Origin of the sequence: Streptomyces sp. NPDC051822, assembly GCF_044452745.1 — a bacterium.
Lineage (GTDB): Bacteria > Actinomycetota > Actinomycetes > Streptomycetales > Streptomycetaceae > Streptomyces.
Genome location: NZ_JBITBZ010000013.1, coordinates 56466 through 168035, shown reverse-complemented (window position 1 = coordinate 168035; position 111570 = coordinate 56466). Strand labels below are relative to the sequence as shown.

Below are 111570 nucleotides of genomic sequence, written 5' to 3'. Positions count from 1 at the left end.
CCGCCGGTCACGGCGAGGCGGCGGCGGACCAGGCGGCGCCTGCCCCGCTGGAGGCCGCCCGCGACCAGCTCGCGCCGGTCGTCGACGGCGAAGCCGTCGCCGGTGCGGCGCAGGACCGCGCCGAGCTCCTCCTCGAAACCCTCGTGCTGGGGGTCAACGTTCTGGGGCATGTCGAATTCACCGTCTCCGGTCGGGGGTGATGGATGGCGGAAGAGAGCGGAAAGAGAAAGCGGAGAAACGAGGCGAGGGGCGGAGCGGCCGCGCTCAGCGGGCGGCGAACTCCGTCAGGCTGCCGCCGAGCCGTTGCCGCAGCTTGCCGAGCGCCCGCACGCAGCGGGTCCGTACCGCCGCGGAGCTGACGTGCAGGGCGTCGGCGGTCTCCTCGATGCTGCGGTCCTCCCAGTACCGCAGCACCACGACCGCCCGGTCCTTGGGCGCGAGCTGGGCCAGCGCGTCGAGCAGCGCGACCCGGAGCGCCGGGTCCTCGCCGGTGTCGGGAGCGCGGTCGGGCAGTTCGCCGAGCGGGCGCTCGGTGGCCGAGCGGCGCCGCTGGTGGCTGAGAAACGTGCGTACGAGCACGGTCTGGGCGTACGCCGCGGGGTTCCCGACCCTGGCCATACGGCCCCAGTGGGCGTACATCCGGCCGAGCGTCTCCTGTGTGAGGTCCTCGGCGAGATGGGTGTCGCCGCTGGTCAGCAGGCATGCCGAGCGGAACAGATGGCCCGTGCGTGCGGAGGCGAACTCCTGGAACTCGTCCGCGCGGGACTTTCTCATGCCCCTCCTTTCCCTCGCGGTCACGTGCTGTGGTCGCCGTACACCTCATTGACGCGGCGGGGCCGGGCAAATGTTTCAGGGCTCGTCGGGGAAACCGGGGCAGGTGTACCGCTCGATGCATCCAAAGAAGTGGAACCGGGTAATCCTGTTGTATGAACACTCTCAGCGCAGCCCAGACCCTGGCCGCGGGAGTCTGGCAGTCCGGACTCGGACAGTTCCTCGCGGGACTCGTCGTCGTCTTCGTACTGATCGGAGCGGTCTGGCTCGGCTTCCGGGTCCGTGACCGCGAGTCGCGGCCGCCCAAGCCCGACGAACAGCCGCACCGGCCGGAGACCGAGCGGCCGCCGGGCGAGACATCCGAATACCGCAGGCCGGCGGAGATGCCGCAGACGGACGGCGAACACCGGCTCATGCCCTACCAGCTCAAGGGCTCCGGCACCTCGGGCACGGAGACGTCCCCCGAGCCGCCGTCGGAGGAGAAGCGCAAGTGGGGCGGCATCTCCAGCGGGGGCTTCGGCAGCGGAGGCACGGGGCACGGCGACTGACCAGGCAACCGACGGAGATCACCGAGGAGGTCGCCCCCGTGCCGGAGACCCTCTTCGAGAAGGACCGCCCGCGTCTGCGGGCGGTCGCTCACCGCCTGCTCGGCACCTCCACGGAGGCCGAGGAGGCGGTGCGGGACGCGCGGACGACCTGGCGGCGGCCGGAGGACCCGGTCGCCGCGGTCGCCCGCGCCTGTCTGGCCCGGCTCCGCGCGCGCGAGACGCACCGCGGACACCCCTGGGACCCATGGGACCCCTGGGCCGCGGGGGAACCGACGCCGCGGCACGACCGCACCGGCCCCGAGCAACCGCCGCAAGCGGTCCTGGACCGGCTGACGCCCCCGGAACGCCTCGCCTTCGTGCTGCACGACGAGTTCGCCGTCCCGTACGAGGAGATCGCCCCGGTCCTCGACCACACCCCGGCCGCGACCCGTCGCCTCGCGGCCCGCGCCGCGCACCGGCTGCGGGAGGCGGAGGACATGCCCGAGCAGGACCTGCCCCGTCAGCGGGAGGTCGTCGGGGCCTTCCTGACCGCCGCGCGGAACGGCGACGCGGCCGCCCTCACGGCCCTCCTGGACCCGGACGTGGTGCTGCGGGCCGACGCCGCGGCCGTACGGGCCGGGGCGACGGGCGCGCACGGCCCCGCAGCGGTCGCGGAGGCCCTGGCAGGCCGGGCGGCCACGGCTGCCGAAGCCCTGGTGGACGGGGCGGCAGGCCTGGCATGGCCCGCGGAGGGAGAACCGGAGATCGCGGAGGGAGAACCGGAGATGGTCCTCGCCTTCACGGTCCTGGACGGCCGCATCACCTCTCTGGACGCCCTGTCCGACGCGGACCACCTGCGCCGCATGGACCTCCGGCTCACGCCCCGAGGACACTCCCCGCACGCGAGGCCACATGAGCGGGCGGCGCGAGATCCGGAGGAAGCACCGGGTCGGTGACCGGCTCGCCGAACGTGGTCACCACCGGCAGCACCCCCGCCCACAGGCCGAGGGCCGCGTCCTCGGAGTCGCCGTCGTCCGGCGGGCCGCTGCGGGTCTTCACCGAGGCCTCGGTGAGATCGAGCGCGAGGACGGAGGTCGCGGCGAGTTCCTTGCGGCTGGGCTGTCGCACGTACTCCCACTGACCCGGCGAACTCTGCTCGGTCAGCGCCCGGAGTCCGCGCAGCTTCTCCTCCGGGTCGGTCACGAGCCGGGGTATGCCGTAGACCATCGCACAGCGGTAGTTGACACCGTGCTCGAAGACGGACCGGGCGAGGACGAGTCCGTCGACATGGGTGACCGTGACGCAGACGGTGGTGTCGGGCGCCTGGACCAGGCTGCGGCTGGCGACGGAGCCGTGGACGTAGAGCACGTCGCCGTCCACGCCGTACGCGGTGGGCACGACCATCGTCGTACCGTCCACGGGAACGCCGAGGTGGCAGAGGAAGCCGGCCGCGAGCACGGCGTCCAGATCGGCACGCCGGTGACTGCCCTTCTCCCGCATGCGCCGCAGCCGGGTCCGCTCGGTGACGGCGAGGTCGCCCGTGTCCGACGGCTCGCCGGTGGCTTCTGTGGTGGTGCTCATGCTGCCCTCTCGCTCCGCGTACCGGTTGGTTGCTCGTGGTGTTGTACGGGGTTCCCGCTCGCGCCCGCCACAGGCGCCCACCTGTCGGAACGAGCCGGCCGTTCACCGCCCTGCGGTCGGGGGAAGGCAGGCGCTGACCAGGAAGCCGCCGTCCCGCGTCGGCCCCGCCTCGAAGGCGCCGCCCAGGAGTTGGACCCGTTCCCGGAGACCGATCAGGCCGTGGCCGCCGTGGGGCAGGTCCAGCGGCGGGACCGTCGGATCGGGCGGGCCGCTGCGGACCTCGACGCACAGCCCTCCGGCCTCCGCCCGGACCGCTATCGCCGTCCGGGCGCCGGGAGCGTGCTTGCGTACGTTGGTCAGCGTCTCCTGGACCGTACGGAACACGGCCCGCTCCACGGCCTCGGGGAACCGGTCCTCCAGGCCCTCGGCGATGTCGCAGTCGACGGCGACCCCGCCGCTCTCGATCAGCCGGGGAATGTCGGAGAGGCGGGGCTGCGGGCTGAGCTGCTCACTGTTCCCGCCCGCCGCGCGCAGGACGCCCACCAGCTGGCGCAGTTCGACGAGGGTCCGGACGGACAGCTCGCGGATCGTCACGGCGGCGTCGCGGGACACGGGGTCCCGGGCGCCCACCTTGAGGGCACCCGCCTGGAGGCTGATCAGGGACACCTGGTGGGCGACCACGTCGTGCATCTCGCGGGCCAGCCGGACCCGTTCGGTGGCGAGCACCCGCTCCGCGAGCAGCCGGTCCTCGCGGCCCCGGGAGCGGGTGAGCTCCGCCAGGCGGCCCGCGAGTTCGCGGCGGGTGGTGACGAAGAGGCCGAACACGACGGGCGCCCCGGCGCTCACGAACGCGTCGATGACCCGCAGCGCGAGCTCCCGGGACGGGGACGGCACCAGGTCGACGGCGAGGGGGTACGGCACGAGGTGCGCGACGGCGACCAGCGCCGCGCACAGCACCAGGAGCCGGCGGTCGGCACGCCGGCAGGCGACGGTGTACAGGGCGATGAGCGGGGCGAAGGCGGCGTAACCGATGTAGAGCCCCGGCAGGGTGGCGAGCAGCACGGTCACCGGCAGGCGGCGGCGCAGCAGGAGGGCCGCGGCGGCGATCAGCGCCGACCCGAGTTCGGGGCCGGGCAGGACGCCGTTGACGAGCACCGCCTCGACTCCGCACGCGACGACCGGGGCGACCGTGGTCAGCGACGCCGGAAGCCGGGCCGGGAACCAGGACGGAAGCCACGCCGGACGCCACGCCGGAGACGACGCCGAGAGAGCGCTCAACCCGTTTCTCCGCAACCGAGGTTCGGCCGGCCGAGGTGCGGCCGGCCGAGGTGCGGACGGTCGAGGTGCGGACGGTCGAGGTGCGGACGGTCGAGGTGCGTACTCCCGAAGTGCGCACGGCCGACGAGCCCGGCGCGGTCGGCGATGACGGCCGCCTGGACCCGGTTGACGCCACCGAGCTTGGCGAGCACCACGCTGACGTGGTCCTTGACCGTGCTGCCCGCGAGCCCCAGCCGCTCGGCCGCCTGAAGGTTCGACAGCCCTTCGCCGAGCAGCGCGAGCACGTCCCGCTCGCGTGCCGTGAGCGACTGGACGGCCCGCACGGCCTGTCGGTCGCCGGCGGGCGCGGGGTCCGTGTAGTGGTCGGCGACGGTACGGGTGACGCCGGGGCCCAGCACACTGCTCCCGCCGGCCAGCACCCTTACGGACCGGACCAGTTGCTCCGGCTCCGTGTCCTTCAGCAGGAACCCCGTGGCGCCGAGCCGCAGGGCGGGCCCGAGGTACTCGTCGGCGTCGAACGTGGTCAGCATCGCGACGGCGGGAAGCCGTCCCGCGAGGGCGGTCCGCAGTCCGCGCAGCACGGTCAGGCCGTCCTCGTCCGGCATCCGGATGTCGAGGAGCACCACATCGGGCCGGTGGGCGACGACGGTGGGCACCGCCTGTCCTCCGCCGCAGTCCGCGACGACCTCGATGTCGCCCGCGGAGGACAGGATGAGGCGCAGCACGGAACGGACGAGCTGCTCGTCGTCCACCACGACTACGCGGATCACGCTCTCTCCTCCGTCAGGACGTCCAGCAGGACGGTTCAGCGCCCCGGTCACTCTAGGGCGGGGCACTCACCCCGCATGGGCGACCTCCACCGTCTCGCGGAGTTCCGGCAGGATCCTGCGCAGCACCTCGAAGGCCGGGCCGCCGCGCCCGGCGAGCGCCGCGAGCCGCTGCCGGTACGCCCAGCTGTCCGCCTCGCTGACGACGGTCCGCAGGCCGCCCGCCGCGGCCAGCGTGATCAGAGCGGCGTCGCGGTCGGGCAGCGCGTCGGCGGGCTCCTGGCCGCGCAGCGTCCGCACGGCCTGATGCCGCATGGTGTCGCCCGCCTCGGTGAGGCGCAGGTTCACGGTCGTCACGGGGACGATGCCGCCGAGGCGGTGGGTGTCGAGGCTCAGATGGCCGGCCTCCGCGAGCTGTTCCCGCACGGCGGTGAGGGTGGGCTTCACGCCCTGGTTGATCCAGCCCTTCCAGGCCAGGGGCCGGGAGCCGGATATCAGCTCGGCCAGCTCGTCGAGCGCCGGCTCTCCCGTCGACGCCCCCGCGCCCACGGCGGGCCTGCCACCGGCATCGGCGACGAGCCCGCGCAGCGCGAGCTCCGCCAGCGCCCCGGCCCGCACCACGTAGCCGATGGTGTCGGTGCCGGTGAGCTTCTGCTTGTCCGTGTTCCACGCGAGGAGGTACAGACGGGCCGGGAGTGAAAGCTGGTGCTGCGGCATGGGAGCCCTCCTGGGGACGACGCGTGGTCGAGTCACGTCACAGGAGCGAGCCTAGGCAGCGGCAACGGGACCCCACATCACCTGCCCGAACGATTCGACCCCCGCCGCCCGGCGGGTTCGAGAACGTTGCGTCCACGACCGCCCACGCTTCTGGGGCCCACACGCCCACCCCGTCCCAGGGCATGAGAAAGCCCCCAGGTCACGGCGAGTGAGTCCTGATCCGAGGCCTGCAGCCCTGATCGGCCTGACGGCTGGTCCACCCTGGTGTCACCCAGTCCGCTCACGCAAACCGGGTCGCCTACAGAAGGGGTCAGACCCTGCCGAGGCCGACCTCCACCGCGAAGGGCGCCGAAACCTTGACGACGCCGGTGAACACTTCCCCGTCCCGGTAGACCCTGGCAGCAGGGTCCAGAACGTATGTGTACACGAGAGGGACGCCGGTGGCGGCCTGCTCGACCCTCCAGTAGAAGGCGATACCGGACTTGGCGTACTGGTCCGTCTTCACGATCCGGTCGGTGGTCTCCGATCCCGGTGAGACAACCTCCACGACCAGGAGCACGTGCTCAGGACGGGTGGGCGTGACGTCGATCATGTCCGCGCGGTACACAACGACATCCGGGCGCCGATTCGTGAGCGGGACGTCCTGGAGACGGACATCGAAGTCGGTATCGGCGTTCCAGTCAGGCCCCGCAGCCGCCTCCAAGGCATTCGCCAGGATCCGAGCAAGCCGGTTGTGGCGCTTGGGCGCACTGGGACTTACAACGACCATCCCGTCCACGATCTCGATCCCCGCACACTGCTCCTCGGACCAGGAGTCGTACTGCTCCGCCGTGATCTGCTCGTGCATCCACGCAGGGGCTGCCATCTCGGCAGTCATGACGCACCTCCCGGACACCATGCGGGCGGGCCCGATCCCGCTGAACTCAGCGTACTGTCAGCTCCCCCAGCACGTGGGACGCCAGAACAGCCGGCATACACGTTTCGACCGTCCAGCAGGAGACGACAGAGGGTGCTCGTCCCCGCTGCCGCGGGAGAGAGGGAGACGGCAGCCGATCTCCTCCGATTCCGGTCACTGAACAGCACGGTGGCGCTACGATCGGTCTCCCTGGGGGGTCAGGTTTTCGCACGCATCCCATGCCGTGGTGTTGGGCCCCCGTCGCGCAAGAGGAGCCGGGTCGCCGAGATGCCGTACACCGCCGAAATCAGCCGCACCAATCCTGGCTGCTTCATCTTCCTCGTGGACCAGTCGGCGTCGATGAGCGATCCCATCGGCAGCGGCGAGATGGTCCAGCAGCGCGCCCAGGTCGTATCGGATGCCATCAACCGGCTGCTGACCGAGTTGTCGGTCAAGTGCGCAAAGGAAGAGGGCGTCCGCGACTACTTCCACGTCGCGGTGATCGGCTACGGCCACACCCAAGTCGGCTCCGCCTTCACCGGCGCGCTCGCCGGGCGGGACCTCGTACCGCTGAGCGAGATCGCGAACAACCCCGCCCGCTTGGAGAGCCGTACGAAGAAGGTGCCGGACGGCGCTGGTGGCCTTGTAGAGACGACCGTGCAGTTCCCCGTGTGGATGGACCCGGTGACCAACGGCGGCACCCCGATGACTCGCGCCCTCGGCTACGCCGACTCCCTTGTCGCCCGCTGGGTCGACGAGCACCCGGGCGGATTCCCGCCCATCGTCCTCAACCTGACCGACGGTGAGTCCACCGACGGCGATCCCACCAGCGCGGCCATCGGGCTCGCCTCACATGCCACCGCCGACGGGTCGGTTCTCCTCTTTAACCTGCACGTATCCGGGGCGAGCGGCACTCCCGTCACGTTCCCGGACAGCGAAGGCGACCTCCCCGATACCTACTCCCGGTTGCTCTTCCACATGTCGAGCGTGCTGCCCAGTCACATGCGTTCCTACGCCGCTTCGCAGGGCCACCGGGTCAGCGAAGCCACACGCGGCTTCGTCTACAACGCCGACATCACCTCCATCGTCGAGTTCCTCGACATCGGTACACGCGCCACGGAACTTCGCTGAGCAACATGGGTGCCTCTTCAACACCCCTCGACGTCCAACGCTTCCTCGTTCCCAAGGCGGGCAGCTCGCTGGATGAATGCGAGGACGCCATCGATGTCTTGCTGTCACCCGACGCCAGTTCACTGTTCGCCGCGGTGTCCGACGGGGCATCCGAGAGTCTGCTCGCCGGAGCATGGGCCAAGCAGCTGGTACGCGGCGCCATCGCGTCGATGACGGCCGCCGACGAAGAACCAGGGGATCGGGAGGGCGGCCTGTCCGGGGCCTTCGTCGAGGCCCTCCTGCCCCGCACCGTCGACCAGTGGGACGGCTACATCTCGGAATATCAGGCGGAACGGGCAGCGCGCGGCCGACCCATCGCCTGGTACGAACAGCCGGGCTTGGACAGAGGGGCCTTCGCCACGCTGATAGCCGTCCACATGCGGGCAGCACCGGCCGTCCCGGAAACCTCCGGAGCTGTACGCCGCTGGATCTGGAGGGCTTTCGCTCTCGGCGACAGTTGCCTCTTCCATTTCCGCGATGGCCGACTGATCACCTCTTTCCCCATCAAGGACAGTCACGGCTTCGGGATCACCCCTCAGCTGCTCGGCAGCCGTAACAGGGATGCCACACTCATCGGCGAACGGGTGTCGACCGCAACCGGCGAACTGCTCGCGGGTGACGAGCTGCTGCTGGCAACCGATGCACTGGCCGCATGGCTGCTGTCGCACCCTGAAATCGATTCGGGCGGAGCGGGAAGACAGCTCGGAAACCTTGCCGACCTGGACCACGAGCTCTTCACCGAGTGGGTCCAGAGCGAGCGCGACAAGTCCCGGATGCGCAACGACGACGTAGCCCTCATTCGCATGCGGGTGAAGACGGAGGGGTAATGGCGGTCTCCCGCGCTGGCAAACCTGTCGCCGGACGTAGATTCCCGACCGGCGCGAACTACGTGGAAGCCCTTCAGAACCCCACGCTATGTTTCGAGGACCCGGACCTCAAGAGCGGGTCTGTCCAACAGAGCCCTGTGCTGGGGCCCAAGGCGATCTCCGGGAACTTCGCGAGCGTCTTCTCCATCACCGCACCCGGCGGGCAGCGTTATGCGCTGAAGTGCTTCACTCGCGACAGCAGCACTCTGGAAGCGCGCTACCTGGCCATCAGCAAGCAGCTCTCCGGCCTCAAGCACGCCAAGCTGTCCCAGCCGTGGCCCGTCAGCCTTGAGTATCTACCGCGTGGCGTCCTCGTCACCGGTCAGTGGTACCCGGCCCTGAAGATGGCTTGGGTAGAGGGCACCAACCTGATCTCGTGGATCGACCGGAACATCCGGAACACGGCGGCCATCTCCGGCATCGCCGAGCGGTTCGCGGCACTGGCCGCCGACCTGGAGAAGCTCGGTATCGCTCACGGCGACCTCCAGCACGGCAATCTTCTGGTCGCGGTTGACGGCACACTCCGCCTCGTCGACTACGACGGAATGTACGTGCCCGCGCTCAAAGGTCAGGGAGCAACGGAGAACGGTCACCGCAACTACCAGTCCCCGACCCGCACTAGCTCCGAATTCGGCCCCACGATGGACCGTTTTTCGTCCTGGGTCATCTACCTCACCCTGGTCTCGATCGCCACTGACCCCGGTATCTGGGACCAACTACACGACAAAGAAGGGGAGTTCTTGATCCTGAAGGAGGACGATTTCAAGGAACCACAGTCCTCCATGGCCTGGAGTCTGCTGCTGACCCATCCAGACCCGGCCCTTCAGGCGCTGGCCGCGCAGACGCACGGACTGCTCGCTGCGAACGCCCACACGATCCCCTCGCTGTCCGCGGCCGTGGCGGCAGCCCCTGCTTCGGTCCCGGCCCAGCGTCCGGCCCCTGCCGCAGCCCCGGCAAGTGGAATCCCCACCTGGCTCGCGGGTCACGTTCCGCCGCCTCAGAACGCCTCTGCGGGAAGCCATCGGAGTTCGGGCGCCACCGCTACAGGCTTTGCTCGCCGGCGTCCCGCAGACGTTCTCTCCGGGATCTTCGCCCTGGCCGGGTCCACTGCGCCGGCCGCGCTGACCGCACTGAGCGTCCTGCCGAGCAGCTACATGGCCGTCGCACAACTGGGAACCCTGCTCGCATCCGGCGGCGCCCTCCAAGTCGCCCGGCGCTCCCACCCCGAGGCCCAGGCATCCAAGGCCCGGCTGCGGGCACTCCGACAGCGGGTGGACTCCTTGGCGGCCCCCGTGGCAGAGGGGCACAAGGTACGCCAGGAGATCGAAGCCCTGGACCTGGCCGGCGCGAGCCGGGACGTACAGATCAATCAGCAGATCAAGGACCTCCAAGCCGAGCAACGTGACGCTCAGTCTCGGATCACCATCACCCTGAACCAAAAGACCAACAATCTGAGGGCCACTCTGAGCGGACTGTCCGCCAAGGAGCGGAAGCAGCTGGGGGTGGCGCTGACATCAGCGATCACGGCACACGTCCAGGACAAGCTTCGCCGGGCTTCCATCCAGGAGGCCAAGAAGCTCTCGAACATCAGCAGCGGGACGGTCACGGCCCTGACCGCCGCCGGCATCCACACGGCTGCCGACTTCACGAGGGTCCGGTACGTGCAGACCGGCCGGTACAGCAACCGCGACGCCTACCTCATCCGGCCCAACGGCCAGCAGGTCAAGGTTCCGGGCGTCGGCGAGGTACGGGCGCGTGCACTCGAAAGCTGGCGGGCCTCACTGGAGCAACGGGCCCGGCAGTCGGCTCCCACCGATGTAAGCGCCAAGGAGCGGACCGCGATCCGTCAGCAGTTCGCTGCCCAGAAGAAGCGCCACGAAGCGGAGGTCGCTCAGGCGGAGGGGGCCGCCCGTAGAGAGCGCGAGCAGCTCCAGCAACGCATCACCACCCGCCAGCAGGAAATCAACAAAGAGAAGCAACAGCATCAGACGGCCACTCAACGCCAGCGCGCGGTGCTGCTCCAACGCCAGGCCCAGCTCACCGACGCCGCCACAACCCACGACCTGATGGCTACCCGGCTCGCCACCGCGAGCACGGAGCACCATCGTGCATTCGGCCTGCGCCGCTACCTCCGCTTTGTCGCGACGGGCCGGTGACCGGAGACGGCCGGCGGGCGAGACTCGTGTCCACAGGTTGGCAGCCCCTTCGCTCACGCATGCTCGCGCACGAGGTTTCGGACCCCGCTGCCGCATGTCCGCTCAGGTAAAGGGCATGAAAAAACCCCAGGTCACGGCGAGTGAGTCCTGGGGTAATTCCGAGCCGCCTTCGGGATTCGAACCCGAGACCTACGCATTACGAGTGCGTTGCTCTGGCCAGCTGAGCTAAGGCGGCTTGCCGTGCAGACCCATGTTGGGTGCAGCAGCGCGGCCAAGTCTACACAGTTTCCGGGGGTGCTCCGACCACCCCCGGATCATGGCTATGAGCAGCGCTTTCCGTCCTGCGGAGGCGCGCCTTCCAGGAGGTAGGTGTTGACGGCCGTGTCGACGCAGTCGCTGCCCCGGCCGTACGCCGTGTGGCCGTCGCCCTCGTACGTCAGGAGCGTGCCGGACGAGAGCTGGCCGGCGAGGGACTGGGCCCACTTGTACGGGGTGGCCGGGTCGCGGGTGGTTCCGACGACCAGGATCGGGGCGGCGCCCTCGGCGGTGATGCGGTGCGGCCGGCCGGTGGCCGGGGTCGGCCAGGAGGTGCAGTTGAGGGCCGCCCAGGCGAGGCCCTCGCCGAAGACCGGGGAGGCCTTCTCGAAGGACGGGACGGCCTTCTCGACGTCGGCGGGACCCGTGTAGGCCGGCGGCAGGTCCAGGCAGTTCACGGCGGCGTTGGCGAACATGAGGTTGGCGTAGGTGCCGTCCGCCTCCCGCTCGTAGTAGCTGTCGGCCAGGGCGAGGAGGCCCGAGCCCTCGCCGCCGATCGCCCGGGTGAGGGCCTCGCGCAGCTGGGGCCAGGCGCCCTCGTCGTACATCGCGGCGATGACGCCGGTGGTCGCGAGGGACTCGCCGAGCGGGCGGCTCTCGCCGGTGGGCACGGGCTCGGCGTCCACGTCGCGGAAGAACTTCTTCATGGCCTCGCCGGCCGCCGCGACCGACTCCGTGCCGAGCGGGCAGTCCGGCTTGCGCACGCAGTCGGCGGCGAAGGCCCGGAACGCGGTCTCGAAGCCGCCGGTCTGGTCGCGGTTCAGCTCGACCGCCGGCAGCGACGGGTCCATCGCCCCGTCCAGGACGAGGCGGCCGACCCGGCCGGGGAAGAGTTCGGCGTAGGTGGCGCCGAGGAACGTGCCGTACGAGGCCCCCACGTAACTGAGCTTCTCGTCGCCGAGCACGGCCCGAAGGATGTCCATGTCACGGGCCGTCTCGACGGTGGAGACGTGCGGCAGGATCTTCCCCGAGCGCTTCTCGCAGCCGCCCGCGAACTCCTTGAAGGCGGCGCTGAGCGCGGCCGTCTCCGTGGCGTCGTCGGGGGTCTGGTCGACCTGTGTGTACGTGTCCATCTGCGGGCCCGTCAGGCACTCGACGGGCTCGCTGCGGGCGACTCCGCGGGGGTCGACGGCCACCATGTCGTAGCGGGCGCGGACGGGCGCCGGGTAGCCGATGCCCGCGTACCCCTGGAGGTAGCCGACAGCGGAGCCGCCGGGGCCGCCCGGGTTGACCAGGAGCGAACCGAGCCGCTTGCCGGGGCCGGTCGCCCGGACCCGGGAGACGGCCAGCGCGATCTCGCCGCCGTCCGGCTTCGCGTAGTCGAGGGGGGCGCGCAGGGTGGCGCACTGGAAGCCGGTGACTCCGCAGTCGCGCCACTTCAGCTTCTGGGCGTAGTACTTCCGCAGCGCCTCGGCGTCCGGTGAACCCGAGGGGGCCGAGCGGGCCGCTGTGGTGCGGGACGCCGCCGCGTCGCCTCCGCTCGTGCAGCCGGAGAGGATCAGCCCGGCGGCCGCGAGGGCCGTGGCGGACGTACGGAGCAAACGCCTGGAGTCCATTGCCGGAGCGTATCCGGACCGGTACGTACCGTGTCCAATCGTGCCGTGTCCGCCCACCGCCCCCAGGTCGGCCGCCCCGACCCGGTTCAGCCGCGCAGCGCCATCGTCATCGCCTCCACCGCGAGCAGCGGAGCCACGTTCCGGTCGAGGGCCACGCGGCAGGCCAGGACCGCCTCGATCCGGCGGAGGGTGCGCTCCGGGGTGGTGTCCCGGGCGATCCGCTCCAGCGCGTCCCGTACGTCCGTGTTCGCCAGGGGCGCGCCCGAGCGCAGCTGGAGGACGAGGACGTCACGGTAGAAGCCGGTCAGTTCGGTGAGGGCGAGGTCCAGGCTGTCGATCTGCGTCCGCTTCTTGCGCCGCTTCTGGTCCGCCTCCAGGTCTTTCATCATGCCGGACGTGCCGCGCGGCATGCGCTCGCCGGGGCCCACGCCGAGAGCCGCCTTCAGCTCCTCCGTCTCCCTGGCGTCGGACTCCTCCGCCACCTGGTCCGCGTCCTGCGTCGCCGTGTCGATCAGCTCCTGGGCGGCCTTGAGGCAGCCGCCGACGTCGTCGACCCGCAGGGGCACCTTGAGGACGGCGGCCCTGCGTGCGCGAGCCCGCTCGTCCATGGCGAGCCGCCGGGCCCGGTCGATGTGTCCCTGGGTGGCCCGGGCGGCGGCGTGGGCCGTCTCGGGGTCGATGCCGTCGCGCCGCACGAGTACGTCGGCGACCGCGTCCACCGGAGGCGTACGGAGGTTGAGGTGGCGGCAGCGGGAGCGGATCGTGGGCAGCACGTCCTCGATCGAGGGGGCGCAGAGCAGCCAGACGGTACGGGGAGCGGGCTCCTCCACGGCCTTCAGGACCGCGTTGGCCGACTTCTCGTTCAGCCGCTCGGCGTCGGCCACCAGGATCACCTGCCAGCGGCCGTTGGCCGGCGCGGTGTACGACTTGCGGACGGTGTCGCGCATGTCCTCGACGCGCACCACGGCACCGACGGCGGTGACCGTGGTGATGTCGGCGTGGGTGCCCACCAGCGCCGTGTGGCAGCCGGTGCAGAAGCCGCAGCCCGGCGCCCCGCCGAGCGCCCGGTCGGGGCTCACGCACTGCAGCGCGGCGGCGAACGCCCGCGCGGCGGTCTCCACCCCGGACCCCGGCGGGCCGGTGAAGAGCCAGGCGTGGGTCATCTGGGAGGTGTCGGGTTCGGGCTCCCCCGCGGCATGGGCGGTGACGAACGCGTCGGCGTCGCGCGCGGCGGCGGCCAGCTGCTCCTCGACCCGTGTCTGTCCGACCAGGTCGTCCCATACGGCCATGTCTGCCCCTCCTCAGGTACGCCTCCCATTGTGGGGCAGTCCTCTGACAACCCCCGCCGGACGGCTGACCCGGCCGGGTCAGCGGCGGCGCCGGGGGCCCTCGTCCTCGTCGTCGTGCGGGCCGAACAGCTCGTCCGCGAGGGTCGGGAGATCGTCGAGCGGGGTCTCCTCGGCCCAGTCGGAGCGGCGGCGCGGCCGGCCGTTCTCGTCGAGCTGGGGCAGCTCACGGGTCCGGTCGTCGGCACCGTGCGACGCGTCCCGCGGAGCCCGTGCGTCCTGCGCGCCCTGGGTGTCCTGCGCGCCCGCGTCCCGGAAGATGCCCGGCGGGACCCGGTCGACGGGGTCGGACGTCGGGGTGTCCCGTACGAGAGGCAGCACGGAGGTCACCTCGGCGTCCCGCACCGGCCGCAGGACCGCGGTCTCGTCATTGCCCCCGCGCTCCTGCTCCTCGCGGATCCTGGGCAGGACGGACGTCTCGTCCTCCTGCCCGGCGATCCTCACGATCGGCGTGGCGACGGTGACCTCGTCGGGCGAGACGGTGGGCGCGTCCGGCTCCCCGCCCGGCTTCGCGAGCCGCTTCCCCGCCCTGCTCCCGTCCTGCCGCACGGCCGCACGCGGATCGTTCCGCGAGTCCGGCTTCACGAGGGGCGTCGCCTGGGTGACCTCGTTCGCGGAGAGCTCCACGGCCTCGGCCGCGGCCTGCTCCCGAGCGGCCTTCTCCTCGGCGGCGGCCTTCGCCACGGCCGCCTCACTGGCAGCCGCCTTCTCCGCGGCCTGCTGTTCGGCAGCCGCCCGCCGGCGGGCCTCCTTCGCCGACTCGGCCCGCTGCGCGGCGGCCATCTCCGCCGCCGCCCGTTCGGCTGCCGCACGCTCCGCCGCGGCCTTCGCGGCGGCCTCGGCCGCGACCTTCGCCGCCGCCCTGGCCGCGGTCTCCTCCGCCGCCTTCGCGGCGGCGGCGGCCTCGGCCATCCGGCGGGCCTCCTCGGCGCGGAGCAGGGCCTCCTCGGCCTTGCGCTGCTTCTCCAGGCGGCGTGCCTCCGCCTCGGCCCGCAGCCGGGCCTCTTCCTCGGCCTCCTTGCGGAGTCGCTCCTGCTCCTCCTGGCGGGCCTTCTCCTCCGCCGCGAGCCGCTTCCGCTCCTCCTCGGCGGCGGCCTCGGCCGCGATCCGGGCCTCCTCGGCCTGCCGTCGGGCCTCTTCGGCCTGCCGTTCGGCCTCCAGGCGGCGCGCCTCTTCCTCCTCGCGCCGCTTGCGCTCCTCCTCCTCGGCGCGGAGCTTGGCGAGCTGCGCCTGGCGCTCGCGCTCCAGGCGCTCCTCCTCGGCCTTGCGGGCGGCTTCCTCCTCCGCCCGGCGGCGCGCCTCCTCCTCGGCCTTCCTGCGGGCCTCCTCGACGGCCTTCACCTCGGCCTCGGAGAGCGGCAGCATCCGGTCGAGCCGGTGGCGTACGACGGTGGTGACGGCCTCGGGCTCCTGGCCCGCGTCGACGACGAGGTAGCGGCTGGGGTCGGCGGCGGCGAGGGCGAGGAAACCGGCCCGTACGCGCGCGTGGAACTCCGGCGGCTCGGACTCCAGGCGGTCGGGCGCCTCGGTGAACCGTTCCCGCGCGGTCTCGGGGGCCACGTCGAGGACCACGGTCAGGTGCGGGACGAGGCCGTCGGTCGCCCAGCGCGAGATGCGGGCGATCTCCGTCGGGGACAGGTCGCGGCCCGCGCCCTGGTAGGCCACGGACGAGTCGATGTACCGGTCGGAGAGGACGACGGCGCCCCGCTCCAGGGCCGGCCGGACCAGGGAGTCGACGTGCTCGGCGCGGTCGGCCGCGTACAGCAGGGCCTCGGCGCGGTTCGAGAGCCCCGCGGAGGACACGTCGAGCAGGATCGAGCGGAGCCGCTTGCCGATCGGGGTGGCGCCGGGTTCGCGGGTGACGACGACCTCGTGGCCCTTGGCGCGGATCCACTCGGCGAGGGCCTGGACCTGGGTGGACTTGCCGGCGCCGTCGCCGCCCTCCAGGGCGATGAAGAAGCCGGTCGGCGAGGGCGCCTGCACCGGGTCGGAGCCGCGAAGCGCGTCGCGCAGGTCGCGGCGGAGCGGGACGCCCGCCCGGTCGTCGGTCTTGGCGAGGACGAGCGCGGCGACGGGCAGCAGCAGGGCGCCGATCAGCGCCAGCGTGAAGGCGGCGCCGCCGTGCGCGAAGACGAACTCGCCGGAGGCGAGGCGGTGCGGGCCGATCGCGGCGGCGAGCAGCGGGGCGGCGAGCGCGCCGATGCCCATGCCGACGCGGGCGGTGGCCTGGAGGTGCTCGGTGGTCCGGGCCCTGCGGGGCTCCTCGGTCTCCTGGTCGACGAGGACGTGGCCGGTGTTCGCGGCGACCCCGGCCGCGTATCCGGCGAGGACGGCGAGGAACAGCACGGTGGCCGTGTCCGGCACCAGGCCCATCGCGATGAGGGCGACGCCGGTGACGGCAGTGACGAGGGCGAGCAGCCGGCGCCGGGACAGCACGGGCAGGACGGAGCCCGCGGTGCGGATGCCGACGGCGGTCGCGCCGCTGAGCGCCAGGATCAGGAGGGCGTACGTGACGGGGCCGCCGCCCAGGTCGTACGCGTGGAGCACGGAGACGGACGCCGCGGCGGCGATGGCCCCGGCGACCGTGGCGCAGGTGAGGACGAGCAGCTGTACGGCTCCGGTACGGCCCTTCTCGGCGGCGGGCCGGCGCAGGCCCTCAAGGGGCGAACGGGACCGGGGCGTCTCTCCGCCCGGCAGCGCCATCGCGTACAGGACGGTGCTGGAGGCGGCGAAGAGGCCGGCGGCGACGTACGAGCCGAGGGCGGCCTGGTGCTGCGAGAACCAGTCGATGCCGAGGCCGAGCAGGTCGCCGACGAGGGTGGCGGCGAACAGCGCGGCCGCGGCGGCCGGGACGGCGAGGAAACCGGTGCGCTGGGAGAGCCGCCGCAGCGCACCGAGGTGGTCGGGCAGCGGGCGAACCGCCCCGCCCTCGATCGGCGGGGCGGGCAGCAGCGCGGGCGCGGCGCCTTCGCGGCTGATCGTCCAGAGCCGTTCGGCGGCTCCGGTGACGAAGACGGTGCCGAGCAGGTACCAGAGGGCGCTGCCGGGGGTCCAGTCGATCCACAGCGGTGCGACGACGAGCAGCGCGATCCGGACACCGTCGGCGCCGATCATGGTCCAGCGCCGGTCGAGCGGACCGCCGGGCCCGGTGAGCGCGGTCAGCGGGCCGAGGAGGACGGCTCCGAAGAGGACCGACGCGAGGATGCGGGCGCCGACGACGGCGGCCACGGCGAACGCGGCACCCCGCTCTCCCCCGCCGAGCGCGCCCTCGGACACGGCCGCCTGGAGGCCGAGGAGGACGAGGACGAGGAGGGCGAGGGCGTCACCGGTGCCGCCTGCGAGGTGGGCGCTCCACAGCCGGCGCAGCGGCTGGTGGCGCAAGAGGGCGCGTACGGCACGCTCCCGGGAATCCGCGACGAGTGCGGCGTCGGAATCGCCGAGGCGGTCTGGCTGCTCTGCTCGCGTCATCCGTCCACCCTATCCGGACGGCCTTGCTCCTCGCGGCCCGCGCCCGAACATCCGGACGAGCCTGTGACAGGGCGAAGGGCGGGGCGGAGGCACGCGCCTCCACCCCACCCTTCATGTCCTGCGCGTCATGTCCTGCGAGGACTACTCCGGCTTCGCCGCCGCCGTCTTCTTCGCGGCGGTCGTCTTCTTGGCCGTCGTCGTCTTCTTCGCGGCCGTCTTCTTGGCGGCGGTGGCGGTGGTCTTCTTCGCCGCCGTCTTGGTCGCCGTCTTCTTGGCCGGGGCCTTCTTCGCCGGGGCCTTCTTGGCGGTCTTCTTCGCCGGTCCCTTGGCGCGCTTCTCCGCGAGGAGCTCGTAACCGCGCTCCGGCGTGATCGTCTCCACGCTGTCGTCGGTGCGCAGGGTGGCGTTGGTCTCGCCGTCCGTCACGTACGGGCCGAAGCGCCCGTCCTTGACGACCACGGGCTTCTCGCTGACCGGGTCGGTGCCCAGCTCCTTCAGCGGCGGCTTGGCCGCGGCCCGGCCCCGCTGCTTCGGCTGGGCGTAGATCGCGAGCGCCTCTTCGAGGGTGATCGTGAAGAGCTGCTCCTCGTCGGTGAGCGACCGCGAGTCCGTGCCCTTCTTCAGGTACGGGCCGTAGCGGCCGTTCTGCGCGGTGATCTCGACGCCCTCGGCGTCCGCGCCGACGACCCTGGGCAGGGACATCAGCCGGAGCGCGTCCTCCAGGGTGACGGTGTCGAGGCTCATCGACTTGAAGAGGGAGGCCGTCCGCGGCTTGACCGCGTTCTTGCCGGTCTTCGGGGTGCCCTCGGGCAGGATCTCGGTGACGTACGGGCCGTAACGGCCGTCCTTCGCGACGATCTGGTGGCCGGTGGCCGGGTCGGCGCCCAGCTCGAAGTCGCCGCTCGGCTTGGCGAGCAGCTCCTCGGCGAGCTCGACGGTCAGCTCGTCGGGCGCGAGCTCGTCGGGGACGTCGGCGCGCTGGTGGCCCTCGGCCTCCTTCTCGCCGCGCTCCACGTACGGGCCGTAGCGGCCGACGCGCAGGACGATGTCGTTGCCGACGGGGAAGGAGGAGATCTCGCGCGCGTCGATCGCGCCGAGGTCGGTGACGAGCTCCTTGAGTCCGCCGAGGTGGTCGCCGTCGCCGTTCCCGGCGTCCGCCGCACCGCCCTCGCCCTGGCCCTCACCGAAGTAGAAACGCTTCAGCCACGGCACGGACTTGGCCTCGCCCCGCGCGATGCGGTCGAGGTCGTCCTCCATCCGGGCGGTGAAGTCGTAGTCGACGAGCCGCCCGAAGTGGGTCTCCAGGAGGTTGACGACGGCGAAGCTCAGGAAGGACGGCACGAGCGCCGTGCCCTTCTTGAAGACGTAGCCGCGGTCGAGGATGGTGCCGATGATCGACGCGTACGTCGACGGGCGGCCGATCTCGCGCTCTTCCAGCTCCTTGACCAGCGAGGCCTCGGTGTAGCGGGCCGGCGGCTTGGTCGCGTGGCCGTCCGAGGTGATCTCCTCGACGCTCAGCGCGTCGCCCTCGGCGACCTGCGGCAGACGCCGCTCGCGGTCGTCGAGCTCCGCGTTCGGGTCGTCGGCGCCTTCCACGTACGCCTTCATGAAGCCGTGGAAGGTGATCGTCTTGCCGGACGCGCTGAACTCGGCGTCGCGGCCGTCGGCGGCCCGGCCGCCGATCTTCACGGTGACCGAGTTGCCGGTCGCGTCCTTCATCTGGGAGGCGACGGTCCGCTTCCAGATCAGCTCGTACAGCCGGAACTGGTCGCCGGTCAGGCCGGTCTCCGCCGGGGTGCGGAAACGATCACCCGAGGGGCGGATCGCCTCGTGCGCCTCCTGGGCGTTCTTGACCTTGCCCGCGTAGACGCGGGGCTTCTCCGGCAGGTAGTCGGCGCCGTACAGCTGCGTGACCTGCGCCCGCGCCGCCGCGACGGCGGTGTCGGAGAGGGTCGTGGAGTCCGTACGCATGTAGGTGATGAAGCCGTTCTCGTACAGCTTCTGCGCCACCTGCATGGTCGCCTTCGCACCGAAGCCCAGCTTGCGGCTCGCCTCCTGCTGGAGGGTGGTGGTCCGGAAGGGGGCGTACGGGGAACGGCGGTACGGCTTCGACTCGACCGAGCGCACCGCGAACGCGGTGTCGGCGAGCGCGGCGGCGAGTGCCCGCGCGTTCGCCTCGTCCAGGTGGAGCACGCTCTCGCTCTTGAGGCGTCCGTCGGCACCGAAGTCACGGCCCTGCGCGACCCGCTTGCCGTCGACCGAGGCGAGGCGCGCGACCAGCTGGGACGGGTCGGAGGCGTCACCGGAGCGGCCGGTGCCGAAGGTGCCGGTGAGGTCCCAGTACTCGGCGGAACGGAAGGCGATGCGCTCGCGCTCCCGCTCGACGACGAGCCGGGTGGCGACGGACTGCACACGGCCGGCGGACAGCCGCGGCATGACCTTCTTCCACAGGACCGGCGAGACCTCGTAGCCGTACAGCCGGTCGAGGATGCGGCGGGTCTCCTGGGCGTCGACCATGCGCTGGTTCAGCTCGCGCGGGTTGGCGACGGCCTCGCGGATCGCGTCCTTGGTGATCTCGTGGAAGACCATCCGGTGGACCGGGACCTTGGGCTTCAGGACTTCCTGGAGGTGCCACGCGATGGCCTCGCCCTCGCGGTCCTCATCGGTGGCGAGGTAGAGCTCGTCGGACTCCGCCAGGAGCTCCTTGAGCTTCCTGACCTGCGCCTTCTTGTCGGCGTTGACGACGTAGATGGGCTGGAAGTCGTGCTCGACGTCGACTCCGAGGCGGCGGACCTCACCCGTGTACTTCTCGGGCACCTCGGCGGCGCCGCTGGGGAGGTCGCGGATGTGCCCGACGCTCGCCTCGACGACATAGCCGGGGCCGAGGTAGCCCTTGATCGTCTTCGCCTTGGCAGGCGACTCGACGATGACGAGTCGGCGGCCGCCGTGTGCGGCTTCGCTGGTCGGGGACAACTTCGCTCTTCTCTCCGGATCGACACTCTCTGGCACGTACGGTGCTGGCACGCACGGCAGCGGCACGGACGGTGACGCTCCCGTCGCTGCGGAGTGTGACGGTACAACCCGCCCCCGTGTCAAACGGCGAAAGCCCGCAACGGCCACTCGAACGGTAACCCGAGTCCTGGCATTCCTGCCGCCCGGACTCCCGGTCGGGCGGGGCGGGACCCCCGCGCCGGAGGTCGGGGGAGGGATCGCGGAAGAGATCGCGGGAGGGATCAGAGCCTGGCGAAGCACCAGACGCCGAGGACCAGGGAGGCGGCTCCGAAGAGGCTCGTCAGCGCGACGGCGGTACCGGGCGCGACCCCGTACACGACGGGCTCGCGGTGCAGCGTGCGCACGGTGGTCCACAGCAGCAGCGCGCCTCCGAACAGCGTGAACGCCGCTCCCGCGAAGATCGCCGGCCCGCTCTCCATGCCCGTACCCCGTTCCGTCCACGTGCGGTGTTCGCTTCCCGGAGCCGAGGCTGACACCTCCGGGCGTCGTGAGCGCGAATTCCGGGTTAACGACGCGGAGCGTTCCGTACGCATTCACGAAGATGGCCGGTAGTGACCCACCCCTCACTCGTTCTTCCGTCACATCGGTTCGCGTCACATCGTGTCGAGCGTGGCCCGGCGCCTGCTGCCCCGCTCGAAGAGCGCGAGCAGGGCGACGGCGACCAGCGCCCACCCGGCGCCCACCGCGAGCTCCGCCCCGAGAAGGGCCCGGTCCGGTCCGGCGCCCCCGGTCAGCCCGCGCGCCGCGTCCGCCGCGTGCGTGAGCGGCAGCAGCTCGCCGGCGGCCCGCATCCACTGCGGCAGGGTCTCCCGGGGCACGGCGGCCCCGGTCAGGAGGAGCAGCCCCGAACTGGCCACGTTCGACACCAGGAACACGTCCCGGAAGCGGAGTCCGAGCGCGCCCAGGGCGAGCCCGAACGCCGAGCAGGCACCCGCGGCGACGAGCAGCACCAGGGCGAGACCGGGCAGCGCCCGGGCGGGCACGGGCAGCCCGAGGACGAGCGAGGCGGCGGCGAGCACGAAGGCGCTGACGAACAGCCCGTTGAGCACGTACGGGAGGGCGCGTCCGGCCCACAGCGGGACCCGGTGGCGGGGTGAGAGCAGGACGGCGCCGAGGGTGCCGTACCGGCGCTCGTTGGCGACGGCCATCGTGCCGCCGTACACGCAGGAGGCGGAAGCTGCGAGAACGGCGTTGCCGACAAGATGGAAACGGTCGTCGGCGACGCCCAGTTCCCGTCCGAGGAAGACGAAGAAGAAGACCTGGAGCAGCGGCCCGACCAGCAGGGTTCCGATGAACATCGGCGGGGTGGTCCAGTTGAACAACGCCCGGTAGGAGATCGCCCCGCCGACGACGACGAGCCGCGCGGTGCCGAGGAAGCGGAACATGACTCTCTGGCCTTTCAGGAGGAGGGAACTCACGTGAGGGCGAGGGTGGCCGCCGCGCGCGCCCGGCGCTCCACACGGCCGAGGACGAGCACGGCGGCCAGGGCGTATCCGGCCCCCAGCGCGACGGCGGCGAGCAGCGGCGCGACGACGTCGCCGCCGGAGGTCGCCGCGTGCACGGCCCGCGCGCCCCAGGTGGTGGGCAGCGTCCAGGAGACCGGGTGCGTCCAGGCCGGCAGCACGGTCACGGGCACGAGCAGCCCCGACAGGAGCCAGACGGGGGTGTCGAGCGGGTTCGCGAGCGCGTTCGCGTTGCGCAGCAGGACGAAGGTCGCGGCGAGCAGCAGGCCCATCATGCCGAGCGCGAGCACGCACACCGGGACGGCGACCAGGAAGAGCAGCGGGTGCGCGAAGTCGAGCGGCACGCCGAAGAGCAGCACGCCCCACAGGACGGTCGCGCCCATCGCGTACGTGCCGATGACGGCGGTCGCGAGGGTGATCGGGAGCAGGACGAGCGCGAGCGGCGTCGGCGCGACGACCAGGGTCTCCAGGGTGCCGAGCCAGCGCTGGTTCTGCACCGCGCCGCCCGAACCGAGGAGCACCGAGCCCCAGATGCCCATGAGTCCGGCCCCGACGGAGGCGGTGAGCAGCCGGTCCGGGTCTCCGGCGGCGCGGAACAGGTAGACGGCGAGGGTCGCGTAGACGAGCGGGACGAGGACGGCGAAGGTGATCTCGAGCGGCGACCGCGACATGTACGAGACATGGGTGCGCACTCCGACGAGGAGCAGCCGCGGTACGCGCTTCACGAGGGGGCTGGCGTTCATGCCGGCACCCCGTCCTGCGGGGTGCCGGCCGCCGCCTCCTCCACGATCGCGATGTACGCGTCCTCCAGGGACGGTTCGCGGCTCGTGACCCGCCCGATCCGTACGCCGTCGAGCGCGGCCAGGACCGGCCCGTGCAGCTCGGCGGCCACGCGGCCGGTCTGCACCGTGACGGTCTGCAGCGCGCCCCGGTCCTCCGCGGACACCCCCCGCACGCCCGGCACGCGCCGCAGCCGGTCGAGCCGCTCCTCGTCCACGCCGTAGGCCTCGACCTCCAGCACGTCCCGTTCCCTCACCAGGGACTTGAGGCTGTCGGGGGTGCCGAGGGCACGGATCCGGCCGCCCGCGATGACGGCGATCCGGTCGCAGAGCTCGTCCGCCTCGGCCATGTAGTGGGTGGTGAGGAGGACGGTCGTGCCGGCCGCCGCCAGGTCGGCGACCGTGCGGCGCAGGTCGCGGGCGGCGACGGGGTCGACGCCGATGGACGGCTCGTCGAGGAAGAGGACGTCGGGGCGGTGGAGCAGGCCGCGGGCGATGTGGAGGCGCTGCCGCATGCCGCGCGAGTAGCCCTCGACACGCTCCTTCTCCCGGCCCGTCAGGCCCACCAGGTCGAGGAGTTCGGCGATGCGCCGCTTCTGGTCGCGGGCGCCGACCCCGTACAGCTCGGCGAAGTACCGGAGGTTGTCGAGCGCGGACAGCCGGTCGTACAGGCCCCGGTCGCCGCCGAAGACGTACCCGATGCGACGGCGTACGGCGACGGGGTCGCGGGCCACGTCGTGGCCGAACACCCGGGCGGTGCCGGAGGTCGGCAGAAGCAGGGTGTTGAGCATCTTGATGGTGGTCGTCTTGCCGGCGCCGTTGGGCCCGAGGAGGCCGAACAGCTCCCCCGGGGCCACCTCGAAGGTGACCCCGCGCACGGCCTCTGTCTCGGTGCGCCGGGACTTCGGCCACCCGGTCCTGGTGGTGTAGGTGCGGCGCAGCGCGTCCGCCTCGATTGCGAGCATGCGGTGGACGGTAGGAGCCCGCGGAGAGGCCGGGCCATCGATTCGGGAGCACCCGAATCGTCGTTCCGGCCCGGCGGGTCTCAGGCGACCGCGCGCAGCACGCCCTCCCCTGTGAGCAGCGCGAGCAGCGACCGGCCCGTGTCCGTGAGCTGGTAGTACACCGAGCGTCCGACGCGGTGCCGGGTGACGATGGCGGCCTCCGAGAGCACCGAAAGGTGCTCCGAGACGGTGCTCGGCGCGAGGCCGAGCCGGTCGGCGAGCCCCGCCGTGGTGAGCGGCCCGCCCAGCTCGCGCAGGACCGCCGCGCGCCCCCGGCCGAGCATCAGGCCGAGCCGGTCCTCGGCGACGGGCTCGGGCGGTTCGCGCAGGGCGGCGGCGCCTCGGGCCTGGAAGCTGAGCGCGAAGGCCTCGGGGTCGTCCGTCGAGTACAGCCGGCAGCCCTCCGCGAAGACCAGCGGCACGAGCACGAGACGCCGCTCTCCGGGCGCGTACTCCGCGTCGATGTACTTGGTCAGTTCGAGTACGGGGGGCTGCCACCGCCCCCGCGTCTCCAGGCCCGCGAACAGCGCGTCGACGCCCTCCGTCGCGAACGTCCGCGCCCGGACGAGCACTTCGTCCTCGACGAGCCGCCGCATCGTCGGCCAGTACGGCTCGATCGCGCCCTCCCAGTAGGCCGCGTACGCGTCGGCGAGCGCCGCGCAGGCCGCCTCCGGGTCCTTCAGGTAGGGCTGCACGAAGGGCTCGTCGGACATGCCGGGATAGCAGACGTCGACCTGGGCGCGGACGAACTCAGGGTCGGTGGCCCGCAGCGCGGCCAGCTCCTCGTGGACGTTGACCGTGCCGAACGGCCGGGGCAGCAGGAAGTCGGAGACCTCGCGCCGCCCCTCGACGAACAGGTCCCACAGCGGGCGGAGCCGGTCGTCCTCGCGCCACACCTCGCGCGCCTGACCGACCCACTCCTGGTACGGCCAGGAGGGGTGCCGGTGCGGCAGCGCGAGGTGCATCGAGCAGAACGCGTCCCGCAGCGGGCTGATCGCGATCCGGGTCGCCCCGAGCGAGGCCTCGTCCAGCTCGATCCGTATCAAGCGCCGCTCGCCTCGCCGTACTGCCCGCCGTCCTCCCCGGACGTCCCGGCTCCGACGGGCAGCAGGAATCCCTCCTCGACGAGCAGCCGGATCGCCTGCGGGGTGCGGTCCCGCAGTATGACCGGGTCCTCCCCCATGAGCTGCCCGATCGCGTCGAGGATGCGGCCCGCGCTGAGGGTGCCGTCGCACACCCCGGCGAAACCGGCGCCGACGTGGTCGACCCTGGTGGCGCGGCGCATGCCCCGGTTCTGCCGGAGCACGACGTGCTCGGGGTCCTCGGCGCCCGGAAGCCCGACCTGCTCCTGCACCACCTCGGGCGCGAGGGTGAACCGGTCGGCGAGCAGGGCGGCGTCGTCGTGTCCGCGCAGGTAGTCCTGGCGCTCGAAGTGGGCGCGGACGGTGGGGCCGAGGGGCTGCTCGACGGGGTGCGGCCACTCCTCGATGACGATCGACGGCTCGACCTCGCCGGACGCCACCGCCGCGTTCCGCCGGATCGTGATCCAGCCGAAGCCCACCGCGCGCGTCTTGCGGGACTCGAACTCGTCGAGCCAGCGCTCGTACGCCAGCCGGTAGGCCTCCGGGTCGCCGCGGTGGTCACCGCTGTCCCGCAGCCACAGCTCCGCGTACTGGGTGATGTCCTGGACCTCGCGCTGCACGATCCAGGCGTCGCAGCCCGCGGGCACCCAGGACCGCAGCCGGTCCTGCCATTCCTCGCCCTCGACGTGCTGCCAGTTGGCGAGGAACTGGGCGTATCCGCCGTCGTTGAGCCGCTCGCCCGCCTGCTGGACGAGCGTGCGGCACAGGTCGTCGCCGCCCATCCCGCCGTCCCGGTAGGTGAGCCGGGCGCCGGGCGAGATCACGAACGGCGGGTTGGAGACGATCAGGTCGTACGTGTCCCCGTCGACCGGCTCGAAGAGCGAGCCCGTGAGCAGCTCGGCCTCCCGGGCCCCGGACAGGGCGAGCGTCAGGCGGGTGAAGTCCAGGGCGCGCGGGTTGAGGTCGGTCGCGGTGACCAGGGTGGCGTGCTGGGCGGCGTGCAGCGCCTGGATGCCGGAGCCGGTGCCCAGGTCGAGCGCGGAGGCCACCGGCGCACGGACGGTGATGCCGGCGAGGGTGGTGGAGGCGCCGCCGACGCCGAGGACGACGCCCTCGGCCTTCTTGCCGATGCCCCCGGCGCCGCCGACGGCGCAGCCCAGGTCGGAGACGATGAACCAGTCCTCGCCGTCAGGCCCGCCGTACGGCCGGACGTCGACCGTCGCGGACACGGTGTCGCCCTCGCGGACCACCCAGCCGTCGGCGAGGGCCTCGGCGAGCGGGAGCGCGGCGGCGGCCCGGTCGTGCGCGACGGCCTCCTGGAGCAGGAAGAGCCGGACGAGGCTCTCCAGCGGGGAGTCGCCGCGGGTGGCCCGCAGGGCGGGCACGGTCTCGCTGCGCGCGAGCGCCGCGTAGGCCGGGGCGCCGAGCAGGTCGAGCAGGCCGTCGGCGGTGAAGTCGGCGGCGAGCAGGGCCTCGCGCAGACGGGCGGCGTGCGCGGGCACCGGAAGGCGGGGAGGCAGGCTGGTCGTACTCACCGCTCCATTGTGACCGCCGCCACCGACATCCGGGCGCCCGACCCGGCCACGGCGGGCGACGGTCCGGGAAAGCCGGGGCCTACTCCTCGGTCTTCGTGCCCGAGGTCTTCGCGCTCGGCTTCGTGCTCGGCTTCGTGGAGGCCTTGCCCGTGGGCTCCGCGTCCGATCCCTTGTCCGAGTCCGAGTCCGCCGAGGAGGTGGAGCCGGGCTGCGGCGAGGCGGAGCCGGAGGTCTTCGGCGGGACCGAGGCGGTGGGCTTCTGGCAGCCGGGCTGCTTCGCCATCGCCTGGCCCAGTTCACCCTCCTCCAGCTTGGACAGGGCGTCCTGGTCCATCTTCTCGATCTTGGTCAGGCCGTCGGCGACGCTCTGGAGGCCGTCCGCGAACTTCTGCTGGTTCGTCGGGTCCAGCGCGTCGACCTGCTTCTTGAGCCCCTCGTACGCCACCGCGGTGGCGTTGAGCTCCCTGATCGCGTCCTGCTGGATCTTCTGGCCGTTCTCGACGGGCGGGACCCCGGCGCTCTCGACGGCCTTGGCGAGCGCACGGTCGGCGTTGGCGATGTCCTGGAACGCCTTCGAGTCGGCGGCCTGGATCTCGGCGGGCTTGCTGTCGGCGGCCGTCGAGATGATGATCTGGTGGGCGTCGGCCCGCTTCTGGATCTGGGGCTTCGCCTGGTCGCAGAACGTCTTCGCCCAGTCACCCACCTTGTCGCCCTCGTCTTCGCTGCAACCGGACAGCGCGAGTACGAGCACCGCGCCGCCGGACAGTACGGCCGCAAGCTTCTTGTTCACCGGTTCGGTCCCTTCCAAGGCTCTCGGCCCCGGAACATACACGCCGAACGGGCTACTTCCACCTTTCGTACGACTGATTCGACCCGGATTGCAGCCTTTTGAACCAAGGGAGAGACGTCACATCAGCCCCGTAAACATCCGGGAATGAGACGGACGACACGTCAGGACACGGTCACCGAGCGCCTCTTGGAGACGCGTACGGCTCCGATGACGACGAAGAGCGCGATCCCCGCGACCGCCGCCCGCAGTCCGGCGCTGGCATCGCCGCCGTAGCCGAACCGTACGACCGCCGGGGCGATGAGCAGCGCCACCAGGTTCATCACCTTCAGGAGCGGGTTGATCGCCGGGCCGGCCGTGTCCTTGAACGGGTCGCCGACCGTGTCCCCGATGACGGTCGCCTCATGCGCCTCGCTGCCCTTGCCGCCGTGGTTGCCGTCCTCGACCAGCTTCTTCGCGTTGTCCCAGGCGCCACCGGAGTTGGCGAGGAAGACCGCCATCAGCGCGCCCGTACCGATCGCCCCCGCCAGGTACGCGCCGAGCGGGCCGACCCCCAACGCGAAGCCGACCGCGATCGGGGCCATCACGGCGAGCAGCCCGGGCGTGGCGAGTTCGCGCAGCGCGTCCTTGGTGCAGATGTCGACGACCCGTCCGTACTCCGGTTTCTCGGTGTAGTTCATGATCCCGGGGTGCTCGCGGAACTGCCGCCGCACCTCGTACACCACCGATCCCGCCGAGCGGGACACCGCGTTGATCGCGAGCCCCGAGAAGAGGAAGACGACCGCCGCGCCGAGGATCAGACCGAAGAGGTTGTTGGGCTGCGAGATGTCCATCGAGAGCGTCACCGCGTCCGCCCTCGCGCCGACCTCCGCGACCGAGGTCGCGATGGCGTCCCGGTACGAGCCGAAGAGCGCCGCGGCCGCCAGGACGGCGGTGGCGATGGCGATGCCCTTGGTGATCGCCTTGGTCGTGTTGCCGACGGCGTCCAGGTCGGTGAGGACCTGGGCCCCGGCGCCCTGGACGTCCCCCGACATCTCCGCGATGCCCTGGGCGTTGTCGGCGACCGGGCCGAAGGTGTCCATGGCGACGATCACCCCGACGGTGGTCAGCAGCCCCGTTCCGGCGAGCGCCACCGCGAACAGCGCCAGCATGATCGAGGAGCCGCCGAGCAGGAACGCCCCGTACACGGTGAGGCCGATCAGGAGGGCCGTGTAGACGGCGGACTCCATGCCGAGGGCCACGCCCGCGAGGACGACGGTCGCGGGGCCGGTGAGCGAGGACTTTCCGATGTCCCTGACCGGCCGCCGGCTCGTCTCCGTGAAGTAGCCGGTGAGCTGCTGGATCAGGGCGGCGAGGACGATGCCGAGGGCGACGGCGACCAGCGCGAGGACGCGGGGATCGCCGGCGTGGTCCCGGATGCCCGGCTCGGTGACGCCCTGCAGTTCGGCGTACGAGGACGGGAGGTACACGAAGGCGGCGACGGCGACGCCGGCGAGCGAGATCACCGCCGAGACCAGGAACCCGCGGTTGATCGCGGTCATCCCGCCCCGGTCGGCTCGCCGCGGGGAGACCGCGAAGATACCGATCACCGCGGTGACCACGCCGATCGCCGGCACGATCAGCGGGAACGCGAGGCCGTGGTCGCCGAAGGCCGCCTTGCCGAGGATGAGCGCGGCGACCAGGGTCACGGCGTACGACTCGAAGAGGTCGGCCGCCATGCCCGCGCAGTCGCCGACGTTGTCGCCCACGTTGTCGGCGATGGTGGCCGCGTTGCGCGGGTCGTCCTCCGGGATGCCCTGCTCGACCTTGCCGACCAGGTCGGCGCCGACGTCGGCGGCCTTGGTGAAGATCCCGCCACCCACCCTCATGAACATGGCGATGAGCGCGGCACCGAGCCCGAATCCCTCCAGGACCTTGGGCGCGTCGGCGGCGTAGACGAGGACGACACAGGCCGCCCCGAGCAGCCCGAGGCCCACCGTGCACATGCCGACGACCCCGCCGGTGCGGAACGCGATCCGCATGGCCCGGTGGGCGACCTCGGTCAGGCTCTTCGCCGGCTCGCCCTCCGCCGGCGTGGCCTCCCTGGCCGCCGCGGCGACCCGCACGTTGGCCCGTACGGCGAGCCGCATGCCGATGTAGCCGGTGACCGCCGAGAAGAGCGCCCCGACCAGGAAGAACAGGGAACGTCCGGCGCGCTGCGACCAGTTGTCGGCGGGCAGCAGCATCAGCAGGAAGAACACGGCGGCCGCGAAGACGGCGAGGGTCCGCAGCTGCCGCGCGAGGTAGGCGTTGGCCCCCTCCTGCACGGCCGCGGCGATCTCCCTCATCTTCTCGGTGCCCTCACCGGCGGCGAGCACCTGTCGGGCGAGGAGCCGGGCGACGACCAGCGCGGCGAGGGCGATGGCGCCGACGACGATCACGATCGTCCGGTTCCCGCTCGTGAGCACCGCCGCGGCGAGAGAAGTGGGGTACATGGGGACGGATCATAGGGAGACACACCGGGACATACGGGGATGCCGTAGGCCCACCCGCGCGGATGCACCAATCACCACGCCGCACGGCCCCGGTCGCCGCACGGCCCCGGTCGCCGCACGGCCCGGGGCGCCGGACTGCCAGGGGCCGCACGGCCAGGGAAAGCCGGACGGCCGGGGAAAAGGGAGAGGCCCCGCGATGCGGGGCCTCTCCCTCTACAGGTACACGCCTACGGGTCAGGACAGAACGTCCGCCGAACTCACCGGCCAGCTCATCCGGATCGTGCCGCCGAACTCACCGGCACTCACCTCGACGTCGTCGACGAGCCCGCGGATCACCGCGAGGCCCATCTCGTCCTCACCGTCGGCGTCGTCGAAGTCCTCGGCCGGAGCCGCGGACCGCGCGCCGGGGACACCGGCGGCGTCGGCCGCCGCCACCCCCGCGCCCGGCACCTCGTCGCCGACCGCGATGGAGAAGATCTTCTCCTCCTCGGTCAGCACGACCCTGATGGGGGTCGCGACGCCGTTGCTGCGATGCAGCCCGACCGCACGGGAACAGGCCTCACCCACGGCGAGACGCACCTCGTCGAGGACCGCCTCGTCCACGCCGGCCCGGCGCGCCACCGCGGCCGCCACCAGGCGGGCCGTACGGACGTGCTCGGGCTGAGCGCTGAAGCGGAGTTCAACGGTGGCCATACGAACCCCCTGGGCTCAGTCGACGGCGTTGACGGCCTCGTCGACCGAGGTGTGGATCGGGAACACCTTGGTGAGACCCGTGATCCGGAAAATCTTGAGAATGCGCTCCTGGTTGCAGACCAGACGCAGCGAGCCTTCATGCGCGCGGACGCGCTTCAGGCCACCGACGAGCACACCGAGGCCCGTGGAGTCCAGGAAGTCCACGCCCTCCATGTCGACAACCAGGTGGTAGCTGCCGTCGTTCACCAACTCGACCAACTGCTCGCGCAGCTTGGGCGCGGTATACACATCAATCTCGCCACCGACCTCGACGACCGTACGGTCACCACCAGCGCCGGACACATTGCGAGTCGACAGGGACAGGTCCACGGATCCTCCAGCACCTTGCTATCGAACGATCGTCCCCCGGGGTCTCCCGGACGGAGTCAGGGAACTGATCGTCAGCCGCGATGGCATTCAATCACTTACCAGCAGCCATGCACGACGCCTTGGAAGCATTGTCCGTCATGGCAGTGACACACTCGGTGCCGATGGCCAAGAATCAGCGCCCCCGTCGTCCCGCCGGAGACATGGGCAACCGACCCTCCCCCGGCATGGTCCTCGACCGGCTCTCCTCGGGCGAGAGCCGGGCCGCGCGCATCACTCATACGGAGCACATGCCCGCCCGGGAGGGTCGTCATGCCGTCTGGCCGCATCGCATCCGCCCGGAGGTGATCGCGGCGATCGAGGCGGCCGGGATCGAGCACCCCTGGGCCCACCAGGCGCAGGCCGCAGAGCACGCCCTCGACGGCGAATCCGTCGTGATCTCCACCGGAACCGCCTCGGGCAAGTCGCTCGCCTACCTCGCCCCGGTCCTCAGCACCCTCCTGGACGGCTCCGAGGCCGCGAACGGGCGCGGCACCACCGCCCTGTACCTCGCGCCCACCAAGGCCCTCGCCGCCGACCAGCGGCGCGCCGTACGGGAGCTGGCCGCCCCGCTCGGCAACCGGATCCGCCCCGCCGTCTACGACGGCGACACCCCGGTCGAGGAACGCGAGTGGGTCCGCCAGTACGCGAACTACGTCCTCACCAACCCCGACATGCTGCACCGGGGCATCCTCCCGTCCCACCCCAGGTGGTCCTCCTTCCTGCGCTCCCTGCGCTACGTCGTGATCGACGAGTGCCACACCTACCGGGGCGTCTTCGGCTCCCACGTCGCCCAGGTGCTGCGGCGACTGCGCCGGATCTGCGCCCGGTACGGCTCCGAGCCGGTCTTCCTCCTCGCCTCCGCCACCTCGGCCGACCCCGCCGTGGCAGCCGGCCGCCTCACGGGCCTCCAGGTCACCGAGATCTCCGACGACGCCTCCCCTCGCGGCGAACTGGTGTTCGCGCTGTGGGAGCCGCCGCTGACCGAACTGCACGGCGAGCGCGGCGCGCCCGTGCGCCGCACCGCCACGGCCGAGACGGCGGACCTGCTGACGGACCTGACCCGCCAGGGCGTCCGCTCGGTCGCCTTCGTCCGCTCCCGGCGCGGCGCGGAGCTGATCTCGGTGATCGCCCAGGAACGGCTCGCCGAGACCGACCGGTCCCTCGCCCGGCGTGTCGCCGCCTACCGGGGCGGCTATCTGCCCGAGGAGCGCCGCGCCCTGGAGCGGGCCCTGCACTCCGGCGAGCTCCTCGGCCTGGCCGCCACGACCGCCCTGGAGCTGGGCGTGGACGTCTCGGGCCTGGACGCGGTCCTGATCGCCGGCTACCCGGGCACCCGGGCGTCGCTGTGGCAGCAGGCGGGCCGCGCCGGCCGCTCGGGCGAGGGCGCCCTCGCGATTCTCATCGCCCGCGACGACCCGCTGGACACCTTCCTCGTCCACCATCCGGAGGCGATCTTCGACCAGCCGGTCGAATCGACCGTCCTGGACCCCGACAACCCCTACGTGCTCGCCCCCCATCTGTGCGCCGCCGCCGCGGAGCTCCCGCTCACCGAACCGGACGTGGCCCTCTTCGGCCCGGCCGTCCCCGACCTGCTGCCCCAACTGGAGGGCGCCGGTCTGCTGCGCCGCCGCTCCACCGGCTGGTACTGGACCCGCCGCGAGCGGGCCGCCGACCTCACCGACATCCGGGGCGGCGGCGGCAGCCCCGTCCGGATCGTCGAGGCCGGCACGGGCCGCCTCCTCGGCACCGTCGACGAGGCCGCCTCCCACACCGCCGTCCACGAGGGCGCCGTCCACCTCCACCAGGGCCGCACCTACCTGGTGCGGGAGCTGGACCTCAAGGACTCCGTGGCCCTCGTGGAGGGGGCCGTCCCGCCGTACTCCACCACCGCCCGCGACACCACCTCGATCGCCGTACTCGACACCGACACCGAGATCCCGTGGGGAGCCGGCCGCCTCTGCTACGGCTCCGTCGAGGTCACCAACCAGGTGGTCTCCTTCCTGCGCCGCCGGCTGATCACGGGCGAGGTCCTCGGCGAGACCAAGCTCGACCTCCCGCCCCGCACCCTGCGCACCCGGGCGGTGTGGTGGACGGTCACCGAGGACCAGCTCGACGCCGCCCGGATCACCCCGGAGATCCTCGGAGGCGCCCTGCACGCCGCCGAGCACGCCTCCATCGGCATGCTGCCGCTGTTCGCGACCTGCGACCGCTGGGACATCGGCGGCGTCTCCGTGCCGCTCCACCCCGACACCCTGCTGCCCACCGTCTTCGTGTACGACGGCCATCCGGGCGGCGCGGGATTCGCCGAGCGCGCCTTCCACACGGCCCGCGCCTGGCTGACCGCCACCCGGGAGGCCATCGCCTCCTGCGAGTGCGAGGCGGGCTGCCCCTCGTGCATCCAGTCCCCGAAGTGCGGCAACGGCAACGATCCGCTCCACAAGAGGGGCGCCGTCCGCCTCCTCACGGAGATCCTCCGGGAGGCCCCGGAGCCCTCGGCGCCCCCGGAAGGCCGGGAGGCTCCCGCTGGCCCGGCCGCTGCCCCGGAGGGCCCCCAGGGCCCGCCCGCGACCTGACCTCGGGCCGGTAGCGGCCGTGCGCCGCCCGGGCGGTCACCTCCGCGCGCTCGCCCCGCACCGCGCACCGCACCAGCTCGGTACTCTGCGCGGCGGCCACCCGCGCGGCGACGGCGCACGCCTCGGCCTCGCCCCACAGCGCCCGGTCCGCGGCGGCCAGGGCCGCCATGTCGGCGGCCCCGCCGGCCCGGTGCCGGGCCGCCACCGCCTGTCCGAGCATGAGCACCGCCCCGAACACCACGCACAGCGCACAGGCCGCGAACGCCGCCCACACGGTCGCCGCACCCCGGTCGGACCCGCGGCCGCCCCGCCCCGGAGCCGAGCCGGTCACGGCGCGCCTCCGGACTCGGGACCCCCGGCCGTCCCGCCGTCGGCCACCGTGTCCTCCGCCAGGGCCGCCGCGTCCGCACGCAGCGTGACCCCCATGCCGCGGGGGCCGGGCGCCCTGGCCTCCACCGTCACCCGCCACAGCTCTCCCGCCCGCGTCACCGACACCCGGGCCCCCTCGGGCGCGGCGGACCGCGCGGCCGACTCGGCGGAGGACACCGGCTCGGAGCGGGCCGCGGCCCGCGCTCCGGCCCGTGCCGCGTCCACGCACCGGATCTGCGCGGCGGCCGCCGCCAGCGCCCAGAGCAGCGCCACCGTGAACAGGGCGAGGACGGGCAGCACCATCGCCGCCTCCACGGTCACGAAGCCCCGGTCAGAACGACGCATCGAGAGCCTTTCCGATCACCGACTCCAGCGCCCCCGAGACCGCGCCGCTCGTCACGATCTTGTACAGCACCGCGGCGAACGCCGCCGCGGCGATCGTCCCCACCGCGTACTCGGACGTGGTCATCCCCGCGTCCCGGCGCGCCGCCGCCTTCCGCCGCGTCCACCATCCACACACCGGTGCCGCCGCCTTGCCTGCCGTACCTGCCATGCCTTCCATGCCTTCCATGCCTGCCATGCCGTTCTCCTCGTTCCGTCGTCGCCTGTCGCGTTTCGTCATGTCTCGTCCGGCTGTGTTCGGCCATGCCCGGCCGTGTCCGCCGTTCATCCGTCCAGGAGTCCGGTCGCGAGGCCGATCACCACGGGGGCCACCCCCACCGCCAGGAAGGCGGGCAGGAAGCAGAGCCCCACGGGCGCGCTGATCAGGACCTGCGCCCGGCGCGCCCTGGCCTCCGCCGTACGGGCGCGGGCCGACCGCAGCGCCGCCGCGTGCCGGGCGACGGCCTCCGCCGCCGGCGCACCCGAGGAACCGGCCCGCTCCATGCAGCGGGCCAGCCCTCCGGCGCCCGGTATCGCGCCGAACCTCCGCCACACCTCGGCCGGTTCGCCGCCGAGCCGGAGTTCGGCCGCAGTACGGGTCAGACGCTCACCCAACGGCCCGCCGAGGGAACGACCGACGGCCTCCGCCGCCTCCCCCGGTCCGGCTCCGGCCGAGGCGCAGGCGGCCAACAGATCCGCTGCCAGCGGGAGATGGCGCGCCGCCTCCTCGTCGTCGTCGACCACCGAGGACGCGGAACCTCCGGCCTCGCTTCGCCTCACCCCGGCTGCCACCAGCACCCCGGCGAGCAGGCCGCCGAACCCGCCGAACAGCGCCCAGCCGAGGCCGACCCCCGCCAGTGGCGCCAGCCAGTGCCCCGCCCACCGGGGCAGCCCGGCAAGGGACTTCACGGCTCGTGGAGCCGGGGCCTGTGCCGGTGCCGGTGCCGGTGCCTGGAACAGGCTCCTCACCCGCCGCCGCATTCCACGCGCCCGCCGGCCGTTCACCACCTCCCGGGCGGCCTGCGCGCAACAGACCAGCGCCAGGACCACGAATACCCCCACTTGAAAGGCCGCGATCACGCCCGCTCCCCTCCTCGTACGATCCGTGCGGACCACCACAGTCCGGCCGCCTCCAGCGCTCCTCCCACGGCCAGACAGCCCAGGCCCGCCGGTGTGTGCAGCAGCACCCACAGCGGGTCGGCGCCCAGAGCCGCGCCGAGGGCGACACCCGCCACCGGGAGCAGCGCGAGAACCGCCACCGTCGCCCAGGCTCCGGCCAGTTCGACCCGCAGCCGCTCCCGCCGCTCGTGGTGCTCCCGCAGGGCCGCTTCCAGCCGGTCGAGCCCGGCGGCCAGGCCCGCGCCCCCGTCCACGGCCACCTGCCAGCAGGCCGCCATGCCCGCGAGCCCGTCGGCGCCGTCCTGGCCCGCCGCCCTCCGCAGCGCGTCCGGCACGTCCCCGCCGAACCGGGCCGCCGCCAGCACCGCCGCCTCCTCATGGCCCAGCGCTCCCGTCTCCCGGGCCGCGAAGGACAGTGCCTGGGCGGGCTGCCACCCGGCTCTCAACTCCCCCACGACCGCCCCGCACAAGGCCACCACCCGCTCACCCCTCGCCTCCCGTACCCTCCGGCGCTCGACCGCCCTCAGCCGCCGCGCCACCATCGGCACCGCGACCGCCCCCGCCACCAGCGGCAGTGGCGACGCACCGAGCACCGCGACGAGCCCCGCCACCGGCAGACACAGCCACGCGCGCCGTCCGCGCACCACGGCCCACCACCGCGCGCCCACGGCCGGCCACCGGCCACCACGGGCTCCTTGAGCACCGGGGCCGCCGGACCCGCCGCGTACGAGCACCGCCCGCGCCCTGTTCACCCCTCGGCGCCGCTCGGCCGCCCACCACAGCGCGAGGCCCGCGCAGAGCGCCGCCGCGCCGTGGGCCACGGCCTGGACCGGCACCGGTTGCGTCGTCACCACGAGCCCGCTCCGATCAGCGAGCCCAGCCGCTCCCAGCCACGCTCCCGCTCGAAACCGGACGCGCCCCACCGCAGCGCAGGGACCGTCCGCACGAAACCGTCCCGGTCGCGCTCCAGGACGTGCACCTCGGCGATCCGCCGCCGCCCGCCCCGGTCCCGCGCCAGGTGCAGCACGACCGACAGACCGGCTGCCAACTGGCTGTGCAGGGCCGCCCGGTCGAGCCCCGCCGCCGTCCCCAGGGCCTCGAGTCGCGCCGGTACGTCCGCCGCGGTGTTGGCGTGGACAGTCCCGGAGCCGCCTTCATGACCTGTATTGAGGGCCGCGAGCAGGTCCACCGCCTCGGGGCCTCTGACCTCTCCGACCACCAGCCGGTCGGGCCTCATCCGTAGCGCCTGCCGGACGAGGTCCCGCAGGGTGACGAGACCGGCGCCCTCCTGGTTCGCGGGCCGTGCCTCAAGACGCACGACATGCGGGTGGTCCGGCCGCAGTTCCGCCGAGTCCTCGGCGAGGACGATCCGCTCCCGCTCCCCCACCAGGCCCAGCAGGGAGGCGAGCAGCGTGGTCTTCCCCGTCCCCGTGCCGCCGCTGACCAGGTACGACACCCGGGCGTCGATCAGGGCGCGCAGGATCGGGGCGCCGCCGGGCGGCACCGTGCCCGCCGCCGCGAGCTCCTCCAGGGTGAAGGCGCGTGGCCGCACCACCCGCAGCGACAGGCAGGTCGAGCCGACCGCCACCGGCGGCAGCACGGCGTGCATCCGGGTGCCGTCGGGCAGCCGCGCGTCGACCCAGGGCCGGGCGTCGTCGAGCCTGCGTCCGGCCACCGCCGCGAGACGCTGGGCGAGCCTGCGTACGGCGGCGGCGTCGGAGAAGGACACCGGGGCCCGTTCGAGACCGGCGCCCCGGTCCACCCACACCCGGTCGGGCGCCGAGACCAGGACGTCGGTGACGGCGGGGTCGGCGAGCAGCGGTTCCAGGGGGCCGGTGCCGATCAGTTCGCACCGCAACTCCTCGGCGGCGCCGAGCACTTCCGCGTCGCCGAGCAGCCTTCCCTGGGCCCGCAGCGCGGCCGCCACCCGTGCCGGGGTGGGGTCGGAGCCGCTGGCCGCGAGTCGCTGCCGTACGGCGTCGAGCAGCCCCGCGCCGCCGCCGGCGGCGCCTCCCGCCCCGGTCACGCCGCACCGCCTGAGACGAGGACCCGCGTCCAGAACGCGTCGCAGAACCGGCCGAGCGGCCCACGGGGCTCGGCGCCCGGTGGCACACCCGCGTCCTGGTCCTCCACGATCCCCGGGTCGTAGGGCAGTTCACCGGCCAGCGGCAGCCTCAGCGCGTCGGCGACCCATCGTTCGTCGAGTCCCGCCGCGTACGGGCCACGGACCACGGCGCGCAGGTCGCGCACGCCCACGGAGAGCGTCGAGGCGACCCGGTGGGCCGCCGCGACGGCCCTCAACTCGGCGGGGACGACAAGCAGTCCGACGTCGAGCTGCGCCTGCGCCTCCGCGGTCGCCTCGTCGGTTCCGCGCGGCAGGTCGACGACCACGACTCCGCCCCGGCGGCGAGCCGCGGCCAGCACGGACCGCACGGCCTCGGGCGGCACCGCGTCCGCGGGTTCCCTGCCCCAGCTGAGCACCCGGACTCCCCGCACGGACGGCAGGGACTCCTCCAGGGCGCCGCCGGCCAGGCGGCCCTTGGAGGCCGCGAAGTCGGGCCAGCGCCTGCCCTCCTCGCGCTCGCCGCCGAGCAGCACATCGAGTCCGCCGCCCAGCGGGTCGCCGTCGACGAGCAGGGTGCGCCGCCCGGTCCGCGCGGCGGCGAGCGCGAGCCCGCAGGCCAGGGTGGAGGCGCCGGCGCCCCCGCGCCCGCCGACGACGCCGACGGTCAGCGCCTGCCGGCCCACGCCTTCGGCCGCGTCGGCGATCCGGTCGACGAGGAGGGCCTCGGCGTCCGGCAGCCTGAGCACGCCCTCGGCGCCGATCTCGACGGCCAGTCGCCACACCGCCGGATCGTCGTGGTCACGGCCGACGAGAACGGTCCCGGGGCGGCGCACCGCTCCCCGGCAGCGGGCCGCGACGTCGTCGCCGACCAGGACGAGGGGCGGATCGGTCCAGCTCGCCCGCCGCTCCGGCACCCGGTGGTGCACCTCGGGCTCGACTCCGGCCGCGGCGCACAGCCGGAGGAGGTCGTCGAGCAGCCCCAGGTCCTCGGTGACGATCAGCGGCCCGGTGCGGCGCGGCTCGTCGGCCCCCGGCGCCTCCGGTCCCCCCTGCGCCCCCGGTCCGCCCGACACCGAAGCCGACACCGACGCCGCCCCGGTCCTGGATGGCCTGAACGTCTCCATGGCACACGCCCTCTCGTGATTCCCGCCGACCGCGAACTTCGCGACAGGAATCACCGTGGGGCCGAACCGGAAATCTTGGGGATCTCATCGAAAAACTGTGGATATCCGAAGCCCTGTGAATATCTTCGTCACCTCTCCGGGGGCTGCCCGGAACGCAGCCCGCCGGTTACCGTGAGTGATGAATCGAGGGTCGGGCTGAGCACGGGCCGCATCACGGCCGACGGCCGAAAGGAAGGGAGCAGACGATGTCTTACAGCGCCGAAACGGCTCCGGACATGCGACGACCCCCGCCGGGGGGGAGAGCGGGGGTCGTCTTTCCGGCCGACTCGGGGGGGGGAGGAGCCGGGCCGGGTTAGCACGGTCGCGAACGATCCGTGACTTCCATGGTGTACCCGAGAGCCTTCTCAGGCAAACCCACACGCCCCAGCGTACGCCGAATGGCCGCCACCTATGCTCAGCCTTGTGGAAAACCACTCCTTGCCGCGCACAGCCGCCTTCTTTGACCTGGACAAGACGGTCATTGCGAAGTCCTCGACGCTGACCTTCAGCAAGTCCTTCTACCGGGGCGGACTGATCAGCCGCCGCGCCGCCCTGCGGACGGCGTACATCCAGTTCGTCTTCCTGGCGGGCGGAGCCGATCACGATCAGATGGAGCGGATGCGCGAATATCTTTCCGCGCTCTGCAAAGGCTGGAACGTCGCCCAGGTGAAGGAGCTCGTCGCCGAGACCCTTCACGACCTGATCGACCCGATCATCTACGACGAGGCGGCCTCCCTCATCGAGGAGCACCACGCCGCGGGCCGCGACGTCGTGATCGTCTCGACCTCCGGCGCCGAGGTCGTCGAGCCGATCGGCGAGATGCTCGGGGCCGACCGGGTCGTCGCCACCCGGATGGTGGTCGGCGAGGACGGCTGCTTCACCGGGGAGGTGGAGTACTACGCCTACGGGCCGACGAAGGCCGAGGCGGTCCGCGATCTCGCGGAGTCGGAGGGCTACGACCTCTCGCGCTGCTACGCGTACAGCGATTCGGCGACGGACATCCCCATGCTGGAGGCCGTCGGGCACCCGTGCGCGGTCAATCCCGACCGGGCGCTGCGCCGGGAGGCCGTTGCGCGGGAATGGCCGGTTCTGGCCTTCGAGAAGCCGGTGCGGCTGAAGCAGCGGCTTCCCGCGTTCCGGATGCCTCCCCGCCCCACGCTCGTCGCGGCGGCGGCCGTCGGTGCGGCGGCCCTGGGCGCCGGACTGGTCTGGTACGCCTCGCGCCGGCGCCAGGCGGCGCGGGCCCCTCGCCCGGCCGAGGCCTTTGCCCGGATTTGATTGAGGAGCAAAGAAGCGGAGCCAGCACTTTCGCTTCCACTCGGACAGGAGTAGAAAGGAATCAGGCCCGCGAGACCGAGGACATCCGAGAGGATCACCTGTTGAGCATGAAGGCCCCACGGACCTAGCACAGAAACCAAGCACCCACGCGACGTCGACCCGTCGATTACGGGCCAGCCGCACCAGGCCAAGGGCAAAGCACCCCGGCCTGATGGGCACATATCGAGGACGCATGGTAACTGGGTGGACGTGCCAGCGGCGGTACCAGAACTGGTACCGCCGCAACCCATTTCAGGCCGCGCCGCGCTGAAGCGCCTCGCAGACGGCCGTCGACTCACGGACACCGAGTTCGACCGCGCGCCCGCAGTGCGCGATCCAGCCGCCGACGCCCTCCGGGGTCCCCGAGAGGTACCCCTCGAACGCCGCGAGGTACGCCGCCCGCCCCTGCTCCGCGTGGCCGACCTCCGCCGGGCACACCGCCTTGGGGTCGAGGCCGCTCCCGACCAGCGCGATCCGCTCCGCCGCCCGCGCGACAAGCCCGTTGTACGAGGTGAAGGGGCGCAGCGCGAGCAGCTCGCCGTGGACCACGGCGGCCGTCACGAGCGCCGGGGCCTCGCTGCCCGCGACGATCAGCCCCGCGAGCCCTTCGAGCCGTCCCGCGACCTCGTCGGGGGACGGCAGCGGGGCCGTGACGAGCGGTTCGTCGACCGTCTCGCCGTCCAGCCGCGGCCGCCCCACGGAGTCGCCGGGCACGCCCGCGCCGGCCGCGCCCGAGCCCGGGTCGCCCGCGGCGACCAGGTGGAGCCGGGCGAGCACCCGCAGCGGAGACTGGCGCCAGATGGAGAGCAGCTGCCCGGCCTCGGCGCCGAGCCGCAGGGCGGCCCCGACCGTGCGGGCCTCGGGATCCGCGCCGAAGTCGGTGCGCCGGCGGACCTCTTCCAGGGCCCAGTCGGCGCCGGAGAGGGCGGCCGAGCCGCGCGCGCCGCGCAGGGCCGCCTCGGAGGAGATCTCGTTGCTGCGGCGCCGCATCACACGGTGGCCGTAGACCCGGTCGACGGCCTTGCGTACGGAGTCCACCGCGTCGGCGACGCCCGGCAGGGAGCCGAGGGCGGCCAAGGGGTCAGAGGCGTGCGTACTCATAGGTAGGGAGGCTACGCGCCCCGGACCTCCGCCCCACGATGGAGTGGCCTTCTTCACGCACCTTGACCACAGGCCGCGTTCGTGCCGCTACCCTAGGTGAACATGAAGATCGCTTTCGTGGGGAAGGGCGGCAGCGGTAAGACCACGCTGTCCTCGCTCTTCATCCGCCACCTCGCCGCCAACGAAGCTCCTGTCGTGGCCATCGACGCCGACATCAACCAGCACCTGGGCGCCGCGCTCGGCCTGCCCGACGCGGAGGCCGCCGCGCTGCCCGCGATGGGCGCGCACCTGCCGCTCATCAAGGAGTACCTGCGGGGCACGAACCCGCGGATCGTCTCCGCCGACACGATGATCAAGACGACCCCGCCCGGGGAGGGTTCTCGGCTGCTGCGGGTCCGCGAGGAGAACCCGGTCTACGAGGCCTGCGCGCGACCGGTCCGGCTCGACGACGGCGACATCCGCCTGATGGCGACCGGCCCCTTCACGGAGTCGGACCTCGGGGTCTCCTGCTACCACTCGAAGGTCGGCGCGGTGGAGCTCTGCCTCAACCACCTGGTGGACGGCCCGGACGAGTACGTGGTCGTCGACATGACCGCGGGCTCGGACTCGTTCGCCTCCGGTCTCTTCACCCGCTTCGACATGACCTTCCTGGTCGCCGAGCCGACCCGGAAGGGCGTCTCGGTCTACCGCCAGTACAAGGAGTACGCGCGGGACTTCGGCGTCGCGCTCAAGGTCGTCGGCAACAAGGTGCAGGGCGAGGACGATCTCGACTTCCTGCGCGCGGAGGTCGGCGACGACCTGCTCGTGACGGTGGGCCACTCGGACTGGGTCCGTGCCATGGAGAAGGGCCGTCCGCACCACTTCGAGCACCTGGAGGCGGAGAACCGGATGTCGCTCCAGGCCCTCCAGGACGCGGCGGACGACTCGTACGCCGACCGCGACTGGGACCGCTACACGCGCCAGATGGTCCACTTCCACCTGCGCAACGCGGAGAGCTGGGGCAACGCCAAGACGGGAGCGGATCTGGCGGCACAGGTCGACCCCGAGTTCGTGCTCGGCGACCCGATGGCCGCCGCGTCCGGCCTCGGCTGACGGCGTCACGGCCCACGAAGGGGCCGACCTGCCGGCGCAGGTCGACCCCGGGGTTCGTGCCGTGCGAAGGGGTCAGGGCCGTGCGGCCTGCCCGGCGCCCGCCGCGGGGACGGCCGGCGGGGCCGCGAGGAAGCCCGCCCATCCGCCCGGCGGGGCCTCGCCGACCTTCAGGGTGCGCATCTTGGCGATGACGTCGGGGTCCTGGGCGTCGAGCCAGTCGGCGAGCTGCCGGAAGGACACGCACTTGACGTCCTTCTGCACGCACACCGTGGCGATGGTCTCCTCGATGGCCCGCATGTACGTGCCGCCGTTCCAGGACTCGAAGTGGTTGCCGATGACGAGCGGCGCGCGGTTGCCCCGGTAGGAGCGCTCGAAGGCCTGCACCAGGCCGTCCCGCATCTGGTCGCCCCAGTACCGGTGCTGGGAAGGGTCGCCCTGGGTGGTGCCGGGCGACTGGTTGACCAGGAAGTTGTAGTCCATGGCCAGCGTCTGGAAGGCGCGGCCCGGGACGGGCACGAGGTGCATCGAGAGGTCCCAGAGGCCCGTGTCCTTCTTGGGCCAGATCTGGTCGTTGACACCGCTGGTGTCGTAGCGGAAGCCCATCTGCGCCGCCGCCCGCACGAAGTTCTTCCGGCCTTCGAGGCAGGGGGTGCGGGCGCCGACGAGTTCCTTCTCGTAGTCGAAGGGCAGCGGCTGCTCCGCGCGCAGGCCCGCGTTGGTCTTCCAGTTCTTGACGAAGGACTTGGCCTGGTTGATCTCGCTCATCCAGTCCTCGACCGACCAGTTGCCGACGCCGCTCTCCTTCCCGCAGAAGTGCCCGTTGAAGTGGGTGCCGATCTCGTTGCCCTCCAGCCAGGCGGCACGCAGTTCGCGGACGGTGGCGCGGATGCCCTGGGTGTCGTTGAAGCCGATGTCGGAGCGCCCGGCCCTGTGCTGCGGCGGCTCGTAGAGCTTCCGCTTCTCCTCGGGCAGCAGGTACACGCCGCTCAGGAAGTACGTCATGGAGGCGTCGTACTTCTTGCCGACGGAGCGGAAGTGCGAGAAGAGCTTCTGGCTGTCCTCGCCGGCGCCGTCCCACGAGAAGACGACGAACTGCGGCGGGGTCTCGCCCGGCTTGAGGCGCTGCCAGACGGGCTGGTGGGGCTGGGCGCCGGTGAAGGCCGTGGAGCCGTCACCGATCAGCCGGACCGCGTTCGGCGGGGCCGCTGCCGGCCCCTTCTTGGCGCCCCCGCCGCCCGGCGTCCCCTTCGTGGCGTCGCCGTCGGAGCCCGAGCAGCCGGCGAGGCCGGTGATCAGGGCGACGGCGAGGGCACCGGCGGCGAGCGACTTCCTGGGGACTGCCTTGTGGACTGCGGTCCTTCTCCCGGCGGCTGGCATCCGCCCACCTCTCCTCAGAGCACGTTCCGTACGAGCCGCGTCAACGTCGCACCACTCCCCCTGGGGAGATGAAACGACAAGCGGCAATCCGTTCACCTATCACCGGAACCGGTGAATCATTGCCCTGTTTGCCCCGAAAATAATGCCGGAGACTTTACTCTCCATTACGATCCATTTACCGAGCGTTGATCCTCGCCCTGGGCGGGGTCCCGCCGGAATCCCGCCGCTGCACGCCGTGACCCACGGCCGCGAGCCCCCCAGTTCGTCCCGCACGAACCGCGACCGCGCTGCCCCGGAGGAGACGGGAATGACCCTCTGCACCCCTGACCGCATCACCAACAGGCCCGAGGTCCAGCGGCCCCACAGTCCGCCGGACGGACCCCGCCGCTTCCGCATCGCCGGCGCCGACCTGTCCGCCTCGGTCGCCGTCTTCCTGATCGCCCTGCCGCTCTCGCTCGGCATCGCGCTCGCCACCGGAGCCCCGCTCCAGGCCGGTCTGGTCGCCGCCGCCGTCGGCGGCATCGTCGCCGGGCGCTTCGGAGGCGCCCCGCTCCAGGTGAGCGGCCCCGCCGCCGGCCTCACCGTCGTGACCGCCGAGCTCATCCAGCGGTACGGCTGGCGCACCACCTGCGCCATCACCGTCCTCGCCGGACTCACCCAACTCGCCCTCTCCGCACTCCGCGTGGCCCGCTCGGCGCTCGCCGTCTCCCCCGCGATCGTGCACGGCATGGTGGCCGGCATCGGCGTCACCATCGCCCTCGCCCAGCTCCACATCGTGCTCGGCGGCACCCCGCAGAGCTCCGCCGTGGACAACGTCCTGGGTCTGCCCGCCCAGCTGGCGGACCTCCACCCGGCCGCCCTCGCCCTCAGCGCCCTCACCGTGGCCGTGCTGCTGTGCTGGCCCCGGCTGCCGGGCCGCGCCGGGCGGCTCGCCCGGAAGCTTCCCGCCGCGCTCGTCGCGGTGGCCGGGGCCACGGCGGTGGCGACGTTCGCCGGAATCGCCGTACCCCGCGTCGACCTGCCGTCCTGGAGCAGCCACGCCCTGCCCGGCCTGCCCGAGGGCCCGGCGCTCGGCATCGCGGCCGGGGTGCTGACGATCACGCTGGTGACCAGCGTGCAGTCGCTGCTGTCCGCCGTGGCGGTCGACAAGCTGGTCGCCGCCCGGCCGGACGGCGGGCAGGGTGTTCCGCGTGCCGCTCTCGACCGTGAACTCGCCGGTCAGGGCGCGGCCAACGTGGTGTCCGGGGCGCTCGGCGGGCTGCCGGTCGCCGGTGTCGCGGTCCGCAGCGTCGCCAACGTGTCGGCGGGCGCGCAGACCCGCGCCTCCACGATGCTGCACGGCCTGTGGATCGTGCTCGCGGCCCTCCTGCTCGTTCCCCTGCTCGACCTGATCCCGCTGCCCTCGCTCGCCGCGCTGGTCATGGTGGTCGGCATCCAGATGGTCAGCATCACCCACATCCGTACCGTCACGCAGCACCGCGAGGTCGTCGTCTACGCGGTGACGGTGGCCGGCGTGGTCCTCGTCGGCATCCTGGAGGGCGTCGCCCTCGGCATCGCCGTGGCCGTCGCGGTCGCCCTGCACCGGCTCGCCCGCACCCGGATCACCCGCGAGGACGGGGACGGACGCCACCTGCTGCGCGTGCGGGGCCAGCTGACCTTCCTCGCCGTCCCCCGGCTGAGCCGCGCCCTGCACCAACTGCCGTACGGGTCGGACGTGGTGGTCGAGCTCGACGGGTCCTTCATGGACCACGCGGCGTACGAGACGCTGAGCGACTGGACCGCCGGGCACCTCGCCCACGGCGGTACGGTCGAGACGACAGGCCCGTCCGGCACCCGGATCGCCGAGCCGGCCACCGCCACCGCGTCGGCCGCCGCCGATCACACCTGCTGCCGGCCCTGGACGCCGTGGCACAACCACCAGTGCGGGGAGCAGCCGGCCGACCGGCCGGACGTGCCCGACGAGTCGACGGAGCCGGCCGAGCCCCGGCGGGCGACGGGGCTGCATCTGGCCAGCGGAATCGGCCAGTTCCAGCGGAACACGGCCCCGCTCGTACGGGACGAGCTGGCGCGACTCGCCCGGGAGGGCCAGACGCCTTCGCAGCTGTTCCTGACCTGTGCCGACTCCCGGCTGGTCACCAGCATGATCACGTCGAGCGGCCCCGGCGACCTGTTCACCGTGCGCAACGTCGGCAACCTCGTCCCCCTCCCCGGCGAGGAGAGCGGCGACGACTCGGTGGCGGCGGCGATCGAGTACGCGGTGGAGGTGCTGCGGGTCGCGTCGATCACCGTCTGCGGCCACTCCGGCTGCGGTGCGATGCAGGCCCTCCTGAGCGGCGGTCCCGACGATCCGCCGACCCCGCTCCGCCGGTGGCTGCGCCACGGCCGGCCCAGTCTGGAGCGGATGGTGAGCAGGAGACACGCCTGGGCCCGGATCTCCGGACGCCTTCCGGCCGACGCGGTCGAGCAGCTCTGCCTGACGAACGTGGTGCAGCAGCTGGATCACCTGCGGGCGTACGAGCCGGTGGCGCGGCGGCTCGCCGAGGGCACGCTCACGCTGCACGGCATGTACTTCCACGTGGGCGAGGCGCAGGCGTACCTGCTCTCGGGAACGGACGAGGTGCACAGCTACGACGACGTGTTCACCCAGGTCATGCCGACGGACCCGCTGGAGACGGCCCGCGCGTCCTGACCGCACGGGCGCTCGGGACACCTCGCCTCCGACCGCGCCCGCGCGTCCGGCCGGAACCCGCGCGCCCTGAACCTTCCGCTTCCCCCGTCCGTGAGACTGTGTGGCCCCTTCTCCCACCGCTCGGGAAGAAGGGGCCCCCGCACGCCATTCGCCTAACAGGTCTAAACCAATTGTCCGGAGGCTCTTGTCACCCGGGCATCTGACTGATGAGCTATGACGCGGGACACATACGCACAGAGGACGCCCTGGGAAAGGGAGATGTCGTGAGCAACGAAAGCCTGGCCAATCTGCTTCGGGAAGAGCGTCGATTTTCGCCGCCCGCCGAGCTGGCCGCGCACGCCAACGTGACGGCGGAGGCGTACGAGCAGGCCAAGGCGGACAGGCTGGGCTTCTGGGCCGAGCAGGCCAAGCGCCTGACCTGGGCCACCGAGCCGACCGAGACGCTCGACTGGTCGAACCCGCCGTTCGCCAAGTGGTTCGCCGACGGCGAGCTGAACGTGGCGTACAACTGCGTCGACCGCCATGTCGAGGCCGGCCACGGCGACCGGGTCGCCATCCACTTCGAGGGCGAGCCGGGCGACAGCCGCGCGATCACGTACGCCGAGCTCAAGGACGAGGTCTCCAAGGCGGCCAACGCCCTGACCGAGCTGGGCGTCCGCAAGGGCGACCGGGTCGCCGTCTACCTGCCGATGATCCCCGAGGCCGCCATCACGATGCTGGCCTGCGCCCGCGTCGGCGCCGCCCACTCGGTGGTCTTCGGCGGCTTCTCGGCCGACGCCGTCGCCTCCCGCATCCAGGACGCCGACGCCAAGCTGGTCGTCACGGCCGACGGCGGCTACCGCCGGGGCAAGCCGAGCGCCCTCAAGCCGGCCATCGACGAGGCCGTCGCCAAGTGTCCGCAGGTCGAGCACGTCCTCGTGGTCCGCCGTACGGGCCAGGAGACCGCCTTCACCGAGGGCCGCGACGTGTGGTGGGACGACATCGTCGCCCGCCAGTCCGCCGAGCACACCCCGGAGGCCTTCGAGGCGGAGCACCCGCTCTTCATCCTCTACACCTCGGGCACCACGGGGAAGCCGAAGGGCATCCTGCACACCTCCGGCGGCTACCTCACCCAGGCCGCGTACACCCACCACGCCGTCTTCGACCTCAAGCCGGAGACCGACGTCTACTGGTGCACCGCCGACATCGGCTGGGTCACCGGGCACTCGTACATCGTCTACGGCCCGCTGGCCAACGGCGCGACGCAGGTCATGTACGAGGGCACCCCGGACACCCCGCACCAGGGCCGGTTCTGGGAGATCGTGCAGAAGTACGGCGTCACGATCCTCTACACGGCGCCGACCGCGATCCGCACGTTCATGAAGTGGGGGGACGACATCCCCGCGAAGTTCGACCTCTCCAGCCTCCGCGTCCTCGGCTCCGTCGGCGAGCCGATCAACCCCGAGGCCTGGGTCTGGTACCGCGAGCACATCGGCGCCGGGAAGACCCCGATCGTGGACACCTGGTGGCAGACCGAGACCGGCGCGATGATGATCTCGCCTCTGCCGGGCGTCACCGAGACCAAGCCGGGCTCCGCCCAGCGTCCGCTGCCGGGCATCGCGGCCACCGTCGTCGACGACGAGGCCAACGAGGTCCCGAACGGCGGCGGCGGCTATCTGGTCCTCACCGAGCCGTGGCCGTCGATGCTCCGCACCATCTGGGGCGACGACCAGCGCTACATCGACACGTACTGGTCCCGCTTCGAGGGCAAGTACTTCGCCGGTGACGGGGCCAAGAAGGACGAGGACGGCGACATCTGGCTGCTCGGCCGGGTCGACGACGTCATGCTCGTCTCCGGGCACAACATCTCGACCACCGAGGTCGAGTCGGCCCTCGTCTCCCACCCGGCCGTCGCCGAGGCGGCCGTCGTCGGCGCCGCCGACGAGACGACCGGCCAGGCGATCGTCGCCTTCGTCATCCTGCGCGGCACGGCGAGCCAGGACGAGGGCCTGGTCGCCGAGCTGCGCAACCACGTCGGCGCGACCCTCGGCCCGATCGCCAAGCCGAAGCGGGTCCTGCCGGTGGCGGAGCTGCCGAAGACCCGCTCGGGCAAGATCATGCGCCGTCTGCTGCGCGATGTCGCCGAGAACCGGGAGCTGGGTGACGTCACCACGCTGACCGACTCCTCGGTCATGTCGCTCATCCAGACCCAGCTGCCGGCCGCCTCCAGCGAGGACTGAGCCCGGCCCGTACGAGCGCCCGGGCCCGCACGAACGCCCGGGCCCGCACGAACGCCCGGCCCGTACACCGCGAACGCCCGCCCCGAGTTCATGGGGGCGGGCGTTCGCGTCTCGCCCCACCCGACGGGACGAACAGGGCAAAGCTCCCTAAAGTGAGTCCCGCCGGACGCCACCCGCGCTCGTTAGGTAAGGTAAAGATCGCGTCAGAGACGCGACAAGAGAACCTAGGTGCGCCGGGAAGTCTGGTCGGCAATGTGATTCGTCCTGCCCGCCCGACCGGAGGATCCCCGTGGCCGCGCCCGCACCGACCGACGACCGCAAGCCCGATGACCGCAAGTTCCTCGGCCGGCTCTCCCTGCCCGAGCGGCGCCACCTCGCCGACGCCCTGCGTACCGAGACCGTGGGCGGCGTACTGCTCCTCGTCGCCGCCGTCACCGCCCTCATCTGGGCCAACACCCCGCTGAGCGACAGCTACGAGTCCGTCAGCGACTTCCACCTGGGCCCGGCCGCCCTCGGCCTCGACCTGTCGATCCAGCACTGGGCCGCCGACGGCCTCCTCGCGATCTTCTTCTTCGTCGCCGGCATCGAACTCAAGCGCGAGCTCGTCGCGGGCGAACTGCGCGACCCCAGGGCCGCCGCGCTCCCCGTCGTCGCCGCCCTCTGCGGCATGGCCGCACCCGCCCTCGTCTACGTCCTGGTCAACGCCGTCGGCAACGGCTCGATGGACGGCTGGGCCGTGCCCACCGCGACCGACATCGCCTTCGCGCTCGCCGTCCTCGCCGTCATCGGCACCTCGCTGCCGTCCGCGCTCCGCGCCTTCCTGCTCACCCTGGCCGTCGTCGACGACCTCTTCGCGATCCTGATCATCGCGATCTTCTTCACCAGCGACCTGAACTTCGCCGCGCTCGGCGGCGCCCTCGCGGGCCTCGTCCTCTTCTGGCTGCTGCTCCGCAAGGGCGTACGGGGCTGGTACGTGTACGTGCCGCTGGCCCTGGTCATCTGGGCGCTGATGTACAACAGCGGCATCCACGCCACGATCGCCGGCGTCTCAATGGGCCTGATGCTGCGCTGCACCACCCGGGACGGCGAGCAGCACTCCCCCGGCGAGCACATCGAGCACCTCGTGCGCCCGATCTCGGCCGGCCTCGCCGTACCGCTGTTCGCGCTCTTCTCGGCCGGCGTCGGCGTCTCCGGCGGCGCGATCGGGAACGTCTTCACCCAGCCGGTCACCCTGGGCGTGGTCCTCGGCCTGGTCGTCGGCAAGGCCGTCGGCATCTTCGGCGGCACCTGGCTCGCCGCCCGCTTCACCCGGGCCGAGCTCAATCCCGACCTGGCCTGGCCTGACGTGTTCGCCGTGGCCTCCCTCGCCGGAATCGGCTTCACGGTCTCGCTCCTCATCGGCGAACTCGCCTTCGCCGGGGACGCCGCCCTCACCGACGAGGTGAAGGCCGCCGTCCTGATGGGCTCCCTGATCGCGGCCGTCCTCGCCTCCGTCCTGCTGAAGCTGCGGGTCCGCAGGTACCAGTCGCTCGTCGCCGCCGAGGAGCGCGACGACGACGAGGACGGCATCCCCGACATCTACGAGGAGGACAACCCGGCGTACCACCTCCGGATGGCCGAGATCCACGAACGGAAGGCCGCCGAACACAGGGAGCGCGCCCGACTGGCGGGGGCACCGCGCGATGAGGCCGACCGTCCGGCATGATCTGAGTCGGACCGCAGAAGAGAAGAGGGAGCACCGATGAGCGACCCGTTCGACGGAACCGAGCGCAGCCTCGGCCAGTTGGTCGCCTCGGCGACCGCCGAGATGTCCGCGCTGGTGCACGATGAGATCGCCCTGGCCAAGGCCGAGTTGCGGCAGGATGTCAAGCGTGGCGGGATCGGCAGCATCCTGGGTGTCGGCGCCCTGGTGGTACTGCTGTTCTCGCTGCCGATGCTGAGCTTCGCGCTCGCGTACGCGATCAACACCTGGACCGGCGGGCACAACGGCAACGGGGGCTGGAACCTCGTCTGGTGCTTCCTGCTGTCGTTCACCTTCAACGTGCTGGTCGCGGGCCTCCTCGGGGCGATCGCCGTCGCCAAGTTCAAGAAGGTGAAGCCGCCGGAGAGGTCCATCGCCTCCGCGAAGCAGACCGCGGCGATCATGCAGAACGCGAAGCCGCATCCCCGTCCGGCCCAGCGCCCGGCCCTTGAGAAGGCCGAGTCTGTGGCACGCTCGTCCGTATGACCCTTTCCGAGAGCAACGGCAACGGCGGGCCCGTACGGCTCGACGGGCCCTGGACCCATCGCGACGTGGCCGCCAACGGCGCGCGTTTCCACATCGCCGAGATGGGCGACGGGCCGCTGGTGCTGCTGCTGCACGGTTTCCCGCAGTTCTGGTGGACCTGGCGCCACCAGCTGCCCGCGCTGGCCGACGCGGGGTTCCGGGCGGTCGCGATGGACCTGCGGGGGGTGGGCGGCAGCGACCGCACCCCCCGGGGTTACGACCCCGCCAACCTGGCCCTCGACATCACCGGCGTCGTGCGCTCGCTCGGCGAGCCGGACGCGGCGCTCGTCGGGCACGGCCTCGGCGGGTACCTCGCGTGGACGGCGGCCGTGATGCGGCCGAAGCTGGTGCGCCGGCTCGCGGTCTCCTCGATGCCGCACCCGCGCCGCTGGCGGTCGGCGATGCTCTCCGACTTCACCCAGTCGCGGGCCGGCTCGCACGTCTGGGGCTTCCAGCGGCCGTGGCTGCCGGAGCGTCAGCTCGTCGCGGACGACGCGGCGCTCGTCGGTGAGCTGATCCGGGACTGGTCGGGGCCGCAGCCCCGTGAGGCGGACGACGAGGCGATCGAGGTGTACCGGCGGGCGATGCTGATCCCGTCGACGGCGCACTGCTCGATCGAGCCGTACCGCTGGATGGTGCGCTCCCTGGCCCGCCCGGACGGCATCCAGTTCAACCGGCGCATGAAGCGGCCGGTGCGGGTGCCGACGCTCCATCTGCACGGCTCCCTCGACCCGGTGATGCGGACCAGGAGCGCGGCGGGATCGGGCGAGTACGTGGAGGCGCCGTACCGCTGGCGGCTCTTCGACGGGCTCGGTCACTTCCCGCACGAGGAGGACCCGGTGGCCTTCTCCACGGAGCTGGTCAACTGGCTGAAGGACCCCGAGCCCGACCGCTGACGGCCCCTCTCCCGCAGAGGCGTACAGACTTCCTTCGAACGGCCATGTGCCCCGCGCATACTCCAATTGGCGGGCCCTCAGGCGGTTACCGACCTTGGGCCACGGGCAGACGTCGAGGTATGGGCTGGACGCACGACTACGGTGACACGACAGCACGCAACCGCCGCTCGGCCGCCGCGCCGAGTTCCCGCGAGGGGGGTGGCCCGCCGGACGCCGGCGGCGCGCACACCGTGCAGGACGTGGGGATCTCGCGCATCCTGCGCCGCCGGGCCCGCTGGGTCTCGGCCAGACTCCGGCATCCCCGCGACACTGCCTAGCCGGCCGCCCCGGGACCGCCACAAGGTGCGGGCCCGGGGCGGCCGGGCGGGGATCTACAGCGCGCAGGCCTGGCTGTCGACCTGCTGGTCGGCGGTCCGGCCGCGCTCGATGTCCTCGCGGATCTCGTCGACCGTCAGGGCGTAGCCCGTGTTCGGGTCGTCGAGGGAGCGGGCGAAGATCACGCCGTACACCTCGCCGTCCTCGGTGAGGAGCGGGCCGCCGGAGTTGCCCTGCCGGACCGTCGTGTACAGCGAGTACACGTCCCTGCGCACGTCGCCACGGCGGTAGATGTCGGGTCCGTCGGCGTTGATACGGCCCCGCACACGCGCCGAGCGCACGTCGTACGAGCCGTTCTCCGGGAATCCGGCGACGATCGCGTTGTCGCCGCTGCGGGCGTCGTCCTCGGTGAAGCGCAGCGGAGTGGCCTCCAGGTCCGGCACGTCCAGGACGGCGATGTCGCGCTGCCAGTCGTAGAGGACGACCTTGGCGTCGTACGTCTTGCCCTCGCCCCCTATCTGGACGGTCGGCTCGTCGACCCCGCCGACTACATGGGCGTTGGTCATGACCCGGCGGTCGGCGAAGACGAAGCCGGTCCCTTCGAGGACCTTGCCGCAGCTCTGCGCCGTGCCGACGACCTTGACGATGGAACGCTGGGCGCGGGCGGCGACGGGGCTGCCGACGAGCGCCGGGTCCGGCGGCAGGACCTCGGTGATGGGCTCGTTCACGAAGGGGTCGAAGACCTGCGGGAAGCCGTTGCGGGCCAGCGTCGAGCTGAAGTCGTCGAACCAGCCGGAGACCTGATCCGGCATCACCTCCTCGACGCCCCGCAGCACCATCGAGTCCTTCACCCGCTTGCTCAGGGCGGTCAGCGAGGAGCCGCCGAGGGCCGAGCCGATGAGCCAGGCCACGAGCAGCATCGCGACGACGTTGACCAGGGCACCGCCGGTGGCGTCCAGGGCGCGCACGGGTGACCAGGTGATGTGGCGGCGCAGCTTGTTGCCGAGGTGGGTGGTGAAGGCCTGACCGACGGAGGCGCAGACGATGACCACCATCACGAAGACGACCGTCGCCGTGGTGGAGACCTCGCTGCTGTCGGTCAGCTGGTCCCAGAGGACCGGAAGCAGCAGAACGGCGACGAGACCGCCGCCGAGGAAGCCGATCACGGACAGGATGCCGACCACGAATCCCTGGCGGTAACCGATGATCGCGAACCACACGGCGGCGAGCAGCAACAAGATGTCCAGCACGTTCACCGTCAATTGCCTCGCAGATTCGTTTCCGGTCGCCGGGGTTCAGCCTGTCATGAGCGCCAGTCGAGCGGGACCTGCTTGGACCGGTCCCAGGGGCGCTCCCAGCCGGAGAAGTGCAGCAGCCGGTCGATCACACCGGCCGTGAAACCCCAGACCAGAGCGGATGCGACGAGGAACGCGGGGCCCTGGTGGCCGCTCGGGTGGATCGCCGTGGCGCGGTTGGCGGGATCCGTGAGATCCGCCACGGGGACGGTGAAGACCCGGGCGGTCTCTCCCGGGTCGACGACCCCGACCGGGCTCGGGGCGCGCCACCAGCCGAGGACCGGGGTGACGACGAAGCCGCTGACGGGGATGTAGAGCCGGGGCAGCACGCCGAAGAGCTGCACGCCCGCCGGGTCGAGGCCGGTCTCCTCCTGGGCCTCGCGCAGGGCGGCCCGCAGCAGGCCGCCGTCGGCCGGGTCGCCGTCCTCGGGGTCGAGGGCGCCGCCGGGGAAGGAGGGCTGTCCGGCGTGCGAGCGCAGGCTGCCGGCGCGCTCCATGAGCAGCAGCTCGGGGCCGCGCTCCCCCTCGCCGAAGAGGACGAGGACGGCGGACTGGCGTCCGGCGCCGCTCGCGGGCGGCAGGAAGCGGCTCAGCTGCTCGGGCTCGACCGTGCGGGCGGCCCGGTCGACGGGCCCGAGCCAGTCGGGCAGCCCGTCGCGGCTGACAAGGCCGCCCGTGCCGGGCTCGTGGATCTCTTCGTCAGTGCGCGTCATAGGCACCCCCGTTGTTGCACAACGCCATCGGTGGACGGGTTCGTTCCCGGGGCCGTCGGGGCCTTCCGGGGGCCGGGCTCAGTCGCCCGCGCCGAGGGGCGGCGCCGGGAGGCCGGGGTAGCCGGGCGGCGGGTTGAGCCGCTGGCCGGGGAAGCCGCCCTTCTCGTACTTGAGCAGCTTCCTCGCCTTCTCCGGGTCGGTCTCGCCCTCTCCGTACGAGGGGCAGAGGTGGGTGATCGGGCAGGCGCCGCAGGCGGGCTTGCGGGCGTGGCAGATCCGGCGGCCGTGGAAGATCACCCGGTGCGAGAGCATCGTCCACTCGCTCTTCGGGAAGATCTCGGCGATCTCCGCCTCGATCTTCACCGGGTCGTCCTGCTCGGTCCACTTCCAGCGCCGGACCAGCCGCATGAAGTGGGTGTCCACGGTGATGCCGGGGACCCCGAAGGCGTTTCCGAGGACGACGAAGGCGGTCTTGCGGCCGACGCCGGGCAGCTTGACCAGGTCGTCGAGGCGGCCGGGGACCTCGCCCCCGAAGTCGTCCCTGAGGACGGCGGCGAGACCCATGATCGACTTGGTCTTCGCGCGGAAGAAGCCGGTGGGGCGGATGAGCTCCTCGACCTCCTCGGGCACGGCGGCGGCGAGGTCCTCGGGCGTGGGATACCTGGCGAAGAGGGCGGGCGTGGTCTGGTTGACCCGCAGGTCGGTGGTCTGGGCCGAGAGGACCGTGGCGACGAGCAGCTCGAAGGGATTGCGGAAGTCGAGCTCGGGGTGGGCGTACGGATAGACCTCGGCCAGTTCGCGGTTGATCTTGCGGGCCCTGCGGACCATCGCGAGACGGGATTCGGGCTTCGCCGCCTTCCGATTCGAGGCTTTCACCCGTTTCGACACGCCGTGTTCGCCCACGGCGGAATTACCTTCGGCCGACACTCTTTCAGCCCCCTTGGCCTGCGCTCTCACCGGCGAGTTGGACACCCGACCAGCCTAGGGGCCGACACCGACATCCGCCCCGGGCGTGGCCGATCAGCCCCCAATCGGGCCCCTGACGTACGGACCGGCGGCTCCGTACGTCAAACTTGTTGTGATTGATCGCACTGTTTTGTACGTCCGGCATCATGGGACCCAGGTCCCTGAGCAGGTCGACAGTATGGAGAGAACTCGTGGACGACGTTCTGCGGCGCGCCCCGCTCTTCGCGGCGCTCGATGACGAGCAGGCTGCCGAGCTGCGCGCCTCGATGAGTGAGGCGACGCTGGCCCGAGGCGACGCTCTCTTCCACGAGGGCGACCCCGGCGACCGCCTGTACGTGGTCACCGAGGGCAAGGTGAAGCTGCACCGCACCTCCCCCGACGGCCGCGAGAACATGCTGGCCGTCCTCGGCCCCGGCGAGCTGATCGGCGAGCTGTCGCTGTTCGACCCGGGCCCGCGCACCGCGACCGCGACCGCGCTGACCGAGGTGAAGCTGCTCGGCCTGGGCCACGGCGACCTCCAGCCCTGGCTGAACGCCCGCCCCGAGGTTGCCACCGCGCTGCTCCGCGCGGTCGCCCGCCGCCTCCGCAAGACCAACGACCAGATGTCCGACCTGGTCTTCTCCGACGTCCCTGGCCGTGTCGCCCGCGCGCTCCTCGACCTGTCGCGCCGCTTCGGCGTGCAGTCCGAGGAGGGCATCCACGTCGTCCACGACCTCACCCAGGAGGAGCTGGCCCAGCTGGTCGGCGCCTCCCGCGAGACGGTCAACAAGGCGCTCGCCGACTTCGCCCAGCGCGGCTGGCTGCGCCTGGAGGCACGCGCCGTGATCCTCCTCGACGTGGAGCGCCTCGCGAAGCGCTCGCGGTAGCCACCGCCGTACACCGCCGTACGTGAAAGGCCGCCCCGGTCCGACGACCGGGGCGGCCTTTCGCGTACGCGCCGACCTGCGGGTCAGCGCTTGGAACCGTCCACGATCACCGGAGCGGAGGAGCCGTTCGCGCAGGGCACGGTGTAGATCGGGTTCTGCGCCGCGGCCTCCTTGAACGCGTCGATGCACTGGTTCATCAGGACCTTGTCCGTCAGCGACTCGTTGAGGATCTTGTTGGCGCGGGCGATGCCCTCCGCCTCGATCCGGCGCCGGTCCGACTCGGCCTTGGCGGTGCGGGCGGCCTCGAGGGCGCGCTCGGTGGCCTGCTGCTGCTGGATCTTGCGGTCGATCTGGTCCTGCAGCGCCTTGGACGGCTTCACGTTGCGCAGGTTGACCGTGGTCACGTCGATGCCGCGCGGGGCGAGCCGCTCCTTGACCAGCTCGCCGATCTCGGCGTTGATCTTCTCGCGGGCCGAGCTGTAGCCCTCCTCGCTCGTGTGGCGGGCGAAGACGTTGCGGATGATCTCCCGGCTGTCCGGGAAGACCAGCCGCTGCTGGATGGCGGACTCGCTGCCGGCGAGCCGGTACAGCTCCACGGCCTTCGTCGGCGCGACGGCCCACTTCACCGTCACCTCGACCTCCATCACGCCGCCCTGCGAGGAACGCACCTCGACCACGTCCCTGTCGGAGAGGTTGAGGTCCACCGGGCGGGTGGAGAAGGTGGTGACCGTCGTGAACGGCGAGACCACGTTCACGCCGGGCGTCATGGGCGTACCCACCTTGCCGAAGGTCACCGGCACGCCGACCTCGTACGCGCCGACGACGTGGATGATGCTGGTGACGCCCGCGAGGAGCGCGGCGATGAGCGCGCCCAGCGCGCCGAGGCGCAGGGGCGAGCGGTCCGTGGACCGCCCCACGGCGAAGAGCACGCCCGCCGCGATGAGCAGGACGATGGCCAGGACGAACAAGAGAATCCCCCCGATGAAACGACTACTGATACTGCCGATGTAAAGGGACCGTAAAGCATGGCGTGTCCCCTGGACCATGCCGGGTCCCGGCAAGACCGCCCGGGGCGTCACTGCCGCCCCACGAGCCCCTCCCCCGGGGCCCGGCGGTCAGATCAGGCCACGCTCCCGCAGGTACTCCAGCTGCGCCCGTACGGACAGCTCGGCCGCGGGCCACAGGGAGCGGTCCACGTCCGCGTACACATGGGCGACGACCTCCGCCGCCGTCCGGTGGCCGCTCACGACCGCCGCCTCCACCTGGGCGAGCCTGCTCGCCCGGTGCGCGAGATAGAACTCCAGGACCCCCTGGGCGTCCTCCAGGACCGGCCCGTGCCCCGGTAGGACCGTGTGCACCCCGTCGTCGACCGTGAGCGAGTGCAGCCGCCGCAGCGAGTCCAGGTAGTCGCCCAGCCGCCCGTCCGGATGCGCCACGATCGTCGTCCCGCGCCCGAGGACGGTGTCCCCCGAGAGCACCGCCCGGTCGGCCGGCAGGTGGAAGGAGAGCGAGTCCGAGGTGTGGCCGGGCGTCGGGACGACCCGCAGCTCAAGTCCGCCGACGGACACCACGTCCCCGGCGCCGAGCCCCTCGTCGCCGAGCCGCAGCGCCGGGTCGAGGGCCCGTACGGCCGTCCCGGTCAGCTCGGCGAAGCGGCCCGCGCCCTCCGCGTGGTCCGGGTGGCCGTGGGTGAGCAGGGTGAGCGCGACCCGCTTGCCGAGCTTCTCGGCGGTCCCGATCACCCGTCCCAGGTGGCTCTCGTCGAGCGGACCCGGATCGACCACGACGGCGAGTTCCGAGCCGGGCTCGGAGAGGAGCCAGGTGTTGGTGCCGTCGAGGGTCATCGCGGACGGGTTCGGCGCGAGGACGTTCACGGCGCGGGCGGTCGCGGGCCCGGAGACCACGACTCCGCGCGGCTGTCCCGGCAGGGCGGCGGCGTCACTCATCGCTCGCCTCCCGCCGACGATCTCGACCCCGTCGACCCCGTCGACCCCGTCGACCCCGTCGATCCCGTCGATCCCGTCGATCCCGTCGACCCCGTCGATCCCGTCGATCCCGTCGATCCCGTCGATCCCGCTGGGATAATCTTGGTGAACTCCTCGTGGCCCGGCCAGCTCAGGACCAGCTCGTCGCCCTCCAGACGCGCCTGCGCGAGCACCGGCGCCAGTTCCTGCTCCGCGGCCCCCGCGAGCGCCTCGGCCGCCGTCCTGTACCGCTCCAGGGCCCGCAGGGTCGAGATCGTCGGCGGCATCATCGTCAGCTCGCCCCGGTCGTAACCGGCGGCGGCCTCCGCCGGACGGATCCAGACGGTCCGGTCGGCCTCCGTGGAGGCGTTCCTCGTGCGCTGCCCGGCCGGCAGCGCGGCCACGAAGAACCAGGTGTCGTAACGGCGCTGCTCGAACTCCGGCGTGATCCAGCGCGCCCACGCGCCGAGCAGGTCGGAGCGGAGCACGAGCCCGCGCCGGTCGAGGAAGTCGGCGAAGGACAGTTCCCGGGCGACGAGCGCCTCCCGGTCCCGCTCCCAGTCCTCGCCGGTCGTGTCGCCGACCACGGTGTCCTCGGTCGGCCCGGCGAGCAGGACGCCCGCCTCCTCGTACGTCTCGCGTACGGCGGCGCAGACCACGGCCTGGGCCTGCGCGGGGTCATCGAGGCCGAGGCGGGCCGCCCAGGTCTCCCGCGAGGGCCCCGCCCAGCGCACCGGATGCTCGTCGCGCGGGTCGACACCACCGCCGGGGTAGGCGTACGCGCCGCCCGCGAAGGCCATGGAGGTACGGCGCCGCAGCATGTGGACGTCGGGCCCGCCGGCCCCGTCCCGCAGGAGCAGGACGGTCGCGGCGCGCCGGGGGACCACCGGGACGAGCTCACCGGCGGCGAGGGCGCGGATGCGGTCGGGCCACTCGGGCGGGTACCACTGACCATTCGACATGGCCGGATGCTATGCGCAAGCACCGGAATGCACGAGAGCCGATCCCCCTCACGCGGTACGTGCGGGGAACCGGCTCTTGACGTACGGCGTAGAGGCCGCCGCGAGGAGGTCAGGCCTCGGTCAGCTCCACCTGGACCTCGACCTCGACCGGGGCGTCGAGCGGCAGCACGGCCACGCCGACGGCGCTGCGCGCGTGCACGCCCTTGTCGCCGAGGACGGCGCCGAGCAGCTCGCTGGCGCCGTTGATGACGCCCGGCTGCCCGGTGAAGTCGGAGGCGGAGGCCACGAACCCGACGACCTTCACGACCCGCTTGATGCGGTCCAGGTCACCGGCGACCGACTTCACGGCCGCGAGCGCGTTCAGCGCGCAGGTGGCCGCGAGCTGCTTGGCCTCCTCCGCGGTGACCTCGCCGCCGACCTTGCCGCTCAGCTGGAGCTTGCCGTCCACCATCGGGAGCTGGCCCGAGGTGTAGACGTACACGCCCGACTGCACGGCCGGCTGGTAGGCGGCCAGCGGCGGCACGACCGCCGGCAGGGTCAGGCCCAGCTCGGCGAGCTTCGCCTCGACGGCCCCGCTCACGACTTGGCCCGCTTCAGGTAGGCCACGAGCTGCTCGGGGTTGTTCGGCCCGGGCACGACCTGGACGAGCTCCCAGCCGTCCTCGCCCCAGGTGTCCAGAATCTGCTTGGTCGCGTGCACCAGAAGCGGCACCGTGACGTACTCCCACTTGGTCATGGAGGCGACTGTATCCGCTGCCGCGGGGGTGCCCTTCGAGGCGGCCCCCGCCGCTGCCCCGAAGCTCCCCCTAGGGAGCTTCTCCGGGGCGGCCTCCTGATTGGGCGCCGCCGCCAGTGGTTAGGCTCGACTACGTGAGCAGGCTCCAGGTCGTCAGCGGCAAGGGTGGTACCGGTAAGACGACGGTCGCCGCCGCCCTCGCGCTCGCCCTCGCGACGGAGGGCAAGCGCACCCTCCTCGTCGAGGTCGAAGGCAGGCAGGGCATCGCACAGCTCTTCGAGACGGAAGCGCTTCCCTACGAGGAGCGCAAGATCGCCGTCGCCCCGGGCGGCGGGGAGGTGTACGCGCTGGCGATCGACGCCGAGCGCGCGCTCCTCGACTACCTCCAGATGTTCTACAAACTGGGCAGTGCGGGGCGGGCCCTGAAGAAACTCGGCGCGATCGACTTCGCGACGACGATAGCGCCGGGCGTACGGGACGTCCTGCTGACCGGCAAGGCCTGCGAGGCGGTCAGGCGGCGCGAGAAGCACGGCGGTCACACCTACGACCACGTGGTCATGGACGCGCCGCCCACCGGCCGCATCACCCGCTTCCTCAACGTCAACGACGAGGTGGCGGGCCTGGCCAGGATCGGTCCGATACACAACCAGGCGCAGGCCGTCATGCGGGTCCTCAAGTCCCCCGAGACGGCCGTCCATCTGGTCACCCTCCTGGAGGAGATGCCGGTCCAGGAGACGGCGGACGGCATCGCTGAGCTGCGGGAGGCCGAACTGCCGGTGGGGCGGGTGGTGGTGAACATGGTCAGGCCGCACGTCCTCGACGAGGCGGCGGTACGGGCCGCCTCCGGCGACCACCGGGAGGCCATCGCCAGGACGCTGGCCTCCGCGGGCGTCGCGGGGGCCACGACGCTGGTCGAGCCGCTGCTCGACCAGGCCGCCGAGCACGCCCGGCGGGTGGAGCTGGAGCGGGGGCAGCGCGCGGTCCTGGACGGCGTCGGCGTCCCGTCGTTCGAGCTTCCCTTCCTGGGGGACGGGGCGGACATCGCGGGGCTCTACCGGCTGGCGAAGGAACTGCGGAGGCAAGGGGTGGGCGACGCGTGACGGAGAAGGCGACGGAGGGGCTCGGAACGGCTCCCGGTTCGGGCGGGCTCGACGCCGTGCCCGTCCTCCGGCTCGACCCGCTGATCGACGACCTGGGCACCCGCATCATCGTGTGCTGCGGTGCCGGCGGGGTCGGTAAGACGACGACGGCCGCGGCCCTCGGCGTGCGGGCGGCGGAGCGCGGCCGGCGGGTCGTCGTGCTCACCATCGACCCGGCCCGCCGCCTCGCCCAGTCGATGGGGATCGACTCCCTGGACAACACCCCGCGGAAGGTCGCGGGCATCAAGGGCTCCGACGGCGGCGAACTGCACGCCATGATGCTGGACATGAAGCGGACCTTCGACGAGATCGTCGAGGCGCACGCGGACCCCGAGCGGGCGCGGGCGATCCTGGAGAACCCCTTCTACCAGTCCCTTTCGGCAGGATTCGCCGGTACGCAGGAGTACATGGCGATGGAGAAGCTGGGGCAGCTCCGAGCGCGCGACGAGTGGGACCTGATCGTCGTGGACACCCCGCCGTCCCGGTCCGCCCTGGACTTCCTGGACGCGCCGAAGCGGCTCGGGTCCTTCCTCGACGGGAAGTTCATCAAGCTGCTGATGGCGCCGGCGAAGGTGGGCGGCCGGGCCGGGATGAAGTTCCTCAACGTCGGCATGTCGATGATGACCGGGACCCTCGGCAAGCTGCTCGGGGGTCAGTTCCTCAAGGACGTGCAGACGTTCGTCGCGGCGATGGACACGATGTTCGGCGGTTTCCGTACCCGCGCCGACGCCACGTACCGGCTGCTCCAGGCCCCGGGCACGGCGTTCCTCGTGGTGGCCACGCCCGAGCGCGACGCGCTGCGCGAGGCGGCGTACTTCGTGGAGCGGCTGGCCGCCGAGGGGATGCCCCTCGCGGGTCTCGTCCTCAACCGGGTGCACGGCAGTGGCGCCGCCCGGCTGTCGGCCGAGCGGGCGCGGGCGGCCGCGGAAAATCTTGACGAGGGGCGCATTGTGGATCAGGGGGCCGGGAAGACTGGTCGCAGTGGCTCCCCGACCACGGAGTCCGAGCCGTCCGATCTCGCCACCGCCGCCGCAACTCCCGTACCCGAGGCTGCCCCCACAGCCGAACCGGCACAGGAAACAGACGTAGACGTACGACATCTCACCGCGGGCCTCCTGCACCTGCATGCCGAGCGCATGCGGGTGCTCGCGCGTGAGCAGCGCACACGTGACCGCTTCACGGCGCTCCACCCCGAGGTGGCGGTGACCGAGGTGGCGGCCCTGCCCGGCGATGTGCACGACCTCGCCGGGCTGCGGGCCATCGGTGACCGGCTCACGACCGGAGGAAGACCTTCGGCCTGACCGGGGGTCCGGCGCCTGTCCGGCCCTGACCCTTCGCCCTGTTCCGCCGGGACGCCCTGGCCCCGGGACGCTCTAGCCCACGGCGGCATACGCCTCGTACGTCGCGTCGTCCTCGATCGCCACGGGCAGCAGGCCCGCTCCGCGCTCGTACTCCGTGCGCGCGGTCTCCAGGAGCCGGCGCCACGAGGTGACGGTCGGCCTGCGACGCAGCAGGGCGCGACGCTCGCGCTCCGTCATGCCGCCCCACACACCGAACTCCACGCGGTTGTCGAGGGCGTCGGCGAGGCACTCGGTCCGCACCGGGCATCCGGTGCACACCGCCTTTGCCCTGTTCTGTGCCGCTCCCTGTACGAAAAGTTCATCCGGATCGGTAGTGCGGCAGGCCGCCTGCGCACTCCAGTCAGCTACCCAGCCCATACCGGCGCCGTCCTCTCCCGAATCGAGGCTCCCCCACGGCGGCAGCGGCATATTCACCGCTGCCAGTTGGGACGTTACGGAAGGTAGGCACAGCGCAACACCCCCTTCGGGCCCAATCTTGGATGGCCCGAACGGACTATGCGTACGCGTCAGATCACCCAGGGGAGTGAGCGAAGGACATGCGTGTGATAGCGGACATACCGCTCAGATACGCCCGTCCTCGGCGGGGCCACTTCGGGCACCGCGTGACACATGAGCCTGATTCGGACACGAGGTTCCCGTGTTTCGGGGTCACGGGAACGTGCGCCGCTGTCACACCCGGGTCGTGATGCGGGACCACACTGCTGTGACAGTTGGGGGCAGCTTAGGCCAAGGCATATACGCCTGTCCGGCGAATGAGAACGTCGGCGCCCGGGCGGCGGGGCGGCGGCCCGGCGGCCCCTGGATGTCACGGTCTGGTACTCGAACGCTCCGAGAAGCCCCCGCTCTGCGGTACGCACAGAACTTCGGATTAGGCTGCCCCCCATGGCAAAGAAGCGCTCGGGCGGTGGTCTGACCGGGACCCAGCAGGCCGCCAAGTTCCTCGGTGTCAGTGTGCTCGCCGGAGCCGTGCTGGCAGGCATCGCCCTGCCCGCGGCCGGCGCACTCGGGCTGGCCGCGAAGGGCACGGTGGAGGGTTTCGACGAGATCCCCTCCAACCTGAAGACCCCACCGCTGAGTCAGCGCACCACGATCCTCGACTCCGAGGGCGGGCTCCTCGCCACGGTGTACTCGCGGGACCGGAAGGTCGTGCCGCTGGACAAGATCTCCCCGTACATGCAGAAGGCGATCGTCGCGATCGAGGACGGGCGCTTCTACGAGCACGGGGCGATCGACCTCAAGGGCGTGCTGCGCGCGATCAACCGCAACGCGCAGGAGGGCGGGGTCGCGCAGGGCGCGTCGACGCTCACCCAGCAGTACGTGAAGAACGTCTTCGTCGAGGAGGCGGGTGACGACCCCGAGAAGGTCGCGCAGGCCACCCAGCAGACCATCGGCCGCAAGGTCCGCGAGCTGAAGTTCGCGATCCAGGTCGAGGAGGAGCTGGGCAAGCACAAGATCCTGGAGAACTACCTCAACATCACGTTCTTCGGGCAGCAGGCCTACGGCATCGAGGCCGCCTCGCAGCGGTACTTCTCGAAGCACGCCGCCGACCTGAACCTGGGCGAGGCCGCGATGATGGCCGGCCTGGTCCAGTCGCCGAGCCGCTACGACCCCATCAACGACGTCCAGGAAGCCACCAAGCGCCGCAACGTGGTCCTCCAGCGGATGGCCGACGTCGGGGACGTCAGCCAGGCCGAGGCGGACAAGGCGAAGGCGGCCCCGCTCAAGCTGAAGGTCAAGACGCCGAAGAACGGCTGCATCACCGCCGTCGACGGCGCCGGCTTCTTCTGCGACTACGTCCGCAAGACGATCCTCACGGACCCGATCTTCGGCAAGACGGCCGAAGAGCGCCAGAAGCTGTGGAACCTGGGTGGTCTCACCGTCAGGACCACGCTCGACCCGAAGGCGCAGGCGGCGACCAACGAGGCCGCCGTGGCCAAGGTGAACAAGGACGACGGGGTCGCGACCGCCGTCGTCCAGGTCCAGCCGGGCACCGGCAAGATCCTGTCGATGAGCCAGTCCCGCCCGTACGGCCTGGACCAGAAGCAGCACCAGACCACGCTCAACCTCGCCGTCGGCAGCAAGATGGGCGGCACCACGTACGGCTTCCCGGTCGGCTCGACCTTCAAGCCGATCACGGCCGCCGCCGCCCTGGAGAAGGGGCTGAGCCCGGCGCAGAGCTTCGACACGCCGTGGAAGATCGCCCTGCAGGAGAACGACTTCACGCGCTGCGACGGCAGGCCCGCGGGCAACCAGGAGTGGTCGGTCCAGAACGAGCTCGAGTCCGAGAAGGGGGCGTACGACATGACGAGCGCCCTCGGCAAGTCCATCAACACCTACTTCGCCAAGCTCGAGCAGATGGCCGGCCTCTGCGAGACGCTGACGATGGCGAAGAACGTGGGCTACGAGCGCGAGCTGGGCAAGCCCATCAGGCAGAGCCCCTCCGCCACGCTCGGCAGCCTGGAGAGCACCCCGCTCGACATGGCCTCCGTCTACGCGACGTTCGCCAACCGCGGCATGTACTGCACCCCGGTCGCGATCCAGTCGGTCAAGGCCGCCAACGGCGACAAGCTCAACGTGCCGCAGACCAAGTGCACGCGCGCGATGAGCGACCGGACCGCCGACACCATCAACCAGATGCTGAAGGGCGTCGTCGAGGACGGCACCGGTACCCGGGCCGGTCTGAGCGACCGGGACAACGCGGGCAAGACCGGTACCACCGAGGGCCGCAAGGACGCCTGGTTCGTGGGCTACACGCCGAACCTGTCGACCGCCGTCTGGGTCGGCGACGACGTCGGCAAGCGCGACGAGATGTTCGACATCACCATCGGCGGCGTCTACTACGACAAGGTCTGCGGTGGCTGCCTCCCCGGTCCCATCTGGAGGATCGCGATGACGGGCGCCCTGGACCCCTCCGAGAGGCCGCAGTTCAACCCCGTCTCCGTACCGAGGGCCGAGAAGCCCAAGGACCCGGAGAAGGGCGACGAGGGCCCGAACAAGCCCCGCAAGCCGCGTGACGACAAGCCGGGCGACACCGAGCCGATCAGCCCCTTCCCCGGGATCACGATCCCGCCGGAGATGCTGACCGGCGGAAACGGCCGCGGCAACGGAGGCGGCGGAGACCGCTGACGGCACGGCCGTAGCCGCAGAACCACGAGGAAGGGCGCCCCACCGTGGTGGGGCGCCCTTCCTCGTACCGGCTCAGCGCGGAGGTACCGGCTCAGCGCGGACGTACCGGCTTCGCGCCGGATCAGCCCGCGAGCAGCTTCTTCACCGAGGCGGCGACGCGGCCGCCGTCGGCCTGGCCGGCCACCTTCGGGTTCACGATCTTCATGACGGCGCCCATGGCACGCGGCCCCTCGGCGCCCGCCGCCTTCGCCTCCTCGACGGCCGCCGCGACGATCCCGTCGAGCTCCTCGTCGCTGAGCTGCTTCGGCAGGTACGCGTCGAGGAGCACGCCCTCGGCCCGCTCCCGCTCGGCGGACTCGGGGCGACCGCCCTGGGCGAAGGCGTCCGCGGCCTCGCGGCGCTTCTTCGCCTCCTTGGCGATCACCTTCTGCACCTCGTCGTCGGAGAGTTCGCGCTTGGTCTTGCCCGCGACCTCCTGCTTGGAGATCTCGGTGATGGTCAGCCGCAGAGTCGAGGAGCGCAGTTCGTCGCGCTCCCGGATCGCGGCGTTGAGGTCGGCCTGGAGCTTCGCCTTCAGCGTGGTCATGAGGTCAAGTGTGTCAGGTGAGCAGCCCCACCCGCCCGCGCATTTACGCTCCTCGGGTCTGCGACGATGGGGGGATGCGCGCACGGTACGGGCTCCCCCTGAAGATCACGGCAGGCCTCACGGCGACGGCCGCCGCCGGAATCGTCTACGCGGCCGGTTACGAGGCACGCTCGTTCCGGCTCCGCCGCGTGACGGTGCCGGTGCTCCCTCCCGGCATGAGCGACCTGCGGGTCCTCCAGGTCTCCGACATCCACATGGTGAGCGGCCAGCGCAAGAAGCGCGCCTGGCTCCAGTCCCTCGCGGGGCTCCGCCCGGACTTCGTCGTCAACACCGGTGACAACCTGTCCGATCCGGACGCGGTGCCGGAGGTGCTCGACGCGCTCGGCCCGCTGATGGAGTTCCCCGGGGTGTACGTCTTCGGGTCCAACGACTACTACGGGCCCAAGCTGCGCAACCCCGCCCGCTACCTCCTGGAGAAGGCGCAGGGCCGCCACGGCCTCAACGGCAACAAGCCCGCCGTCGGCGCCGTCCACAACCCCTGGGAGGGGATGCGGGACGCCTTCGACGCGGCGGGCTGGGTCAACCTCACCAACACCCGCGGCCGGCTCCGACTGCCGCAGGCGGAGCTGGCGTTCACCGGTCTCGACGACCCGCACATCAAGCGCGACCGGTACGAGCGGGTGGCCGGCGGCCCCGACGCGACGGCCGACTTCACACTCGGCGTGGTCCACGCCCCGTACCTGCGCTCGCTCGACGCCTTCACGGCCGAAGGGTACGAGCTGATCCTCGCCGGGCACACCCACGGCGGGCAGCTCTGCATCCCCTTCTACGGGGCGCTGGTCACCAACTGCGACCTGGACACCGACCGGGTGAAGGGGCTCTCCACCCACACGGCCGGCGACCGGACCTCCTACCTGCACGTCTCGGCGGGCTGCGGCACCAACCGGTTCACCCCGGTCCGCTTCGCCTGCCCGCCCGAGGTCACCCTGCTCACCCTGACGGCCCGCGCCTGAGCCCTTACGGTGAGGGCATGCTCACGCCACGCTCGGCGGCCGTGCCGGCCGCCGCCGTCATGCCCCTCGCCCCGCGCCGCCCGTACGCGGCGGCCTTCCGGGGCCTGATCGCCCTGTCCGCGGCGACGGGGCTCGTCATCGAGTGCGTGTACGGGAACGTGCTCGTCGTCCTGAGCTTCTTCACCATCTGGTCCAACGTCCTGGTCGCCCTCGCCCTCGGCTGGGGCGCCGTCCGCGCCTGGACCCGCCGCCCGCCGCTCCCCGCCCCGTGGACCGGTGGCGTCCTGCTCTGCATCACGGTGGTCGGCCTCGTCTTCCACCTGGTCCTGGACAACGAGGCGAGCGAGTTCGACCAGGCCGCCGAGATCGCCCGCCTGACCGGCGCGAAGGCGGTGGCCAACCAGCTCCTCCACACCGTGACGCCGATCGGCACGGCCCTCGACTTCCTGCTCCTCACCCTGCCGGGGGCCCTGAGGTGGCGCCACGCGGCCCAGTGGCTCGCGCTCCCCGGCCTCTACCTGGCCTTCGCGCTCACCCGCGGCGCCCTGCTCTCCCCCGGCGCCCCGACCCGCTACACGTACCCCTTCCTGGACGTCGCCGCACTCGGCTACGCCGCCGTCCTCACGAACGCCGTCGTCCTCGGCGCGGCCTTCTACGCCCTGGGCCTCGCGATCGTCGGCCTCGACCGCATCCGACCTGCACCGCGACGCCCCGGTAACCGGATTTCGTCTCAGCGCGCGCGTGGGCTAAAGTAATCGATGTCGCCGCGACGAGAACAACAGAGCAGCGACATCGGGGTGTAGCGCAGCTTGGCAGCGCGCTTCGTTCGGGACGAAGAGGTCGTGGGTTCAAATCCCGCCACCCCGACAGCCGTAAGACCAGTTCAGGGGCCTGATTCGAGAGATCGAATCAGGCCCCTGAGTGGTTTCCGGAGACCTCGGCACGGCGGGTGGTGTCACGAGGCGAGGATGCGGCTCTTCTGCGCCGCGAACTCCTCCTCGGTCAGGACGCCTTGCTCCTTCAGCTCTCCGAGTTCCTTGAGCTGGGCGATCTTGGCGCTCATGTCGTCGGCCGGTGCGGCAGGCGCAGGCGCCGGGGGAGGCGCCGGTGCGGGCTGTTCGTGTGCCGCCGGTTCCTGCTGGGCCCAGCGGCCCGCCTGGCGCCGTGAGACCCGGTTGGAGACAGCGGTCGCCGTTCCGGCCACCACGGCGGTGCGCGCCACACCTCGAAGAAGTCCTGGCATGTCGGTGCTCCTTGTTTGTCCTCAGGGGCGTCAGGCGGCGGGTCCGTCACCCTCTGCCGCCTCCGCGGCTTCGAGCGAGGCCAGGAGGGCTTGTACGGGGATGCGTCCGCCCGCCACGAGTTGCGCGCCGCCGCGCCGCAGGGCCCGCGCGAGGGGAGCGGCCCAGAGGTTCTCGTACACCAGGATTCCGGCCGCGTTGCCGGGTTCGAGCGCCATCCCCGCCTCCTCGATGTCGTCCTGGCCCAGAAGCCCGGACGACGCGCCCTCGAACACGGACAGGTCGAGCCGGCCGTCACCGTCCAGATCCGCCAGCTCCAGACCGACGACGCTCCCGTCGACGTCCTTTCGGACGAACAGGAGGTCGAGAACGCGGATGACGCCTCGGTCCACCAGGTCGAGAAGCAGGGGGAAGCCCTCGCCCGTCATGCGGTTGCCCGGGAACTCGATGACCAGGAAGTCCACCGGTCCCATGTCTTCCAGAACGTCGCTCATGGCCACTCCGTACACGCCGCTCGCAGGATTTGGCCGCGCCCGGTCCATCCCGCCGTATCCCGCGGGGGATGGTCGGACGGAGCTCTTCGTCCATTGCAGCATTGGCCGGAGCACTCCGCATGTTCGCCCTTCCCGACCAGGTCAGGGGCCTGATCCGCGTGTGCGGTTCAGGCCTCTGCGTGGTTTCCGGGTCCGCTCACCAAGCGCCCCACTCCCTCGCCTCAGGCGTCGGTCGACGGTCCGGACGACTCGGCGGCGCGGCGGTATTCGGCGTTGATGCGCTGGGCCTCTTCGAGCTGGTCCTCGAGGATGATGATGCGGCAGGCGGCTTCGATGGGGGTGCCCTGGTCGACGAGTTCCCGGGCGCGGGCGGCGATGCGCAGCTGGTAGCGGGAGTAGCGGCGGTGGCCGCCCTCCGAGCGCAGCGGAGTGATCAGGCGGGCTTCGCCGATGGCACGGAGGAAGCTCTGGCTCGTGCCGAGCATTTCGGCGGCCCGGCCCATCGTGAAGGCGGGGTAGTCGTCGTCGTCGAGACGGCCGTACGAGTCGTCTGCTGTCATTTGCACCTCTCTCGGGAACGCGTGGAGGGGCCTTGGTGCCGTACGGCACCAAGGCCCCGAAGGAACTACTACACCATCTGCCGGCCTAGGTGATGCGCCGGCCTTCTGTGTCCGCCGGCCCGACCGAGACACTGTCGGGCTGCGGGGATCGCGGTTGCTTGACCGGAGACCACCTCACTATCGATGTCCTGCGGTACCCGGGCTCACTACTTCCGCCCGGGCGATCCTGATGGCGTGGCCCCTCCGTTCTTCCCTCGATGATCAACCACTTACACGGGGTACTGCGTACTGCTGGTACTGCTGGTACTGCGTACTGCACTCACACGGGCACCGCATCTGCCATGACCGCGGTCCCGCTGCGGCGGCCCCTCATCACTGCGGGCCACCCGGTCCGGCCGTCAGTCCCGTCGCCGTCGTGCAACCACCCTGGCTTCGGTACTCCACCGCCGCACCGTTCTGCGAACTGCACCTACAGGTACTGCCTTACAGGTACTTCCGGCCGGCAGTTCATCTCTGCCAGGCCCTGTTGTCTCTCTGGGCTACGAGAGAAACCATATCCACGCCCACCATCAATGTCTACTCTGGCCGCCATAGATTTTCCTGTGCCCTGTCGGGAGGTAATCCGCTTCGAACAGTGAAGCGATTCGGTGGCGCGCAGGCCCGGGTACGCGGAAGGGCCCGACCGGCGTGTGCCGGTCGGGCCCTTCTGGCGGTTCGGGTGTCAGGCGGTCAGACCGCCAGGGGGGCGCCGAGCATCGCCGAGGCGTGCTGGAGCGGGTCGACGGCGCGGGTGGGCGCGACGGTCCTGGGCACGCTGCGGCAGGTGAAGCCGAGCTTGACCATGGCCCGCGTGACTTCGTCGGCACTGAAATCGCGCCGGTCCTGGCGGGTGATGACCTGGCCGACCTGCTTGACGGGATAACTGCGGCGGCCGATGATCACGGACTCGCCGGTGATCTCCTCGGGCTTGACGCCCTTCATGGACTCCAGGACACCGTTCTTGGTGAGCTCGAACGGGAAGCGGGCGATGACACAGCGCACGATGCCTCACAGGGAGTGGAAGGGATGGTTCCGCCGGGGGAGGCGGTTCCGCGGGGGAGGCGGTTCCGCCGGGGGAGGTGGTTCAGCGGGCCAGGGCGAGAGCGCCCGGGGTGAGCCGTACGTCGTCGGGTACGTCCGCGCCGGGGACGTCGCGCAGCCGGAGCCGGTCCGTGTAGGCGGCGCCCTCGCGGACGCCGGCCAGCTGGACCCGGGTGACCGTTCCGGTGCGCAGGCCGTCGTTGTCGCAGACGAGCAGGTGCCCGGTGCGGGCGCCGGCCATGACGGACAGCGCCACCTCGACGGTCATGTCGTCAGGGACCTGAAGTCCGGCCGTGTCGGCCAGGACGCCCAGGTCCGCCAGGCCGGCCGGCCCCTCCGTGGGGAACCGTGTCTGGAACTGCGTCACAACGTGCCTCCTGCGGAGATGGGTCGGCTTCCGGTCGACGGCGCGGGGTTTCAGGCCGCGGCCGCGCCGGACGCGGACTGCCGGCCGCCGCCCGCGCGCCGGCCGGCGCCCGAGGGGCGGCGACGGCCTCGGGAGGACGAGCCGCGCTTGGGCCGCTCGGCCTGCGGCGGCGCGGTGATCGTCACGGGGATGCCGGAGGGTGCCTGGGCGCCGGTGATCCGGCGGAGCGCCTCCTCGCCGGAGCGGACCTGGGTGGTCTGCGGCACGATGCCCGCGGTCGCCATGAGGCGGGTCATGTCGCGGCGCTGGTTGGGGGTGACCAGGGTGACGACGCTGCCGGACTCGCCGGCCCGGGCGGTCCGGCCGCCGCGGTGGAGGTAGTCCTTGTGGTCGGTCGGCGGGTCCACGTTCACGACGAGGTCGAGGTTGTCGACGTGGATGCCGCGCGCCGCGACGTTCGTCGCGACCAGGACGGTGACGTGCCCGGTCTTGAACTGGGCGAGGGTGCGGTTGCGCTGCGGCTGGGACTTCCCGCCGTGCAGGGCGGCCGCGCGGACACCGCAGTCCAGCAGGTCCTGGGTGAGACGGTCCACGGCGTGCTTGGTGTCGAGGAACATGATCACCCGGCCGTCGCGCGCCGCGATCTCCTTCGTCGCCCGGTGCTTGTCGGCGCCGTGCACGTGGAGGACGTGGTGCTCCATCGTGGTGACCGCGCCCTGGGAGGGGTCCACGGAGTGGACGACCGGGTCGGCGAGGTAGCGGCGGACCAGCAGGTCGACGTTGCGGTCCAGGGTCGCGGAGAACAGCATGCGCTGGCCCTCGGGGCGGACCTGGTCCAGGAGCGCGGTGACCTGGGGCATGAAGCCCATGTCGGCCATCTGGTCGGCCTCGTCGAGGACGGTGATCGCGACCTGGTTCAGCCGGCAGTCACCGCGGTCGATGAGGTCCTTGAGGCGGCCGGGGGTGGCCACGACGACTTCGGCGCCGCCGCGCAGCACGCTCGCCTGCCGGCCGATCGGCATCCCGCCGACGACGGTGGCCAGGCGCAGCTTCACGGCGCGGGCGTACGGGGTGAGGGCGTCGGTCACCTGCTGGGCGAGTTCCCGGGTGGGGACCAGGATCAGGGCCAGCGGCTGACGGGGTTCGGCGCGCTGTCCGGCCGTACGGCCGAGGAGGGCCAGGCCGAAGGCGAGGGTCTTGCCGGAGCCGGTACGGCCGCGGCCGAGGACGTCACGGCCCGCCAGGGAGTTCGGCAGCGTCGCGCCCTGGATCGGGAAGGGCACGGTCACGCCCTGCCCGGTGAGCGCGTCCAGGAGCGCCTTGGGCATGTCGAGGTCGGCGAACGCCTCGACGGCGGGCAGTGCCGGGGTGATCGTCTTCGGCAGGGCGAACTCCCCCTGCGCGGCGGCGGGGCGCCGGCCGTGGCCGCCGGAGCGGTTCGGGCCGCCCGAGCGGGTCGGGGCGGACGAACCGAAGCGGCTGCCTCGGGTGGAGCCGTTCGTGGAGCCGAAGGTGGAACCGCCGGTGCGGCGGCGGGCGCCTGAGGAACGGGTGTTCGTACGGGTGGGGTTCATGCAGAACCTTCCTCGATACGGCACGTATCGAGGAATTCCGGCAGCGAGTGAGCAGCGCACGGAATCACGGCACGAGCCGAAAGAATGCGAAATTGACTTGGCCCACGGGAATTCGTGTCGGCGCAAGGAGAAATAGGTGACGACTCACGGAAGGGAATCCGGTGCGTCAATGGGTACGACCCCCGAGGGGTTCGCACCTGAGAAATGCCGTCCCGCAGGTGGACTCACTGCGGAAACGCGTGCAGCTGGGGCCCGCACCCCGAGGGATGCGGGCCCCAGCTACGGTCTGCGCGTCAGCGTCAGGCGGGAACGATGTTCTCCGCCGTCGGGCCCTTCTGGCCCTGCGCGATGTCGAAGCTGACCTTCTGGCCTTCCTGCAGCTCGCGGAAGCCGGAGGCGGCGATGTTCGAGAAGTGGGCGAACACGTCAGCGCCGCCACCGTCCTGCTCGATGAAGCCGAAGCCCTTTTCCGCGTTGAACCACTTCACGGTGCCAGTAGCCATGTCATATCTCCTTTGGGCAGTGCATCGGCGCCCGTACTGTACGGACGCCGAGTCGCCGCGATGATGCCCCGCCCGGAAAATGAACCGGAAAAATAAGCAGCGCTTCCATGAGGCACGGAGGCCGACCGGAAGCACGTGAAGATTTTGGGTACCAAAACTGCAACTACTTCGACAGTAGCACGCCGCCGCAGTGCACGTCGGGGCAAATATCTTCCCTGCGTGTTTCGGTGAAAAACTCTCCGTGCGAGGACCGTCAAATTCTCGGCCCGCCGACACAGGTATTCATTCACCCCGGGTGCAGCGTTCCGGTTTTCCGGGTTCTACGCGGCCGTGCGGTTGCCCTCCTCGTCGCAGGGCAGGTCCGTCGCCGGGTGGTTGGTGAGGAAGTCGCGGGTGGCCTGGCGCTCGACCTCCGCGATGGCGGTGGGTGCCACGTCGACGATGCCGCCGAAGGGCCGGTCGACGTCCCTGATGATGCACAGGGTCGTGGTGAGCAGCGCGGTGATCACGGCCAGGGTGAGGATCTGACCGCGGTTGTTCCGGCGGGGCAGGCACACGCCGAGGGCGATCACGGTGATGGTGAGGGTGGCGAGCAGGAACCAGAAGATGGCGCTGGGGATGCTCGCCGTCGCCTGGGTCAGCCGCTCCTCGCGCTCCTCCGAGCGCTTGTTGTCCGCGGCCACCAGCATGCCGAAGACCGGCTTTCCCTCCACCTCGCGGAAGACGCGCCGGAAGTCGGTCGCCCAGACGCTGGGGGCGGCCGAGCCCTTGCCGTCCGCCATGGCGGGCCATTCCTGCTCGCGTACGGCGCGGGCGTAGCAGACGGCGTCCGCCTGGACCTCCGCCCGCTGGGCCGCGGGCGCGTACTCGGCCGACTCGACGAGCTGGTCGACGGCGCGGGCCTCGCCTCGGGAGGCGACCTCGGCCTTTCCGTACGAGCCGTTGGCGGTGACGAGGACGAAGGCCAGCAACAGGACCGTCAGGGTCAGCAGGGGGCCCACCATGTCCTTCACCCCCATGCCCGTGTCGTCGTCGTCGGCGACGAGCCGGGGACGCAGGAAACGGTTCGCGGCGAGGCCGGCGAGCAGAGCGAGGGCGGCGACGACGATGACGAGGACCAAGACGGCCACCTCCAGAGGAGTGATCGGGGGAAGACCCCGACGCCAGGGGGGCCGTCGTGTTCGCTTCCACCCGTCCGCGGCGGCCGGAACAGCGGAAACGTTCGCTCACCCACGATCGGGGGACGCCGCTTGCGCCGGAGGAACCACGCCGGGCTCAGATCACCGGCGGGCGCCCCAGGCGGGTCATCCGGCCGACCGTCGACCAGCGCATGGGCCGGCGGGGGCCGCCGGAGCGGCGGACGCCCTCCGCGAAGCCGGCGAACCAGGAGCCCAGGCCCGGCAGGGAGCGGGTGCGGGCCAGGGTGAGGAGGGTCCAGACGCCCAGGTAGACGGGGACCAGCGGCGCGGGCAGGTTGCGCTTGGCCAGCCAGACCCGGTTGCGGGCGGTCATCCGGTAGTAGACGGCGTGCCGGGCCGGGCTGGTCCTCGGGTGCTGGAGGAGGAGCGCCGGCTCGTAGATGACCTTCCAGCCCGCGTCCAGGGCGCGCCAGGCGAGGTCGGTCTCCTCGTGGGTGAAGAAGAAGTCCTCCGGCCAGCCGCCGATCTCGTCGAGCATCACCATCGACAGGCCGTGGCCGCCGCCGAGGAAGGTCGTGACCTCCCCGCCGCGCATCGGGTCCTTGGCGCCCAGGCGCGGAACGTGGCGCCGCTGCGTCTCGCCCGTCTCGTCGGCGATGCGGAACGACACGACGCCGAGCGCCGGGTCCCCCTCGTACAGGTCGGCCAGGCGGCGGAAGACGTCCGTGTCGACGAGCAGGCCGTCGTCGTCCAGGTCCACCACCACGTCGACGTCGCCGAACGCGCGCAGCGTCTCGATCGCGACGTTCCGGCCGCCGGAGACGCCCCGGTTCTCGGGCAGTTCGACGCCGGTCACGCCCTCGGGAAGCTCCGGGAGCGTCCCCGTGCCGTTGCCGACGACGACGATCCGGGCGGCCTGCTCGTCCTGGCGCGCCACGGCGTCGAGGAGAGCCCCCAGCTCGGCCGGGCGCGTGCCCATCGTCAGTACCGCCACACCCACACGAGGTCGCGCCACGACCACTCCGTTCCACGTCCACCGGCGTCCGCCGGCACTCACTCCGGACTCACTCCGGGCCGCGATGCTAGCCGGAGGCGGCACCGTGCGTTCACCCGCGCCTCGGTTGTCGTCCATCGGAGGGGGTGGTGGGGGGAGCGCGGCGAAGAGCGCGGGCGGGCGGCTCTACGCTGGTTCCCTTCCGTCAAGTTGATCGATCGTCGAAAGGGTGGTCTCCAGGTGCTGGTCGCGGACCGATATCGGCTTCACGTGTGTATCGGCCGGGGCGGCATGGGCGAGGTGTGGCAGGCCACCGACGAGGTGCTGGGCCGGCCCGTGGCTGTGAAGCTGATGCTGGCGCAGTCGACGGATCCGTCCGCCGGTGACCGGTTCCGGCTGGAGGCGCAGACCGCCGCCCGGCTGAGCCACCCGCACGTCGTGGGGGTCTTCGACTTCGGCACGTGGGACGGAAAGCTGTTCCTGGTCATGGAGTTGGTGGAGGGCGACAGCCTCGCCGGGAGCCCCTCCGATCCCCTGATCCTGCCCGCCGAGCGGGTCGCCGTGGTCGCCGCCCACGCCGCCGCAGGTCTCGCCGCCGCGCACCGGCAGGGTGTCGTGCACCGGGACATCAAGCCGGGGAACCTGCTGGTCGACGCCGAAGGGACCGTGAAACTGGCCGACTTCGGCATCGCGCGGTTCGTCGACGATCCGTCGGCGGGGCTCACGACGACCGGCCAGATCGTCGGCACGGGGCTCTACCTGGCCCCCGAGCGGGCCCTCGGGCAGCCCGCCTCGTCCGCCTCCGACGTCTACTCGCTCGGCTGCGTCCTCTACCAACTGCTGACCGGCCGGCCGCCGTTCCGGGCCGACACGGCGACGGCCCTGCTGTACCAGCACATCGACACCGCCCCCGTGCCGCCCGGCCGGCTCGGGGTGGCACTGCCGCCCGAGTTCGAGACGTACCTGCTGAGCCTGCTGGCCAAGCAGCCGGAGCAGCGGCCCTCGGCGCAGGCCATCGCGGACTGGTTCTCCTCCGGCGCCTGGCGGGCCTACCCCCGGGCGGCCCAGCACCACGGTCCGGCCCAGCAGCACCATGGTCCGGCCCAGCACCACAACCCCGGACCGCACTCCGCCCCTCACCACAACCCGGGCGCGCAGCGGCCCGCCGCCGGCCGGCCCGCGCCCTCCGCGATGTCCGCGCCTGCGTCCGCGCCCATGCCCATGCCGGCGCCCGTGCCCCGACCGGGCCAGGCACACAGACCCGCGCCCGCCGGAGTGCCCGCGTCCCGGCGGCGTGAGCGGCCCGGCAGTACGACCACGGCCCTTGCGGAGCTGTCCCGGCGCCGTCCCCGCAAGACGGCCGCGGTGGCCGGGGCCATCGCCTTCGTCGTCTTCCTGGTCATCGGGATGGCCTTGCTGTCCTGAGGCCGCGCCCCGTGCGGCGTACGGCCCAGGGGCGCCCTCAGTACGGCCTCGGCGCCATGACCAGCGCCTCCGCGTCCTCCGACGCGAGCAGGAGGCAGCGCGGCACACCGGGCCCCGGGGTCGCCCGTACCAGCACCGTCGTCGGCGGGTCGGTCGGCAGTTCGACCGGGATGGTGACCGGCCGGTCCCCGCGCGTCTCGGCGTAACCGGTCTCCTTGCCGTCGACCAGGACCTCGACGACAGGGCCGTGCCCGGTCTGGACGGTCGCGGAGACCGAGTGGCCGAGGTAGTCGATGTGGAAGTGGTGCCGTCGCTTCATGGGTCACCTCCGTGCCTACCTCAAGAGTAGGTACGGAACCACGCTTCCGCGCTCCGCTCCGGTACGCCCGCCCCCGGGCCCCGCCTAGAGCGTCTCCGCCAGGGCGAACAGGCCGATCCTCGCTCCCTCGTCGTACGCCTGCCGCAGTTCCGGGTCGGCCAGCACCCGCCGCAGCTCCACCTCGCTGCGGTCCCGGACCGTCGCGCAGTACGCCGCCGGCCGGTACGAGCCGTCGAAGACCGAGGTCCGCAACAGGTCGACGGCGCCCAGCAGGTGGGCGGCGGCCTCGGGACGCCCGGTCAGGAGCCGCAGTTGCGCCAGGAGTTCGGCCGCGCAGGCCGCGCCGACCGCCGAGCCGAGCGCCAGATGCCCACGCAGCGCCCGCCGGGCGTGCCCGGCGGCCCGCTCCCGCTCCCCGTCCCAGGCGAGGAGCTCGCCACGTGCGTGGTGCGCCCAGGCGTCGGCCCACTGGTCGCGGCCCGCCCACGCCCGCCGCGCCGACGGGTCGAGCACCAGCTCGTCCAGGGCCTCCTGCGCCGCCTCCGGATCGGTGCGGCTGAGCGCGAGGGCAAGCGCCGCCCAGCACAGCTCCCTGGTCGGTCCGAACTCCGGGCACTGCCCGATCAGGTCGAGGGCGACCCTGAACTCGGCCGCCGCCGCGCGCGTACGCCCCTGATAGAGGGCGACCGCGCCGCGCAGATGGGCGAGGAGACCCAGGACACGGTCGTCGCCGTCCGGTGCGGCCGCCGCCCACGCCTGGACGAGGAGCGGGTCGGCGTCCTCGGGGCGGCCCGACTCCAGCTCCAGGAAGGCGGCGAGCCACAGGGCGCGGGCCGGCGGCGGTCCGGCGTGCAGGGAGAGGGCGTGGCGCAGTCGGGTCCTGCCCTCGACGACCCGCCCGCAGGCGACCCACAGGAACCACAGGGAGACGGCGATCTCGACGGCCGAGCCGGCCTCGTCGCTCGACGAGAGCGGCGCCGTCGTCGGGTCCATGGCGGCGGCCAGGTCGGGGAGTTCCCGCAGGGCGAGGTCGCGGGCGTCGAGCTGCCGGCCGCTCTGCCACCAGTCGGAGGCCCGCCGGGCGACCTTCACGCACCACCTCCGGTGGCGCAGGACGACGGAGTGCCGGTCGCCGCGCGCGGTGAGCCGGCGGGCGCCCACGGCCCGCATCGGGTGCGGCATCCAGTAGCGGTGGGTGTCGTTCTCCCCGTCGAACAGGTCGTCGACGGGGAGGAGCGCGGCGGGGGCGAGCCGGTCGAGAACCGACTGGATCCGCGCCGCCGGCAGGGCGCCCGCAGCGCACACCTCGTGGACGGCGTCCCTCCCGAAGGCCCCCTCGAAGACGGAGAGGCGTTCCCACAGGAGTCGTTCGGCGGGGCCGCAGCGGGCGTACCCGAGCTCGGCGGCGGCGAGCTGTTCGGGGCTCACCGGCTCGCCCCACAGCAGTTCCGTCATCGGTGGTTCCCCGGTCCCCGCGTGCCCCATGTGCCCAGTCCCCCGTCTCGACTTCCTCCGCCCGCGTCCTGACGTGTGACCGAGTCAATGGCGAACATTCGCCGTTGCGGCTTGAATGCAGAGGCCCCGGCTCACATCCTGGGGCGCTCCGGGACCCACACCCAAGGATTCCCAGGGATCGGCCAAGGAGGAAAATGCGCACCGGGGAATCCGTCCTGGGAGAGCCGGATCTCTCGCTGATCCACGCACTGCAGATAGCCCCGCGCGCCAGCTGGACACAGCTCTCGGCGGTCCTGGGGTCGAGCCCCGACACCCTCGCCCGGCGCTGGGAGCACCTCACGGCCGGAGGGTACGCCTGGAGTTCGCTGCTGGCCGCCCGCCGCGGCACGGACGCCATGCTCTACGCCTGGATCGAGCTGGAGTGCGTCGCGGGCGACGCAGAGGCCACCGCGACCGAGGTCGCGAGCGACGCGTGCACCCTCGGCGTCCACCAGGTGACCGGGGACTCCGATCTGGTCCTCCTCGTGGCCTCCCCCGACCTGTACGCCCTCGACGCCTATCTCGCCGGGCGGGTGCGGCGGCTGCCCGGGGTGCTCCGCGCGCGTACCCAGGTGGTCACCCGCCTGCACAACCGCCCGTACCGGTCACGGATCGAACAGCTCACCCCGGCGCAGGTCCAGCTCCTCACGGAGATCACGGGCGGGGTACGGCGGCCACGCACGCGCGTACCCACCGGCCCTAACCTCACCGAGCTCGACCACCGGCTGGTCGCGGAGCTGGCGGGGGACGCCCGCCGCAGCGCCGCCGAGCTGGCCCGGACGTGCGGTACGAGCGAGTCGACGGTACGGCGGAGGCTGGACGTCCTCACGACGGGCGGCGCACTCCACCACCACTGCCTGCCTGCCCCGAGGTTCTCCGGGCGCCCGGTGTGGGCGCTGGTCACCACCGACGTACCGCCCCTCGAAGTGCCGGCGACGGTGGCGGCGCTCGCCCGGCTGCGCCAGACCCGGCTCGTCACCTCGGTCACGGGGCCGCACAACCTCGCGGTCGCGCTGTGGCTCCGTACCGTCGACGAACTGCACGAGGTGACGGCCTCGCTCGTACGGGCCGCCCCGGCGCTGCGGATCGCGGGCACCGCGCTGTCGCTGCGCACCCACAAGATCGGGGCGCAGGTCCTCGGCCCGGACGGGCGGCGCATGCATCACATACGCCCCGACGTACCGCGTACGCCCTGATACACGGTCCTCACGCTCCCCGTCCGGGGCGTGCTCCCAGGGCGGCGTCGCCGTCATCAGGCTCGGCGGCCAGGGATCCTAGGCGGTACGGAAGGGCTGGGGCGTAGGCCCGCTCAGGCCGGTCTTGACGCCTTGATCGAATACATCAGCGGGATGCGGGGGCGGTCGGCCGGGAAGCGGTAGTAGCCGTCCTCGTGCCGCTGGAGGGCGCCGTAGCGGGGGATCAGCGAGGCGTCGTGCTCGTGCAGGAACTCGATCCGCAGGCCCGCCTTCGCGAGCGCCGTGACGACCTCGCCGACCGGGTGCACCCACTCCACGCTGCGGTTGTGGACGGTGGTGGCGTCGAGGTCGGCGTAGGTGCCCGGGCTGGTGTCCACCCACGGGTCGCGGACGAAGTAGTCGTACACGAGACGGCTGCCGGTCTCGTCGTCGAGCGAGTCGGTCAGCGGGTGGAACTCGGCCACGTAGAGGAAGCCGCCGGGGGCGACGAGCGAGGCGGCGATCTCCGCCCAGCGCTCGATGTCGGGCAGCCAGCACAGCGCGCCGGTGCCGGTGTAGACGATGTCGTACGACGGGTCCGGCACGGCCTCCGCGGCGTCGTACACGTCGGCGGCGACGAAGGCGGCCCGGTCCTGCGTGAGGCCCAGGTCGGCGGCGAGCGAGCGGGCGGTCTCGACGGCCGGCTCGGAGAAGTCGAGGCCGACGACGTGCGAGGCGCCGTGGCGGGCCCAGGAGAGGGTGTCGAGGCCGATGTGGCACTGGAGGTGCAGCAGGGAGCGTCCGGTGACGTCGCCGACCTCCGCGAGCTCGAAGTCTCGCAGGGCGTCCTTGCCGGCGCGGAAGGTGTCGAGGTCGTAGAACTCGCTCGCGGCGTGGATCGGGACGCGCTCGTCCCAGCGGGCGCGGTTGGCCTCGTGCCAGTCGTCGGGCGTCGGGGAGTACATGTCGGCGAGGTTATCCACAGGTTGAGGGTGACGCGACCTGATTGTCCGCCGCGCGGAGCATCATGGGTGCCATGACTGAGAGCAAGGCAATCGACACCCCCGTCTGGGAGCAGCGCTTCCGCGCTCCGCGCGTCTCCCTCCCCGAGTGGGCCGAGGAGGCCCCCGACCGCTCGCTGTTCGTGTCCAACGCGACGGGGACGTACGAGCTGTACGCCTGGGACCGGGCGAGCGGGGAGCAGCGGCAGGTCACGGACCGGCCGAACGGCACGACGGACGGCACGTTGTCGCCGGACGGCGCCTGGATCTGGTGGTTCGCGGACACCGACGGGGACGAGTTCGGGGTGTGGATGCGGCAGCCGTTCGGCGGCGGCGCGGACGAGCCGGCCGTGCCGGGCCTCGACGCCTCCTATCCGGCGGGGCTCGCCATCGGCCGTGAGGGCACGCTCGTGGTGGGCCGCTCCACCGACGAGGACGGCTCGACGGTCCACCTCGTCCGCCCCGGCTCTGACACCCCGGTCGAGATCTACCGGCACCGGGAGTCCGCGGGTGTCGGCGACCTCTCCCACGACGGTTCGCTGATCGCGATCGAGCACACCGAGCACGGGGACGCGATGCACTCGGCGCTGCGGGTGCTCCGCGCGTCGGACGCGGGCGTGGTGGCCGAGCTCGACGACACCAAGGGCGGTACGGAGGAGCTGGGCCTCGCGGTCCTCGGCTTCGCGCCGGTGGCCGGGGACACCCGGCTGCTCGTCGGGCACCAGCGGCGCGGCCGCTGGGAGCCGATGCTCTGGGACGTGGTGGCGGGCACCGAGACGGACCTGGCGCTCGACCTGCCGGGGGACGTGTCTGCGGAGTGGTATCCGGACGGCTCCGGTCTGCTGATCGTGCACAGCTTCGAGGCCCGCAGCGAGCTGTGGCGGTACGAGATCGCCACCGGCGCCCTGGTGCGGGTGGCGACCCCGGCGGGCTCGGTGTCGAGCGCGACGGCCCGGCCCGACGGCTCCGTGGAGTACCTGTGGTCCTCGGCCGCCGAGCCGCCGGTGGTGCGCTCCACGGCGGGCGGTGTCGTCCTGGACCCGCCGGGACCGAAGGCGCCGCCGTCGGTCCCGGTGGAGGACGTGTGGGTGGAGGGCCCCGGGGGCAGGGTCCACGCGCTCGTGCAGCGCCCGGAGGGCGAGGGCCCGTTCCCGACGGTGTTCGAGGTGCACGGCGGCCCCGCCTGGCACGACAGCGACGCCTTCGCCTCGGGCCCCGCGGCCTGGGTGGACCACGGGTACGCGGTGGTGCGGGTCAACTACCGGGGCTCGACGGGGTACGGCCGGGAATGGACGGACGCCCTCAAGCACCGGGTGGGCCTGATCGAGCTGGAGGACGTGGAGGCGGTCCGCGCGTGGGCGGTGGAGAGCGGCCTCGCCGACCCCGGCCGGCTCGTCCTGTCCGGCGGCTCCTGGGGCGGCTACCTCACGCTCCTCGGCCTCGGCACGCAGCCGGACGCCTGGGCGGTGGGCCTCGCGGCGGTCCCGGTCGCGGACTACGTCACGGCGTACGAGGACGAGATGGAGGCCCTCAAGGCGCTGGACCGGACGCTGCTCGGCGGTTCCCCCGAGGAGGTGCCCGAGCGGTACGCGGCCTCGTCGCCGCTGACGTACGTGGACGCGGTGAAGGCGCCGGTGCACATCTCGGCCGGCGTCAACGACCCGCGCTGCCCGATCCGCCAGATCGACAACTACGTGGACCGGCTCGCGTCCCGGGGCGCGGTCCACGAGGTGTACCGGTACGACGCGGGCCACGGCTCGCTCGTGGTGGAGGAGCGGATCAAGCAGGTCGCCCTGGACCTGGCGTTCGCCGCGAAGCACCTGGGGGGTTCCCTGGCGAGCCCGGCCTGATCGACGAGACACCGCCCGGGGACCCGGCCGACGGCGGGCCGAGCCGCCTTGCGTACCGTGGGAGCGTGTACCGGTTCCTGAGAACGCCCCGCTGGTGGGGGATCAACGTCTTCGTCCTGCTCGCGATCCCGTTCTGCGTCTTCATGGGGACCTGGCAGCTGGGCAAGTTCGAGGATCGCGTCGACTCCCACCGGGAGGCCGAGGAGCGGCCCGCCGCGAGCTCGCTGAAGGCGGAGCCGCTGGACGCCCTGCTCCCGGTGGACAAGGAGACCTCGGGCCGGTCGGCGCAGGCGCGCGGCCGGTTCGGGGAGCAGTTCCTCGTCCCCGACCGCGAGCTGGACGGCCGGAAGGGCTCGTACGTCCTGACGCTGCTGCGGACGGACGGCGGCCGGTCCCTGCCGGTGGTCAGGGGCTGGCTCCCCACGGGCGCGGACGTCCCCGCCGTGCCGTCGGGCGAGGTCACGGTGGAGGGCGCGCTGCAGGCTTCGGAGAACCCGGGCACGAAGGGCGTCCACACGGCCGGCGGACTGCCCGAGGGGCAGCTCGGCATGATCAGCGCGGCGGCCCTGGTGAACGTGGTGACGGACGACGTCTACGACGCCTGGATCACCCTCGCCGACTCCCCCACGGGTCTCACCCCGGTGCCGGCGGCGGCAGCGGCGGGCACGAGCCTGGACGCGAAGGCCTTCCAGAACCTGGGCTACACCGCCGAGTGGTTCGTCTTCGGCGGCTTCGTCCTCTTCATGTGGTTCCGCCTCGTGCGCCGCGAGGCGGAGGCGTCACGCGACGAGGCGCTGGGCCTGTAGAGGCCCGGCACGGACCCTGACGGGTGGGGGACGCGAGCGCCCCCCACCCCGGTTCAGGAGCCGTTCAGGACGCCGGTCCGGTAGATGGTGCCCGCGCAGGCGTTGGGGATGAGCGCCGACGCCGCCGGGCCGCCCGGCTCCGCGATGTGGCTGACCAGGACGGAGCCGTCCGCGAGGCCGCCGTCGGCGACGAGCAGCTGGGGCGCCGCACCGGTGTCCGCGCCCGTGCCTGTGTCGGTACCCGTCTCCGTTCCCGTGCCGGTACCCGGGCCACCGCCGGGGTCGGGGGTGCTCGGGGGATCGGTCGGGGTCTCGGTCGGCGGCGGCGTGGTCGGCGGCTCGGACGACGGGGGCGGCTCCGGCGTCGGGGTGCCTCCGGTCGTCGGGCAGGTCTCGCTCGGCACCCAGACGAACTTCACCTCGTAGGAGCCGCTCGGCTTCAGGAGGAGCGCGGACGACTCCTGCGAGGGGTCGGGCAGTCCGCTCCCGCCGTCCCCCGAGGTGTGCCGGGTCACCGAGATCCGGGCCGGGTCGGCCGCGCCGCGGGCCTCGAAGCTGACGACTCCGCTGCCGTCCACGACACAGTCCTGGCCGGAGACGTTGGCGATGCGGAAGGTGCCGTGCACCTTGCCCTCGCCGTCGGGCCCGCCGGCCTGGGCCGCGCTGACGCCGAGCTGACCGGCCGTGCACCGCGGTGTGGAACCGGTGTCCACGCCGTCCGTCGGCCGCGGGCCGCCGCCGGACACGCCGGGTTCCGGCTGCTGCGGCTTGCCGGAGGGGCCGTCGGCGGCGCCCTGGCTCGGGGACACGCTGCTCGCGGGGGCCGTGGAGCTCTTGCCGCCCTCGACACCGGTCTCGGTGCCGGTGCCGCCCTGGGCGTCCTCGCCGTGGCCCGCGTTCACGGGGGTGCCGGCCACGGAGATGCCGCCGGAGGCGGCGACGTGCACGAAGGCGGGCACGGCCGTGCCGATGAGGACCGCGGCGGCCGCGGCGCCGACGATGGCCTGGCGCTTGCGGGCGCGCCGGACGGGCACGGCGCGGTGCAGGTGCTCAAGGGAGCCGGCGGAGGGTTCGATGCCGGACACGGCGCTCTGGAACAGCCGCCGCAGCGCGAGTTCGTCGTCCCCGTCGCCCTCGCCGGGGCCGGGCTCGATGTTCACCATGCGCTGTCCACTCAGGTCGTCATGTTCGTCTCGGGCGTCACTCGTGGCACTCGTGGCACTTGTGGCACTCGCGGCATTCTCCACAGGCTCGACGGGCTCGACGGGGTCCACGGGCTCCACCCCGCCGTCCTTGCCAGGTGCCTCGCTCATGTCGTCGCTCCCATCGCGACGCGCAGCGCCGCGATGCCCCGCGAACCGTACGCCTTCACCGAGCCCAGGGATATCCCGAGCGCCTCGGCGACCTGAGCCTCGGTCATGTCCGAGAAGTAGCGCAGGGCGAGCACCTCGCGCTGACGCCGCTGGAGTCCGCGCATGGCCTTGATCAGGTCCTCACGCTCCAGCTGGTCGTACGCGCCCTCCTCGGCGCTGGCCATGTCCGGCATCGGCTTGGACAGCAGCTTGAGTCCGAGGATGCGGCGGCGCAGCGCGGACCGGGAGAGGTTCACGACGGTCTGGCGCAGGTAGGCGAGCGTCTTCTCGGGCTCGCGCACCCGCTTGCGGGCCGAGTGGACGCGGATGAACGCCTCTTGGACGACGTCCTCGCAGGAGGCCGTGTCGTCGAGGAGCAGCGCGGCCAGACCGAGCAGCGACCGGTAGTGGGCGCGGTAGGTCTCTGTCAGGTGGTCGACGGTCGTCCCTGCCGACACGCCCTCGGCGCTCGTCCGGGGGGAGGGGATGCCGTCGACCGCGCCGGTGCGGGATCCGGTGGGCACGGGGGCGATCACCGGCATGCCGCTGAGAGCGCGCGGTCGTCTGAAGGGGCTGACCACGGAGCCGCGTACGGGGACGACGGCGACGCTCCGCACGGGGAGCACCGCTGTGCCCGCGCCGCCCAGCGGAGCGATGGTCGCGATGTCGAGTACCTCTGCCACGCCTGTTGGACACGCTTCCCCCGGGCAGGGTTGTACGCGTACGGCACCTTTTTTGTCGGTGCGTTGTTCGTCCTCATGCGTAACCGTTCTCCCCCGATGCCCCGCTTTCGCGCGTTTTCCGCGCCACACGACCATGAGTGAACGCAGAGACGCCTCCCACCCAACTACTGGTTGCAGCACGCGGGAAGAGCATCGTCGATCACGGCATCACCGCAGTTCAAGAGGTATTTGACGCCTATTTGCTCACAGCACCTTCACAGATCCTACAAAGCTGTGACAATCGATTCCGCTATCTGGAGAGCGTTGAGGGCCGCTCCCTTGCGGAGATTGTCGGCGCAGACGAAGAGATCGAGCGCCCGCTCGTCGTCCATGGAGCGCCGGACCCGTCCGACCCAGGTGGGATCCGTGCCGACGACGTCGGCGGGGGTGGGGAAGTCACCCGCGGCGGGATCGTCGTACAGCACGACCCCCGGCGAGGTCGCCAGGATCTCGTGCGCGCGTCCGAGCGGCACGGGGTGCTCGAATCGGGCGTGCACGGACACGGAGTGGCCGGTGACCACGGGCACCCGTACGCACGTGGCGGCGACGCGCAGTGCGGGAAGGCCGAGGACCCGGCGGGTCTCGTCCCGTACGCGCTCCTCCTCCGACGAGGCCCCGTCGGCGCCCGGAGTGCCCGACCAGGGAAGGACGTTGAGCGCGAGGGGCCCGGGAAAGGGCCCGGTGTTCTCGCCGACGGCCCGCCGTACGTCCCCGGGGTGGGTCCCGAGGTCTCCGCCGCCGGCCACCAGGCCCAGCTGCGCCCGGAGCGCCTCGACGCCCGCCTGTCCCGCGCCGGCGCCGCTGGCGGCCTGCTGGGCGGTGACGACCAGTTCGGCGAGCCCGAACTCGGCGTGCAGGGCGCCCACGGCGACGATCAGGGCGAGGGTGGTGCAGCCGGGGCTCGCGACGATGCCCCGGGGCCGTACGCGCGCCGCGTGGGGGTTGGTCTCGGGGACCACCAGGGGGACGTCGGGGTCCGCGCGGAAGGCGGCGGAGGTGTCCACGACGACGGCGCCCTTGGCGACCGCGACGGGCGCCCAGCGCGCGGCGACCGGCTCGGGCACGAGGAAGAGCGCCAGGTCGACGCCTTCGAAGACGTCCTCGTCCAGCGCGAGGATCTCGCACTCCACCCCGCGGACAAGGGCCTTCCGGCCCGCCGAACGCGGGGAGGAGACGAGGCGTATCTCGCCCCAGACGTCCGCGTGGTGCGTGAGCATCTGGAGCATCACCGAGCCGACCGCCCCGGTCGCACCCACGACCGCGAGCGTCGGCTTCGGGGTCATCGGCCGGTGCCTCCGTAGACGACGGCCTCGTCCGAGTCGCTGTCGAGCCCGAAGGCGGTGTGGACGGCCGTCACGGCCTCGTTCACGTCGGCCTCGCGGGTGACCACCGAAATGCGGATCTCGGAGGTCGAGATCAGCTCGATGTTCACACCGGCGTCGGACAGCGCCTGGAAGAAGGCGGCGGTGACGCCCGGGTTCGTCTTCATGCCCGCGCCGACCAGGGAGATCTTGCCGATCTGGTCGTCGTAGCGCAGCGACTCGAAGCCGATCACGCCCTTCGCCTGCTCCAGGGCGTCGAGGGCCGCGCGGCCCTCCGCCTTGGGGAGGGTGAAGGAGATGTCCGTGAGGCCGGTGGAGGCGGCGGACACGTTCTGCACGATCATGTCGATGTTGATCTCGGCGTCCGCGACGGCCCGGAAGATGGCCGCGGCCTCGCCCGGCTTGTCCGGCACGCCGACGACGGTGATCTTCGCCTCGGAGGTGTCGTGGGCGACACCGGAGATGATGGCCTGCTCCACCTTCTGGTCCTTTGCGTCGGAGAGCGGTTCGTTGCTGACCCAGGTGCCCTGCAGTCCCGAGAAGGACGAGCGGACGTGGATCGGGATGTTGTAGCGGCGCGCGTACTCCACGCAGCGGTGCAGCAGCACCTTGGAGCCGGAGGCGGCGAGCTCCAGCATGTCCTCGAAGGAGATCCAGTCGATCTTCTTCGCCTTCTTCACCACACGCGGGTCGGCCGTGAACACGCCGTCGACGTCGGTGTAGATCTCGCAGACCTCGGCGTCGAGCGCGGCGGCGAGCGCGACGGCCGTGGTGTCGGAACCGCCACGGCCCAGCGTGGTGATGTCCTTCTTGTCCTGCGACACGCCCTGGAAGCCTGCGACGATGGCGATGTTGCCCTCGTCGAGGGCGGTACGGATCCGCCCCGGCGTGACGTCGATGATGCGCGCTTTGTTGTGCACCGAGTCGGTGATGACACCGGCCTGGCTGCCCGTGAACGACTGGGCCTCGTGGCCCAGGTTTTTGATCGCCATGGCCAGCAGGGCCATGGAGATCCGCTCTCCGGCGGTCAGCAGCATGTCGAACTCACGCCCGGCAGGGATCGGGGATACCTGCTCGGCGAGATCGATCAACTCGTCCGTCGTGTCGCCCATCGCGGAAACCACGACGACCACCTGGTGGCCGTTCGTCTTGGCTTCCACGATTCGCTTGGCGACGCGCTTGATGCCCTCGGCATCGGCAACGGAGGAGCCTCCGTACTTCTGCACGACAAGGCCCACGTGCGCTCCTCGATCAGTGTGTGCCGCAGCCCGCGCTGCGATCGACTCAGTCTAACGAGGGACCCGGAAACACCAGCGTGATATCGGATCGTGAGACGCATCGCTCAGAGAGTGATCACCCGGGCTTTCACCTCCGCGAGGGCCTCCACCACGAGGAGCGTGTGCGGGTGGTGCTCTCCCAGGACGCGTACGCAGACGGGCAGCAGTTCCTCGAAGTCGGCCAGGGCCCGCTCGGTCTGCCCCGCGGCCCCGTACAGATCGGCCAGGCTGATCCGCGCCACCAGGGTTTCCAGCTGGTCATCACCGAGCGCGATCGACAGCTGGGCCGCGCCGTGCTCGCCCGCCGCGATGGCGTCGGAGGTCCGGCGCGCGGACCAGTAGATCCCGGAGAGTTCGACGAACGCCCCCAGCGTCTCCGGGTCCTCCTCGCCCAGGACGCGGATCATGTCCGCGATGACGCCTTCATGGAGGACGACCGCCTCGTCGGCGAGACCGGCCAGCTGGTGGGCCTGAGCGAGGCTCCGCCGGGCCAGGAACACGACCCGGTCGTGGGCCCCGAACTCCTCGGTCATGCTCCGCACCACCTCGGCCGCGAGGCGGACCGCCTCCGCTCCGCGTCCCGCCGAGGCGAGGACCAGGATCATCGCGCCGCGCATCCCGGCGGTGTAGGGATGCTCCGGGCCGTGCAGCCTCTCGGCGCCGGCCAGCGCCCGTTCGTGGACGGCGACCGCTTCCTCGGGCAGTCCGTTGAGCGCCAGGTACAGGCCCGTCGCCACCAGCGTCCCGACCAGCGGCTGGTCGTCCTCCTGCGGAGGGGAGAACCGCAGGTACGCCTGGATGTGCGGCAGAAGACCGCGCCACGTCTCCCAGTGCGCCGGATCCATGCTGTCCGGCGGCGCGGCGTGACTGAGCGCCGTCTCCGCGAGCACCCGGGCCCGCGCGATCAGCCCCGGCTCCCGGTGCGGGTCGTCCGGGTCCGGCCGCCGGGCGACCGCCTGCACCAGCCGGTGCACGGAGACCGACCCGTCCTCGTGGAGCGTGACCATGCTGTGCGCGGCCAGCTCCCCGAGCGCCTCGCGCAGGCCGGGCATCGGCGGCAGGAGCAGCGTGGGGATCCGGTCGGGGGCGAACCAGGCGAGCAGCCGCAGGACCGCTCCCGCGTGCGGGTCGGAGACGTCGAGCCGGTCGAGCGTGACGCGCAGGGTCCGGGCGACGGCCTCCTCCGCGTTGCCCCGGCCGCCGCTCCGCCCCAGCTCCGCCAGGTACGCGAGCGGGGACGTGGCCGTGCGGCCGCAGTACGCGGCGGCGATCTCGACGGCCAGCGGCAGCTGCCCCAGGGTCTCGCAGAGCCGCTCGGCGCCGGTCGTGTTCCGGGGGCCGGCGTGGGTGGCGACCCGGTGGAACAGCTCGACGGCCTCGCCGGGCGGCAGCACAGGCAGCGCGAGGACGTGTCCGATCCCGTACCAGGCGTCCGTCGTCCGGCTGGTGACGACGATCCGCCCCCGACCCGCCCGGGCCAGCAGGTCCGCCACATCAGCCGGATCGGTGACGTTGTCGAGAACGAGCAGCCAGCCGTCGTGCGCGGCCAGCCACTGCAGCGCCCTTTCCCGCAGGGCCTCTTGAGGGAGTACGTCGATCAGCGCGGGCTGCATCGCGGCGGCGAGGCCCGCGAGCCCGGCGTCCACGTCGGCACGGCTCTCCGCGGTGATCCACCAGACGGGGTTGCGGTGCGCGGCCTGCCGGCGGGCCCAGCGGGCGGCGAGCGAGGACTTTCCCACCCCGCCGAGGCCGACGATCACGACGGTCTCCGACTCCCCGTCGAGCAGGGCGCCTTCCCCACCGCGCCCCACAAAGTGGGCTGCCTTGCGGGGCACGTTGACGAGTCCGGGCGGGCAGACCACCGGCGCGAGGGCCTCCGGCGGCAGCACGGTCACCCGGTCTCCGGTGTGCACCCACCCGATGTCTCCGCCTGCCGCGACGGAACGGTCCCCCGCGGCGGATACGTACCCGCTCACGCGTCGCCCGTGGACGCGCTCCCGATGTCCCCACCGGCTGCCACGGAACGCTCGCCCGAGGCGGTGACGGGGCCGGTGGCGGCGGGGCCGCCGGTGGGCATGGCGGGCGGGACGGGCATGGCGGGCGGGGCCTGTACGCCATCGCCGGTGACGACGGCGCCGATGCCGCCGCCGGCGGCGACGGAACGGGTGCCGGACGCCTCCACCGGGGTGGCCCGACCACCGCGCCCGAACTGCGCCCACAAGGAGAGCCCGAGCCCTGCGACGGCGAGCACGGCACCGGTGACGCTGGCGATCTGATCGGCCTTGCCGAGGTCGACGACCGCGACGGCGAGCAGGGCGACGACTCCGGCCCCGGCGATGCCGATACCGCTCCGGAGAAGGACCTTCGAGGACGCGGTCGCTGCCATGGGGTCATTCTGGCAGCGGCCAGGCCGGCTCGTCCGCTACTTCCTGAGGGACTTGCTCCGCAGGCCCAATGGGGCCGCGATCTCCTCCAGCATCACGCGGCCCGCCTCCTCCGCGAGGTCGTCCTCCGTCAGGTCCTCGTCGGTGTCGAGGCCGTCGAGGGCCGCGAGGGGCTGGTCGAGGCGGACGTGGGCGACGAGGGACTGCAGGGCGCGCAGGGTGGCGGAGGCGGTGGGGCCCCAGTTCGAGAAGTACGAGAACTGCCACCACCACAGGGCCTCGCTGGTGCGGCCCGCGCGGTAGTGGGCCAGGCCGTGGCGGAGGTCCGTCACGATGTCGGCGAGGTTGTCGGAGATGCGGGCCGGGACCGGAGCCTTGCGGGGCTCGTACGGGTCGAAGACCTCGGAGAAGACGTCGACCGGGTCGAGGAGCACGGCGAACCGCTCGCGCAGGACGTCCGCGTCGGGCTCGGGTCCCGTGTCCGTCTCGTACAGCTCGTCCGGGACGATGTCCTCGTGGGCGCCGAGCCGGCCGCCCGCGAGGAGCAGCTGGGAGATCTCCAGGAGCAGGAAGGGCACCGCGCTGTCCGGCTCGTCACCCTTGGCGAGCTCGGTGGTCGCGACGATGAAGCTTTCGATGGAGTCGGCGATCTGGACCGCGAAGTCGTCGGGGTTCTGAGTGATCGCGTGCAGCGTGGGGTCAGACATCGAGGAGCCTCCCTGAGAGCGCGCCGGCCCGGTCGTCATACATCTAGCAGCCTCCGTCCCTCGAAGGCACGGCCGAGGGTCACCTCGTCGGCGTACTCCAGGTCGCCGCCGACCGGGAGGCCGCTGGCGAGCCGGGTCACCTTGAGTCCCATGGGCTTGATCATCCGCGCCAGGTACGTCGCGGTGGCCTCCCCCTCCAGGTTGGGGTCGGTGGCGAGGATCAGCTCGGTGACGGTGCCGTCGGCGAGCCGCGCGAGCAGCTCTCGGATGCGCAGGTCGTCGGGGCCGACGCCCTCGATCGGGCTGATCGCGCCGCCGAGGACGTGGTACCGCCCCCGGAACTCGCGGGTCCGCTCGATCGCCACGACGTCCTTGGGCTCCTCGACCACGCAGATGACGGTCAGGTCCCGGCGCGGGTCCCGGCAGATGTTGCACTGCTCCTGCTGTGCCACGTTGCCGCAGACGGCGCAGAACCTGACCTTCTCCTTGACCTCCAGGAGCGCGTGCGCCAGACGCCGGACGTCCGTGGGCTCGGTCTGGAGGATGTGGAAGGCGATCCGCTGCGCGCTCTTGGGACCGACGCCGGGCAGCCTGCCCAGTTCGTCGATGAGGTCCTGAACAACGCCTTCGTACACGGAACGCCCTTCCGAGGGAGTGCTTGATTCTTACGGTAGTGGCTGAAAGCGAGCCTTAGAAGCCCACAGGGAAGCCTGTGGAAAAGCCCGTGCCGGGACGGGGCTCAGAAGCCCAGGCCCGGCATGCCGCCCATGCCCTGCGCCAGCGGGCCGAGCTTGGCCTGCTGGAGCTGCTGCGCGTTGTCGTTGGCCGCCTGCACGGCGGCCACGATCAGGTCGGCGAGCGTCTCGGTGTCCTCCGGGTCGACGGCCTTGGGGTCGATCACCAGGCCGCGCAGGTCGCCGGAGCCCGTCACGGTCGCCTTGACCAGGCCGCCGCCCGCCTGCCCCTCGACCTCGGTCGCCGCGAGCTCCTGCTGCGCGCGGGCGAGGTCCTGCTGCATCTTCTGGGCCTGCTGGAGAAGCTGCTGCATGTTGGGCTGACCACCACCGGGAATCACGGTCACTCCTGAGGTTCGGTACGTCCGTATGTCGGTAGGCCGAGCCTACGTGGTCCCCGCCCGCCCTGCCTCCATCACTCTTTCGAGTGAGAAACTGCGGGCTCCTCTACCTGATCAAGACCCTCTTGCGGGCGGAAATCCCGGGATTCCGGGCCCGTCGCCCACCATTCGGCGGTAGGAAGGGCAGGCACCACGTGCACCGCACGTCACAGAAGGACATGAGCGCTGAGCTGAACAGAGGAGTCCCCCGGTGAGCCAGCAGCCGGAGATGCAGCCGCCGGGGACCCCCGGGGGAGACGTCCGCCGTGATCTGACCGGTACGCCGTTCCCCCTGGGCGACTGGGGCGAGCCCGCCGAACGGCTCGACGAGCTGTACCGCTGGGTGGAGTCCAATGCCCTGCGCACCGCCGAGTGGTACCTCTCCGACCGGGTCTGGAAGCGCCGCTGCGCCCGGATCCTGCGGATCGGCACGGCCGCCGGGGTGATCGCGGGCGCCGCGCTGCCGCTGCTCGACCTGACCGGGGTCGCGAGGGGCGTGGCCGGCTGGGGCTACCTCTCGCTGCTGCTCGGCGCCGCCTGCATGGCCTGCGACCGGTACTTCGGTGTGACGTCCGGCTGGATAAGGAACGTGGCGACGGCGCAGGCCGTGCAGCGGCGTCTGCAGGCCCTGCAGTTCGACTGGGCGTCGGAGAGCGTCCGGGAGGTGCTCGGCCCCACGGAGGGCACCGCGAGCGAGGCGGCTGAGCGATGTCTCGGCGTGCTGCGCCGCTTCTCGGAGGACGTCACGGAGCTCGTACGGGCGGAGACGGCGGACTGGATGGTCGAGTTCCGCTCGGGTCCGGCGCCGCTCGCGCTCCAGTCGGTGGGCGTGGTGCCCACCCGGGCCGAGAGCATCCACCCGGCGGGCCGCTTCCCGCTGCCGCCCGGCACCCGTCCGAACATGCCGCGCCAGCGGCCCCCGGAGGCCCGGTAGGGGCGGTCCGGGGGCCCGGAGAAGACGCGGCTAACTGAGGATGATCATCGAGCCCTGGGCCAGGCTCCGGGTCGCCGCCGCGTGCAGCCCCAGCCACACGTGGCGCTCCCGGGCGAAGGGGCCCCCGTCGAACGGAGCCGGTACGGCCGGTTCCTCCAGGGTGGTCGGCCGCTCCGGCGGTACGGGGGCCGCCGGCGGGTTCGCCGGGTCGATGCCGATCGAGGGTGCCACGAACTGCAGCTCGCGCAGGAGGCCGTACGAGGAGCCGAGCGGCCCGCCGCCCTCCAGGAGCTCGTCGCTGGCGAGCGGCACCGGGAAGTCGACCGGCACGTAGGCGCCCGCGTGGTCGTAGTGCCAGACCAGGTGGGACTGCTGGGCGGTCGGCTCGAACATCTCCAGGAGCTGTTCGTAGTCCCCGCCGAGCTCGCCGACCGGTTCGACCGGCAGTCCGCACATCTGGAGCAGGTAGGCGCGGCGCAGGAAGTGCAGCGCCTCGTAGTCGAAGCCGGCGACCGGGGCGACGTCGCCGGAGAGGCCCGGCATGTACGCGTAGACGGGCACGGTCGGCAGGCCGGACGCGCTGAGCACGGCGTCGTACGCGGCGATCTCTTCGGCGAAGGGGTTGTCGGGGCTGTGGCACAGCACGTCGACGAGGGGGACCAGCCACAGGTCACAGGCCAAGGGAGGCTCGCTCTCCGTCAGTTGCGGGGACGCTCTCGGGCGTTTGCGGGGACGGCCAGGTTAGTCGGCGCCCCACGGGCACCGTCCACCCGCTGAGGACCTGCCCCCGGAGTCCCGCCCTCAACCGCCCCGGCGCTCCGTCGGGTCCCGGCGCTCCAGCCGGTCCGCCCATTCCATCGAGTGCGCGTTGTAGTCCCGTACGACGGAGACGGCCGCGTCCGCGTCGCCGCGCGTGATCGCGTCGACCAGGTCGACGTGGCCGCTCCAGAGCCAGCCCAGCATGTCCCGCTCGGAGCGCAGGTACGGCACGGAGAAGACCCAGGCCTGGACGCGGAGCCGGTGCAGGAAGTCGGCGATGTACTCGTTGGCGGCGACCAGGCGGGCCAGCTCGCGCCAGTAGCGGATGTCGTAGCCGATGAGGATGTCGAGGTCGCCGGCGCGGGCCGCGCGGGCCGCCGCCTCGCCGCGGCGCCGTACGGAGACGAGCGCGACGCCGATGCCGGGGTCGGGCTCCGTGAGCGCGGACCGGGGCGGGACCAGGGCGGAATCGCGGCGGAATATGCCGTCGACGACGAGCATCCGGGCCTCGACCATGCCCCGGTAGTCGTCGACCGAGTACTGGTGGACGCGGAAGCCGCGGTGCTGGTCGGAGTCGAGGAGGCCCTGCGCGCAGAGGTCGACGAGGGCTTCGCGTACGGGCGTCGCGGACACGCCGTACTGCTCGGCGATCTGTTTGACGGTGAATTCCTCGCCCGGCTGGAGACGGCCCGCGAGCACTTCGTCACGGAGCGCGTCCGCGATCTGCTGTCGCAAGGTGTTGCGCGTGACAGCTCCGCTCGCGGGCATGGTGGTCGGTCCCCTCCGTCCGGTTCGGGACACCCTAGTCCAGACGGAGGGAACCTCCCCGTACTGCGGTTACGCGGTGTGCTCGTCGGCGACCGCGAGGGCCGCGTCGAGGGCCGCGAGGCCCTCCTTGGCCTCGGCCTCGGAGACGTTGCAGGCGGGAACGGCGTGGGTGCGGTTCATGTTGACGAAGGGCCACAGGCCGTTCTTCTTCGCCGCCGCGCCGAAGGCGGCCATGGGCGCGTTGGCCTCGCCGGCCGCGTTGTACGGGACGAGGGGCTCGCGCGTCTCCCGGTTCTTGACCAGGTCGAGCGCCCAGAAGACGCCCATGCCGCGGACCTCGCCGACGGACGGGTGGCGCTCGGCGAGCTCGCGCAGGCCGGGGCCGAGGACGGTCTCGCCGATGTGGGCGGCGTTCTCGACGACCTTCTCGTCCTCCATCACCTGGATGGTGGCGACGGCGGCGGCGCAGGCGAGCGGGTGACCGGAGTAGGTCAGTCCGCCCGGGTAGGGGCGCTTGTCGAAGGTAGCGGCGATCTCGGCGTTGATGGCGACGCCGCCGAGGGGCACGTAGCCGGAGTTCACGCCCTTGGCGAAGGTCATCAGGTCGGGCACGACGTCGAAGTGCTCGGCGGCGAACCACTTGCCGGTGCGGCCGAAGCCGGCCATGACCTCGTCCAGGACGAAGACGATGCCGTACCTGTCGCAGATCTCGCGGACGCCGGCGAGGTAGCCGGGCGGCGGGGTCATGATGCCGGCGGTGCCGGGCACGGTCTCCAGGATGATCGCGGCGATCGTCGCCGGACCCTCGAAGGCGATCGTGTCCTCCAGGTGCTGGAGGGCCCGCGCGCTCTCCTCCGCCTCGGTGGTGGCGTAGAAGGGCGAGCGGTAGAGGAAGGGCGCCCAGAAGCGCACGACGCCGGCGGAGCCGTTGTCGGAGGCCCAGCGGCGCGGGTCGCCGGTGAGGTTGATCGCGGTGGAGGTGGCGCCGTGGTACGAGCGGTAGGCGGAGAGCACCTTCGTACGGCCGGTGTGCAGCCGGGCCATGCGGACGGCGTTCTCGACGGCCTCGGCGCCGCCGTTGGTGAAGAAGATCTTGTCCAGGTCGCCCGGGGTGCGCTCGGCGATGAGGCGTGCGGCCTCGGAGCGGACGTCGATCGCGAAGGCGGGCGCGAAGGTGGTGAGCTTCCCGGCCTGCTCCTGGATCGCGGCGACGACCCTGGGGTGCTGGTAGCCGATGTTCGTGTAGACGAGACCGCTGGTGAAGTCGAGGTAGCGGTTTCCGTCGTAGTCCCAGAAGTACGAACCCTCGGCGCCGGCGACGGCGAGCGGGTCGATCAGGCCCTGGGCGGACCAGGAGTGGAAGACGTGCGCGCGGTCGGCTGCCTTGACGGCGGCCCCGGCCTGCGGATCGGGTTCGATGACATGAGGGGTCATGGGGTCGAGGGTAAGGAACCGCAGGTGGGGCGGGCCATGGCCATCTTGTCCACCGAGACCGGGGCGGACGCGACACGTTGTTCCGCCCGGTCGCCACTCTTGACAGCCTGCTGTCGAAGTGACAGCCTTCTGTCATGGGAACCGAGACTGAGACCACGACCGTCCACCTCGCCGTCTACGACACCCTCGCCGACTGGGAGACCGGCCACGCCACCGCATGGCTCGCCCGCGCCGGATACACGATCAGGACCGTCGGCCCGGTCGCCGGAGAGCCCGTCACGACCATCGCCGGCATCCGGATCGTCCCCGACCTCGCGCTCGCCGACCTCCGCCCCGAGGACAGCGCCCTGCTGATCCTCCCGGGCGCCGAGAAGTACGACGGGGGCGACGAACTCGCCCCCTTCACCACGAAGGCCCGCGCCTTCCTCGACGCAGGGGTCCCGGTCGCCGCGATCTGCGGCGCCACGGCGGGACTCGCCAAGGAGGGCCTGCTCGACGACCGCCCGCACACCAGCGCGGTCTCCTTCTACCTGGCCGCCACCGGCTACAAGGGCGGCGAGCACTACGTCGACGCGGACGCGGTCCGCGACGGCGACCTCATCACGGCGGGCCCGACCGAACCCGTCGCCTTCGCCCGCGAGATCTTCGCCCGGCTCGGCGCGTACGAGGGCAAGCGGGACGCCTGGTTCCGGCTCTTCCACGACTCGGACCCGGCGGCCTTCGAGGAGCTCGACGCGTGAGCCGCGCGCAGCAGGACGCCCTCTCCCGCACGGCCCTCGGCGTCTTCCGGCTCAACGGCCAGTTCCTCGCCGTCTCCGAGAAGCTGGCCGAACCGGCGGGCCTCACCGCCGCCTGGTGGCAGGTCCTCGGAGCCGTGCTCCGCGAACCCCTTCCGGTCGCCGGCATCGCCCGCGCCATGGGCATCACCCGGCAGAGCGTCCAGCGGATCGCGGACCTGCTCGTACGGGAGGGCCTGGCCGCCTACGAGCCGAACCCGGCCCACCGCCGCGCCAAGCTCCTCACCCCCACGGAGGCCGGCCGCACGGCCATCCGCCGCATCGACCCCGGCCACGCGGAACTCGCCGCGCGCCTGCGGGACGCGCTCGGCGGCCAGGAGGCCTTCGACGAGACGGTCCGGGTGCTTGAGCGGCTGTCGGCGGCGATGGAGGCGGTGGAGGCCGGGGAGGCCGTCCAGGCGGGTCACCAGTAGGTGGCCTGCCGGAGCGCCGGGTCAGTCAGCCGCCGATCACGTCCACCGGGCAGCGGATGCCGGAGGCGCGGGCCAGGCGGCCGTCCGCGGTGACCAGCGCACAGCCGTACGCCTCCGCCGCCGCGACGTAGGCCGCGTCGTACGTGGTGAGGTTCCCCCGCAGTTCCCAGATGCGCGGCAGGAGCACGCGGGACAGTGGAACGACCGGCTCCAGCTTCGCGAGGGCGGCGACGGCGTCCTCGGCGTGCGCCTTGGAGATCTTCCCGCCGAGCAGATTGCCCCGGATCACCGAGAGCACCTCGATCGTCCAGTGCTCCGGCGCGATCCATCTGCTGTCGGCGGCGAGGGCGGCGCGGCACCGGCCCCCGGTCGCCCCCTCGTCGAGCAGCGAGAACGCGAAGACGGAGGCGTCGACGACGATCACTCGTCACCCCCTGGCACGCCGAGGGCGGCGTCACGATCCTCGCGCCCTGCCCGCAGGGCGTCCAGCACATCGGCGGTGTCGAGCCGCGCCCTGAACCGGCCGGCGGAGAACCTCTCCAGGACGGCCAGGTTGTCACGGCGCCGCACTTCGTCGGCCAGCACGTCGAAGAGGTACGCCTGCAACGACTGACCGCGCTCGCCCGCTATGGCCGCGAGCCGGTCACGCATGTCCTCGGGCACGTCACGAATCTGCAGTGCAACCATGCATGCATGGTTGCATGCATGCAGGTGGGCCGCAAGACACCCCTAGGGGGCGGGCGGCCCGTCAGGGCCGCCCTTCAGCGCCCCCGACACGTACTCCATCGCGCGGGTGAACCCGGGGTCGCTCAGCCGCCGGGCCATCTCCGCCTCGTCGACGTCCTCGATGTGGGTCTGGATCCACCAGAGGTTCCCGTACGGGTCGCGGACCCGACCGACCTCGTCGCCGAAGAACAGGTGCGTCACCTCGGTGACGGACGTCCCGCCCGCCTCGACCGCCCGCCGGTGCACGGCCCTGGCGTCCTCCACGTAGAGCCGCACGAAGGCGGGCGTCGGCCCCCAGCCGGGCGGGCTGTCGAAGGCCATGATCCGCCCGGTGCCGATCCGCAGCTCCGCGTGCCCGATGGTGCCGTCCTCCAGGACGAACCGCCCCAGCTCCTCGGCGCCGAAAGCCCGCTCCAGATAGTCGATGAGCCCGGCCGTGTCGCTGCCGATGACCCAGGGCGTGATGGTCGTGTAGCCGTCGGGGACGGCCTTGATGTCGGTCATGGGGCCGAGGCTAGGCAGCATGTAGGTCGATTCATGGCCTATATGCATGGGCATCCGGGTCGTCAGTGCACGCCACTGAACAGCTCGCTCACCGCACTCCGCAGCAGCAGCGGATGCACGAACCGGTCGGCGGCCGTCGGCGGACACCGCCAGGACAGGGGCCAGGTGCGGCCGGACAGCGCGGGCACGGGCACGAAGCTGACGTGCGCGGGCCCCGCGTTGAACCTCGTCACCCCGCGCGGCCACGGCCGGCGCGCCGTCGACCCCGGCGGCACGAGGAAGTAGACCCCTCGCCGGCCGCTCGCCTCGATGACGACCGGGCCCGGGTCGCCTCCCGTCAGCACCTCCATCCAGTCGGCCAGCCGCCGCCCCTCGTCGCCGTCCACCCGGACGGCGTCGAATTGCACTCCGGCCTTACGGAGTTGGAATCCGGAGAGTGGGATCCAATTCACATTTACTTCCCGATTCTCTTCATTCACGGGGCCATGCTCCCCCGTCGGCGCTAGCGTTTTCCACGACTGCTGACGGTGCGTCGGGATTCCCTCGACCTGCGTCAACGCACCCTTATGGCAGTTGAATTCGGCGGGGAGCAGTTGAGACCGGTTGAGATCGGTTGAGTCCGAATGGGGACCGCGAATGGCGCGAGAAGAGAACAGGGAAACGGTAGGCCCTGCGGCCAGGATGGCAGCGGCGGTGGCAAAGAGACTGCGCATGAAGAAGGGCCTGACACAGGAACAGCTGGGCGCCCAGATGGGCTTCACCGGCGCGGCGATCAGCGCCATGGAACGGCTGCTCCACCCGGTGAGCGACGACATGCTGGTCCAGCTCGAACGCGTCCTGGGCGGCGGAACGGGCATCTTCGAGGAGATGCGGGAGCTCGTACGGCTCGAGAAGCTCCCCGAACAGTTCCGGGGGTACGCGCCGATCGAGCAGAAGGCGGTGGCGCTGTGGCTGTACGCGAACCACGTCGTCCACGGCCTCTTCCAGACGGAGGCGTACGCGCGGGCGCTGATCGCGGGCGGCCACCCGGAGCCCTCGCAGGAACGCGTCGAGGAGCTGGTCCTCGCACGGATGGCCCGCAAGGCGCTGTTCGACCGGAAGGTGGTCTGCGAGATCGAGCTGATCCTCGACGAGTCGGTGCTGCGGCGGCCGATCGGGAGCGAGGAGATCATGCGCGGGCAGCTGGAGTACCTGGCGGAGTGCTCGCGGAGGAGGAACGTGAATCTGCAAGTGCTGCCACTGGATGCGGGGTTGGGGACTGAGTACGCGGCCGACAGGGGCAACTTGACGGTCATCGAGACCCCTGTCCACGACCGTGTCACCTACCTGGAGATCCAGGGGGAGAGCCTGCTGCTCACCGACCGCGCGAAGGTCAGTGCGCACATGCAGCGGTATGCGAAGATCCGAGCACAGGCCCTGGATCCGCGCAGGTCGCTGGGCGTCATCGAGGAGTTGGCGGGAGTGCGCAGATGAACGAGACCTTGCACTGGTTCAAGTCCAGCTACAGCGACAGCGGTGGCGGCGAGTGCGTCGAGGTCGCCTTCGACTGGCACAAGTCGTCGTACAGCAGCGACAGCGGCGGCAACTGCGTAGAAGTCGCCTCCTGCGCCCACGCCGTCCACCTGCGGGACTCGAAGGTCAGCGACGGGCCCACGTTCGCCGTGGAGCCCGCCGCCTGGTCCGCCTTCGTCGCCTGGCAGGACTGATCAGCAGTACAGGTTCGCCCCCGTGGGCACGCCCAGGATCTGGGTGAACTGCTGGTACTTCGTGACCCGGCTCTGGACCTGGGCCGGGTTCTTCCCGTCGCACTCCAGCGAGCCGTTGATGGAGCGGATGGTCTGGCCGAAGCCCGCGCCGTTGACCATGGCGTTGTGGGCGGTCATCGTGCCCGGGCCGTTCTGGGTGTTCCAGTACCAGAGGCCCGTCATCATGGCGACGGCCGGTTCGCGCTCGACCCGCCAGGGGTTGTTCAGGAGATCGATGCCGAGGGCCTCGCCGGCCGCCTTGTAGTTGAAGTTCCAGGAGAGCTGGATGGGGCCGCGGCCGTAGTACGCGGCCTGGCCGGCGGGGCAGCCGTAGGGCTGGCCCCAGTCGCAGTAGTGCGGGTAGTTGGCCGTGTTCTGCTCGACGATGTGGACCAGGCCGCCGGTCTCGTGGGAGACGTTCGCGAGGAAGGCCGCGGCCTCCTGGCGCTTGACCGTCTCACCGCCGGTGGTGGCGAAGGCGGGGTACGACTTCAGGGCGGCGGTGAGGCCCGCGTACGTGTAGAAGGGGTTCCGGTTCGGGAACATCTGGTTGAACTGGGCCTCGGAGACGACGAATCCGGACGGATCCGGGGTGCCGCCGCCACCGTCCGTGCCGCAGACGCCCTCGTCGCGCCAGACGTCCGTGGTGCCGGGGCGCTCGTTCTGCGTCCACCACTTCGCGTACCAGTTGTGGCCGTTGTACGAGGCGGTCATGCCGCCGGTGTAGACGCTGCCGGAGCTCCAGGCGCCCACGCAGGCGGGAGCGGCTCCCGCGGAGGCGGTGGGGAGGAGTACGGCGATTCCGACGGCCGTACAGAGCGCGGCCATCAGGGTGAGCAGCTTGCGCAGCATGCGTGCTTCCTTCCGGGTGGGGACCGGGTGGGGGAAGCACACAGCGAAGCGTGATTGGTCTGAACCTGTCAAGGTCTAGACCAGAACTCGTGACGGGTGGGGCAGACATGACGAAGCCGCGCGTGGCCTTCCTCAGGTCACGCGCGGCTCCGTGTCGAGGGCCCCCTCAGATCAGCAGCACGATCCGGCCGGGCCTGTGGCCCGCCTCCGCCCGGCGGTGGGCCTCCGCGACCGACTCCAGGGGCATCACGTCGGCCACCCGGGTGATGACCTCGCGGTTCGCCACCTTCTCCAGGGTCTCCTTCAGGCGGGCCGCGTCCGGCCTGGCCCGGACGGCCTCGACGCGGATGTTCCGCTCGGGGGCCGGGACCCGGTCGGGGGCGAGGGCGACGAAGACGCCGCCGTCCTTCACGACCCGGAGGAGCCCCTCGCCGACGAGCCCCCCGTCGAAGATCGCGTCCACCCGGTACGGGTCGCCCTCGACCACCCGCGCGGCCACCTCCTCCGCTGGACCACGGGTGACGACGTGGTCCGCGCCGAGGATCCTCAGTTCCTGCTCGTCGCCCTCGTGGGCGACGGCCACCACCCGCAGCCCGGCGGCGTGGGCGTACTGCACCGCAAGCCTGCCCACCACGGCGCTCGCCCCCGTCACCAGGAGCGTCGCGCCCTCCTGGAGCCGGAGCCGGTCCAGGCCCTGCTGGGCGGTGGCCGACGCCAGGGGGACGGACGCGGCCACCGTGAACTCCACGTCGTCCGGGATCGGGGCCAGCCACTCCGGGGCGACCCGTACGACCTCCGCGTACGTGCCCTCGCCCGTCAGCTCCTCGTACCAGGGGATGTAACCGGCCACCCGGGTGCCCTCCGCCATCCCGGGCACGGGGTCGAGCAGCCTGCCCGCGAAGTCGGTCCCGATCACGAAGGGGGGCCTGAGGTCGCCGACCGCGTCGGCGTAGAGGCCCGCCCGGATCCGCAGGTCGGCTTGGTTCACTCCGGCCGCCTTCAGCCGGACCCGGACCCGCCCGGGGACGTCACCGGGCTCCGGTTCGGGCCGGCGGGCCATTCTGAGGACCTCGGGTCCGCCGTAGGCGGTCACTTCGACGACACGCATGGGGTTCTCCTCAGACGGAAGGCCCCCTCGTGGCCATTACACCCACGCTCCCCACCCCCGGCAACCCCGGAGGGACCGGCTGGGACCAGTTGAAGGAAGGACGAACTCCAGGTGGCGGGCAGCGACGTACCTCCCGTGACCGCACACACGTCCGTACCGTCGCGCGGGTGGACTGGCTTACCGCTGAGAACCTCATCGCCGTGGGCACCGCGCTCATGGGCGTCCTCGTGTCGATCGTCGCCATCTGGATCGAACGATGGGTCCCGCGCCAGCGCCGGATCGGCTACCGCGTCCAGCTCGACACGGCCATCGGCGCGGGGGCCGCCCACACCAGCGTCCTGACCGGCCCCGGCGCGACCGTACGGCGCGGGCTCTTCGTCACCGACCAGGAGCTCGCCGAGGCCAACGCCACCATCGTCCTGCTCCGGATCGAGAACGACGGCGGCCTGGCCGTCAGCGGCGACCACTACACGGACGGCGGCAACACCGGCCTCACCGTGGTGTTCGGCAGCACGGAGGACGCCGCCAGACGGCGGCACATGAAGGCGATCGTCGTGACCGCCCCCGACCACCCCGGGCTCCTGACCCACTTCGACGCCGCCTGGCAGCCGCAGGTCGGCGCCACCTCCCTCGTCCTGCCCAAGGTGCCGCTCAACCGGGGCGCCCACTACAAACTGCTCGTCCTGCTCACCGGCGGGCCCATCGGCAGCCCCGTCTCCGTCCACGGCAACGTCGCCGAGGGGGTCGTCCACCTCAACCGCAGCACGACCCCCGACGACAAGCCGCCCGTCTTCAGCCGGGCCGCCAGGACCGTCACCGTCGCCCTCAGCCTCTGCGTGATCGCCCTCGCCGTGATCATCGTCCGCGAGCAGACCCCGCCGCCGATCGGCTGCGCCAAGGGCACGCTCACCGTCACCGGGTCGACGGCCTTCGCTCCGGTCGTACGGGAGCTCGCGAAGAAGTACGAGAAGGACTGCGAGGGCTCGACGGTGCATGTGAACGCGCACGGGTCGACCTCCGGGATACGGCAGTTGGAGACGGCCGGGGCGAAGGCGTCCAAGGGCTCGCCCGCCGTCATCGCCCTCTCCGACGGGCCCAAGCCGAGCGGTTATCCGCAGCTGCGGGAGAGCATGGTCGCGGTCTCCCTCTTCACTCTCGTCCTCAACGACGGGATACCCGTGGAGAGCCTCACCCTGGACCAGATCCGCCGCCTCTACCGGGGCGAGATCACCAACTGGAACGAGCTGGCGCCCGGCGTCGACCAGCCGGTCCGGCTCATCAGCAGGGACGCCAACTCCGGCACCAGGGAGGTGTTCCAGCGCCGGGTCCTCGACCGCAACGAACTGGCCAACTCCTCCCTCAACTGCGAGTCGCTCGACGACCCCGCGGCGACGGTGGTCCGCTGCGAACTCGACTCCACCGAGCAGGTCCTGTCGGCCGTCGCCAAGCTCCCCGGCGCCATCGGCTACACCGAACTGCGCAGCGGCAGCGATCTGAAGGGGCTGCACAGGGTCGCCATCGACGGGCGCAGGCCCGTCGTCGAGGAGATCGGCGAGTCGAGCTATCCGTACCGGGAGATCGAGTACGCCTACACGTGGGGACAGCCGCCGGCCGACTCGCTGACCTCCAGCTTCCTGAACTACCTGACCCGTGGCAGCGGCCAGGACGTCATCCTCACCCACGGCCATCTGCCCTGCGCGACGCCCAAGGGTCTGAAGGTCTGCGGGGAAGGCTGAGAACACGGGCGGGGACGGCGAGGGTGGGGCGAGGACGGCGAGGGTGGGGCGGGGACGGCCGACGCGCGGTCGCCGGGGGTGCTCCGTGGATCGGCGGAGACGGCTGACGCGCGGTCTGGCATGCTCGTCGCCGTGGAGCCATTGAACCCGGAAGACCCGGTCAGCATCGGCCCGTTCCGTCTGCTCGGCCGCCTCGGGGTCGGCGGGATGGGCCGGGTGTTCCTGGCGCGTTCGGCGGGCGGCCGCACCGTCGCCGTGAAGGTGGTGCACGCCGAGCTGGCCGCCCAGGACGAGTTCCGGCGCCGGTTCGCCCGCGAGGTCCACTCCCTCGAACGGGTCGGCGGGACGGGCACGGCGCCCGTGCTCGGCTCCGACACCACCGCCGGGTCGCCGTGGGTGGCCATCGGCTACGTACCGGGGCCGTCCCTGCGGACGGTCGTCGGCGACGAGTACGGGCCGCTGCCGCCCGCGACCGTGAAGGCCCTCGCCGGCGGGCTCGCCCGCGCCCTCGTCCACATCCACGCCGCCGGGCTCGTCCACCGCGACCTCAAGCCGTCGAACGTGCTGCTCACCGTCGACGGGCCCCGGATCATCGACTTCGGCATCGCCCGCGCCGTCGACACGATCGCCGAAGGCGGCGGACTGACCACCACGGGGGCCGTGGTCGGCTCGCCCGGCTTCATGTCGCCCGAGCAGGTGCGCGGCGACCACCTCGCGCCCGCGTCGGACGTCTTCTGCCTCGGCTCGGTCCTCGTGTACGCGGCCACCGGCCGTTCCCCCTTCGGTACGGCGGACAGCGGCGTCCACGCCACCATGTTCCGCATCGCCCACGACGAGCCCGACCTGACGGATCTCCCGCCCGAGCTGTCCGGGCTGATCCGGGCCTGCCTCGCCAAGGACGCGGCGAGCCGCCCCTCCGCCGCCGAGATCGCCGAGACCCTGCCGGTGCCGGACGCCTGGCTCCCGGCGGACGTCCTGGCCCGGCTCGGCCGGCACGCGGCCCGGCTCCTGGAGGCGGAGCCCAAGGGCGCCGCCGGCCCCGTCGGGGCGGGGGTCGCCGGGGCCGTCGGTCTCGGATCCGGGACCGTCGGTCTCGGGTCCGGGGACCCGACGCCGCCCACGCCGCTGCCGGCCACCCAGCCCTCGACGCCGACCCCTGCGCCCCGGCGTCGCCGTACCGCCCTGATCGCCGGCCTCACGGCCCTCGCGGTGGCGGCGGCGGGGCTCACGTACACCTTCTGGCCCGACTTCGGCACCGGCGCCGACGAGCAGAAGGACAAGGCGCGCGGCGGCACGGGCAGCGTCTCCGCCCGCCCCTCCGGCATCGTCCCGGCCGCGTTCCTCGGCGCCTGGGAGGGCGTGCTGCAGGGCTCCCCGTTCGACCCGAGGGAGACCACCCGGATCGAGATCAGCCAGGGCGCGGCCGGGGCGAAGAACGCCGTCTACGTCCAGGTCGCGGAGAACCGCCTGTGCATGGGCCGCTCCCGGCTCGTCTCGGCCGACGAGGACAAGGTCGTCCTCGGCGAGTCCGACGTGACGACCAGCGTGCCCGCCGAGCGCTGCGTCCCCGCCGCCCACCAGACCCTCACCCTCCGCTCCCCCGACGTCCTGGAATGGAGGTCCGGCGCCGCGAAGGCCACCTTCCGCAAGGCGCCCACCGGGACCGAGGTCGTCCCCGCCAAGTTCCTCGGCACCTGGTCGCGCATCCCCGCGCCGGAGATCTACGGCGACAGCGACGACCGCTACACGTCACGGGTGACCATCACCCAGGGTCCCGTCGGCTCCCCCGTGATGAGCACCCTCGACGGCTATCCGCGCACCGTCGACGGCGTGACCACCGACGAGGACTGGTCCTGCGCCACCACGTCGGTCCTCGCGGGCGTGGGCAACCTGCTGGTCGTCGGCCCCGCCACCCGGGACGCCACCGCCTGGGACCGCGAATGCCAGGAGGGCCTCTCCCGCTACCTGGTCGTCGACAAGCTGAACGGCAAGGACCGGCTCCTGGTCTACCCGATGCTGGACGGCGAACCGAACGAGTACCACCGGTCGTAGGGGGCCGTCCTAACCTCCCAGCAGCGTCAGGATCTGATGGATCACGGCGAGCGCGGCGGCGCCCGCCGGGCCCGCCGTCTCGGCGATGCCGCCGACCCGCTCCAGGGCGGTCCGCCGGGTCTCCGGCTCGCCCGGGGCGACGATCTCGCTCTCGGCCGCCTCGACGGTCCGCACGGCGAGGGGCCTCTCCTGGTCACCCAGTTGCCGCCGCAGCTCCTGGAGGAGGGGCAGCAGGGTCGCCAGGGCCTGTTCGAGGTCCGGGGGCGTGGCGGGAGGCGGGCCGGCGGCCATCGTGCGCTTGTCGATGCCGACGCTGTCCGTGGTCTGGTGCATGTGCACCACGTCGCCGTGGAAGTCGCCGTGGAAGTGGTCTCCTGCCGTCATTTGGTGATCCCCACGTTCCCGGTGCCGCCGTTGATGTTGACCTTGTCGCCGAAGTCGTAGTTCTTGTGGTTGATCGTCAGGCTCTCCACCCGCATGCGGAAGTCGGCCTCCGGGTTCTCGATCGCGTACGCGATCTTCTCGACGAGCTCCGCGAGCACGACGCCGCTCTTGCTGACGAGGACGGCCTTCGCCAGGCCGGTGGTCTCGACGACCAGGACGGAGTACGAGGACCCGAGGAGGACGACCGTCAGGTCGACCACGGCGTAGCCCAGGACGACCACGCCCAGCATCACTCCGGTCTGCGCGGCTTCGTCGTCCCTGAGGGCGTTCGACACGGCGAGGACCACCAGGACGACGGCGAGCCACTTGAGGAACCGCTTGAACGCCTTGCCCCGGTCGGGGGCCACGTCATGCGTCCGCACCCGGGCGATGCTCCGCAGCGGGTAGCAGGCCATGTTCACCCACAGGAGCCGCCCGCTGACGCTCACGTCGATCCTGCTGATGTCGGCCCCGGGCTCCTCGGGCGGGTACGCGGGCAGCGGGGGCGGAACGGGCGGTACGAGTGGGCCTGCCGGTGCCATGGTTCCCCCTGACGTGGTCCAGCGTGCGACGGGAGACCCATTAGGCACCCAACTCCCTTGACTGACAAGGAGAGTTCAGGACTCTGGTGCGACGACTTCGGCCGCCGCGCGGGCGTAGGAGCGGACCAGGGGGCGGGTGTCGTCGGCCCGCCAGGCCAGGGCCAGCCGGCTGGGGGTGACGCCGCTGACGGGCCGGATCGCGACGCCTTCTCGGGCGAGCAGCGGCACGTTCCCCTTCGCGACCAGGCAGATGCCGAGCGCGGCGACGTGGCGGCGTGGGAGAAGGTCGGCCGGGACACGAAGCTGGACGGCTGACGCACGCGAAGGGCCCGCACCCCGGTGAACCGGGGTGCGGGCCCTCGTCGCGTGTGTCCCTCCGCGCTTAGAGGAACGAGTTGATCTCGATCGTCTCGGTGCGGCCGGGGCCGACGCCGATCGCGGAGATCGGGGCGCCCGACATCTCCTCCAGGGCCTTCACGTACGCCTGCGCGTTCTTCGGCAGGTCGGCGAAGGTCTTGGCCTTGGTGATGTCCTCGGACCAGCCCGGCAGCATTTCGTAGATCGGCTTCGCGTGGTGGAAGTCGGTCTGCGAGTAGGGCAGCTCCTCGACGCGCTTGCCGTCGATCTCGTACGCGACGCAGACCGGGATCTGCTCCCAGCCCGTGAGGACGTCGAGCTTGGTGAGGAAGAAGTCGGTCAGGCCGTTGACCCGGGTCGCGTAGCGCGCGATGACCGCGTCGAACCAGCCGCAGCGACGGTCACGGCCGGTGGTGACACCGCGCTCGCCGCCGATGCGCCGCAGCGCCTCGCCGTCCGCGTCGAACAGCTCCGTCGGGAACGGGCCGGCGCCGACGCGGGTCGTGTACGCCTTGAGGATGCCGATGACGCGGCTGATCTTCGTCGGGCCGACACCCGCGCCCGTGCAGGCGCCGCCCGCGGTCGGGTTCGAGGAGGTGACGAAGGGGTACGTGCCGTGGTCGACGTCCAGGAGGGTGCCCTGGCCGCCCTCGAAGAGCACGACCTTGTCCTCGTCGAGCGCGTTGTTGAGGATCAGCGTGGTGTCCGCGACGAACGGCTTGATCTGCTCCGCGTACTGGAGCATCTCCTCGACGATCTGGGCGGCGTCGATCGCACGGCGGTTGTAGAGCTTGGCGAGCAGCTGGTTCTTGCCCTCGAGGGCTGCTTCGACCTTCTGGTTCAGGATCGACTCGTCGTAGAGGTCCTGGACGCGGATGCCGACGCGGTTGATCTTGTCGGCGTAGGTCGGGCCGATGCCGCGGCCCGTGGTGCCGATCTTGCGCTTACCGAGGAACCGTTCCGTCACCTTGTCGAGGGTGACGTTGTACGGAGTGATCAGGTGAGCGTTGCCGCTGATCAGGAGCTTGGACGTGTCCACGCCGCGCTCGTTCAGCCCGCTCAGCTCGGAGAGCAGGACCGCCGGGTCGACGACGACACCGTTACCGATCACCGGGGTACACCCCGGCGACAGGATTCCGGAAGGGAGGAGGTGGAGCGCGTACTTCTGGTCGCCTACGACGACCGTGTGGCCGGCATTGTTGCCGCCCTGGTAACGCACCACGTAGTCCACGGAACCACCGAGGAGGTCGGTGGCCTTTCCCTTGCCCTCGTCACCCCACTGAGCACCGAGCAGCACAAGTGCGGGCACAGGCGTACACCCCTTCCGGGTGGGGCATGTCCAAGGTCAGGGGCCGAGGCCGCCTCACCGGTGTGCCCCGGAATAGACGAAGCCCCTGGCGCAATAGCGCAAGGGGCTCTTGCACAAAGATGCTACCCGAGGAAGGACCGAGGTGTCGGATCACGACCAGCTGCTGGTCATCGTCGACCCGGTCGCCCGCCGAAGTGACGGCGAGTCCGTGCGGATCGCGAAAGATGTCCTGTCCGCGGGCGCGGAGACGAAGATCTGCCTGCCGGACAGCCCGGAGGAATTCTCGCGCGCCCTGGCCCGGCGCGGCTCCCGGCGCCCCGTGGTGCTCGGAGACGACCGCGCGCTGCTGCGTACGGTGGCCCTGCTGCACCGGGAGCGGGGCCTCGCCGACGGCGTCCTGTCCCTCGTCCCGATCGGCTCCCCCGACGCCCTGGAAATCGCGCACGCGCTCGGCGTGCCGCGCTCCACGCCCGCGGCGGCGCGCGCGGTCCTTGCCGGAACGGTTCAGCGCCTCGACCTGCTCGTCGACGACAGCGACGGCGTCGTCCTCGGCGACCTCCGCATCCCCGGCGTACCGGCCGGCGCCGCCCTGTCCTCGGGCCCGTCCGTCTGGGGCACCTGCCGGTCGCTGGTCCGGACCCTGGTGCGCCCGGCCCCGACGGCCCTCGCGGTCCGCACCCACCGGCTGCGGGTGGAGGCGGACGGGGTGCTGCTCAGCGACGTCGACACCCCGCTGGAGAGCCTGACGGTCCGCTGGGTCGCCGGTACGGCCGAGGTGACCGTCCACCCCTCGGCCGCCCCGCCCCGCCACACCACGGCCCGCGTCCTCACGGTCTCGGGCCCGGACTTCCGCTACCGCGCGGACGGCCGCCTGACGGGACCGGTGCGGCGGCGGACATGGACGGTGCGGGAGGGAGCCTGGGGGCTGACGCTGCCGCGGGCCGCGCCTTAGGGTCCTCCCAGACGACCTGGGGGGCGTATGAGCGCGTCGGAGCAAGACGGAACGGCGTCGGAGCGGAACGGAACGGCGTCGGAGCGGGCCGGAACGGCCGAGGCACTGGACCGGTACCGGCGGCGGGCCGCCCTGTGGGTGAAGGCCGGCGCCGCCGTCCTCGCCGCGGGCGTGGCGCTGGGGGTGCTGTCCGTGGACTCCCCCGCCGCCGGCTGGGTCCCGGAGGTCCTGCCGTACCCGCTGGCCGGCGGCGCCTTCGCGCTGCTGCTCGGCCTCGGCGCGCAGCGCCTCGCCCGCCGGATGCGGCGGGTCCTGGGCGCCGGGGACTGGTCGGCGCACGCCGTGGTGGCCCTGCCCAAGGGCGTGGTGGTCCTGGCCGGTCCGGAACCCGGCGTACTGCTGCCCCGGCAGGTCGTCGCCGTCAAGGAGCGGTACGCGCGCGTGGAGCCCGGCCCCGACGGGGTCCTGTGGTGGTGCGGCGACCCGCTCGGCGGCGGGGTGATCGCCCCGCCGGGCGGGGGCGAGCTGGTCTGGACCCGGCCCGTACGGAGTGCCGGGGCCCGCCGCAGGGCCGTGGCCCTCGCGGAGCTGCGGGGTCTCGCGGAGCGCCCGGCGATCGGTATGCCGACGCCGCTCCCGGCGGCCGCCTCTCCCGCCCTCCCGTACGCGGCCCTGGCCGAGGCCGCCCGGCGGCAGGCGGTCGCGGCGAAGGCCCCGGGGCAGACGGTCGCGGCGAAGCTCCGGCAGCAGACGGTCCTGGCGAGGCTTTGGCGGCCCCGGCGGAACCGTCCGGAGCCGGACGTCCGGACCGTGGCCTGGTGGCGGGTGCGGGGGCTGCGGGAGATCTCGGGGCTCTCGTGGACGGCGGGAACGTGCGCCATCGCGGCCGCCCTGCTCGGTGTCACCCGGCTCGGCGGCGAGGACGCGGGGATGCTCGGCGTCTTCGGCCTCTTCATGGCCGCGGGGGCCTGCGTCAACGTGTTCCGGCTGCTGACCTCGGGCGTGTCCGCCGCCCGGCTCCTCGCCCGCACCGCGGGCGCACCCGTGGCCGTACCCAAGCGGTACGTGGTGCTGGCCGACCCGTACGGCGGGAGCCCGGTCCTCGTCGTCTTCGCGCCGCACGGCGGGCCGGAAGACCAGCCCGAGGGCGCCCTGCCGCTGCTGCGGTCGTCCGCGCCGGGCGAGCCGGCCGGGGAGGTCGAGCTGCACGGATGGCTCGACCTGGACACGCGAGGGCGGCCCCTCGTGGTCGCGCGCGCGTCCGGCGGTCGGGTGCTGTGGCCGCGGGAGCCGTACCTGGAGGCGGGCACGCCGGGGTTCGCCGAGGTGGCGCGGTGGCTCGCGCCGCCTCAGGAGGAGGGCGTTCCGGTGGTCTGAGCCGCCTTGTGGGCGCTCCAGCGGTCCATGATCTGCAGTGTCTCGCGCTGCAGGAACGCGAAGAAGTCGGCCGTCTCGGCCGTGCGCGCGCCCGCCGCCGTGTCCGGGCCGAGCGTCTCCGCGCCCTCCCTGAGGACCTTCTCCCAGCGGGAGAGGACCTGGTCGCGGCGGGTGAAGGTCTCGTACCAGAGCTCGTTGTGGAGGACGTACCGCTCGCGCCGGGTGCCGGGCTCGCGTTCGCGGCTGACCATGCTGACCTGGCTGAGGTAGCGGATCGCGCCGGAGACGGCCGCCGGGCTGATCTTGAGCTGTTCGGCGAGTTCGGCCGAGGTCATGGAGGCGGTCTCGGAGGCGAGGAGGGCCGCGAAGACGCGCGAGGCCATGCGCTGCATGCCGGCTTCCGTCATCTCGGCGGCGAAGCGCTCCACGAAGCGGGAGGCGGCGTCCTGGGCCTCCGCGGTGGACCGGGCCCGCGCAGGGGTGCCTTCGGGGGTGCTCATGCCGGTCATCGTCTCCCTCGTTCGCCTGGCGACTCTGGAGTTTATACGCTTCCTTAACTTCACAACTTTGTGAAATGAGCGTACGTTCCGAAACATGACGAAGGCAATCAGCGTCGCCGGACTGCACAAGTCCTTCGGGCGGACGCACGCGCTCGACGACCTCGACCTCACCGTCGAGACCGGCGAGGTCCACGGCTTCCTCGGCCCCAACGGCGCCGGCAAGTCCACCACCATCCGCGTCCTCCTCGGCCTCCTGCGCCCCGACTCCGGAGCAGCCGCCGTCCTCGGCAAGGACCCCTGGCAGGACGCCGTCGCACTGCACCGCCGGATCGCGTACGTCCCCGGCGACGTCACCCTCTGGCGCAACCTCTCCGGCGGCGAGGTCATCGACCTGTACGGCCGGCTCCGGGGCGGCCTCGACAAGACCCGCCGCGCCGAGCTCGTCGAGCGGTTCGAACTCGACCCCACCAAGAAGGGCCGCACCTACTCCAAGGGCAACCGGCAGAAGGTCGCCCTCGTCGCCGCCTTCGCCTCCGACGTCGACCTGTTCGTCCTCGACGAGCCGACCAGCGGCCTCGACCCGCTGATGGAGGAGGTCTTCCGGAGCTGCGTCCGGGAGGCCCTCGACCGGGGCCGGACCGTCCTCCTGTCGTCGCACATCCTCAGCGAGGTCGAGACCCTCTGCGACCGGGTCAGCATCGTCCGCAAGGGCCGGACCGTGGAGTCCGGCTCGCTCGCCGAGCTGCGGCACCTGACCCGTACCAGCGTCACCGCCGAACTCGCCGGCCCGCCCGACGGCCTCGCCCACCTCCCCGGCGTCCACGACGTGTCCGTGACCGGCCTGCGGGTGCGGCTCCAGGTCGACACCGACAAGCTCGACGCGGTCCTGCGCGCCCTGACCGCCTCGGGCGTACGGAGCCTCACCAGCACCCCGCCCACCCTGGAGGAGCTGTTCCTCCGGCACTACGCGACGGAGGAGGTGGCCGCGTCATGAGTACGGTCACGCTCGCCGGCACCGGAACCCTCACCCGGCTCGCCCTGCGCCGCGACCGGCTGATGATCCC

General features: G+C 72.1%; 110 protein-coding genes and 2 tRNA genes (2 of these 112 running past the window's edge). 36 read left to right on the top strand and 76 right to left on the bottom strand.

Going from position 1 to position 111570, the window contains the following annotated elements; genetic code table 11:
• On the bottom strand, positions 1-170 hold the 5' end (the start) of the coding sequence (locus tag ACIA8N_RS31780; protein WP_365781999.1) for a hypothetical protein. The gene continues 1108 nt to the left of window position 1, outside the view; the window shows 170 of its 1278 coding nt (coding positions 1-170); its start codon is at positions 168-170; the stop codon falls past the left edge of the window.
• Between the two features lie 94 nt (positions 171-264).
• Positions 265-774, bottom strand: coding sequence for a SigE family RNA polymerase sigma factor (locus ACIA8N_RS31775; protein WP_030554463.1), 510 nt, complete (start codon positions 772-774; stop codon positions 265-267).
• A 152-nt stretch (positions 775-926) separates the two neighbouring features.
• Here ACIA8N_RS31775 and ACIA8N_RS31770 point away from each other — a divergent pair, with 152 nt between their 5' ends.
• Complete coding sequence (locus ACIA8N_RS31770; RefSeq protein WP_365781997.1) at positions 927-1319, top strand: DUF6479 family protein; 393 nt, start codon at positions 927-929, stop codon at positions 1317-1319.
• 38 nt (positions 1320-1357) lie between these two features.
• Positions 1358-2254 (top strand): sigma factor-like helix-turn-helix DNA-binding protein, encoded by an 897-nt coding sequence (locus tag ACIA8N_RS31765; protein WP_365781995.1) that lies wholly within the window; start codon positions 1358-1360, stop codon positions 2252-2254.
• Here ACIA8N_RS31765 and ACIA8N_RS31760 read toward each other — a convergent pair.
• The 5 genes from ACIA8N_RS31760 to ACIA8N_RS31740 all read right to left on the bottom strand — a co-directional run bounded on the left by ACIA8N_RS31760 (position 2175) and on the right by ACIA8N_RS31740 (position 6518).
• Complete coding sequence (locus ACIA8N_RS31760) at positions 2175-2879, bottom strand: pyridoxamine 5'-phosphate oxidase family protein (protein ID WP_365781993.1); 705 nt, start codon at positions 2877-2879, stop codon at positions 2175-2177. The two genes, ACIA8N_RS31765 and ACIA8N_RS31760, sit on opposite strands and share 80 nt — an antisense overlap.
• A gap of 102 nt (positions 2880-2981) precedes the next feature.
• Positions 2982-4157: a histidine kinase gene (locus ACIA8N_RS31755; protein WP_365781991.1), complete on the bottom strand. Its 1176-nt coding sequence runs from the start codon at positions 4155-4157 to the stop codon at positions 2982-2984.
• Positions 4154-4927 carry a response regulator transcription factor gene (locus tag ACIA8N_RS31750; protein ID WP_365781989.1) on the bottom strand — a complete coding sequence of 258 codons (774 nt, stop codon included), beginning with the start codon at positions 4925-4927 and terminating at the stop codon, positions 4154-4156. Before ACIA8N_RS31750 ends, ACIA8N_RS31755 begins: the two co-directional genes overlap by 4 nt.
• Before the next feature lie 66 nt (positions 4928-4993).
• Entirely contained in the window at positions 4994-5641 is a 648-nt protein-coding gene (locus ACIA8N_RS31745) for a GPP34 family phosphoprotein (RefSeq protein ID WP_365781987.1), read from the bottom strand.
• A gap of 310 nt (positions 5642-5951) precedes the next feature.
• Positions 5952-6518, bottom strand: a complete 567-nt coding sequence (locus tag ACIA8N_RS31740) for a Uma2 family endonuclease (RefSeq protein WP_365781985.1) — start codon at positions 6516-6518, stop codon at positions 5952-5954.
• A gap of 306 nt (positions 6519-6824) precedes the next feature.
• Between ACIA8N_RS31740 and ACIA8N_RS31735 the strand changes: the two genes are divergently transcribed.
• Genes ACIA8N_RS31735 through ACIA8N_RS31725 form a run of 3 tightly spaced genes read left to right on the top strand, consistent with a single transcriptional unit; the run spans position 6825 to position 10728 of the window.
• Positions 6825-7667, top strand: coding sequence for a vWA domain-containing protein (locus tag ACIA8N_RS31735; RefSeq protein WP_365781983.1), 843 nt, complete (start codon positions 6825-6827; stop codon positions 7665-7667).
• A gap of 5 nt (positions 7668-7672) precedes the next feature.
• Entirely contained in the window at positions 7673-8533 is an 861-nt protein-coding gene (locus ACIA8N_RS31730) for a hypothetical protein (protein ID WP_365781981.1), read from the top strand.
• Positions 8533-10728, top strand: a complete 2196-nt coding sequence (locus ACIA8N_RS31725; RefSeq protein WP_365781979.1) for a hypothetical protein — start codon at positions 8533-8535, stop codon at positions 10726-10728. The genes ACIA8N_RS31730 and ACIA8N_RS31725 overlap by 1 nt, the downstream gene beginning before the upstream one ends.
• 161 nt (positions 10729-10889) lie before the next feature.
• Here ACIA8N_RS31725 and ACIA8N_RS31720 read toward each other — a convergent pair.
• The 15 genes from ACIA8N_RS31720 to ACIA8N_RS31650 form a co-directional block, all read right to left on the bottom strand.
• Positions 10890-10963 (bottom strand) — tRNA-Thr (locus ACIA8N_RS31720).
• Between the two features lie 85 nt (positions 10964-11048).
• Positions 11049-12599: an alpha/beta hydrolase gene (locus ACIA8N_RS31715; RefSeq protein ID WP_365781977.1), complete on the bottom strand. Its 1551-nt coding sequence runs from the start codon at positions 12597-12599 to the stop codon at positions 11049-11051.
• Between the two features lie 86 nt (positions 12600-12685).
• A complete protein-coding gene (locus ACIA8N_RS31710) occupies positions 12686-13888 on the bottom strand; it encodes a DNA polymerase III subunit delta' (protein ID WP_365781975.1) in 1203 nt (400 codons plus the stop codon).
• A 78-nt stretch (positions 13889-13966) separates the two neighbouring features.
• Positions 13967-17413: a dTMP kinase gene (gene tmk, locus ACIA8N_RS31705; protein WP_365781973.1), complete on the bottom strand. Its 3447-nt coding sequence runs from the start codon at positions 17411-17413 to the stop codon at positions 13967-13969.
• Between the two features lie 141 nt (positions 17414-17554).
• On the bottom strand, positions 17555-20386 hold the full coding sequence (gene topA / locus ACIA8N_RS31700) for a type I DNA topoisomerase (protein WP_365781971.1): 2832 nt from the start codon (positions 20384-20386) through the stop codon (positions 17555-17557).
• Between the two features lie 260 nt (positions 20387-20646).
• A complete protein-coding gene (locus tag ACIA8N_RS31695) occupies positions 20647-20844 on the bottom strand; it encodes a hypothetical protein (protein ID WP_365781969.1) in 198 nt (65 codons plus the stop codon).
• 174 nt (positions 20845-21018) lie between these two features.
• Positions 21019-21810, bottom strand: a complete 792-nt coding sequence (locus ACIA8N_RS31690) for an ABC transporter permease (protein ID WP_365781967.1) — start codon at positions 21808-21810, stop codon at positions 21019-21021.
• Between the two features lie 29 nt (positions 21811-21839).
• Complete coding sequence (locus ACIA8N_RS31685) at positions 21840-22631, bottom strand: ABC transporter permease (RefSeq protein WP_365781965.1); 792 nt, start codon at positions 22629-22631, stop codon at positions 21840-21842.
• Positions 22628-23632 (bottom strand): ABC transporter ATP-binding protein, encoded by a 1005-nt coding sequence (locus tag ACIA8N_RS31680; RefSeq protein WP_365781963.1) that lies wholly within the window; start codon positions 23630-23632, stop codon positions 22628-22630. The genes ACIA8N_RS31685 and ACIA8N_RS31680 overlap by 4 nt, the downstream gene beginning before the upstream one ends.
• 80 nt (positions 23633-23712) lie before the next feature.
• Positions 23713-24717 (bottom strand): helix-turn-helix domain-containing protein, encoded by a 1005-nt coding sequence (locus ACIA8N_RS31675; protein WP_365781961.1) that lies wholly within the window; start codon positions 24715-24717, stop codon positions 23713-23715.
• Positions 24714-26288 carry a class I SAM-dependent methyltransferase gene (locus ACIA8N_RS31670; RefSeq protein WP_365781959.1) on the bottom strand — a complete coding sequence of 525 codons (1575 nt, stop codon included), beginning with the start codon at positions 26286-26288 and terminating at the stop codon, positions 24714-24716. The genes ACIA8N_RS31675 and ACIA8N_RS31670 overlap by 4 nt, the downstream gene beginning before the upstream one ends.
• 79 nt (positions 26289-26367) lie before the next feature.
• Positions 26368-27078, bottom strand: a complete 711-nt coding sequence (locus ACIA8N_RS31665) for a small secreted protein (protein ID WP_365781957.1) — start codon at positions 27076-27078, stop codon at positions 26368-26370.
• Positions 27079-27239: 161 nt separating this feature from the next.
• Entirely contained in the window at positions 27240-29549 is a 2310-nt protein-coding gene (locus ACIA8N_RS31660) for a sodium-translocating pyrophosphatase (RefSeq protein ID WP_365781955.1), read from the bottom strand.
• A 234-nt stretch (positions 29550-29783) separates the two neighbouring features.
• Entirely contained in the window at positions 29784-30242 is a 459-nt protein-coding gene (locus ACIA8N_RS31655; RefSeq protein ID WP_365781953.1) for an ATP-binding protein, read from the bottom strand.
• A 15-nt stretch (positions 30243-30257) separates the two neighbouring features.
• A complete protein-coding gene (locus tag ACIA8N_RS31650) occupies positions 30258-30611 on the bottom strand; it encodes an STAS domain-containing protein (protein WP_015034520.1) in 354 nt (117 codons plus the stop codon).
• Between the two features lie 80 nt (positions 30612-30691).
• Between ACIA8N_RS31650 and ACIA8N_RS31645 the strand changes: the two genes are divergently transcribed.
• The gene (locus ACIA8N_RS31645; protein WP_365781951.1) at positions 30692-33223 is read left to right on the top strand and encodes a DEAD/DEAH box helicase; all 2532 of its coding nucleotides are present in this window, start codon (positions 30692-30694) and stop codon (positions 33221-33223) included.
• Here the strand turns inward: ACIA8N_RS31645 and ACIA8N_RS31640 are convergent.
• The 7 genes from ACIA8N_RS31640 to ssd all read right to left on the bottom strand — a co-directional run bounded on the left by ACIA8N_RS31640 (position 33111) and on the right by ssd (position 38281).
• A complete protein-coding gene (locus tag ACIA8N_RS31640) occupies positions 33111-33461 on the bottom strand; it encodes an Rv3654c family TadE-like protein (RefSeq protein WP_399416850.1) in 351 nt (116 codons plus the stop codon). The two genes, ACIA8N_RS31645 and ACIA8N_RS31640, sit on opposite strands and share 113 nt — an antisense overlap.
• Before the next feature lie 89 nt (positions 33462-33550).
• Complete coding sequence (locus ACIA8N_RS31635; protein WP_365781949.1) at positions 33551-33937, bottom strand: TadE family type IV pilus minor pilin; 387 nt, start codon at positions 33935-33937, stop codon at positions 33551-33553.
• Complete coding sequence (locus ACIA8N_RS31630) at positions 33924-34061, bottom strand: DUF4244 domain-containing protein (RefSeq protein ID WP_245685074.1); 138 nt, start codon at positions 34059-34061, stop codon at positions 33924-33926. The genes ACIA8N_RS31635 and ACIA8N_RS31630 overlap by 14 nt, the downstream gene beginning before the upstream one ends.
• A 197-nt stretch (positions 34062-34258) precedes the next feature.
• Complete coding sequence (locus ACIA8N_RS31625) at positions 34259-35050, bottom strand: type II secretion system F family protein (RefSeq protein WP_365782035.1); 792 nt, start codon at positions 35048-35050, stop codon at positions 34259-34261.
• Positions 35050-35946 carry a type II secretion system F family protein gene (locus tag ACIA8N_RS31620; protein ID WP_399416846.1) on the bottom strand — a complete coding sequence of 299 codons (897 nt, stop codon included), beginning with the start codon at positions 35944-35946 and terminating at the stop codon, positions 35050-35052. The genes ACIA8N_RS31625 and ACIA8N_RS31620 overlap by 1 nt, the downstream gene beginning before the upstream one ends.
• Positions 35940-37118 carry a TadA family conjugal transfer-associated ATPase gene (locus tag ACIA8N_RS31615; protein WP_365781947.1) on the bottom strand — a complete coding sequence of 393 codons (1179 nt, stop codon included), beginning with the start codon at positions 37116-37118 and terminating at the stop codon, positions 35940-35942. Before ACIA8N_RS31615 ends, ACIA8N_RS31620 begins: the two co-directional genes overlap by 7 nt.
• A complete protein-coding gene (gene ssd / locus ACIA8N_RS31610) occupies positions 37115-38281 on the bottom strand; it encodes a septum site-determining protein Ssd (protein WP_365781945.1) in 1167 nt (388 codons plus the stop codon). Before ssd ends, ACIA8N_RS31615 begins: the two co-directional genes overlap by 4 nt.
• A 450-nt stretch (positions 38282-38731) precedes the next feature.
• On the opposite strand from ssd, the gene ACIA8N_RS31605 reads away from it, so the two are divergent.
• Complete coding sequence (locus tag ACIA8N_RS31605) at positions 38732-39598, top strand: HAD-IB family hydrolase (protein WP_365781943.1); 867 nt, start codon at positions 38732-38734, stop codon at positions 39596-39598.
• A gap of 291 nt (positions 39599-39889) precedes the next feature.
• On the opposite strand, the gene ACIA8N_RS31600 is transcribed toward ACIA8N_RS31605, so the two are convergent.
• On the bottom strand, positions 39890-40738 hold the full coding sequence (locus tag ACIA8N_RS31600; RefSeq protein WP_365781941.1) for an oxidoreductase: 849 nt from the start codon (positions 40736-40738) through the stop codon (positions 39890-39892).
• Positions 40739-40840: 102 nt separating this feature from the next.
• Here ACIA8N_RS31600 and ACIA8N_RS31595 point away from each other — a divergent pair, with 102 nt between their 5' ends.
• Positions 40841-41830: an ATP-binding protein gene (locus tag ACIA8N_RS31595; protein WP_365781939.1), complete on the top strand. Its 990-nt coding sequence runs from the start codon at positions 40841-40843 to the stop codon at positions 41828-41830.
• A 72-nt stretch (positions 41831-41902) separates the two neighbouring features.
• On the opposite strand, the gene ACIA8N_RS31590 is transcribed toward ACIA8N_RS31595, so the two are convergent.
• A complete protein-coding gene (locus ACIA8N_RS31590; RefSeq protein WP_365781937.1) occupies positions 41903-43207 on the bottom strand; it encodes a hypothetical protein in 1305 nt (434 codons plus the stop codon).
• 307 nt (positions 43208-43514) lie between these two features.
• Here ACIA8N_RS31590 and ACIA8N_RS31585 point away from each other — a divergent pair, with 307 nt between their 5' ends.
• From ACIA8N_RS31585 to ACIA8N_RS31560, 6 genes are all read left to right on the top strand, one after another.
• Positions 43515-45896 carry a SulP family inorganic anion transporter gene (locus tag ACIA8N_RS31585; protein ID WP_365781935.1) on the top strand — a complete coding sequence of 794 codons (2382 nt, stop codon included), beginning with the start codon at positions 43515-43517 and terminating at the stop codon, positions 45894-45896.
• 263 nt (positions 45897-46159) lie between these two features.
• Positions 46160-48115: an acetate--CoA ligase gene (gene acs / locus ACIA8N_RS31580; protein WP_365781933.1), complete on the top strand. Its 1956-nt coding sequence runs from the start codon at positions 46160-46162 to the stop codon at positions 48113-48115.
• 289 nt (positions 48116-48404) lie between these two features.
• Complete coding sequence (nhaA, locus tag ACIA8N_RS31575; protein ID WP_365781931.1) at positions 48405-49820, top strand: Na+/H+ antiporter NhaA; 1416 nt, start codon at positions 48405-48407, stop codon at positions 49818-49820.
• Between the two features lie 36 nt (positions 49821-49856).
• Complete coding sequence (locus ACIA8N_RS31570; RefSeq protein WP_365781929.1) at positions 49857-50342, top strand: phage holin family protein; 486 nt, start codon at positions 49857-49859, stop codon at positions 50340-50342.
• Positions 50339-51277: an alpha/beta hydrolase gene (locus ACIA8N_RS31565; RefSeq protein WP_365781927.1), complete on the top strand. Its 939-nt coding sequence runs from the start codon at positions 50339-50341 to the stop codon at positions 51275-51277. Before ACIA8N_RS31570 ends, ACIA8N_RS31565 begins: the two co-directional genes overlap by 4 nt.
• Positions 51278-51396: 119 nt before the next feature.
• Entirely contained in the window at positions 51397-51594 is a 198-nt protein-coding gene (locus ACIA8N_RS31560) for a hypothetical protein (RefSeq protein WP_030554412.1), read from the top strand.
• 54 nt (positions 51595-51648) lie between these two features.
• Here ACIA8N_RS31560 and ACIA8N_RS31555 read toward each other — a convergent pair whose 3' ends face one another.
• The 3 genes from ACIA8N_RS31555 to nth all read right to left on the bottom strand — a co-directional run bounded on the left by ACIA8N_RS31555 (position 51649) and on the right by nth (position 54527).
• Positions 51649-52848 carry a MarP family serine protease gene (locus tag ACIA8N_RS31555; protein ID WP_365781925.1) on the bottom strand — a complete coding sequence of 400 codons (1200 nt, stop codon included), beginning with the start codon at positions 52846-52848 and terminating at the stop codon, positions 51649-51651.
• A 47-nt stretch (positions 52849-52895) separates the two neighbouring features.
• Positions 52896-53600, bottom strand: coding sequence for a CoA pyrophosphatase (locus ACIA8N_RS31550; RefSeq protein WP_030209028.1), 705 nt, complete (start codon positions 53598-53600; stop codon positions 52896-52898).
• Between the two features lie 78 nt (positions 53601-53678).
• Complete coding sequence (gene nth / locus ACIA8N_RS31545) at positions 53679-54527, bottom strand: endonuclease III (protein WP_399416845.1); 849 nt, start codon at positions 54525-54527, stop codon at positions 53679-53681.
• Between the two features lie 230 nt (positions 54528-54757).
• Here nth and ACIA8N_RS31540 point away from each other — a divergent pair, with 230 nt between their 5' ends.
• A complete protein-coding gene (locus ACIA8N_RS31540) occupies positions 54758-55432 on the top strand; it encodes a Crp/Fnr family transcriptional regulator (protein ID WP_015034542.1) in 675 nt (224 codons plus the stop codon).
• 83 nt (positions 55433-55515) lie between these two features.
• Here the strand turns inward: ACIA8N_RS31540 and ACIA8N_RS31535 are convergent, their stop codons facing one another.
• The 5 genes from ACIA8N_RS31535 to ACIA8N_RS31515 form a co-directional block, all read right to left on the bottom strand.
• Entirely contained in the window at positions 55516-56400 is an 885-nt protein-coding gene (locus ACIA8N_RS31535; RefSeq protein WP_365781920.1) for a prohibitin family protein, read from the bottom strand.
• A gap of 147 nt (positions 56401-56547) precedes the next feature.
• A complete protein-coding gene (locus tag ACIA8N_RS31530; RefSeq protein ID WP_365781918.1) occupies positions 56548-57378 on the bottom strand; it encodes an MBL fold metallo-hydrolase in 831 nt (276 codons plus the stop codon).
• Entirely contained in the window at positions 57375-58358 is a 984-nt protein-coding gene (locus tag ACIA8N_RS31525; protein ID WP_365781916.1) for an NUDIX hydrolase, read from the bottom strand. Before ACIA8N_RS31525 ends, ACIA8N_RS31530 begins: the two co-directional genes overlap by 4 nt.
• A 109-nt stretch (positions 58359-58467) precedes the next feature.
• Complete coding sequence (locus ACIA8N_RS31520) at positions 58468-58938, bottom strand: RidA family protein (RefSeq protein ID WP_365781914.1); 471 nt, start codon at positions 58936-58938, stop codon at positions 58468-58470.
• Positions 58935-59093: a DUF4177 domain-containing protein gene (locus ACIA8N_RS31515; protein WP_015034547.1), complete on the bottom strand. Its 159-nt coding sequence runs from the start codon at positions 59091-59093 to the stop codon at positions 58935-58937. Before ACIA8N_RS31515 ends, ACIA8N_RS31520 begins: the two co-directional genes overlap by 4 nt.
• Positions 59094-59227: 134 nt before the next feature.
• Between ACIA8N_RS31515 and ACIA8N_RS31510 the strand changes: the two genes are divergently transcribed.
• Positions 59228-60193, top strand: a complete 966-nt coding sequence (locus ACIA8N_RS31510; RefSeq protein ID WP_365781910.1) for an ArsA-related P-loop ATPase — start codon at positions 59228-59230, stop codon at positions 60191-60193.
• A gap of 56 nt (positions 60194-60249) precedes the next feature.
• Positions 60250-61533, top strand: a complete 1284-nt coding sequence (locus ACIA8N_RS31505) for an ArsA family ATPase (protein ID WP_365782031.1) — start codon at positions 60250-60252, stop codon at positions 61531-61533.
• Positions 61534-61605: 72 nt separating this feature from the next.
• Here the strand turns inward: ACIA8N_RS31505 and ACIA8N_RS31500 are convergent, their stop codons facing one another.
• Positions 61606-61950: a WhiB family transcriptional regulator gene (locus ACIA8N_RS31500; protein WP_015034550.1), complete on the bottom strand. Its 345-nt coding sequence runs from the start codon at positions 61948-61950 to the stop codon at positions 61606-61608.
• Between the two features lie 525 nt (positions 61951-62475).
• Between ACIA8N_RS31500 and ACIA8N_RS31495 the strand changes: the two genes are divergently transcribed.
• A complete protein-coding gene (locus ACIA8N_RS31495; protein WP_365781908.1) occupies positions 62476-64719 on the top strand; it encodes a transglycosylase domain-containing protein in 2244 nt (747 codons plus the stop codon).
• A 121-nt stretch (positions 64720-64840) separates the two neighbouring features.
• On the opposite strand, the gene ACIA8N_RS31490 is transcribed toward ACIA8N_RS31495, so the two are convergent.
• A complete protein-coding gene (locus ACIA8N_RS31490; protein WP_365781906.1) occupies positions 64841-65305 on the bottom strand; it encodes a GatB/YqeY domain-containing protein in 465 nt (154 codons plus the stop codon).
• 74 nt (positions 65306-65379) lie between these two features.
• On the opposite strand from ACIA8N_RS31490, the gene ACIA8N_RS31485 reads away from it, so the two are divergent.
• The 3 genes from ACIA8N_RS31485 to ACIA8N_RS31475 all read left to right on the top strand — a co-directional run bounded on the left by ACIA8N_RS31485 (position 65380) and on the right by ACIA8N_RS31475 (position 67185).
• Positions 65380-66318 carry a metallophosphoesterase gene (locus ACIA8N_RS31485; protein WP_365781904.1) on the top strand — a complete coding sequence of 313 codons (939 nt, stop codon included), beginning with the start codon at positions 65380-65382 and terminating at the stop codon, positions 66316-66318.
• A 17-nt stretch (positions 66319-66335) separates the two neighbouring features.
• Positions 66336-67073, top strand: coding sequence for a Pr6Pr family membrane protein (locus ACIA8N_RS31480; RefSeq protein ID WP_365781902.1), 738 nt, complete (start codon positions 66336-66338; stop codon positions 67071-67073).
• A gap of 38 nt (positions 67074-67111) precedes the next feature.
• Positions 67112-67185 (top strand) — tRNA-Pro (locus tag ACIA8N_RS31475).
• Between the two features lie 88 nt (positions 67186-67273).
• Here ACIA8N_RS31475 and ACIA8N_RS31470 read toward each other — a convergent pair.
• The 9 genes from ACIA8N_RS31470 to ACIA8N_RS31430 form a co-directional block, all read right to left on the bottom strand.
• Positions 67274-67561: an SHOCT domain-containing protein gene (locus tag ACIA8N_RS31470; RefSeq protein WP_365781900.1), complete on the bottom strand. Its 288-nt coding sequence runs from the start codon at positions 67559-67561 to the stop codon at positions 67274-67276.
• 30 nt (positions 67562-67591) lie between these two features.
• Complete coding sequence (locus tag ACIA8N_RS31465; RefSeq protein ID WP_365781898.1) at positions 67592-68053, bottom strand: DUF6325 family protein; 462 nt, start codon at positions 68051-68053, stop codon at positions 67592-67594.
• 221 nt (positions 68054-68274) lie between these two features.
• Positions 68275-68613, bottom strand: a complete 339-nt coding sequence (locus tag ACIA8N_RS31460; RefSeq protein ID WP_359205574.1) for a MerR family transcriptional regulator — start codon at positions 68611-68613, stop codon at positions 68275-68277.
• Positions 68614-69342: 729 nt separating this feature from the next.
• A complete protein-coding gene (locus tag ACIA8N_RS31455) occupies positions 69343-69654 on the bottom strand; it encodes an SCO5918 family protein (RefSeq protein WP_365781896.1) in 312 nt (103 codons plus the stop codon).
• An 82-nt stretch (positions 69655-69736) separates the two neighbouring features.
• Positions 69737-70060, bottom strand: coding sequence for a CBS domain-containing protein (locus ACIA8N_RS31450; RefSeq protein ID WP_399416844.1), 324 nt, complete (start codon positions 70058-70060; stop codon positions 69737-69739).
• A 50-nt stretch (positions 70061-70110) separates the two neighbouring features.
• Complete coding sequence (locus ACIA8N_RS31445; protein WP_365781894.1) at positions 70111-71634, bottom strand: DEAD/DEAH box helicase; 1524 nt, start codon at positions 71632-71634, stop codon at positions 70111-70113.
• Between the two features lie 299 nt (positions 71635-71933).
• On the bottom strand, positions 71934-72137 hold the full coding sequence (locus ACIA8N_RS31440) for a cold-shock protein (RefSeq protein WP_030209733.1): 204 nt from the start codon (positions 72135-72137) through the stop codon (positions 71934-71936).
• A 320-nt stretch (positions 72138-72457) separates the two neighbouring features.
• Positions 72458-73267, bottom strand: coding sequence for a hypothetical protein (locus tag ACIA8N_RS31435; RefSeq protein WP_365781892.1), 810 nt, complete (start codon positions 73265-73267; stop codon positions 72458-72460).
• A gap of 145 nt (positions 73268-73412) precedes the next feature.
• Positions 73413-74291: a glycosyltransferase family 2 protein gene (locus tag ACIA8N_RS31430; protein WP_365781890.1), complete on the bottom strand. Its 879-nt coding sequence runs from the start codon at positions 74289-74291 to the stop codon at positions 73413-73415.
• Positions 74292-74510: 219 nt separating this feature from the next.
• Here ACIA8N_RS31430 and ACIA8N_RS31425 point away from each other — a divergent pair, with 219 nt between their 5' ends.
• Positions 74511-75695: a protein kinase gene (locus tag ACIA8N_RS31425; protein WP_365781888.1), complete on the top strand. Its 1185-nt coding sequence runs from the start codon at positions 74511-74513 to the stop codon at positions 75693-75695.
• Positions 75696-75732: 37 nt separating this feature from the next.
• Here ACIA8N_RS31425 and ACIA8N_RS31420 read toward each other — a convergent pair whose 3' ends face one another.
• Positions 75733-76014: a hypothetical protein gene (locus tag ACIA8N_RS31420; protein ID WP_365781886.1), complete on the bottom strand. Its 282-nt coding sequence runs from the start codon at positions 76012-76014 to the stop codon at positions 75733-75735.
• A gap of 84 nt (positions 76015-76098) precedes the next feature.
• Positions 76099-77469: a tetratricopeptide repeat protein gene (locus tag ACIA8N_RS31415; RefSeq protein ID WP_365781884.1), complete on the bottom strand. Its 1371-nt coding sequence runs from the start codon at positions 77467-77469 to the stop codon at positions 76099-76101.
• A gap of 194 nt (positions 77470-77663) precedes the next feature.
• Here ACIA8N_RS31415 and ACIA8N_RS31410 point away from each other — a divergent pair, with 194 nt between their 5' ends.
• Positions 77664-78704, top strand: a complete 1041-nt coding sequence (locus ACIA8N_RS31410) for an Lrp/AsnC family transcriptional regulator (protein WP_365781882.1) — start codon at positions 77664-77666, stop codon at positions 78702-78704.
• Between the two features lie 113 nt (positions 78705-78817).
• Here the strand turns inward: ACIA8N_RS31410 and ACIA8N_RS31405 are convergent, their stop codons facing one another.
• Positions 78818-79648, bottom strand: coding sequence for a class I SAM-dependent methyltransferase (locus tag ACIA8N_RS31405; RefSeq protein WP_365781880.1), 831 nt, complete (start codon positions 79646-79648; stop codon positions 78818-78820).
• A gap of 62 nt (positions 79649-79710) precedes the next feature.
• On the opposite strand from ACIA8N_RS31405, the gene ACIA8N_RS31400 reads away from it, so the two are divergent.
• Both ACIA8N_RS31400 and ACIA8N_RS31395 read left to right on the top strand, forming a co-directional pair.
• Positions 79711-81534, top strand: coding sequence for a prolyl oligopeptidase family serine peptidase (locus tag ACIA8N_RS31400; protein WP_365781878.1), 1824 nt, complete (start codon positions 79711-79713; stop codon positions 81532-81534).
• Between the two features lie 65 nt (positions 81535-81599).
• Complete coding sequence (locus ACIA8N_RS31395; RefSeq protein ID WP_365781876.1) at positions 81600-82340, top strand: SURF1 family protein; 741 nt, start codon at positions 81600-81602, stop codon at positions 82338-82340.
• A gap of 53 nt (positions 82341-82393) precedes the next feature.
• Here the strand turns inward: ACIA8N_RS31395 and ACIA8N_RS31390 are convergent, their stop codons facing one another.
• From ACIA8N_RS31390 to ACIA8N_RS31350, 9 genes are all read right to left on the bottom strand, one after another.
• A complete protein-coding gene (locus tag ACIA8N_RS31390; RefSeq protein ID WP_365781874.1) occupies positions 82394-83503 on the bottom strand; it encodes a hypothetical protein in 1110 nt (369 codons plus the stop codon).
• A gap of 146 nt (positions 83504-83649) precedes the next feature.
• A complete protein-coding gene (locus ACIA8N_RS31385) occupies positions 83650-84375 on the bottom strand; it encodes a SigE family RNA polymerase sigma factor (RefSeq protein ID WP_399416843.1) in 726 nt (241 codons plus the stop codon).
• 263 nt (positions 84376-84638) lie between these two features.
• Positions 84639-85697, bottom strand: a complete 1059-nt coding sequence (locus tag ACIA8N_RS31380) for an aspartate-semialdehyde dehydrogenase (RefSeq protein WP_365781872.1) — start codon at positions 85695-85697, stop codon at positions 84639-84641.
• A complete protein-coding gene (locus tag ACIA8N_RS31375; RefSeq protein ID WP_365781870.1) occupies positions 85694-86974 on the bottom strand; it encodes an aspartate kinase in 1281 nt (426 codons plus the stop codon). The genes ACIA8N_RS31380 and ACIA8N_RS31375 overlap by 4 nt, the downstream gene beginning before the upstream one ends.
• A 104-nt stretch (positions 86975-87078) precedes the next feature.
• Positions 87079-88989: a tetratricopeptide repeat protein gene (locus tag ACIA8N_RS31370; RefSeq protein ID WP_365781868.1), complete on the bottom strand. Its 1911-nt coding sequence runs from the start codon at positions 88987-88989 to the stop codon at positions 87079-87081.
• Positions 88986-89399 (bottom strand): hypothetical protein, encoded by a 414-nt coding sequence (locus ACIA8N_RS31365; protein WP_365781866.1) that lies wholly within the window; start codon positions 89397-89399, stop codon positions 88986-88988. The genes ACIA8N_RS31370 and ACIA8N_RS31365 overlap by 4 nt, the downstream gene beginning before the upstream one ends.
• 36 nt (positions 89400-89435) lie before the next feature.
• The gene (locus ACIA8N_RS31360) at positions 89436-90104 is read right to left on the bottom strand and encodes a DUF5063 domain-containing protein (protein WP_365781864.1); all 669 of its coding nucleotides are present in this window, start codon (positions 90102-90104) and stop codon (positions 89436-89438) included.
• A 35-nt stretch (positions 90105-90139) separates the two neighbouring features.
• On the bottom strand, positions 90140-90739 hold the full coding sequence (recR, locus tag ACIA8N_RS31355; RefSeq protein WP_030209770.1) for a recombination mediator RecR: 600 nt from the start codon (positions 90737-90739) through the stop codon (positions 90140-90142).
• 104 nt (positions 90740-90843) lie between these two features.
• A complete protein-coding gene (locus ACIA8N_RS31350; RefSeq protein ID WP_030209773.1) occupies positions 90844-91179 on the bottom strand; it encodes a YbaB/EbfC family nucleoid-associated protein in 336 nt (111 codons plus the stop codon).
• A gap of 268 nt (positions 91180-91447) precedes the next feature.
• Between ACIA8N_RS31350 and ACIA8N_RS31345 the strand changes: the two genes are divergently transcribed.
• Complete coding sequence (locus ACIA8N_RS31345; protein ID WP_365782025.1) at positions 91448-92152, top strand: SLATT domain-containing protein; 705 nt, start codon at positions 91448-91450, stop codon at positions 92150-92152.
• A gap of 30 nt (positions 92153-92182) precedes the next feature.
• On the opposite strand, the gene ACIA8N_RS31340 is transcribed toward ACIA8N_RS31345, so the two are convergent.
• The 3 genes from ACIA8N_RS31340 to ACIA8N_RS31330 all read right to left on the bottom strand — a co-directional run bounded on the left by ACIA8N_RS31340 (position 92183) and on the right by ACIA8N_RS31330 (position 95113).
• Positions 92183-92833 (bottom strand): hypothetical protein, encoded by a 651-nt coding sequence (locus ACIA8N_RS31340; protein WP_030209779.1) that lies wholly within the window; start codon positions 92831-92833, stop codon positions 92183-92185.
• A gap of 120 nt (positions 92834-92953) precedes the next feature.
• Positions 92954-93679: a GntR family transcriptional regulator gene (locus ACIA8N_RS31335; protein ID WP_365781861.1), complete on the bottom strand. Its 726-nt coding sequence runs from the start codon at positions 93677-93679 to the stop codon at positions 92954-92956.
• 69 nt (positions 93680-93748) lie between these two features.
• Positions 93749-95113 carry an aspartate aminotransferase family protein gene (locus ACIA8N_RS31330; RefSeq protein ID WP_365781859.1) on the bottom strand — a complete coding sequence of 455 codons (1365 nt, stop codon included), beginning with the start codon at positions 95111-95113 and terminating at the stop codon, positions 93749-93751.
• A gap of 134 nt (positions 95114-95247) precedes the next feature.
• Between ACIA8N_RS31330 and ACIA8N_RS31325 the strand changes: the two genes are divergently transcribed.
• Positions 95248-95853 (top strand): DJ-1/PfpI family protein, encoded by a 606-nt coding sequence (locus ACIA8N_RS31325; protein ID WP_365781857.1) that lies wholly within the window; start codon positions 95248-95250, stop codon positions 95851-95853.
• A complete protein-coding gene (locus tag ACIA8N_RS31320) occupies positions 95850-96323 on the top strand; it encodes a MarR family winged helix-turn-helix transcriptional regulator (RefSeq protein WP_365781855.1) in 474 nt (157 codons plus the stop codon). Before ACIA8N_RS31325 ends, ACIA8N_RS31320 begins: the two co-directional genes overlap by 4 nt.
• Positions 96324-96348: 25 nt before the next feature.
• On the opposite strand, the gene ACIA8N_RS31315 is transcribed toward ACIA8N_RS31320, so the two are convergent.
• From ACIA8N_RS31315 to ACIA8N_RS31300, 4 genes are all read right to left on the bottom strand, one after another.
• Entirely contained in the window at positions 96349-96747 is a 399-nt protein-coding gene (locus tag ACIA8N_RS31315) for a type II toxin-antitoxin system VapC family toxin (RefSeq protein ID WP_365781853.1), read from the bottom strand.
• Complete coding sequence (locus tag ACIA8N_RS31310) at positions 96744-97010, bottom strand: hypothetical protein (protein WP_365781851.1); 267 nt, start codon at positions 97008-97010, stop codon at positions 96744-96746. Before ACIA8N_RS31310 ends, ACIA8N_RS31315 begins: the two co-directional genes overlap by 4 nt.
• A gap of 42 nt (positions 97011-97052) precedes the next feature.
• Positions 97053-97553: a VOC family protein gene (locus tag ACIA8N_RS31305; protein ID WP_365781849.1), complete on the bottom strand. Its 501-nt coding sequence runs from the start codon at positions 97551-97553 to the stop codon at positions 97053-97055.
• Between the two features lie 62 nt (positions 97554-97615).
• Positions 97616-98032, bottom strand: coding sequence for a hypothetical protein (locus ACIA8N_RS31300; protein WP_365781847.1), 417 nt, complete (start codon positions 98030-98032; stop codon positions 97616-97618).
• Positions 98033-98189: 157 nt separating this feature from the next.
• Here ACIA8N_RS31300 and ACIA8N_RS31295 point away from each other — a divergent pair, with 157 nt between their 5' ends.
• Positions 98190-99026 (top strand): helix-turn-helix transcriptional regulator, encoded by an 837-nt coding sequence (locus ACIA8N_RS31295; protein WP_365781845.1) that lies wholly within the window; start codon positions 98190-98192, stop codon positions 99024-99026.
• Complete coding sequence (locus ACIA8N_RS31290; protein ID WP_365781843.1) at positions 99023-99259, top strand: DUF397 domain-containing protein; 237 nt, start codon at positions 99023-99025, stop codon at positions 99257-99259. The genes ACIA8N_RS31295 and ACIA8N_RS31290 overlap by 4 nt, the downstream gene beginning before the upstream one ends.
• Here the strand turns inward: ACIA8N_RS31290 and ACIA8N_RS31285 are convergent, their stop codons facing one another.
• Both ACIA8N_RS31285 and ACIA8N_RS31280 read right to left on the bottom strand, forming a co-directional pair.
• Positions 99260-100150, bottom strand: a complete 891-nt coding sequence (locus ACIA8N_RS31285; RefSeq protein WP_365781841.1) for a glycoside hydrolase family 19 protein — start codon at positions 100148-100150, stop codon at positions 99260-99262.
• 166 nt (positions 100151-100316) lie between these two features.
• A complete protein-coding gene (locus ACIA8N_RS31280; RefSeq protein WP_365781839.1) occupies positions 100317-101258 on the bottom strand; it encodes an NADP-dependent oxidoreductase in 942 nt (313 codons plus the stop codon).
• A 167-nt stretch (positions 101259-101425) separates the two neighbouring features.
• On the opposite strand from ACIA8N_RS31280, the gene ACIA8N_RS31275 reads away from it, so the two are divergent.
• Together ACIA8N_RS31275 and ACIA8N_RS31270 are read left to right on the top strand one after the other, a co-directional pair.
• On the top strand, positions 101426-102994 hold the full coding sequence (locus ACIA8N_RS31275) for a substrate-binding domain-containing protein (RefSeq protein WP_365781837.1): 1569 nt from the start codon (positions 101426-101428) through the stop codon (positions 102992-102994).
• 132 nt (positions 102995-103126) lie between these two features.
• Positions 103127-105046, top strand: coding sequence for a serine/threonine-protein kinase (locus ACIA8N_RS31270; protein WP_365781835.1), 1920 nt, complete (start codon positions 103127-103129; stop codon positions 105044-105046).
• A 9-nt stretch (positions 105047-105055) separates the two neighbouring features.
• Here the strand turns inward: ACIA8N_RS31270 and ACIA8N_RS31265 are convergent, their stop codons facing one another.
• From ACIA8N_RS31265 to ACIA8N_RS31250, 4 genes are all read right to left on the bottom strand, one after another.
• Positions 105056-105430 (bottom strand): hypothetical protein, encoded by a 375-nt coding sequence (locus ACIA8N_RS31265; protein ID WP_365781833.1) that lies wholly within the window; start codon positions 105428-105430, stop codon positions 105056-105058.
• The gene (locus ACIA8N_RS31260; RefSeq protein ID WP_365781831.1) at positions 105427-106011 is read right to left on the bottom strand and encodes a DUF6232 family protein; all 585 of its coding nucleotides are present in this window, start codon (positions 106009-106011) and stop codon (positions 105427-105429) included. The genes ACIA8N_RS31265 and ACIA8N_RS31260 overlap by 4 nt, the downstream gene beginning before the upstream one ends.
• A gap of 75 nt (positions 106012-106086) precedes the next feature.
• The gene (locus tag ACIA8N_RS31255) at positions 106087-106239 is read right to left on the bottom strand and encodes a hypothetical protein (protein WP_399416842.1); all 153 of its coding nucleotides are present in this window, start codon (positions 106237-106239) and stop codon (positions 106087-106089) included.
• Positions 106240-106393: 154 nt separating this feature from the next.
• Entirely contained in the window at positions 106394-107677 is a 1284-nt protein-coding gene (locus tag ACIA8N_RS31250) for an adenylosuccinate synthase (protein WP_030209822.1), read from the bottom strand.
• A 142-nt stretch (positions 107678-107819) separates the two neighbouring features.
• Between ACIA8N_RS31250 and ACIA8N_RS31245 the strand changes: the two genes are divergently transcribed.
• Together ACIA8N_RS31245 and ACIA8N_RS31240 are read left to right on the top strand one after the other, a co-directional pair.
• Positions 107820-108629, top strand: a complete 810-nt coding sequence (locus ACIA8N_RS31245; RefSeq protein ID WP_365781829.1) for a diacylglycerol kinase — start codon at positions 107820-107822, stop codon at positions 108627-108629.
• A 27-nt stretch (positions 108630-108656) separates the two neighbouring features.
• Entirely contained in the window at positions 108657-110006 is a 1350-nt protein-coding gene (locus ACIA8N_RS31240) for a hypothetical protein (RefSeq protein WP_365781827.1), read from the top strand.
• Here the strand turns inward: ACIA8N_RS31240 and ACIA8N_RS31235 are convergent.
• On the bottom strand, positions 109979-110515 hold the full coding sequence (locus ACIA8N_RS31235; protein ID WP_399416841.1) for a GbsR/MarR family transcriptional regulator: 537 nt from the start codon (positions 110513-110515) through the stop codon (positions 109979-109981). The two genes, ACIA8N_RS31240 and ACIA8N_RS31235, sit on opposite strands and share 28 nt — an antisense overlap.
• Positions 110516-110600: 85 nt before the next feature.
• Between ACIA8N_RS31235 and ACIA8N_RS31230 the strand changes: the two genes are divergently transcribed.
• Positions 110601-111500, top strand: a complete 900-nt coding sequence (locus ACIA8N_RS31230; RefSeq protein ID WP_365781823.1) for an ABC transporter ATP-binding protein — start codon at positions 110601-110603, stop codon at positions 111498-111500.
• Positions 111497-111570: the 5' end (the start) of an ABC transporter permease gene (locus tag ACIA8N_RS31225; protein WP_365781821.1), read on the top strand. 1501 nt of this gene lie beyond the right edge of the window; only the first 74 of its 1575 coding nucleotides appear in the window; its start codon is at positions 111497-111499; the stop codon falls past the right edge of the window. The genes ACIA8N_RS31230 and ACIA8N_RS31225 overlap by 4 nt, the downstream gene beginning before the upstream one ends.

Excerpts from the sequence above, each read along its gene's own strand:
- ACIA8N_RS31400 (WP_365781878.1), top strand. The coding sequence starts at position 79,711 with ATGGGTGCCATGACTGAGAGCAAGGCAATCGACACCCCCGTCTGGGAG.
- ACIA8N_RS31440 (WP_030209733.1), bottom strand. The coding sequence starts at position 72,137 with ATGGCTACTGGCACCGTGAAGTGGTTCAACGCGGAAAAGGGCTTCGGC.
- ACIA8N_RS31240 (WP_365781827.1), top strand. The coding sequence starts at position 108,657 with ATGAGCGCGTCGGAGCAAGACGGAACGGCGTCGGAGCGGAACGGAACG.
- ACIA8N_RS31725 (WP_365781979.1), top strand. The coding sequence starts at position 8,533 with ATGGCGGTCTCCCGCGCTGGCAAACCTGTCGCCGGACGTAGATTCCCG.
- ACIA8N_RS31715 (WP_365781977.1), bottom strand. The coding sequence starts at position 12,599 with ATGGACTCCAGGCGTTTGCTCCGTACGTCCGCCACGGCCCTCGCGGCC.
- ACIA8N_RS31420 (WP_365781886.1), bottom strand. The coding sequence starts at position 76,014 with ATGAAGCGACGGCACCACTTCCACATCGACTACCTCGGCCACTCGGTC.
- ACIA8N_RS31635 (WP_365781949.1), bottom strand. The coding sequence starts at position 33,937 with ATGCGTCGTTCTGACCGGGGCTTCGTGACCGTGGAGGCGGCGATGGTG.
- ACIA8N_RS31345 (WP_365782025.1), top strand. The coding sequence starts at position 91,448 with ATGCAGCCGCCGGGGACCCCCGGGGGAGACGTCCGCCGTGATCTGACC.
- ACIA8N_RS31740 (WP_365781985.1), bottom strand. The coding sequence starts at position 6,518 with ATGACTGCCGAGATGGCAGCCCCTGCGTGGATGCACGAGCAGATCACG.
- ACIA8N_RS31730 (WP_365781981.1), top strand. The coding sequence starts at position 7,673 with ATGGGTGCCTCTTCAACACCCCTCGACGTCCAACGCTTCCTCGTTCCC.
- ACIA8N_RS31280 (WP_365781839.1), bottom strand. The coding sequence starts at position 101,258 with ATGCGTGTCGTCGAAGTGACCGCCTACGGCGGACCCGAGGTCCTCAGA.
- ACIA8N_RS31325 (WP_365781857.1), top strand. The coding sequence starts at position 95,248 with ATGGGAACCGAGACTGAGACCACGACCGTCCACCTCGCCGTCTACGAC.
- ACIA8N_RS31330 (WP_365781859.1), bottom strand. The coding sequence starts at position 95,113 with ATGACCCCTCATGTCATCGAACCCGATCCGCAGGCCGGGGCCGCCGTC.
- ACIA8N_RS31305 (WP_365781849.1), bottom strand. The coding sequence starts at position 97,553 with ATGACCGACATCAAGGCCGTCCCCGACGGCTACACGACCATCACGCCC.
- ACIA8N_RS31630 (WP_245685074.1), bottom strand. The coding sequence starts at position 34,061 with ATGACCACGTCCGAGTACGCGGTGGGGACGATCGCCGCGGCGGCGTTC.
- ACIA8N_RS31560 (WP_030554412.1), top strand. The coding sequence starts at position 51,397 with ATGGGCTGGACGCACGACTACGGTGACACGACAGCACGCAACCGCCGC.
- ACIA8N_RS31445 (WP_365781894.1), bottom strand. The coding sequence starts at position 71,634 with ATGAACCCCACCCGTACGAACACCCGTTCCTCAGGCGCCCGCCGCCGC.
- ACIA8N_RS31360 (WP_365781864.1), bottom strand. The coding sequence starts at position 90,104 with ATGTCTGACCCCACGCTGCACGCGATCACTCAGAACCCCGACGACTTC.
- ACIA8N_RS31680 (WP_365781963.1), bottom strand. The coding sequence starts at position 23,632 with ATGCTCGCAATCGAGGCGGACGCGCTGCGCCGCACCTACACCACCAGG.
- ACIA8N_RS31775 (WP_030554463.1), bottom strand. The coding sequence starts at position 774 with ATGAGAAAGTCCCGCGCGGACGAGTTCCAGGAGTTCGCCTCCGCACGC.
- ACIA8N_RS31265 (WP_365781833.1), bottom strand. The coding sequence starts at position 105,430 with ATGACGGCAGGAGACCACTTCCACGGCGACTTCCACGGCGACGTGGTG.
- ACIA8N_RS31585 (WP_365781935.1), top strand. The coding sequence starts at position 43,515 with ATGACCCTCTGCACCCCTGACCGCATCACCAACAGGCCCGAGGTCCAG.
- ACIA8N_RS31290 (WP_365781843.1), top strand. The coding sequence starts at position 99,023 with ATGAACGAGACCTTGCACTGGTTCAAGTCCAGCTACAGCGACAGCGGT.
- ACIA8N_RS31260 (WP_365781831.1), bottom strand. The coding sequence starts at position 106,011 with ATGGCACCGGCAGGCCCACTCGTACCGCCCGTTCCGCCCCCGCTGCCC.
- ACIA8N_RS31515 (WP_015034547.1), bottom strand. The coding sequence starts at position 59,093 with ATGACCAAGTGGGAGTACGTCACGGTGCCGCTTCTGGTGCACGCGACC.
- ACIA8N_RS31295 (WP_365781845.1), top strand. The coding sequence starts at position 98,190 with ATGGCGCGAGAAGAGAACAGGGAAACGGTAGGCCCTGCGGCCAGGATG.
- ACIA8N_RS31495 (WP_365781908.1), top strand. The coding sequence starts at position 62,476 with ATGGCAAAGAAGCGCTCGGGCGGTGGTCTGACCGGGACCCAGCAGGCC.
- ACIA8N_RS31745 (WP_365781987.1), bottom strand. The coding sequence starts at position 5,641 with ATGCCGCAGCACCAGCTTTCACTCCCGGCCCGTCTGTACCTCCTCGCG.
- ssd (WP_365781945.1), bottom strand. The coding sequence starts at position 38,281 with ATGGAGACGTTCAGGCCATCCAGGACCGGGGCGGCGTCGGTGTCGGCT.
- ACIA8N_RS31390 (WP_365781874.1), bottom strand. The coding sequence starts at position 83,503 with ATGGTGAACATCGAGCCCGGCCCCGGCGAGGGCGACGGGGACGACGAA.
- ACIA8N_RS31595 (WP_365781939.1), top strand. The coding sequence starts at position 40,841 with ATGAAGATCGCTTTCGTGGGGAAGGGCGGCAGCGGTAAGACCACGCTG.
- ACIA8N_RS31380 (WP_365781872.1), bottom strand. The coding sequence starts at position 85,697 with ATGACCCCGAAGCCGACGCTCGCGGTCGTGGGTGCGACCGGGGCGGTC.
- ACIA8N_RS31710 (WP_365781975.1), bottom strand. The coding sequence starts at position 13,888 with ATGGCCGTATGGGACGACCTGGTCGGACAGACACGGGTCGAGGAGCAG.
- ACIA8N_RS31690 (WP_365781967.1), bottom strand. The coding sequence starts at position 21,810 with ATGTTCCGCTTCCTCGGCACCGCGCGGCTCGTCGTCGTCGGCGGGGCG.
- ACIA8N_RS31465 (WP_365781898.1), bottom strand. The coding sequence starts at position 68,053 with ATGAGCGACGTTCTGGAAGACATGGGACCGGTGGACTTCCTGGTCATC.
- ACIA8N_RS31460 (WP_359205574.1), bottom strand. The coding sequence starts at position 68,613 with ATGACAGCAGACGACTCGTACGGCCGTCTCGACGACGACGACTACCCC.
- ACIA8N_RS31470 (WP_365781900.1), bottom strand. The coding sequence starts at position 67,561 with ATGCCAGGACTTCTTCGAGGTGTGGCGCGCACCGCCGTGGTGGCCGGA.
- ACIA8N_RS31655 (WP_365781953.1), bottom strand. The coding sequence starts at position 30,242 with ATGGCCACCGTTGAACTCCGCTTCAGCGCTCAGCCCGAGCACGTCCGT.
- ACIA8N_RS31500 (WP_015034550.1), bottom strand. The coding sequence starts at position 61,950 with ATGGGCTGGGTAGCTGACTGGAGTGCGCAGGCGGCCTGCCGCACTACC.
- ACIA8N_RS31565 (WP_365781927.1), top strand. The coding sequence starts at position 50,339 with ATGACCCTTTCCGAGAGCAACGGCAACGGCGGGCCCGTACGGCTCGAC.
- ACIA8N_RS31490 (WP_365781906.1), bottom strand. The coding sequence starts at position 65,305 with ATGACCACGCTGAAGGCGAAGCTCCAGGCCGACCTCAACGCCGCGATC.
- ACIA8N_RS31550 (WP_030209028.1), bottom strand. The coding sequence starts at position 53,600 with ATGACGCGCACTGACGAAGAGATCCACGAGCCCGGCACGGGCGGCCTT.
- ACIA8N_RS31645 (WP_365781951.1), top strand. The coding sequence starts at position 30,692 with ATGGCATTCAATCACTTACCAGCAGCCATGCACGACGCCTTGGAAGCA.
- ACIA8N_RS31525 (WP_365781916.1), bottom strand. The coding sequence starts at position 58,358 with ATGTCGAATGGTCAGTGGTACCCGCCCGAGTGGCCCGACCGCATCCGC.
- ACIA8N_RS31480 (WP_365781902.1), top strand. The coding sequence starts at position 66,336 with ATGCTCACGCCACGCTCGGCGGCCGTGCCGGCCGCCGCCGTCATGCCC.
- ACIA8N_RS31310 (WP_365781851.1), bottom strand. The coding sequence starts at position 97,010 with ATGGTTGCACTGCAGATTCGTGACGTGCCCGAGGACATGCGTGACCGG.
- ACIA8N_RS31600 (WP_365781941.1), bottom strand. The coding sequence starts at position 40,738 with ATGAGTACGCACGCCTCTGACCCCTTGGCCGCCCTCGGCTCCCTGCCG.
- ACIA8N_RS31770 (WP_365781997.1), top strand. The coding sequence starts at position 927 with ATGAACACTCTCAGCGCAGCCCAGACCCTGGCCGCGGGAGTCTGGCAG.
- ACIA8N_RS31685 (WP_365781965.1), bottom strand. The coding sequence starts at position 22,631 with ATGAACGCCAGCCCCCTCGTGAAGCGCGTACCGCGGCTGCTCCTCGTC.
- ACIA8N_RS31530 (WP_365781918.1), bottom strand. The coding sequence starts at position 57,378 with ATGAGTGACGCCGCCGCCCTGCCGGGACAGCCGCGCGGAGTCGTGGTC.
- ACIA8N_RS31570 (WP_365781929.1), top strand. The coding sequence starts at position 49,857 with ATGAGCGACCCGTTCGACGGAACCGAGCGCAGCCTCGGCCAGTTGGTC.
- ACIA8N_RS31590 (WP_365781937.1), bottom strand. The coding sequence starts at position 43,207 with ATGCCAGCCGCCGGGAGAAGGACCGCAGTCCACAAGGCAGTCCCCAGG.
- ACIA8N_RS31410 (WP_365781882.1), top strand. The coding sequence starts at position 77,664 with ATGCGCACCGGGGAATCCGTCCTGGGAGAGCCGGATCTCTCGCTGATC.
- ACIA8N_RS31760 (WP_365781993.1), bottom strand. The coding sequence starts at position 2,879 with ATGAGCACCACCACAGAAGCCACCGGCGAGCCGTCGGACACGGGCGAC.
- ACIA8N_RS31695 (WP_365781969.1), bottom strand. The coding sequence starts at position 20,844 with ATGGAGAGCGGGCCGGCGATCTTCGCGGGAGCGGCGTTCACGCTGTTC.
- ACIA8N_RS31605 (WP_365781943.1), top strand. The coding sequence starts at position 38,732 with ATGCTCAGCCTTGTGGAAAACCACTCCTTGCCGCGCACAGCCGCCTTC.
- ACIA8N_RS31415 (WP_365781884.1), bottom strand. The coding sequence starts at position 77,469 with ATGACGGAACTGCTGTGGGGCGAGCCGGTGAGCCCCGAACAGCTCGCC.
- tmk (WP_365781973.1), bottom strand. The coding sequence starts at position 17,413 with ATGACGCGAGCAGAGCAGCCAGACCGCCTCGGCGATTCCGACGCCGCA.
- ACIA8N_RS31735 (WP_365781983.1), top strand. The coding sequence starts at position 6,825 with ATGCCGTACACCGCCGAAATCAGCCGCACCAATCCTGGCTGCTTCATC.
- ACIA8N_RS31235 (WP_399416841.1), bottom strand. The coding sequence starts at position 110,515 with ATGACCGGCATGAGCACCCCCGAAGGCACCCCTGCGCGGGCCCGGTCC.
- ACIA8N_RS31335 (WP_365781861.1), bottom strand. The coding sequence starts at position 93,679 with ATGCCCGCGAGCGGAGCTGTCACGCGCAACACCTTGCGACAGCAGATC.
- ACIA8N_RS31485 (WP_365781904.1), top strand. The coding sequence starts at position 65,380 with ATGCGCGCACGGTACGGGCTCCCCCTGAAGATCACGGCAGGCCTCACG.
- ACIA8N_RS31230 (WP_365781823.1), top strand. The coding sequence starts at position 110,601 with ATGACGAAGGCAATCAGCGTCGCCGGACTGCACAAGTCCTTCGGGCGG.
- ACIA8N_RS31365 (WP_365781866.1), bottom strand. The coding sequence starts at position 89,399 with ATGGCAGCGACCGCGTCCTCGAAGGTCCTTCTCCGGAGCGGTATCGGC.
- ACIA8N_RS31285 (WP_365781841.1), bottom strand. The coding sequence starts at position 100,150 with ATGCTGCGCAAGCTGCTCACCCTGATGGCCGCGCTCTGTACGGCCGTC.
- ACIA8N_RS31405 (WP_365781880.1), bottom strand. The coding sequence starts at position 79,648 with ATGTACTCCCCGACGCCCGACGACTGGCACGAGGCCAACCGCGCCCGC.
- ACIA8N_RS31660 (WP_365781955.1), bottom strand. The coding sequence starts at position 29,549 with ATGTACCCCACTTCTCTCGCCGCGGCGGTGCTCACGAGCGGGAACCGG.